Here is a 114,411-nt window from a genome sequence, read left to right on the forward strand (position 1 = left end):
GCCAAGCCAGCGATGATGACGCCGGCGGCGACGAGCAGGCGACGCCGCGCATGGAAGCGCGGATCGCTGGCGCGCACGGCCGAGGCGAATTTGGGGTCCTCGGCAAGCGACCGCTCGATCTGCTCGAACAGCCGCTGCTCGTGCTCCGAGAGCGGCACGGCACTCCTCCCCGGTCACGTTGGTCGGGCCCACTCGGGCCGACAGACCGTGGCAGCCATCCGGCTGCTTACCCGCAAGTCTACGAGGGGGGTCGCGCGTCGGAAAGCGGGACGACCTATGGGCGGGGTGGATTTTCGTTTCGACGGGGATCACGGTCGCCCATCAGACTGGCCGGACCTATGACGGACCGCCCGAAACGGGCAGCGGCGGCGTCCGCGGCAGCTTCCGCCTCGCGCCAGCCGCGCTCGGGGGCGCCGAGGGTGAGTTGCCGGGGAGCGCCCTTCGCCGGGGCGAGTCCTTCCACCCGGACACCGACGAGTCGGATCCGCTCGCCCGGGTCCAGGGCGGTGTAGAGCGCCCAGGCCGTGTCGAACATCTCACGGGCGGTGTCGGTGGGCACGTCGAGGGTGCGAGATCGGCTGACGGTGCGGAAGTCGGCCAGCCGGACCTTGAGCGAGACGGTGCGCCCCACCTGGCCGGAGCCGCGTAACCGGACGCCGACCTTAGCGCTGAGCGCGAGCAACGCGCGGCGGATCTCCAACGGGTCGGCCACGTCGACGTCGAAGGTCACCTCGGCGCCGATCGACTTGTCGACGTGCTCGGGGCTGACCCCGCGCGGGTCGCGACCCCAGGCCAGCTCATGCAGGTGCGACGCCGAGGCGGCACCGACGGCTCGACGGAGCATGCCCACCGGCGCCTCGGCGAGGTCGCCGACGGTGGCCAGGCCGAGCTTGCGCAGCGCCTCCGCGGCCCGCTCCCCCACCCCCCACAGGGCGTCCACCGGCAGCGGGTGCAGGAAGTCGAGCACCTGCGCCGGAGGCACGACCAGCAGGCCGTCCGGCTTGGCCCGGGTGGAACCCAGCTTGGCCACGAACTTGGTCGGCGCCACCCCGACCGAGCAGGTCAGCGCCTGCTCGTCGGCGACCCGGCGACGGATCAGCCGGGCGATGGTGGCCGGCGAACCGAAGAGCCGCCGGGCGCCGGTCACGTCGAGGAACGCCTCGTCGAGGGAGAGCGGCTCGACCAGCGGCGTGACGTCCCGGAAGATCTGCATGACGGCCCGGGAGGCGGCCGAGTACGCGGAGAAGTCCGGTGGCAGGTACACCGCGTGCGGGCAGCGGGCCCGGGCCTGGCTGGTCGGCATCGCGCTGCGTACGCCGTACCGGCGGGCCTCGTAACTGGCCGAGCTGACCACGCCGCGCGGGCCGACGCCGCCGACGATCACCGGCCGGCCACGCAGCTCGGGGCGGCGGCGCACCTCGACCGCGGCGAAGAAGGCGTCCATGTCGACGTGCAGGATCGGGCTGGCGGAGTCGTCGGCGTCCGGCCCGAAGCGCGGATCGTCGCCCCGGGGCAACGACTGACTGCGGCCCATCCCGGCAGGTTAACCCGGGGGTACGACACCACCATCGGCCAGTGGGCCGAACCGCCCCCGGGTCAGCCCCGGACGACCAGCAACGGCACTGTCAGCTCGGCGGCGGTGTCCGACCCGTGGTAGGCCACCAACTTCGACGCCATCGGCCGCTCGGTACGGCTGGCCATGACCGCGTACGTGTCGTTGCAGGTCACCACCACGTCGCCGACGCGGCCCAGGTGTTCCTCGGGCACCGGCCCGAACCAGCCGGTGGCCACCACCTCGTCGCGGGTGCGTACCCGGGCCGTGGCGCCCAGCACCGCCGACCAGGCGGCCAGCACGTCCTCGGTCGCGCCCGGCTCGGTGTGCAGGTAGCGGACCCGGGCCTCGCCGGCCACCAGCCGCACACCGGCCCGCAGCCGCGGATCGGTGTCCAGGTCGAAGCGGTGCGCGGCGGGAATGTCGAGCTGACCGTGGTCGGCGGTGACCAGCAACGCCGCGTCCGGGGGCAGCCCGTCGACCAGCCGGGCGAGCAGGGCGTCCACCTCGGCGGCGGCGACCCGCCAGGGCTCCGAGTCGACGCCGTAGACGTGGCCGTACCGGTCCAGGTCGGCGTGGTAACCGGAGACCAGGGTCGGCCCGGAGCCGGTGGCCAGCGCGGCCAGCATGGCGGCGGCCACCGCGTCTCCGCCGGCGGCGCCCCGGAAGTCGCCACCCCGGTTGGCGGCGACTGTCAACCCGCTGCCGCCGAACTCCGGCCGACTCACCACTGTCGTCGTCACCCCGGCGGCGCGGGCCCGCTCCAACTGGGTGGGCACCGGCTGCCAGCGCAGCGGCGACGGATCGGCGGCCCAGTCCGTGTGGGTGAGCACCCGATCGGTGCCGGGCACCCGGACGGTGAAGCCGAGCACCCCGTGCGCGCCCGGCGCGACACCGGTGCCCAGCGACACCAGGCTGGTCGGGGTGGTGGACGGGAAACCGGCGATCAGCGGGCGGGCCACCGTCGCGGCGAGCCCGGCGAGCGTCGGCGCGTACGGCGCCGCGGTCGGCAGCTGGTACCAGCCGAGCCCGTCGACCAGCAGTACGGCGATCCGGCGTACCCCGGCCAACGAGGGCACCAGCCCCAGCGGGTCGGTCGAGCCGGGCACCCCCAGCACGGCCAGCGCGCTGGGCAGCACGTCGGCGAGCCGGCCGTCGCCGTGCTGCGGCCCGAGGATCGCCAGCGGCGCCGGCACGTCACCGGCTTCGGCGGTCATGCCGGCCGGCGGGCGAACAGGTGCAGTTGGGCGGCCAGATCCCGGTACGGCGACTGGGCGGCCAGCGCACGTTCCAGCTCGACCAGGGCTGCGGGCTGACCGTCGGCGACAGCGGCCGGCAGCAGGTCGGCCAGCACGCGTACCCCGTGGATTTCCTCGACCACCAGCCCGGCGGCGCCGAGCAGCGCGGCGGCGCCCGGGGCGTCGTAGCGTCGGCGCAGCGTGTCGCGCGGCCCCGCGGTGCCGGCCGGATCGGCGGCCACCGCGGTGGCGACGTCCAGGTGCCCGTTCATCGCCCGGCCCAGCACTGCGGCGGCCCGGCCGGCCACCAGCACACTGGCCGCCCCGCCCGGGCGCAGCGCGCTGGCCAGCGCGGCCACCACCGGCGTCGGGTCGTCGACCACCTCCAGTACGGCGTGGCAGAGCACCAGATCGACGCCGGCCGGCTCGACCAGCCCGGCGAGGGCGTCGCCGTCGCCCTGCACGGCGACGATCCGGTCGGCCACCCCGGCCTCGGCGGCGCGGCGGGTGAGCGCGGCGAGCGCGTCGGGGCTGGCGTCGACGACGGTGACCCGATGCCCGGCGCGGGCCAGCGGAACGGCGAAACCGCCGGTGCCGCCGCCCACGTCCAGCACGGTGAGCTCGGCGTCGCCGCGCCGGTCCAGCTCGGCGCGGAGCACCGACCAGATCACGGCGGTGCGGGGTGTCAGCGGCGGCTCGGCGAACCGGCCTCGGGTCTGCTCCACCCGGCCGAGCCTAGTCACCCGGCCCGGTGGTGGCGCGGGCGTGTGGTGGGTGCGCCCACCACACGCCCGATCGGTGCGTGGTGCGGCGGGAGGTCAGGCCTCGGCACCCTCAGTCTCGTCCTCCGCCCGGGACCGGCGCTCGTTGGCCACCGGACCGTTGGTCACCTCGTACTCGCGGGGGTCGGCGAGGTGCGACGGCACCCAGCCGTTGCCCAGTCGGGTCCGCCGGGCGTTGGCGATTCCACCGGTGTACGCGTGATTTCCCGTCACTGTCGTTCCCCCTCACGGATCACGGGCCGCTCTGCCCGCTCGCAACGAGTCTCCCGCTCGGCGGCTCGGGAAACCGTAATGTGGATCACTGGATCAGCGGAAGTCACGGGACGCGGGGCTCACCGGCGGCTCGATGGCGTCCAGCCGGTCGGCGACCAGGTTGGTCACCCCCTCGTGCCGCTGCAACCGCCCCCGCACCACGAGCGCGGCGCTGGTGCGGGCCACCCGCCGGTAGCGCTGCCACAGCCCCGGCGAACAGGTGACGTTGAGCATCCCGGTCTCGTCCTCCAGGTTGAGGAAGGTGACCCCGCCCGCGGTCGCCGGGCGTTGCCGGTGGGTGACGATGCCACCGACCCGGATCCGTTGCCCCGGCTCCACCCGGCCGAGCCGGGCGATCGGCACCGCGCCGAGCACGTCGAGTTGCCCCCGGATGAACCGGGCCGGATGGCTCTCCGGCGACAGCCCGGTGGCCCACACGTCGGCGACCAGCCGGTCCACCGCCTCCAATCCGGGCAGCGTGGGCGCCGCCGCGCCGGTCACCGTGCCGGGCAACCGACCCGGCCGGTCCTGGGCCGCCGCGCCGGCCGCCCACAGCGCCTCCCGCCGGGTCAGCCCGAAACAGGCGAAGGCGTCCGCGGTGGCCAGCGCCTCCAGCTGCGCGGCGGTGAGACCGAGCCGCCGGGCCAGATCCGGCATGTCACGGTACGGCCCACCGGCGACCCGTTCGGCCTCGATCCGTTCGGCCACGTCGGCGCCGAGGGTCCGCACGCTGGACAGGCCGAGCCGGACGGCGGGGCCGCCCAGCCCCCAGGCGTGCGGCGGCTCCCCCGGCCCGCTGCCCCACCGGGTGTCCGGGGTGGACTCCAACACCGCCTTGGCCCCGCTGGCGTTGATGTCCGGACGGCGCACCTCCACCCCGTGCCGGCGGGCGTCGTCGACCAGGGTCTGCGGCGAGTAGAAGCCCATCGGCTGGGCGTTGAGCAGCGCGGCCAGGAACGGCGCCGGGTGGTAGCGCTTGAGCCAGGAACTGGCGTACACCAGGTAGGCGAAGCTCATCGCGTGGCTCTCCGGGAAGCCGTAACTGGCGAACGCGGTGAGCTTGCGGTAGACGTCGTCGGCCAGCTCACCGGTGATGCCCCGCTCGGCCATCCCGGCGTAGAGCCGCTCGGCGATCCGGGTCATCCGCTCGACCGACCGTTTGGCGCCCATCGCCCGGCGCAACTGGTCGGCCTCGGCCGCGTCGAAGCCGGCCAGGTCGATGGCGAGCTGCATCAGCTGCTCCTGGAACAACGGCACACCCAGGGTCTTCTCCAGGGCGTTACGCATCAGCGGGTGCGCGAAGGTCACCGGCTCCTGACCGTTCTTGCGCCGGATGAACGGGTGCACCGAACCACCCTGGATCGGGCCGGGCCGGATCAGCGCCACCTCGACCACCAGGTCGTAGAACTCGCGGGGCTTGAGCCGGGGCAGGGTGGCCATCTGGGCGCGGCTCTCCACCTGGAACACCCCGACCGAGTCGGCCCGGCAGAGCATGTCGTAGACCTCCGGGTCGTCCAGGGTCATGTCACCCAGGTCGAGACTCTCGCCGATCATGTCGTAGCCGTAGTGCAGGGCGGAGAGCATGCCCAGGCCGAGCAGGTCGAACTTGACCAGGCCCACCGCCGCGCAGTCGTCCTTGTCCCACTGCAGGACGCTGCGCCCGGGCATCCGCCCCCACTCCACCGGACAGACCTCGATCACCGGCCGGTCGCAGATCACCATGCCACCGGAGTGGATGCCCAGGTGCCGCGGGAACGTCTGCAACTCGTTGGCGTACTCCACCACCTGCTCGGGGATATTCTCCACATCGACGGTGGCCACCGAGCCCCACCTGTCGATCTGCTTGCTCCAGGCGTCCTGCTGCCCCGGCGAGTAGCCGAAGGCCTTGGCCACGTCCCGCACCGCCGAGCGGGGCCGGTAGGAGATGACGTTGGCGACCTGGGCGGCGTGCTCCCGGCCGTAGCGGGTGTAGACGTGCTGGATCACCTCCTCCCGACGGTCGGACTCGATGTCCACGTCGATGTCCGGTGGGCCGTCGCGTTCCGGGGCGAGGAACCGCTCGAAGAGCAGCCGGTGCCGCACCGCGTCCACATTGGTGATCCGCAAGGCGTAGCAGACCGCCGAGTTGGCCGCCGAGCCCCGGCCCTGGCAGTAGATGTCCTGGTCACGGCAGAACCTGACGATGTCGTAGACCACCAGGAAGTAGCCGGGGAACCCCAGCTCCTCGATCATGTTCAGTTCGTGGTCGAGCTGCGCGTACGCCGCCGGGTGCGCCTGCGGCGGCCCGTAGCGTTCGTGCGCCCCGTCAGCGGTGAGCTTGCGCAGCCAGCTCATCTCGGTGTGCCCCGGTGGCACCGGGTACGCCGGCAGCTGCGGCGCGACGAGTTGCAGGTCGAAGGCCAACTCGGCGCCGAACTCGGCGGCCCGCGCCACCGCACCCGGGTACGCGGCGAACCGGGCCGCCATCTCCGCGCCGCTGCGCAGGTGGGCGGTCGCCGCCGCGGGCAGCCACCCGTCGATCTCGTCCAGGCTGCGTCGGGCCCGCACCGCGGCGACGGTGGTGGCCAGCCGCCGCCGGCCAGGGCTGGCGTAGTGCACGTTGTTGCTGGCCACCGTCGGCAACCCGGCCGCCGCGGCCAGCTCGGCGAGCGCGTCGTTGCGGTCGGCGTCGACGGGGTGGCCGTGGTCGGTCAGCTCCACCGCCACCGTCTCCGCGCCGAAGAGCGCGGTCAGCCGGTCCAACTCGCGGGCCGCCGCGTCCACCCCCTCGGTGAGCAGCGCCCCCGGCACGTGCCCCTTGCGGCAGCCGGTCAGCACCAGCACGTGGTCCTTCAGCTCGGCGGCGACCTCTTCCAGCTCCCCGTAGACCGGGCGGCCCTTCTCCCCGCCGCGTAGCTGGGCGCGGGCGATGGTGGTCGCCAGCCGGGCGTATCCCTCGTGGCCGTGCGCGAGCACCAGCAGGTGCGCGCCCTGCGGGTCGGGCTCGCCGTTCTGCGGACCGGGCAGGTCGAGGGACAACTCCGCGCCGAAGATGGTCGGCAGGCCCAGCGTGCGGGCCGCCTCGGCGAAGCGGACCACCCCGTAGAAGCCGTCGTGGTCGGTGACGGCGAGCGCGGTGAGCCCCAGCCGGGCCGCCTCCTCGGCCAACTCCTCCGGGTGACTGGCGCCGTCGAGGAAGCTGAAGTTGGTGTGCGCGTGCAGCTCCGCGTAGGGCACCACGCCGTCGGGGCGGGTCAGCTCCGGCGGCTGGTACTGCTCACGGCGGCGGCTCCAGGCCGGGGAGTCACCACCATCGGCGTCCACGGCGAGCGGGTCCACCACGTGCAGGTGCCGCTCACCTCTGCTCCCGCGGTTGCCACCCGCCCGGGTGTCACCGGCCCGGCCGGAGAGCACGCGCTCCAGCTCCGACCAGGGCATCTTCGGGTTGTGAAAGCTCATCCGGCCGCTCCGGCCGCGCTGCTCGGCCCGGTACTGCTCGGCCGAGGGACGCTGGGCGACCGGGTCGACGACGGACACGACGGCGGTCGCCCCGCCGGCGGCGAGAGGTGCGATGAGCGTGATGACTCACCGGCATCTTGATGCCGGTGAGTCATCACGCTCATCAGGACATCTGTCCCCCGGCCAGCGCGGAGCCAACCGACGCCGGGCAGGGATCGACCTGACTCAGTCATAGATCGCCTCCACCAACCACTGCCCCGACTCCACGGCCAGCAGCAGGGCAGCACCGTCGGCCAGGCTGACCTGGAACCGGGCCCGGCGGCGGGCCTCGGCCGGCGCCCACCAGCGCTCGTCCACCGGCCACGGCCCGGCCCAACCCACGATCTCCGCTGGCTGACCGGTGCCGACCACCAGTCGGGCGGGCGCGGCGCTCACCGCCAACCGCGCGCTGATCACCACCGGCTCGCCAGCGGCGTCGTGCACGGTCGCGGCGAGCGGACTGGGCAGCACCACGGCGGGCGCGGGCGGCGGCAGCCGGCCCGGCCACGGCGGGGTGCCCTCACCAGCCCTCGCGCCGGCCGCCGGGCCGGGCCGGGCCGGGAGTCGTTCGTCGCCCCACGGCACCAGTCGCACCTGGTCGGCCGGGGAACGCCCACCACCGAGCACCGCCGTGACCACCGCTTCCGGGCCGAGGATGCCCTGCACCCGGCTCAACGCCCGGTGCGCGCGTTCCCGCTCCTCGCCGGTCTCCCCCCAGAGACCGGCCTGCAGACCGGCCTGGGCGATCACCCCGTCCGGGACCAGTCGCAGCCGGATGATGCCGGCGGTCGGCCGGGCCGCGCGGGCACCGGCACGACCGTTGCTGCCGGAGAGCCACCCGTCGAGCTGCCAGCGCACCCGGTCGGCGATGGCCGCGGCGGTGAGCAGGCCATCGTGCCGCCACACCCGGTGCAGCTCCTGCCCGTGCTCGGTGACCGCCTCGATGCCGAGCCGGGTGCAGGCCAGCCCGTGCCCGGCCAGCCGCTCGTGCAGCTGCTCGGCCAACGCCCGGGCCACGAACGCCGCCGCGTCCACCCGGTCGATCGGCTCGTCGTGCTCCGAGGTCACCGTCAGGTCGGCCGGCGGCTGTCGGACGGCGAGTGGGCGGTGGTCCCGCCCGGCGGCCAGCCGATGGGCCAGCGCACCGTCGAACCCGAACCGGGCCAGCACGTCGCCGGCCGGCAGCGCGGCGAAGTCGCCGAGGGTACGCACCCCCAGCCGGCGCAGCAGGTCGGCCAGCGCCGACCGGCCGAGCGCCTCGACCGGCAACCCGGCCAGGAACTCCGGTGTCCCGCCCGGGGCCACCACCCGGCCGGCGCGAGCGGCCAACCCGGCCGCGAACACCCCGTCGGCGATGCCGACCTGGCTCTCCACCAGGCAGGACTGGGCCACGTGCTCGATGATCCGCTCAGCGGCCGCCTCCTCGCCGCCGAGGTAACGGCTCGGCCCCCGGGCGGCCACCGCGCAGGCGCCCGGACGGACCACCTCGACGCCGGCCACCAGTTCCTCCACCGCGGCGACCACCGGCTCGAACGCCCGGGCGTCCCGACCCGGGTCGTACTCCACGACGGTGAGTTGGGGGCAGCGGCCCTGCGCCTCCCGTTTGCGCAGGCCCCGACGCACCCCCTCGGCGCGGGCCCGCTCGGAGCAGGCGACCACCCGGTTGGCGTGCAGCACGGCGACCGGGCCGGTCGCCGGCACCCCGTCGACGATCTCGGCGGCGAGCACCGGCCAGTCCGGGCACCACAGCAGCAGGGTCCGTGCCGGCGCGCCGGTCATCCCCGACCGACCAGGGCGAGCGGCGCGGCCGACCGGCCCACGGGCGACGGCGGCGTACGAGGGATCACCCGGGTCAACTCGTCGCCCGGCAGCCAGACCTTGATCTCCTTGGGTCGGGCGGCCGCCCCGCGCCCGCGCGCCGAGACGGTGATCTCCCGGCGGCGCAACCGCCCCCGGCCCAGCCCGAGCCCCTCCCAGACACCACGGACCACCTGCAACGTCACGTCCGCGCCGTCCCACCGGCCGTACGGGACGAGCACACTGCCGCGCTGCCGGGCCCGGGCGGCCAACCGGGTGGCGACGGAGGCGGAAACCGTCGCCGGCACTGTGGTGACCACGACGTCCACCCCGTCGATCAGCGCGGCCACGACGGTGGCCCACTCCGGGCCGGGGTTCGGCACCAGGGCCAACCGGTCCAGGGCGATGCCCAGCTCAGCGGCCGCGCCCGCGCCGAACGTCGGCACCCCGACCACGGCACACCACGAGCCGGCCCGGGACGCCGCGGCGAGCAGGGCCAACATCAGTGAGGTGCCGCCGCTGCGGCTGGGCTGGCCGGCGGCGACCGCGATGGTGCTGCCCCGGCGCAGGCCCCGGTTGGGCAGCAGACCGGTCAACTCGGGCACCACCGGCAGCACCCGGTGGCCACCGACCGGGTCGGGTGCGCTCGCCGGGCGCACCAGATCGGCCAGCGCGGCGGAACCGACCACCATGCGGCCCGCCATTGGACCAACTCCCCCGTCGTTGCTGTGGATCAGATCAGGACCGGCACGCCGTGCCACCGGCCGCCCGGCTCCCCCCGCAGGGCGGCCGGTGGCACGACGGGATCAGGCGGCGAGGCCGTCCAGAGCCGGTTGGTGGGCCACGCCGAGCGCGGCTTCCACCACCGTGACGAACTGTTCGGCAGCGCGGAGCAGATCGTCGGCCTCCCGGGCGCTGACCACCCGGGGGATGCCGGCCTCGGCGGCGGCACGCTTGCTGGCCCCCGCTGCGAAGAACCGGGACCACTCGTCGAGCTCTGGAGCGACCGCGCAGAGGAGGACCCAGACGCTGGTGATCCGGTTGCGCCGACTCGGCGCGGGCCGGGCCCGGGCGGCGAGCAGGGCCGCCGCCGCGCGCAGGGCGGCCAGGTGGGCAGCCGCGTAGCGCAGGCCGTCAGGTCGGGTCTGGCCGGCCTCGACCAGCCCACGGCGGGCCAACATGAGGAGCTGGGCGGGGGTGCGATGCGGCAGCACGTGTGCCGGCACCGTCGGTGCCTGAGCCGGGTTGGTCGGCATGGGTGTCTCTCCTCCACGTGGCCGAGACGTCACTGCGGCGGCTGCTGCCACCGACGAGACGCCGAGGTCGGGGTGGTGCGGAGGAAGACGCACCGGGTGTGGCCGGCCGGGTGTGGATGCTTCCCCACACCACACCCGGCCGGCGGACCGGCGGGTGCGTCGCCCGCCGCCCGGGGGTCGTGGGCGGCGGACGACGCTCCTGCCTGTTGGGACCAGGCTCGCGACTGCCCGGAAACCCAGGTGCGGCCCGCGGAGCCGCACCGCCCGGAGGTGGCGCCGCGAAACGCCGCGCTCCGGCTGGTTGGAACGGGCGTTCGAGGCAATCGAACACTCGTTCTAACTACTGCTGACAGTACACCTCCCCTCCGACGAAAATGCAACGTGTGACGCGCTGAGCGTGCCGGCCGAATGAACCCACCCCGGCGAACCGGGAAGAATGACGACATGCAGCCACACCCGAACGTACGAGCGGTGCAGGACGCGCTCACCGCCGCCGGCACGCGCGACGGCACCGGCGAGCCCAGCCTGGTCCGTCTGCTGCCCGACGCGGTGCACACCGCCTCGGCGGCCGCCGAGGCGCTCGACGTCGAGGTCGGTCAGATCGCCAACTCCCTGATCTTCGACGCGGACGACACGCCACTGCTCGTGCTCACCTCCGGCGCGCACCGGGTCGACACCGCCGGCCTGGCGGCATCGATCGGCGTCACCCGGCTGCGCCGGGCCACCCCGGAGTTCGTCCGGACCCACACCGGACAGCCGATCGGCGGGGTCGCCCCCCTCGGGCACCCGCACCCGCTGCGCACCCTGGTGGACACGGCGCTGGCGGCGTACCCGGAGATCTGGGCCGCGGGTGGCGTACCCCAGGCGGTTTTTCCGACCACCTACACCGAACTGCTGCGGGTCACCGCCGGCACCCCGGCCGAGGTGGCGTGAGCGAGCGGAGCGTGCTGACCAACCAGTCCGGCAGCGCGGTCCCGGAGCTGGTCACGCTGCACGTGTGGCGGACCTCCCGCGGCGCGCTGCCCCGGGCGCTGACCCGGATGGCGCTGGACCCACGCCGGCTGCGCGCCCTCCCGGGCGCCCGGTTCGGCAAGCTGCTGGGCACCGGGACCGGCACCGACTTCGGGCCGAGGGACGCCGACCTGACCCGGTGGGCGGCGCTGACCGTCTGGGACTCCCCCGCCGCGGCGGCCGACTTCGACGACTCGTCGGTCGGACGGGCCTGGGCACGCATCGCCCACGCCCAGGCCCGGATCGACCTGCGCCCACTGACCAGCCGGGGCGAGTGGTCCGGCCAGCGGCCGTTCGGTGACCCGTCGGGCGGCCGGGTCACCGGCCCGGTGCTGGCACTGACCCGGGCCCGGCTGCGGGCCCGCCGGGCCGCCACCTTCTGGCGGGCGATCCCACCGGTGGCCGCCGCCCTGCGCGACGCGCCCGGGCTGCTGGCCCGGTTCGGGGTCGGCGAGGCACCGTTGGGCTGGCAGGGCACGGTGAGCGTGTGGCGCGACCCGACGGACCTGGTGGCGTTCGCGTACCGTCACCCGGAGCATCGGGCGGCGATCATGCGAACCCCCACCGCGGGCTGGTACGCCGAGGAGCTGTTCGCCCGGTTCGAGGTGCGCGACGTGGTCGGCGACCGGTCGGTGCTCGGGTGGGCCGCCGATGGTGGCCCGGAAACGGTGAAGGGTGGACGGGCATGAGGTTGGTGCGCTGGACGCCGGACGATCTCGTCCGGCGGCTGGACGACGTGGTGGCCGTCTACGGCGAGGCGATGGGATACCGCACCGACCTGCTGGAGGCCCGGCGCGGTTACATCGCCACCCACGTTCGCCGGCCGGGTTTCCGGGCGGTCGCCAGCCTGACCAGCGAGGGGCACCTCGCCGGCTTCGGCTACGGCTATCTGGGCGCCTCCGGTCAGTGGTGGCACGACCAGGTGCACCGCGCGCTGGACGCCCCGACCCGTACGCGCTGGCTCACCCACTGCTTCGAGGTGGTCGAGCTGCACGTCCGGCCACCGGCGCAGGGGCACGGCCTGGGCACCGGTCAGCTGCGCGCCCTGCTCGGCATGGCGGAGGGCGACACCACGCTGCTGTCCACCCCGGAGGCTGACGAGCAGACCTCGCGGGCCTGGCGGCTGTACCGACGGTTCGGCTTCGTCGACGTGCTGCGCGACTTCCACTTCCCCGGCGACGAGCGGCCGTTCGGTGTGCTCGGTCGGGATCTGCCGCTCGACCCGCCGGCGTCATGACCCGACGGATCTCCTGGACACTGCTCGCCGTCCTGGTGCTCGCCCAGATCTGCTACCCGCTCACCACCGGCGACACCCGGGCCGGGCTCACCGTGGCCACCGTCGTCCTCGGCTGGCTGCTCTCGGTCGGCCACGCGCTGCTCAGCCGGGGCCCACGGGTGGCGGCGGCGCTGGTCGCGGTGGCCACCGGCGGCGGGTTCGCGATCGAGGCGATCGGGGTGGCCACCGGCGTGCCGTTCGGCAGCTACGACTACTCCGGGGAGCTGGGCCCCAAGCTGGCCGGGGTGCCACTGATCATTCCGCTGGCCTGGACCTGGATGGCCTGGCCGGCGTGGCTGGCAGCGGTCCGACTGACCGGCGGCAACGCCGCAACGGCCGACGGCGGCGCACTGACCGCCGGCGGCAGCGGGTCGACGGTGGGGCGGTGGGTGGGGCGGATCGCGCTGGCCACTGTGGGGCTGGCCGCCTGGGACCTCTTCCTGGACCCGCAGATGGTGGCCGAGGGCTACTGGGTCTGGCGCGACGCCACCCCGGCGTTGCCCGGCCTGGCCGGCATCCCGGTCAGCAACTACCTGGGCTGGCTGCTCTTCGCGGTGCTGATGATGAGCGCGCTGCGCCCGCTGGCCGGCCGGGCCGTCGAACACACCGACCGGCGGGACCACCCGATGGTCGCGCTGTACCTGTGGACGTACTTCTCCAGCATCCTGGCCCACGCGGTCTTCCTCGACCTGCCCGCATCGGCGCTCTGGGGCGCCGCCGGCATGGCGGTGACCGCCGTACCGCTCACGGTGACCTTCCTACGTGCCCACCGGGGCGGTGACCCCGGTCGGGAGGCCCACCAGCCGCACCGCCCCGGCGTCGACGCGACCCGATGACCGTCCTGCTCGGCCTGCTGATCGCCGTCGCCGCGTTGACCGGACACACCTGGCTCAACGCCGCCCGGTGGCTGCGCCGGCCCACCGACCGGCCGGACGCCGTCGACGAGCCGGTGGCCGTGCTGCTGCCGCTGCGCGACGAGGCCACCCGGGTCACACCCTGCCTGCGCGCCCTGCTCGCCCAACGCGGCGTACCCGGGCTGCGCATCGTGGTCCTCGACGACGGGTCCACCGATGGCACCGCCGACGTGGTCCGCGCGGTGGTCGGCGACGACCCCCGGGTCACGCTGCTCAGCGGCGTCGCCCCGCCGCCGGGCTGGCTGGGCAAGCCGCACGCCTGCTGGCAGCTGGCCACCCGGGCCGACCCGGACGCCACCGCGCTGGTCTTCGTCGACGCCGACGTGGTGCTCGCCCCGCACGCCGTGGCCGCGGCCGTCACCGAGTTGCGCGCCGCCCGGGTGACGTTGCTGTCGCCGTACCCCCGGATCGTGGTGGCGACGGCGGCCGACCGGTTGGTGCAGCCGCTGTTGCAGTGGCTCTGGCTCACCTTCCTGCCGCTGCGCGCGATGGAACGCTCACCGCGGCCGTCGCTGGCCGCGGCGGGCGGGCAGTTCCTGGTGGTGGACCGGGCCGGCTACACCGCCGCCGGCGGGCACGCCGCGGTCGCCGACCGGATCCTGGAGGATGTCGAGCTGGCCCGGGCGGTCAAGCGGGCCGGCGGGCGGATCGCCCTGGCCGACGGCTCCCGGCTGGCCACCTGCCGGATGTACGACGACTGGCCGCAACTGCGCGACGGGTACTCGAAGTCGCTCTGGGCGTCGTTCGGGCACCCGGGCGCGGCGGCGGCCGTGGTGGCGGCGCTGCTGCTGCTCTACACCGCCCCGCCACTGGTGGCGCTGGCTGGCGTGGTGGCCGGCGCGCCCGGGGTGGCCGCCGTGGGCCTGGCCGGCTACCTGCTGGGGGTGGCCGGGCGGGTGCTCACCGCCCGCGCGACAGGTGGCCGATGGTGGCCCGACGCGCTCGCACACCCCGTGTCGGTCGTGGTCCTCGGTTGGCTGACAGTGCGGTCGTACCATCTGCGAAAGCGACGCCGCCTGACCTGGCGGGGTCGCCCGGTCAGCTAGGAGGACGCGGTATGGCGCGGATCGTGGTCGTCGGCGCCGGGGTGGGTGGCCTCGCCACCGCCGCCCGGCTGGCCGCCACCGGGCACCAGGTGACCGTCTTCGAGCGGGCCGACACGGTCGGCGGCAAGCTCGGCCGGTACGCGCACGACACACCGGCCGGGTCGTTCCACTTCGACACCGGGCCGAGCCTGCTCACCCTGCCCGAGGTCTTCCACGACCTGTTCGAGGCGACCGGGGCGAAGCTCGACGAGTACCTGGACCTGGTCGGCCTGGACCCGATCGTCCGGCACGTCTTCCCCGGCGGCGGCCCGGCACTGGACTCGTGCGCCGACCCGGTGGAGTTCGCCAGCCGGATCGGCGCCGCCTTCGGCGACCGGGCGGCGGCCGACTGGCAGCGGTTGTGGCGTCGGGCCGCTCGGGTGTGGAACGCCTCCTCGCGGGACATCCTGCGCCGTACCGTCGACTCCCCCCGCGACCTCGCGTCGCTGGCCTGGCGCGTCGGCGACCTGGCCGCCATCGCCCCGGGCCGCACCCTGCGCGGCCTGGGCCGCCGGCACCTGTCCGACCCGCGGCTGCGGATGATGCTGGACCGGTACGCCACCTACACCGGCGCCGACCCACGTCGGGCACCCGCGGCGCTGGTCGCGGTCCCCTACGCCGAGTTGGCCTTCGGTGGCTGGTACCTGCGCGGCGGGCTGGGCACGCTCGCCGACGCGCTGCTGACCCGTTGCCTGGACCTCGGCGTGGTCGTGCAGACCGACGCCACTGTCACCCGGATCGACGCCACCGGCGGCCGGGTGCACGGGGTACGCCTCGCCGGAGTCGCCGCCCCGGTGCCCGCCGACGTGGTGGTGGCCAACGTGGACGCGATCACCGTCTACCGTGACCTGCTGCCGCACCCGGGTCGGCTGGCCGCGCTGACCGACCGCAGCCTCGCCGGTTTCGTGTTGCTGCTCGGCGTCTCCGGCAGCACCGGGCTGGCCCACCACAACGTCTTCTTCCCCGACGACTACGACGCCGAGTTCGACGCGGTCTTCGGTGACCCCGGGCGCGGGGTGCGGGCCCGGCCGGCGGCCGACCCGACGGTGTTCGTCACGGTGGCCGACGACCCGATGGTCCGCCCCGCCGGACACGAGGCGTGGTTCGTGCTGGTCAACGCCGCTCGGCAGGGCACCGCGGCGGGAGCTGTCGACTGGCGACGTCCGGGGCTGGCCGACGCGTACGCCGACCGGATCCTGGACGTGCTGGCGCGGCGCGGTGTGGACGTCCGCGACCGGTTGCTGTTCCGTGAGATCCGTACCCCCGCCGACCTGGACGTGGCGACCGGCGCGCCAGGTGGCTCGATCTACGGCACCGCCGGTGGGCTGCTCCGCCCGGCCAACCGGGGCCCGGCGAACGGGCTGTGGCTGGTGGGTGGCTCCACCCACCCGGGCGGCGGGTTGCCGATGGTGACCCTCTCCGCGCAGATCGTCGCCGACGAGATCGGCCCCGCCTGGTAGACCGTGCTCAATCGGCGTCGAGCAGGGCGCGCCGGATGCTGGAGAGCAGTTGCCCCAGGCCGAACCCGGCCAGCAGCACCCAGACCGCTGTCGCCATGGTGATGGTGCCGGCGGCCAGGTCCGGCTCGATCAGCCCGGCCAGCCCGGCGACCAGCAAGCCGGCCAGCGCCACCGAGACCCGGGTGGGGCGTTCGCCCACTGTCACCGCACCGATCTCCCGCATACCGGCGGCGACCGCCCGCGCCCGGACGTACTCGTGCAGCCAGGACAACGCGCCGCCCGCGACGACCAGCCCACCTGGTGCGCCCACCAGCCAGAACGCCAGCAGCCACGCCACCTCACCGAGCCGATCGGCGACCGAGTCGTAGACGTAGCCCAACCGGGTGGTGCGGCCGGTGGCGACCGCCACCGCACCGTCCACGCTGTCCGCCACGGCGGCGAGCAGCACGAACAGCGCACCGAGGAACGGCCCGTCCCCCGGCCGGCTCACCAGCAACGGTACGCAGAAGCAGAGCAGCACTCCGGCCACGGTGACCGCGGTGGGGCTGACCCGCAGTCGGCCCAGCACATATCCGACGTGGTACGCGAATCGCAGCCAGGCACGCACCACCGGCGCCGCGACCCGAGGGTCGAACCCGCCGTGCAGTCGCGCCCACGCCGTGGCGTACTGATCCCAGTTCAGCTGTGTGCCCACCACGGATCAACCGTCGCGCCGGGCAACAGGTGTCGCAGGCGCAGTGTTCACACGCGCGCGCCGGCTTTCAGGTTCTGCCAGACCTCACGGGTCGCCGTGGACCGGTTGAGGGTGATGAAGTGGATTCCCGGCACGCCCTCGTCCAGCAGTCGGCGGCACATCTCGCTGGCCTGCTCGATGCCGAGCCGGCGGACGGCGTCCGGGTCGTCGGCGACGCGCTCGAAGCGGGCCGCCAACGCCGGCGGGAACGGCGCACCGGACAGCTGCACGGACCGTTCGATGGTGCCGATCTGGGTCACCGGCATCACCCCGGCCAGGATCGGGGTGTCACAGCCGGCGGCGGCCACCCGGTCGCGTAACCGCAGGTAGTCGTCGGCGTCGAAGAACATCTGGGTGATCGCGAACTCCGCGCCGGCTCGACACTTACGGACGAACTGGGCGGTGTCGCTGGCCACGTCGGGCGAGCGCGGGTGCTTGTACGGGAAGGCCGCCACGCCGACGCTGAAGTCACCGGCGTCACGCACCAACCGGACCAGGTCCTCGGCGTAGTCCACCCCCTCGGGGTGGCGGATCCACTCGCCGCTCGGGTTGCCCGGAGGGTCACCCCGAACGGCCAGCACGTTGCGCACCCCCACCCCGGCGAGCCGGCCGACCACGTGCCGCAGCTCGGCGACCGAGTGGTTGACCGCGGTCAGGTGGGCCATCGGCAGCAGGGTGGTCTCGGTGGCGATCCGCTCGGTCACCGCCACGGTGGTGTCCCGGGTCGAGCCGCCCGCGCCGTACGTGATCGACACGAACGACGGGCGCAGCGACTCCAGCTCGCGGATGGCCTGCCAGAGCAGCAGCTCCCCCGCCTCGGTCTTGGGCGGGAAGAACTCGAACGAGAAGGTCGGCTGGTGCTCACGGATGAGCTCCCCGATCGCCGGCTGCGGATTGGGGAGTGTCGAGGGAAGACCGAGCGCCACGCTCCGACTCTAGCGGTCGACGCCAACAGGACCCAGGCCCTTCCCATCCAGCGGCCGACGCCGCCCGGTCCGCCGACCCGGTGGCCGGTGTCGGTCGGGCGCTCACCTGGTTGGCGAGGTCGCCTGATCCGCGCCGAGCCGGCGGGCGGAAAGGCGTCGTACCTCCGGGGTAGAAATTGGCGGTGCGGGAGGGGCGGCGGGGGTGGCCCCGGGGTCCCGTGCGGGGGTCAGCAACCGAGCGATGACGCCGGTCCCGTCCGGTCGGGCGGGTCGGGCGCCACCGCACCGACTCCCGCCAGGAGGACCCATGATCCCGCCCGCCTCGCCGCGCTGCACGCAGCTCGGGCCGCTGCTGGCCCGGTGCCGACTGGCCCGGGGCTGGAGCCAGCAGCGAGCCGCCGCCGAGTTGTGCGCCGCCGCCGGGGTGCCGACGCTGAGTCGGCACGAGATCTCCCGGTGGGAGCGCCAGCGTCGCGTGCCGGGCGGGTTCTGGCTGGGCTGGCTCGCCGTCGTCCTGGACGTGCCGCTGGTGACGCTCGCCGAGGCCGCCGCTGCCACCCGCCGGGCCGGCTCGACGCGGGCCACCGGGCCGGGCCGCGCCACCGGGCCGGGACGCGCCACGCCGCGCGGCGTACGACCGGCTGGGCGAACGGGTCCCGGCCGCACCACGCGTGGCGGTGGAGCACGAACGATGACGACCGGCTAGCGTCGGGGCGTGACCCACGCTGCTCCCGTCTCCCCCGTCGACCGCAACGGCCTGCGGGAGCGGGTCGACAAGGCTCTCACCGAGTTCCTGGCCGGCCAACGTGTCCGGCTCGCCGCCGTGGACGACGCGCTGATTCCGGTGGCCGAGGCGATCGAGGCGTTCGTGCTCGGTGGCGGCAAGCGGCTGCGTCCGGCATTCGCGTACTGGGGGTTCCGGGGTGCCGGCGGGGTGGACAGCGACCAGGTGATCACCGCCCTGGCCGCGCTGGAGTTCGTCCAGGCCAGCGCCCTGATTCACGACGACCTGATGGACCGTTCCGACACCCGTCGCGGCGAGCCCGCGGTCCACCGGAGGTTCGCCACCCGGCACCGGGAGGCCGGCTGGGGCGGCGACCCGGACGGTTTCGGCGACGCCGCGGCCATCCTGCTCGGCGACCTCTGCCTGGTCTGGTCCGATGAGCTGCTGCACTCCGCGGGTCTGGACCTGTGGGCGTTGGCCCGGGCCCGGCCGGTCTTCGACGAGATGCGCACCGAGGTCACCGTCGGGCAGTATCTCGACGTGCTGACGCAGGTCACCGGGGACACCTCGGTGCAACGGGCCAGCAAGGTCGCCCGGTTCAAGTCCGCGAAGTACACCGTCGAACGTCCGTTGCTGCTCGGGGCCGCGCTGGCCGACGCGCCCGAGGACGTGCGGGCGGCCTACTCGGCGTACGGGCTGCCGTTGGGTGAGGCGTTTCAGCTCCGCGACGACGTGCTGGGGGTTTTCGGTGACCCGGTGCTGACCGGCAAGCCGGCCGGCGACGATCTGCGCGAGGGCAAACGCACCTATCTGGTGGCGGCGGCGGTGGAGGCCACCGACGACGCGGGCCGCGAGTTGCTGCTCGGCCGGCTCGGCGACCAGGAGCTGGACGAGCAGGGGGTGACCCTGCTCCGCGAGGTGATCTCGGGGAGCGGGGCGCTGGCCCGCACCGAACAGCGGATCACCACACTCACCGACGCCGCCCTGACCGCGCTGACCGCCGTCGACCTCGACACCGAGGCCCGCCAGGCCCTGGTCGACCTGGCCATAGCCGCAACCCGCCGCACCGACTAAACCCCTGCCCCACCCCCACCTGCCCCTGCCCCCACCCCCAGGGTTGATCATGAGGTTAGCGACCTCCGCCTCGGCGTGTCGCGCCGCTAACCTCATGATCAACTCGGGGGAAGCGGGGTGGGGGCCGGGCGGGGCCGGGCGGGGCAGGGTGGGGCGGGGGCAGGGTGGGGTTAGAAGCCTTGGGCTTGGGCTCGGCGTTTTACCTCGCGGGCCTGATCGCCGGAGAGGGCGGCGGCCGGGGTGGAGCCGGGCAGGGTGTCGTCCGGCTCGTAGAGCCAGCGCAGGGCGGCCTCGTCGTCGTAGCCGTTGTCGGCGAGCAGGTTGAGCACACCGGGCAGGTGCTTGAGCACGGTCTGGTTGGCAACCAGGTCCGCCGGGATGCGGCGGACGCCGTCGCGGCGGACCGCCAACAGCTCCCGGTCACGGATCATCTGGTGCACCTTGCTGATCGACACGTCGAGGCGTTCCGCGACGTCGGGCAGGGTCAACCAGCCGGCCGGGTCGGTGGGTCCGGCGAGCTCCAGGCCGGGCGCGGCCTGATCGGGTACGGGTTCGGTCACCCGACCACCCTGCCACGCCGCCGCCGCGACGAGCCACCGGCACCCCGGGCGACCCGTCGGCACCCGCTCTCGTGAGCACCCCTGACCAGCGAACAAGGGGCACACCGCGCGGCCGGACGGCCCGGGCCGGCGTACGGCTGTAGCATCCTGTTCATCCTTAGCCCCCTGGACACATAGACTCCCTGCCGATGGACACTCAGGTCGCCGACACGTTGCTGGGCTCGCTGATCGACGGGCGCTACCGCATTCGCGGTCGCGTGGCCCGTGGTGGCATGGCGACCGTGTACACCGCCACGGACGAGCGCCTTGAGCGCACCGTCGCTGTCAAGATCATTCACCCGACCCAGGCGAGCGAGGCGCGCGCCAGGATCGCCAACTTCGTGGCCCGGTTCACCGACGAGGCGAAGACGATCGCCCGGCTGACCCACCCGAACGTGGTGGCGGTCTACGACCAGGGCACCCACGCCGGTCTGCCGTACCTGGTGATGGAGTACGTCCGTGGCCGCACGCTGCGCGACGTGCTGGCCGAGCGCCGCCGACTCAACCCGGACGAGGCGCTGGCCATCACCGAGCAGATGCTCGCCGCGATCGCCGCCGCGCACCGGGCGGGTCTCGTACACCGCGACGTCAAACCGGAGAACGTGCTGGTCGCCGAGGCGCCCACCGGTGGCGTCGCCAACCTGGTCGACAGCGTCGTGAAGGTGGCCGACTTCGGGTTGGCCCGGGCGGTCGAGGCGAGCGCCGACGAGGAGCAGGGCAACCAACTGATGGCCACCGTGGCGTACGTCGCCCCGGAACTGGTCACCGAGGGCCGCGCCGATCCGCGCACCGACGTCTACTCGGCCGGCATCGTGCTGTTCGAGATGCTCACGGGCCGGGTGCCGTACGACGGGGACCGCCCGGTGGACGTCGCCTGGCAGCACGTCGACCGGGACGTGCCGGCGCCCTCGACGCTGGTGCCGGGCCTGCCGTCGGTCCTCGACGACCTGGTGCAGCGGGCCACCCGGCGTGACCCCGGCGCCCGGCCCGCGGACGCCGGCGCTCTGCTGGCCGAGGTGCAGGTTGCCCGGGATCGGCTGGGCGACGCCAACAGCCACACCGCCGTGCTCCGCCCGGTCAGCGACGAACCGTTGCTCTCCCAGCCGACCATGATGGTCGCGACGGTCCAGCCGCCCAACCGCCCGTCCTGGGCACGGCTGCCCGAGGGGGCCAGCAGCCAGGGGCCGGGTCGGCGTCGGGCCGCCCCGGAGCCCGCCGAGGGCCTGGGCGCCCGGCTCGCCGCGCTGCGCACCACGGTGCTGAACCACCCGCGTGGCCGACTGGCCGTCGCGGCCGTGGTGGTGACGCTGGGGCTGGTGGCCGCGATCGGTGGTTGGTGGTTCGGCGTCGGTCGCTACACGGACGCTCCGCAGCTGGTGAGCCTGAGCAAGGCCGAGGCGCAGGCACAGGCCGACCGCGCTGGGCTCGTCCTCGAGTACGCCGAGCCGCGCTTCGACGAGAAGGCCCCGAAGGACAGCGTGCTGGGGCAGGATCCGGCGTCCGCAACCAAGATCGTCAAGGGTGGCACGATCACCCTGACCCTCTCGCTGGGCCCGGAGCGTTTCCCCGTACCGGACGTGATCGGCAAGGAGTTCGAGCTCGCCGAGGCGGACCTGCTCAACGCGAAGCTGGTGGTGGCCAAGGGCACCCCCCGCTACGACGACAGCCTGCCGGCCGGCGTCGTGGTGGAGAGTTCCCCCAAGGTGGGCGCCGAGGTCAAGCCAGGGACGAAGGTCACCCTCATTCTGAGCCGGGGCAGGGCGCCGGTGACGGTGCCGAACCTGGTCGGCAAGAGCCTGACCGAGGCCCGGACGACCCTGGCCCAGCTCAACCTGGTGCTGGTGGAGAACTACAAGGACTCCGACAAACCGAGGGACGAGATCCTCGGGCAGAGCCCGGCCGATGGCGCCGGCGTGGAGAAGGGCACCCAGGTCAAGTTGGACGTCAGCAAGGGGCCGCCGCTGATCGCCATGCCGCGGGTGGTGGACCTGCCCTGCCAGCAGGCCAAGCAGGCGCTGGAGGGCCAGGGCTTCCCGGTGACGGTGGCGATCAACCCGAACGCCGTGGTCCGGATCCAGATCCCGGGCGAGAACCAGCAGGTGGCTCCGGGCACCCCGGTCACCCTGACGTGCTTCTGATGCCGACGATCTCGCGGCCGGTGGGCACGCACACTCCGACCTCGGGTGGGCTGGCGAAGGCCGCCCTGCCGTACGCCGACGTGACGGGTGCGCAGGTGGTGCAGGTCTACGTCTCCAATTCGCGAGGCTGGGCACTGCCCAACGGCGACCCCGGGCAGGACGCCCTGTTCCGCGACGGTTGCGCCGAGCGGGGCATTCCCGCGTTCATCCACGCCGCGCTGCTGGTCAATCTCGGCTCGCCCACCCCGGCCACCGTGGAGAAGTCGGCCCAGACGCTGGCGCACGCGCTGCGTCGGGGGGTGGCGATCGGCGCGCGCGGGGTGGTGTTCCACGCGGGCAGTTCGGTGGACGAGGGGCACGCCGAGGCGGCGATGCGACAGGTTCGCGAGGTGTTGCTGCCGTTGCTCGACTGGACCGCCGACGCTGGCGGGCCGATGTTGCTGGTCGAGCCGAGCGCGGGTGGAGGCCGGTCACTCGCCTCCCGGGTGGAGCAGCTCGGGCCCTACCTGGACGCGGTGGACCGGCACCCCATGCTCGGGGTCTGCTTCGACACCTGCCACGCCTGGGCGGCCGGTCACGACCTGGCGGCCGAGGGCGGCATGACGGCGACCCTGGACACCCTGGTGGCCACTGTCGGTGCGGACCGGCTGCGGCTGGTCCACGCCAACGACTCGAAGGATCTGTGCGGTTCCACCCGGGATCGGCACGAGAACATCGGCAAGGGCACCATCGGTGAGCCGGCCTTCGCCGAGCTGATGGCCCACCCGGCCACCGCCGGCGTCCCGACCGTCGTGGAAACCCCCAGCGAGAAGCACGTGGGCCACGCCGCCGACATCACCACCCTCACCCGCCTGACCCCCCAGTAACCCCCACCTGACCCACCGGGAACCCCACCTGCTCCCACCGGGAACCCCACCTGGTTGATCAAGAGGTTTGCGTCATCCGGGGGCCGGAATCTGACGCAAACCTCTTGATCACCGAGGTGAGCGGGGGGTGGGGTGGGGGTTGGTTGGGTGGGGTTAGGCGTTGGCCAGGATGCGGGGTAGGGCCGCGAGGGCGCGGTCGATGTCCGCGTCGCTGACGCCCAGGTGGGTGACCAGGCGGGCGGTACGGGGGCCGAGCACCGAGATGAGGACACCCTCGGCCCGTGCCGCGGCTGCCAGGGCCCGCGCGTCCAGAGTGTGCTTGGTGAGGTCCAGCGCGACCAGGTTGGTACGGACCGTCGTGGCCAGCACACCGAACGGCGCGACCGCCTCGGCGAGCCGGGCCGCCTTCGCGTGGTCGTCGGCCAGCCGGTCGATGTGCTGCGCGAGCGCGTACCGACCGGCGGCGGCGAGGACGCCGGCCTGGCGCATGCCACCGCCCATCCGCTTACGGATCGTCCGAGCACGCTCGATCTTCTCGGCGCTGCCCACCACCAGCGAGCCGACCGGCGCGCCGAGGCCCTTGGAGAGGCACACCGACAACGTGTCGAAGAGCCGGCCGTACTCGATCAGCGGCACCCCGTCGGCGACGTGCGCGTGCCAGATCCGGGCGCCGTCGCAGTGCAGCGCGACCCCCGCCTCGTCGGCGACCCCGCGCAGATCCCGCAGAGTCGCCAGCGGAATCACCCCACCGCCGCCCCGGTTGTGGGTCTGCTCGACGGCGATCGCCCGGGTGGGAACGGCGAAGTAGCCGTCCGGCCGGATCATCCCGGCCACCACCTCCGGGTCGATGTCCGCGCCCACCGCGGGCCAGGTCCGCGAGGAGATTCCGCCGTACGCGGCCGCGGCACCAATCTCGTACGTGACCACGTGCGCGTCGGCGTCGCAGAGCAACTCGTCGCCGGGCGACACCAACAGTTGCAGGGCGATCTGGTTCGCCATCGACCCGCTCGGGGCGAACAGCGCCGCCTCGTGCCCGAACAACGCGGCGACCTCGGCCTCCAGCGCGTTGACGCTCGGGTCCTCGCCGTACACGTCGTCACCGACCTCGGCGGCGGCCATCGCCTCCCGCATCCCGGCGGTGGGTCGGGTCACCGTGTCGGACCGCAGGTCCACGAACAGATCAGCCACTGTCATCCCTTCGGTTCGCCGACTGCGGGGCTCGCAGGCTCAGCCATGCGGGGGCTCGCGAGATCAGCCACGCAGCATCTCCGCCACGAGGAACGCCAACTCCAACGACTGCTGGGTGTTCAGTCGCGGGTCGCAGGCGGTTTCGTACCGGTCGGGCAGGTCGAGGTCCTCGATGCCCTGGGCGCCACCGAGGCACTCGGTGACGTCCTCGCCGGTCAACTCGACGTGCAGGCCACCGGGGTGGGTCTCCAGCCCTCGGTGCACCTCGAAGTAGCCGAGCACCTCGTCGACGATGCGGTCGAAGTGCCGGGTCTTGTAGCCGTTGGACGACTCGTGCGTGTTGCCGTGCATCGGGTCGCACTGCCAGACCACCTTGGCCCCGGCAGCGGTGACCTTGGCGACGATCGGCGGCAGCGCGTCGCGTACCCGGTGGTTGCCCATCCGGCTGATCAGGGTGAGCCGGCCCGGGATGTTGTCCGGGTTGAGCTTCTCGCACAGCTCGATCGCCTCATCCGGGGACGTGGTCGGGCCGAGCTTGACCCCGATCGGGTTGGCGATCCGGGAGATGAAGTCGATGTGCGCCCCGTTGATCTGCCGGGTGCGCTCGCCGATCCAGAGGAAGTGCCCGGAGAGCCCGTAGGCGCGCCGGTCGGAGACCCGGGTGAGCGCGCGGTCGTACTCCAGGGCGAGGGCCTCGTGGGAGCAGTACAGCGTGACGGTACGCAGCGCCTCGTCGTCGGTCATGCCGCAGGCCCGGATGAAGGCCAGCGCCCGGTCGATCTCCCGGGCGATCGCCTCGTAACGCTCCCCCGCCGGGGAGTTCTTCACGAAGCCCTTGTTCCAGTCGTGCACGGCGTGCAGGTCGGCGAGCCCGCCGGCGAGGTACGCCCGGAGCATGTTCATCGCCGCGGCCGAGTTGGCGTACGCCCGGATCATGCGCTGCGGGTCGGCGACCCGGGCGGCCGGATCGGCCTCCAGCGAGTTGATCATGTCGCCGCGGTACGCGGGCAACCCACGGGCGTCGGTCGGCAGCGAGCGGGGCTTCGTGTACTGCCCGGCGACCCGGGCGACCTTGACCACCGGCAGTGACGCGCCGTAGGTGAGCACGATCGCCATCTGGAGCAGGGTGCGGGCGTTGGCCAGCAGGTGGCTCTCGGTGTTGTCGACGAACGTCTCGGCGCAGTCACCGCCCTGCAACAGGAACGCCTTGCCCTCGCAGACCAGGGCCAGCTTCTGCCGGAGCTGGTCCACCTCGTAGGGCGCGACGACCGACGGCACGGTGTCGAGGACCTTGCAGACGGCGGCGACGGCGGTCGGGTCGGACCACGGCGGAACCTGCTCGCGGGGCAGCTCCCGCCATCGGTCCAGGCCGAGCGCGGCGTCCTCGGCGGAGTCGACTGTCGGACGGCTGGTCTGCAGGCCCGGGCTGCCCACCGCGGGATGGCTCAGCTGATGCCACTCATGGCGCATGACAGAAAGCGTACGGCGACCGTCGCGGTGCCCGGGCGGCGAGGGGGACGGTTCCGGCAGATGGGAGATCAATTCGCCGGGCGCTGGTCAGGACGCGGGGGTAGGGGGAGCCTTCGCCGGCGGCGCGCTGTCGGCCGAGGCACCCGGTGCCTCACCGGCGATGCACCAGTCACTGCCGTCGCGGGTGACGGTGAACACCAACGGCCGGACAACGGTGCGCTTACCGGCGGTGACCGAGACCGAGACGCTGACCTCCTGCCCGAGCGGGCCGGACCGGATGTCGGTGATGGCCGCCTCGGGCACCTGGAAGTGGTCGGCGAAGTCACCGTTGGGGCCGGTAGCGCCCAGGTCGAAGCCGTCGTGCAGCAGCGCGCAGAGCTGGCTGCGGCCGGCGGCGACGTCCTTGGCCGCCATCGCGTCGAGGTACGCCTGCACGCGCTCGCGGGAGCGGGTGGTGGCCTCCTCGGCGGGCGCTCGGGCCGGCTTGGCGGCGGACTCGTCCTCGTCCCCGCCGCCGATCCCGCAGCCGACCAGGGCGACCGGCAGCAGCATCAGCCCGGCGGCGGTCGCCGCCAGCCCGCGGTGGGTCGAGCGCATGATCACCTCCGTCGACGCTGAGATCGAGACGTGCCGAGCCGCGAGTCTGCCACATCCAGCTGATCGAACCCAACGGTGGCGGCCCGGTCGACGCTGGGCGTCGACCGGGCCGCTGTGTCACGGGCGGGAAGGGACGGTGCGGGTCCCTTCCCGCCGTGTGGGTGGTGCGCCGGCCTTCGGCTCAGCCGAGGCCGCCCTTGATGGCGCCGATGAGCTCGCCGTTGCTCGTGTCACCGGAGAGTTCCCAGAAGAACGCGCCACCGAGGCCCTGGTTGTTCGCGTACGTCATCTTGCCGTTGATGGTCGACGGGGTGTCGTAGCTCCACCAGTTGCTGCCGCACTTGGCGTACGCGGTGCCGGCGATCGTGCCGGTGGCCGGGCAGGTGTTCTTGAGGACCTTGTAGTCCTCGATGCCCGCCTCGTAGGTGCCCGGTGCCGCGCCGGTGGCGCTGCCGCCCGGCGCCGCCTGGGTGACACCGGTCCAGCCCCGCCCGTAGAAGCCGATGCCGAGCAGCAGCTTGCTGGCCGGGACACCCTTGCTCTTGAGCTTCTGGATCGCCGCGTCGGAGTTGAAGCCCTGCTGCGGGATGCCGGTGTACGAGGTCAGCGGCGAGTGCGGCGCCGTCGGCCCCTGGGCGTTGAACGCCCCGAAGTAGTCGTACGTCATCGGCATCAGCCAGTTGAGGTTGCCGATGGCGCCGGCGTAGTCGGTGGCGTCGATCTTGCCGCCGTTGCTGCCGTCTGCGGTGATGGCGGCGGTGACCAGGGCGTTGGAGCCGAACTTCGACCGCAGCGCGCTGATCACGTTCTTGAAGGCGTTCGGGCCGCTGGTGTCACAGCTCAGACCGCAGGCGTTGGGGTACTCCCAGTCGACGTCGATGCCGTCGAAGACGTCCGACCAGCGCGGGTCCTCGACCAGGTTGTAGCAGCTCTCGGCGAATGCGGCCGGGTTCTGGGCGGCCTGCGTGAAGCCGCCGGACCAGGTCCAGCCACCGAACGACCAGATCACCTTCAGGTGCGGGTTCAGCTGCTTGAGCTTGCGCAGCTGGTTGAAGCTGCCCCGCAGCGGCTGGTCCCAGGTGTCGGCGACGCCGTCGACGCTGTCCGCCGCCGTGTACGCCTTCTCGTAGTCGGCGTAGCTGTCACCGATCGAGCAGCGACCGCCGGTGGTGTTGCCGAAGGCGTACAGGATGTGGGTCAGCTTGGCGGCCGAGCCGCTGGTCTGGATGTTCTTGACGTGGTAGTTGCGGGCGTACACGCCCCACTCGGCGAAGTAGCCGACGACCTTCTTGCCACCGGTGTTCGGCGGCGGCGTGGTCGGCGGTGGCGTGGTGGGTGGCGGGGTGGTCGGTGGCGTCGTGGTCGGTGGGGTGGTGGTCGGCGGGGTCGTGGTGGGCGGGGTCGTTCCGCCGCCGCACGCGGCACCGTTGATGGTGCAGTTCAGCGGTGCCTTGTAGGCGCCGCTGCCGTTGTAGCCCCAACTGAACGAGGCGCCGGGGGCGAGGCCGCCGGCCCAGCTCTTCTTGACCGCGACGTAGTGGTTGCCGCTGCTGGTGACGTCGGCGTCCCACGCGCTGCTGATGGTGGTGCCCGACGGCAGGTCGAACTCGATGCGCCAGGTGGCGACGGTGGCGCTGGACCCGTTGGTGACGGTCACCCTCGTCTCGTGACCGGTCCCCCAGTCCTGCGCCTTGGTGAAGGTGGTGGTGACCGTGCCGGCGCCGAACGCGGTGGTCACCGGCACCGCTGCGACGGTCACGGCGACCACGGCACCGGCCCAGAGGGCTCGGCGGAGCGATCTTTTCATGCGGCGTCTCCCGAACTGTTAGGAAACTTTCCAAAAGAGATGGTGAGACGGTACTCACGCCGTCATCAGTTCGTCAAGATGTGCATGTTTCGATTTCTCCTGGTGCACGGAGTGCACACGCTGCGCCCATACCCGGCCGACGCCGGCCCGCGAGTAGCCTCGGCCCATGACCGTCTTCGACATCCCGATCGACGCCCTCAACGGCGGCCCCGCCGACCTGGCCCGCTACCGCGGCAAGACGTTGCTGGTCGTCAACGTGGCCTCCCGCTGCGGCCTCACCCCGCAGTACGCCGGCCTCCAGAAGCTCGCCGACTCCTACGCCGACCGGGGCCTGGTGGTGCTCGGCGTGCCGTGCAACCAGTTCGCCGGGCAGGAGCCGGGCAGCGCCGCCGAGATCAGCGACTTCTGCCAGGTCAACTACGGGGTCACCTTCCCGTTGACCGAGAAGGTCGACGTCAACGGCCCCGACCGGCACCCGCTCTACGCCGCGTTGGTGCAGACTCCGGACGCCGACGGGCACACCGGTGACGTGCGGTGGAACTTCGAGAAGTTCCTGGTGGCCCCGGACGGCTCGGTCGCCGCCCGCTTCGCCCCCACCGTCGAGCCCGGCTCGGACGAGCTACGCACCGCCATCGATAAGACCCTCCCCGCCTCCTGACACCCCAGGGCGCCGCGCGTGCCGCCCTGATCACGCTCGAACATGGATGTAGTGGCCTCCCGGCTTCCGGACGCCACCACATCCCGGATCGAGCACGATCTTGCGGGCCGGGCCGGGCCGGGCCGGCACCGCACGGCGGCCGGCACGAACCGCTGGCCACCGGAGAGGGGCATGTCACCGGAGAGCCGGTCGGCGACCAGCGTGAGCAGTACGTTGTCCAGGACGGGTGCGGCGCCACCAGGCACCCGCCGGGAAGGCGAGGTCGCGAGCAGCCCCCCGCCGGGGTGACCGGAATAACCCACCAGGCTGGTCGGGAATGCGTCGCGGGTGGACGGAGTTGGGAACGAGCATGACAACTGTGGGACTGATCGGCAGTGGCAACATCGGCGGCACCGTGGCCCGGCTTGCCGTCGACGCCGGCTACGACGTGGTGCTGAGCAACTCGCGCGGCCCGGAGACCCTCACCGACCTGGTCGAGGCCCTGGGCGGGCACGCCAGCGCCGGCACCGCGCAGGACGCGGCACAGGTGGGTGACCTGGTGGTGGTCAGCGTGCCGCTGAAGGCGTACCGCGCGGTGCCCGTGGAGCCACTGGCCGGCAAGGTCGTCATCGACACCAACAACTACTACCCGCAGCGCGACGGGGCCTTCCCGGAGCTGGACTCCGGCGAGATCACCAGCAGTGAGCTGCTGCAGCGGCACCTGCCGCAGTCGCGGGTGGTCAAGGTCTTCAACAACATCTACTTCAAGGGCCTGGCCGCGCTCTCCCGGCCGTCCGGTGCGGCCGACCGCAGCGCCCTCGCGATCGCCGGTGACGACGCCGACGCGAAGGCCGAGGTGACCGCCTTCCTGGACCGGATCGGGTACGACGCGGTCGACGTCGGCCCGCTGGCCGAGGGGTGGCGCTACCAGCCGGACACTCCGGCGTACGGCACGCTCTACTCCGCCAGCCCTACCGACTGGGAGCACCCGGCCACCGGCGACGCCGCGAAGCTGCGCGCCGCCCTGGCCGCCGCCACCCGCTGACCAACCGCCACCGCCCTCCCGCGACCGCCTACCGGCTCCTCGCGCGGAGGGCGGCGGCGAGTTCGTCGTCGTAGCTGGCGATCGGCCGCCCGTCCGCGTCGTACGCGACGAGCCGGCCCTGCGCCATGCTGGCCGAGCGGAACGAGAACGTCCGGCTCCCCGGGTACGCGTCGAGCAGCGGAATGACCCGGGGTGGCCCACCCGGGGCGGAGAAGTATTCCAGCCTGGTCACCTGCGGGGAGACCACCCCGTTGACCCGCACCTTGGTCCTCTCGGCCCGGGTGCCGAAGGTGACCGGCGCGTCCGTGCCGTAGGCGGCGCACTCGACCGGGCCCCGGCAGACGAAGAAGTACCGCGGGTTGACCACGTCGTCGAGGGCGTACGCCTTGAAGGTCGGGTCGGCACCGGCGGGCAGCGGTTGTACCGCGAAGAACGCGACAGCCACGGTGGCCGTCACGCCCACCCGCAACCAGCCCCGTCGGCCCGCCGGTCGCCGGTGCGTGCGGGCGGCGGCGACCGCGACGCCACCGAAGCCGACCAGGCACAGCAGGAGCACCCCGATCGCGCGGGCGTTCTCGAAGAGGAACTGCACCCCCGGCCGCGTCGACACCGGACTGAGCACCGCGCCCAACGAGACGACCATGGCGGCCAGCAGCGCTCCCCCGGCCGCCCGCTGGGTGACGCCGGACGCGCCGATCAGCAGCATCGCCGCGAGCACCGGCCACACCTGGTGGTGGGTCCAGGACACCGGGGACGCGGCGACGGTGGCGCAGCCGACCAGCACCGCCGCGTGCCCGCTGCGGCCCTGTCGCGTCAACTGTCGCGCCCGCAGCAGGGCCGCCACGCAGACGAACGCCACCAGGGTGGCCCAGAGCACTGGCAACGCCGCCTCGTCCACGCCGACGCGCAGCAGCATGCCGTGCAGGGACTGGTTACCCAGTGACGCCAGGTTGCCGATCCGTGAGGTCTGCCGGACGGCCTCGGTCCAGTACGTCCAACTCTCGCCGGGCAGCACGATCCCGGCGAGCCCCGCGCAGGCCAGGAATGTCGCCACGGCGCGGCCCGCGTCGCGGTAGCGGCCGGTGGCGAGGAAGTAGACGACGAACAGCAACGGGGTCAGCTTGATCGCCGAGGCGACCCCGACCAGCACCCCGCGCAGCCGGGGCGGGACCAGGCCCACCCCGTCGAGCAGGGCCATCAACACGATGAAGATGCTGACCTGACCGAAGCGCAGATTGCTCTGCACCGGTGCGGAGAGCATCAGCACCGTGGCCGCCACCGCCACCACGAGCGGTCGCCGGGACTGCCGGGTGGTCAGCGCGACACCGACCGTCCCGGCGATGGCGACGACCGCCGCGCACGTCGCCACCAACCAGATTCCCCGCAGGACGCCCTCCGGCACGGCGGTGATCGGCCCCAGCACGAGGGCGGCGAACGGCGGATAGGTGAACGGACCGCCGTTGGCCGCCACGAAGCCGTACAGCGGCCGACCGGCGTGCAGGTCGGCCAGCGCGCCGTAGTAGATGTGCAGGTCGGAGAGGCGATCCGGACGGCGCAGAACGAGCACACAGGACACCAGCGCGACGACGACGAAGGCCGCCCACGCCAGCGCCACCCGGCGATCCCGCATCGACCGAGAATAATCGGGACGGCACCAAGAAACACCCGCTGGGGCAACTTGCGCCGTAGTCCCGTTCACGGGACCCTGTTCTCTGGGTTGCCAACCGCTCACCGAACGTGCCCCCGGAGGCGACATGCACATGCCCCGTACCCTCCCCCGCCGACTGCTGGCCGGCACCGGCGTGCTCCTGCTCGGCACCGCCCTCGCTGCCGCCGGCGTCGGTGTTCCGGCCGTCGCCGCGACGGGCGCGGACACCGTCGGATACGTCCGGCTCGCCCACCTCTCCCCCGACACCCCGGCCGTCGACGTCTACCTGGCCGCACCGGGCACCGCGAAGCCGCGGGTCTTCCCGGGGGTCGGCTACGGCGTGGTCTCCGACTACCTCGAACTCGCGCCCGGCCGGTACGCGGTGGCGATGCGCGAGGCCGGCGCTCCCGCCAGCGATCCCCCGGTGCTCACCACCGAGGTCGCGGTGACCAGTGGCGACGCGTTCACGGTGGCCGGTGTCGGGCGGCACGCCGACCTCGGCCTGCGGGTGCTCACCGACGACCTCAGCGCCCCCAGCGACGGGCGTGCCAAGGTGCGGGTCGTGCAGGCGTCGGTGCGGACCCCGATCCTCGACGTGGCCGCCTCCGACGGCCCGAAGATCGCCGACGGGGTGCAGTTCGCCACCACCACCGACTACCAGCAGGTCGAGCCGGGCAGATGGCGGCTGAAGCTGACCGGTGCCGGTGGTCCGAGCACCGACGCCGAGGTGCGGCTCACCGGCGGCGCTGTCTACTCGCTGCTGGTGCTCGACGCGAAGCAGGGCGGGCTGACCGCCGAGCTGCGCCGCGACGCCGAGGGCGGCACCGTCGTCCCGGCCGGTGGGGTGGACACCGGCGCCGGGGGCACCGCCCGCACCGGGCTCGACGCGTACCCCCTGGTGGCCGGCGGTTTGGCCGCGGCGGCCGGGGTGGTCGCGTTGCTGCTCTGGCGACGGCGGCGCAGCACCTGGTGAGCGCCGGGCCGGGCCCGTCGATCCGGCGGCACCGTGACCGTCGGGTGCCGCTGGCCGCGCTGGTCGCGGCCGGCGCGGCGGTCTGCCTCGCCGCGAGCACCGGGGTCGGGCTGGCCACCACCGACCCGCCGCCGCCGGTCGCGACCTGGCACCCCGGCTGCGGCGACGGCTGTCCGTCGGTGGCCGCCGCGCCCACGCCACACGGTCCACCCACGCGGGTACGCGTACCGCGCATCGGTGTCGACTCACCGCTCACGGTGCTGGGCCTGGACGGCGCGGGCGCGCTGATCCCGCCGACCGACTTCGACACCGCCGGCTGGTACGGCGGCGGCCCGGCTCCCGGCGACACCGGCCCGGCCGTACTCGCCGGGCATCTGGACTCCCGACGCGGGCCGGCGGTCTTCGCCCGGCTCGGCGAGCTGCGGCCCGGCGACCTGGTGGAGGTGTGGCGCGGCGGGCAGCGGTTGCCGTTCCGGGTGACCGGGTCGTTGCGTACCCGCAAGGACCAGTTTCCGACGGCAGTGGTCTACGGGCCGACGCCCGGGGCGGAGCTGCGCCTGGTCACCTGCGGGGGCGACTTCGACCGGCGGCGCGGGCACTACGTCGACAACGTGGTGGTGTTCGCGGTGACCGAGGCCGCAGGCCCGGTCCTGCCGACGTCGGCGGCGGGTTGAGCCGCGCACCCGGCCGGCATGGGCCCGCGCCGCGAGGTCCCGGCCCGCCGCGGCCCGCGCCGCGAGGTCCCGGCCCGCCGCGTGATCAACTCGGGTTCAAGGAAGTCGCGTGTCCGGCGTGCCCGGATGCCGCGACTTTCAGGAGCCCGAGTGGATCAAGCCTTCAACCCGGCGGCCTCGCTCCGCCTCGGCGCGGATCAGCACGGCAGGCCGCGCGGGCCCCGGCGCCAGGGCCGGGGGTGTCAGAGGGGGCGGCGGCCGGCGAAGCCGCACTCGGCCCGGTGGTACCAGCGCACGTCGGAGTCGCCCTCCAGCCAGCACCAGAGCACGGCCCGGCCGGCCCGCTCGCCGGGGAAGTCGAGCAGCACCGGGGCGATGCCCTTGACCTGGATGTCGTGCTGGTGCAGCTCGTCGACGACGGCATGCAGCCGAGCCTCCAGCGCCTTCACCTCGGCCAGCCCGCCGAGCGCGCTCACGCCGTGGTCGGCCAGGTCGGCGCGCAGCTCGGTCAGGTCAGCCCGCACCCGGATCAACTCGTCGACGCGGGGTTGCAGAGTGGCCACCAGGTGCCGGGCCTGGGCAAGTGTGAACACCCGGCCAGTATGCGGCACGCACGGCCCCGCGACGTGCCCGCAACCGCTGGGCGTGACGCGTCCGGACGGTCAGTCGGCCTGTGCCGCCAGTTCGCGCGCCCGATCCCGGGCGGCCTCCAGCGCGGCGAGCAGCGCCGCGCGTACGCCGTGCTTCTCCAGCTCGCGGATGGCGGAGATGGTGGTGCCGGCCGGCGAGGTGACCGCCTCGCGCAGCTTGACCGGGTGCTCACCGGAGTCACGCAGCATCACCGCCGACCCGATCGCGGTCTGCACGATCAACTCGTGTGCCACCTGGCGGGGCAGCCCGAGCAGGATTCCCGCGTCGATCATGGCTTCGACCAGCAGGTAGAAGTAGGCCGGGCCGGAGCCGGAGAGCGCGGTGACCGCGTCCTGCTGCGACTCGGGCACCCGGATCGTCTGGCCGAGCGGCTTGAACATCTCCTCGGCCAACGTCAGGTGCGCCCCGGTGGCGTACGCACCGGCGGAGATCGCTGTCATCGCCTCGTCGACAAGCGCCGGGGTGTTGGTCATCACCCGCACCACCGGGGTGCCGTCGGGCAGCCGGCGGCTGAAGAAGCTGGTGGGAAGGCCGGCGCAGAGCGAGATGACGAGCTTGTCGGCCGGCACCTTGGGGCCGATCTCGTCGAGCAGCGCGGCGGCGTCCTGGGGCTTCACCGAGATCGCGAGCACCGCCGCCTCGTCCACGGCGGTCAGGTTGTCGACCACCCGTACGCCGTAACGGGCTGTCAACTCCTCGGCCCGAGCGGGCCGGCGGGCGGTGGCCAGCAGCCGGTCCACCGGCCATCCCGAGCGCAGCAGCCCGGAGAGCATCAGCTCACCGATCTTGCCCGCGCCGATCACCGCGACCGTGTGCACTCCGGCGGACATGTCGGCCGTACCCCCTCGCGTCGGGTCGCGGCGTGGCGGGCCCGCGGGCCCGCCACGCCGTCGACGATCGATCAGCTGCCGAAGAAGACCTCGGCCTCGGCGTACCGCTCCAGCGGCACGGTCTTCAGCTCGCGGGTCGCGTCGGCCAGCGGCACCCGGACGATGTCGGTGCTCTGCATCGCGACCATCTTGCCCCAGTCGCCGTCGTTGACGGCGTCGATGGCCTGCAGGCCCAGGCGGGTGGCGAGCACCCGGTCGAAGGCGGTCGGGGTGCCACCGCGCTGGATGTGACCCAGCACCACGGTGCGGGCCTCCTTGCCGGTCTTGGCCTCCAGCTGCTCGGCGAGCCACTGGCCGATGCCGCCGAGGCGGACGTGGCCGAAGGAGTCGAGCTCCTGGTTGGCGAGCACCATCTGGCCGTCCAGCGGCTGGGCGCCCTCGGCGACCACGACGATCGGGGCGTACTGGTGCTGGAAGCGCTTCTCGACGTAGCCGGCCACCTGGTCGACGTCGAACTGGCGCTCGGGCAGCAGGATCACGTTGGCGCCGCCGGCCAGGCCGGCGTGCAGGGCGATCCAGCCGGCGTGGCGGCCCATCACCTCGACGACCAGGGTGCGGTGGTGGCTCTCCGCGGTGGTGTGCAGCCGGTCGATGGCCTCCATCGCGATGTTGACAGCGGTGTCGAAGCCGAAGGTGTAGTCGGTGGCGCCGAGGTCGTTGTCGATCGTCTTCGGCACGCCGACGACGTGCACGCCCAGCTCGTAGAGCTTGGTGGCCACGCCGAGGGTGTCCTCGCCGCCGATCGCGATCAGCGCGTCCACGCCCTGGGCGGCGAGGTTGTCCTTGATCCGCTCGACGCCGTTCTCGATCTTGAACGGGTTGGTACGGGACGAGCCGAGGATGGTGCCGCCGCGGGGCAGGATGCCGCGGACGTCGGCGATGTCCAGCGGCCGGGACAGACCCTCCAGCGGGCCCTTCCAGCCGTCCCGGAAGCCCACGAACTCGTGACCGTAAGTGGCGACGCCCTTGCGGACCACCGCCCGGATGACCGCGTTGAGACCGGGGCAGTCGCCGCCGCCGGTGAGCACGCCGATACGCATGATCCGCTCATCCTCCTGGAGCATCAGGTAAAGCCCGATTTGCCCCAGGATATGTGTCAGGTCAGACCATCGGCGCCGTTGCCGGCCCGGGGCGGGCCGTCACTGCGCACTGTAGTCGGCCCGCCGGTACGACGACAGCGCGCCCCGGCCACCCACCCCCGGTCAGTAGGTCACCTCGTGGTTCTCGCCGAGCTCCGGTGGCCGGCCGGTGACGGCGGACTTCGCGTAGCCGAGCAGGTTCACCACGGTGCTGCTCGGCGAGTCCCAGTACTCGGCGGAGCTGGCGTGCACCTTGATCAACGTCAGTCCTGGGGTGTCCAGCCCATCCGGGAACCACACCTTGAGCAGCGGGTTCCACAGCTGCTCGGCGCGGGCCCGGTCGAACCCCTCGGTGGCGGTGCCGGAGATCGACACCCAGGCGTTGTGCTTCTGGTCAGAGAAGGCGATGTTGACCTCCGGGTTCACCCGGATCTGGCGGACCTTGGCCGAGTCGGCAGAGGCGAAGAACCACAACTCACCGTCGAACTCGGCCTCCTGGAGCCCCATCGGCCGGCTGACCTGCCGCCCGTCCAGAGCGGTGGTGGTCAACATGCAGATCCGCGCGGCACGGGCCAGGCCGGTGACCCGGGCGCGCGCCTCCGCGGCGCTGGTCGGCTGGTCGCTCATGGCAATCTCCCTCAGCTCGGCTGGTCGAACCGTTGCCCGGGACAGAACCGGTCAAACCTAACGGCGGCGTGGCCACCACTAGCGGGCGGTCATCGCCCGCCAGCGGGCCAGATTGTGCCGGGCATCGACCAGAGCATCGTGCCGGGCCGCGTCCGCGTCCGGCAGGGGCGGCCTACCCCGGTCGTCCCAGAGCTGCCGCAGCTCCTTGGTGTAGCGGGGAATCTCCCGGGGCAGGGCCGGCATCGCACCCCAGAGCTGGGCGAGCACCACGTGGTCGTACGCGGCGAACCAGGCCCACAACTCCAGCTGCTCCCCCGGCCGGTCCCGGATCGGCTCGATGAGGAAGTCGTACAGGTCGTCGCGGATGCGCTCGCGCGAGCGCCAGGCCCGGTCCGCCGGGGATGGCAGCTTGTCCAGCACGTTGCGGCGGACCCAGGGCACGGCGCGGGAGTCGTCGAACTCGGTGGAGACCGCGTAGAACTCGCGGCCGTACTCGTCGACGACACCGATCGAGACGAGGTCGACCGTCGTGCCGTCCTCGATGAACTCGCAGTCGTAGAAGTAGCGGTAGACCATTCCGGGCATCTTCGCCCACCGCCGCTTCATCGTCCCCGCCGGGGCCCACCCCGCGCCCCGGCGACACCTTGTGAGTGGCGCGTCGCAGCTCGTGACGGTCACGGAAGTGCTTCGAGGGGTGTACAGCAAGCGACCGGACCGTCATGATCTGATGTGTACCGCTACCGGACGCCGAATCGGTGTCAGTTCACCTTGTCGGGGCCCATCAGGTTCGCCCGGTGAGCGAGTTGTGGTCCATGACCGGGGGAGGGGTTGGGCCGTGGAGGTTCGCCTGCCAGAGCCGGGTGACGCGCTCACGGGTGTGGAGATGTTCGCTGGGCTGGAGCCCGAGGTGCGGCAGCGCGTCATCGCCGCCGCTGTTCCACGTACCTATCGCAAGGGCCAGCTGCTCTTCGTGGAGAACGACCCCGGCGAGTCACTGATAGTGCTGCGCCGTGGCGCGGTGGCCGTGTTTCGGACCGCGCCCACCGGCGAGCGGGCCGTGCTGTCGGTTATCCGTCCGCCGGACGTGCTCGGCGAAGTCTCCCTGCTCGACGCGTCCACCCGGTCCGCCTCGGCGGAGGCCATCGAGGACTGCGCGGCGCTCGCGCTGTCGCGGGGCGCGTTCATGGAATTGGTGCACTCCAACCCCCGCATCCTGGACGCGGTGATGCGCTCACTGGGCGGGTTGATCCGCCGGCTCACCGAGCAGAACGCCGACCACGTCTTCCTCGACCTGCCCGGTCGGGTGGCGAAGACGCTGGTCCGGCTGGCCGGCGAGAGCCAGGCACCGATGATCACGATCGAGCTCAATCAGAGCCAGCTGGCCGAGATGGCCGGGGGTTCCCGGCAGAGCGTCAACCAGGCGATCGGCTCGTTCGCGAGTCGCGGCTGGCTGCGTACCGAGGGTCGTCGGATCGTGGTGACCGACGTGGCCGCGCTGCGTCGGCGCGCCGGCATGAACGACCGCTAATCGGTCGGCCGGCACCGGGCGGCTGCACGACGGGTGCGGCCGGCGGACCGAGGGCCCACCGACCGCACCCGGGCGATCAGTTCTCCGTGCTGTCGGCCGGCGGCGCGCCCGGCCCCGGACCGATCTTCTTCGGATCGGTCGGCTTACCAGCCGTGGACGTGCTCGACGAGGTGGTCGTGGTCTCCCCCGACCCGCCCGACTGACCCTCAGGCTCTTCCACCATGCCCTGCTCCTCCAGTTCGGCGAGAGTGACAGCATCGACGTCGATCGTGTCGCCCGGAGCCCACTGTGTGCCACCCGGATCGGTCCACGAGGCGGACAATCGTACTTGCACGGCACTCTCCCTGACATGAAACTTCCTGGTACGGAACACTAACCCCGGCCGATCGACGACGTTGCCCGTCCACCCGTCGGTTACCCGACTGGCGGGTCAGCCGCGATACTGGCCCCTCTCGCCCACGGAGCTGAACATCGACCTCAAGTGTGGACACTGCGCCCGCGCGGCCGGGCCGGACGACCGCTTCTGCGGCGGCTGTGGCCAGCCGCTCGGCGTCAACTGTGCGCACTGCGGGCACGCCAACAGCACCGAGGTCAACTTCTGCACCAGCTGCGGTCAGCCGCTGCGCGACCACGTCGTCGTGGTGCAGGAGGACCGGCGTCAGGTCAGCGTCCTCTTCGTCGACATAGTGGACTTCACCAGGTACGCGGAGCAGGCCGACCCGGAGCAGGCCCGCAGTCTGCAGCAGACCTACTTCGCCACGGTGCGCCGGATCGTGCACCAGTACGGCGGGGTGGTCGAGAAGTACATCGGTGACGCGGCGATGGCGCTGTTCGGCGCGCCGGTGGCCACCGACAACGACGCGTTGCGGTGTGTGCGCGCCGGCCTGGAGCTGCAGCGGAGCCTGGCCCGTCAGCCCGCCGGTCCGCAGCCGCCGCTGGGCTTCCGGGTCGGCATCGCGACAGGCGAGGCCCTGGTCGACCTCTCCGCCACCCGCGACGGTGGGCAGGCGTTCGTCACCGGAGACGTGGTCAACACGGCCTCCCGCCTGCAGGGGTTCGCCCCACCGGGCGGTGTCGTCGTCGACGAGAGCACCTGGTCGGCCACCCGGCACGAGATGGAGTACGCCGACCAGCCACCGGTCACCCTGCGCGGCCGGTCCGCGGTGAGCCGGATCTGGCTGGCCGTCCAGGTCCGACCGCACCGGGACCCGCGCGGCGCCGAGCTGACCCCGATGGTGGACCGGGAGCACGAGCGCGGCCTGCTGGTCAACGCGCTGCACCGGATGGTGACCGAGCGGACCTCCCAGTTGGTGACGGTGTTCGGCCCGGCCGGTGTGGGCAAGAGCCGGCTGCTGCGCGAGCTGGCCCGCAACGCCGGCAGCATGCCCGGCCCACCGGTCACCTGGCTCGTCGGGCAGTGCCCGCCGTTCGGCGAGAACGTCACCTGGGCCGCACTGTCGGACATCGTGAAGACCTGGGTGGGCGTGCCGGAGGTCGACGACCCGGCCGCGCTGCGCGAGCGGCTGCGGGCCCGGCTGGCGCAGCTCGCCGACCCGCACGCGACCCGGCTGGCCGAGGCGCTCGGGCCGCTGATCGGCGTACCCGGCGAGCGGCTCACCCCCGGCGAGACCGAGGCGGCCTGGCGGCGCTTCCTGCTCGCCCTGGCCGCCACCGGTCCGACCGTGCTCGCCTTCGAGGACATGCACTGGGCGGACCAGGCGATGCTCGCCTTCGTCGAGCAACTCGGCGCGACGGCGCGCGGCATACCGCTGCTGGTCGTCGCGACCGCCCGCCCGGAACTGCGGGAACGGCACCCGGCCTGGACCGGCACGATCAGTGGCGCGATGTCCATCTCGGTGCCGCCGATGCACGACACCGACATCGACACGCTCTACTCGCTGCTTCTCGGGCAGTCGACGCTGCCCTCCGCCTCGCGTACCCCGCTGATCGAGTTCGCCGACGGCAACCCGCTCTACGCCCAGGAGTACGCCCGGATGCTGCTGGATGGTGGCCTGCTCGACGGCGTCGACTCGGTCGCCCGCCCCGACCTCGACGGCGGCCCGGAGATGCCCCGCACCGTGCAGGCGGTCATCGCGAACCGGCTGGACCTGCTGGACCCGGCCGACCGGGCGGTGCTCCAGGCCGCCGCCGTGGTCGGCGTGGTGTTCTGGGCCGCGCCGGTGGCGATGGCGCTGGGGCGGCCGGTGGAGTGGGTCGAGCGCGCGCTGGACCGCCTGCAACGTCGCGACCTGGTGTACGAGCAGAGCACGTCGACGATGCCCGGTCAGCCCGAGTACCGGTTCCGGCACATCCTGGTGCGCGACGTCTGCTACCAGCGGCTACCCCGGGCCGAACGGGTGCTGCGTCACCAACGCACCGCCGACTGGATGGCGCAGCTCACCGACGGCCGCCAGTACGACCTGGCCGAGGTGCTGGCCCACCATCGCTGGGCGGCACACGAGATCGCCCGGACCGTCGGGCTGGACACCGCCCCCTACGCCCCGCCGGCTCGGGCCGCGCTGCACCGGGCGGCCCGCCGGGCGTACGAGCTGCACGCGCTGGACACCGCCGCCGCGCTGGTCAGCCGCGCGCTGGCCCTCGACGTCGGGCCGGACCCGGCGTTGGAGCTGTTCGACGCGGAGCTGGCGTTCTATCGGGACGGGGACGCCTTCCTGGTGGCGGGGGGCACGGACACCCTCAGCCGGCTGGCCGAGCGGCTCACCGCCGGCGGCGACCGGACGGGGGCGGCGCGCGCCTGGACGCTGCTGGCCACCGCCGCGTGGAGCCGGGCCGACCGTTCGGCGACGTTGCACTGCCTGGACCAGGCGATCGGCATCTACAGCGACCTGCCGGACAGTCAGGAGAAGGCGGGCGCCCTGCTGGAGCTGGCCCGGGTGCACATGCTGAACGCGGAGACCGAGCCGGCGTGCGCGGCGGCGCGGGCGGCAGCAGCCCTCGCCGAGCGGCTTGAGCTGCGCGAGGTCCAGGCCAACGCCCGGATCACCCTGGCCGTGGCGCGCTACCTGGCCGGCTCCGCCTCGGCGTTCCCGGAGCTGGCGGAGGTGACCGAGCACTGCCGGGTGGAGCGGCTGACCAGTCGACGGCGGGCGGTGCAGAACCTGGCCTGGGCGTTGCAGGAGGAGGGCGACCTGGCCGGCTCGGCCCGGTTGGTCGACGAGCAGCTCACCCTCGACCTGGGCGGCGAGCACAGCCTGGCCACCAGCTTCGCCGACCAGTGGGCGCGGTCGTACTATGCGGGTGACTGGACGGCGGCGCTGGCGATGGCCGCGGAGTCGACCCGACGACCGACCGCGGAGTGGGATCTGCACATCGTGGCGGTCTCGGGTTGGATGCGCGGGCTGGCCGGAGCCGAGCTGGACGAGACCGCTGGACCGGACGGACCGGGTGGGGACCTGGTCGAGCAGGCGCTGGTGGCGGCGCGGCGCAGCGGATTCCACCGGGTGCTGCGCTCCACCCTGGCGCACGCCGCGTTGTGCCGGGCGGTGCAGGGCCGCCGCGACGAGGCGATGGCGCTGCTCACCGAACTGGACGAGGACTGGCGGCGGACTCGGATGATTCCGTTCGCGGAGTGGGTGCCGACGGTCGGTCACGTCGCCGGAGTGCTCGGCGCGGACGCGGCCCGGCTGGTCCGGCAGCTGCTCGACCGGGCGCCCCGGATGACCCCGTGGGCGCACGCCGCCGGTCAGGTCGCCGACGCCACGCTGGCCCGGCACGCCGGGGACGCCCCGACCGCGGCGAGCCTGCTGCGGTCGGCGGCGGGGAGCTACGCCCGGATGACCGACGTGACCGACGAGGTCATCACACTGGCGCTGGCGATCGGCCCGCTGGCCGAGACCGACCCGCCCGCCGCCGCGGCGACCCGGGCCCGTCTGCACGACTTCGCCACCCGCCACCGCGCCCCCCACCTGCTCCAGCTGCCCTGACCGTCGACGGCGGTGGCTAGGCGGCCAGCGGCGCCGGGATGGGTTCCTTGAGCTTCTGGGCGTAGATGTCGACGTACTCCCGGCCGGAGAGCTCCATCAACTCGTACATGATCTCGTCGGTGACCGCGCGCTCGACGAACCGGTCGCCGGCCAGCCCGGCGTAGCGGGAGAAGTCCAGCGGCGCCCCGAACCGGATCCGCACCCGGTCGATCTTGGGGATGAGCTTGCCCGGCGGTTGGATCTCGTCGGCGTTGAGCATCGCCACCGGCACCACCACCGCGCCGCTCTCCAGGGCGAGCCGGGCCACCCCGGTCTTGCCCCGGTAGAGCCGCCCGTCCGGGGAGCGGGTGCCCTCCGGGTAGATGCCGGCCACTCCCCCGGCCCGCAGCACCTGCAACTGGGTGTCCAGGGCGGCGCGGGCGGCCCGGCCGCCGGAGCGGTCCACCGGGATCGTGCCGGTGCCGACGAAGAACATCTTGGTCAGCCAGCCCTTGATGCCCTTGCCGGTGAAGTATTCGGCCTTGGCGACGAAGGTGACCTTCCGGGCGGTGATCAGCGGTGTGAAGATCGAGTCGGAGAAGGAGAGGTGGTTGCTCGCCAGGATCACCGGGCCGGTCGCCGGCACGTTGTGCAGGCCCTCCACCTGCGGGCGGAAGATCAGCTTGAGCAGCGGACCGAGGATGACGTACTTCAGCAGCCAGTAGAGCACCGGCGTCCTTTCCCGTGGTGTGCCCGCGACAGCGCCAGCCGTCGTCGCCGCCGAGCCTACGAAGCGAGCGCTCCCACCACAACGGACGGCGCTGCGGGGCTGCGGCATCGAGCTATGCCACGATCACCGAGATCGCACTTGTCGCGCAAGAACGGACAAAGGAGCCCTGCCGCGACCTGCGGGAGGAGCCGTGACTTTGGAAGACGCGACACAACGCACTCCCGGAACCATGCCCTGACGTGTCACGATTCAGAGCACGGCGTACGGACGGGCGTCGAAGGGCAGCGGTGGCCGCGCCGGAAGGCGCGTTAAGGGGGATGTCCGGGTGTCAGCGGGTGGGGCCCGCCGGGGACGGCGGGACAACGGGCTCGACGCGAACGAGTACGCCGTCGTCGGCGACGTCGATCCGCGCGTCGGCGAGCACCTGCTCGACGTGCTGGCCGCCGGTGGGATCGCCGCCTACCTCCAGCCCTCCGCCGACCTCAACCCGGTCACCCGCACCACCACCGTGCCGGCCCGACCGGTCGACCGGCTCTACGTCGACCGGTCGCACCTGACCACCGCACGGGACTACCTGACCCAACTCGCCGACGAGACCGCCGTGGAGCAGCCGCCGGCCCGCGACGAACCGGACATCGACGCCGAGTGGGCGCGGATCGTGGAGGGCTTCCACACCACCTCCGCACCCGGTGACCACCCGTGGCCCGCCTCCGAGGACGTGGACGAACGGGACACCCGGGACGAGTCGACCCCCGGGTCGTTGACCCGCTCCAGCACCGACGAGCCCGGTCCGACCGCCACCGACGTTCGCCGGCTACCGTCCGCCACCGACATCTCCGGGATCTCCGTGGGGCGCGGCACCCGACCGGACGAACCCTCGCTGCTGGACGGGCTGGACACCTTCGGTGCCGACCTGCCCGACGACGATGACGACGAGGGCTACCACCCGCCGCCACCGCCCCCACTGCCACGGGTCAGCAAGTACGCGGTGATCGGCGTGCTCGGGGTGGTCGTCGGTTTCGTGCTGTTCCTCTTCCCGTGGCTGCTCCCGATCGACCGCTCGGCGGTCACGCTGTTCGGGTTCACCGGCATCCTGGCCGGTTTCGTCACGTTGGTCTGGCGGCTGCGCCCCGGCGACGAGGACGACGACGACCCGGACAACGGCGCCGTCGTCTGACGTCGGCCCGCATCCCGGGACAGCAGCGCCCCGCCGGTGGCGTAACAGTGGTGTAACTTACTGTCAGTAGGAATACCGCTGTACGTCACTTCCCCCGCTGACTGACCGGTTTTCCCTTGCTCGCGGCGGTCAGTCCTCTGCTGATCGGAATGCCCGAGATGCGACAGAGTTCTCTCGTGGTGGTCGCCAACCGCCTCCCCATCGATGACAATCAGGCGCCCGACGGCGCCTGCGAGTGGCGGCGCAGCCCCGGCGGGCTGGTCAGCGCACTGCACCCGCTCCTGCGGCACACCCCGGCGACCTGGGTCGGCTGGGCCGGTGGCACCGGGCCGGCCCCCGCACTGCCCGACGTCGACGGCGTGCGGATGCACACCGTCGCGCTCAGCCCGGAAGACCTGCGCGACCACTACGAGGGGTTCGCCAACGCCACCCTCTGGCCGCTCTACCACGACTCGGTCGAGCAGCCGCAGCACCACCGTCGGTGGTGGGAGGCGTACCAGCGGGTCAACCAGCGCTTCGCCGAGGCGACAGCGGAGGTGGCCGAGCCGGGCGCGGTGATCTGGGTGCAGGATTACCACCTGCAACTGGTCCCCGGTCAGTTGCGCGCGCTCCGCCCCGACCTGCGCATCGGGTTCTTCCTGCACGTGCCGTTCCCGCCGCCGGAGCTTTTCATGCAACTGCCCCGTCGGGCCGAACTGCTGCGCGGCATGCTCGGCGCCGACCTGGTCGGCTTCCAGCGCGTGCAGGCGGCGCACAACTTCGCCCAACTGGTGACCCGGGTGCTGGAACTGCCCGCCACCGACCGGCGGATCGGCATCGACGACCGGGTCGTCCGCATCGGCGCGTTCCCGGTCTCCATCGACACCGCCGAGATGGCCGCGCTGGCCGACCGGCCGGACGTGGCCGCGCGGGCCCACCGGCTCCGACAGGACCTCGGCGATCCCCGGCAGGTCATCCTCAGCGTCGACCGGATGGACTACACCAAGGGCATCGAGCAGCGTCTCAAGGCGTACAGCGAGTTGCTCGCCAGCGGCGACGTCAAGGTCCGCGACACGGTGCTCGTGCAGGTCGCCATGCCGAGCCGGGAACGCGTCGGCCAGTACCAGATCCTGCGCGAACGCATCGAGCGCGAGGTCGGCCGGATCAACGGCGAGTTCGGCCGGGTCGGCGAGCCGGCGATCCACTACCTCACCCAGCCCTTCGACCGCGCCGAGCTCGCCGCGCTCTACCGGGTCGCCGACGTGATGGCGGTGACCCCGCTGCGCGACGGAATGAACCTGGTCGCCAAGGAGTACGTGGCCGCACGGGTCGACGACACCGGCGCCCTGCTGCTCAGCGAGTTCGCCGGCACCGCCGCCGAGCTGTCCCAGGCGTACCTCGTCAACCCGCACGACCTGGAAGGGCTCAAGCAGGGCCTGCGGGCGGCACTGCGGGCCAGCCCGGCCGACACCACGCAGCGGATGCGCGCCATGCGCGCCCACCTGCACCAGCACGACATCCGGGCCTGGGCCCGCTCCTACCTGCGCGCCCTCGACGAGGGCGGTGCCCTGATCAGCCGCCTGACCAGCACCGAAACCGGCTCCGAGGGCACCGCGCGGGTGCCCCGGCCGGTCGCCCCGACCGGCAGCCCGGCCGTCCACCAGGGCGGCACCTGAGCACTGTCGGCCCGGCTGCTCAGTGCGCCGCGGGCTCCTTCTCCAACCAGTCCAGGATCGCGTCGATCGGCTCCGCCCACCGCACGTCCACCATCAGGTCGTGGCCCATCCCGGGAAAGAGCAACGGGGCCGACCCGTACCGGCGGGCCACCCGGGTCAACGTCGACGCCGGCACCACCCGGTCGTCCGGGCTGCCCAGCACCAGCACCGGGGGCGCGCCCACGGCCGGCTCCGCCTCCGGCGCGCCCAGCAGCGCCCACTGCGCCCGCCGACCCGCCCGACCGAGGCGTCCGACGTAGCGCCGGGCCTCCTCGTCGGGCAACTCACTACTGAACAACTGCCGCCGGTTGAGCCGCAACGGCCCGCCGAACACCGCCGGCAGCGTCCCCGCGGGGTTGCGGCGCAACGCCGCGCCCAGCAGACCCCAGCCGCCGAAGACCGGCGCCACCAGCACCGCGCCCCGCGCCGGGTAGCGGGCCAACGCGTGCGCCACCACCAGGGCCCCGGCGCCGTGCCCCACCAGCACCGCCTGCCGCGGCAGGCTCGCCGCCACCTGGACCACATCGTGGGCGTACGCCCGCAGCGTCGCCTCCGGCGCCGGCTCGCTGCCACCGTGCCCCCGCAGGCTCACCGCGTACGCCGGGAACCCCCGCGACGCGGCGTGACCCAACCAGTGCTCGGCGAACGCCCACGCGCCGTGCCCGAACCCGGGCACGAAGAGCAGCGGCGGACGCCCCTCCTCCAGCTCGGGGATCGCGCTGAGCACCTCCCGCCGGGCCGGCCGGACCGGGCGCGACCACTCCCGGCCGCGCATGATCCGCAGCTCGCTCACTGGTCTGCCTTTCGTTCGCGACGATGCGGCTGGGCGCTCACTTGCCCTCCAGCTCGGTCAGGGCGCGTTGGACGGCGCGCAGGTAGTCGGCGTGCCCGACCTCGAACCAGTGCCGGCTGCTCTCCTTGACCGGCCCGGAGTACCGCTCCCCGGCCCGCTCCCGCACCCGGGACGCGAACGCCGCGGCGCGTTCCGGCCGGTCCCGACGGGCCCGCAGCAGCCGGGCGAAGAGCACCGTCTGCCAGTGCGACAGGGTGAACAGCCCGGAGTCCGGTTGCAGCAGCCCGGCGACCGCCAGGGTGGGATGCCCCGGGGTGAACGCGTTGAGCCACAACGTGGGCCGACCCGCGCCCGCGCTGTCACCGAACACCGACGCGTCGAGGAACTCGAAGCGCGGGAGGTAACCGGTGGCGAAGACGACCACCTCGGGGTCGATCTCGCGGCCGTCGGCCAGCTCCACCGCGTACGGGTGGAACCGGGCGACGTCCGGCACCGGACCGATCCCGCCGTGGCCCACGTAGTAGACGAGCTGGCTGTTCGCGATCGGGTGCGTCTCGTACACCCGGTGGTCGGGCTTGGGCAGCCCGAAGCGGGTCAGGTCACCGACGGTCAGCCGCAGCGTCCAGTGGTAGAGCCACTGCCGTACCCGCAGCGGCACCCGCAGCGCCAACAGGGTGTCGTTGACCTGGTCGGCGGGGCGACCGAGGACGTACTTCGGCGCGTACCAGTAGCCGCGCCGGGTGGAGTGCCAGCAGCGCGACGCCTGCTGGGCGGCCTCGACGGCGATGTCGCAGCCGGTGTTGCCGGCGCCGACCACCAGCACCCGCTTGCCGCGCAGCTGCGCCGGGTCCTTGTAGGACGAGGCGTGCATGACCTCGCCACGGAACTGTTCCAGGCCCTCGTAGCGGGGCAGCTTCGGCGACCAGTTGTGCCCGTTGGCGATCACCACGGCGGCGTACCGGGCGGTGCGCTCCGGGCCGTACCCGCCGGTGGAGCGGGTGGTCACGTCCCACCGATCCCCCTCGACGGGCTGGACCCGGATCACCTCGGTGCCGAACCAGATGTGCGAGCGCAGGTCGAAGTGGTCGGCGTACCGCTCGAAGTACGACAGCACCTGACCGTGGTGCGGATAGTCCGGCCAGGAGTCCGGCATCGGGAAGTCGGGGAACTGGGTGAACGGCTTCGACGAGATCAGGTGGGTGCTGGCGTACACCGGGCTCCGGTCGTGCCGCCAGTTCCAGGCGCCGCCGACGCCCGTCTCCCGTTCGTAGCAGTCCACACCGAACCCGTGCTCGCGCAGGTTCTTGATGGCGGTCAGCCCGCTGGCCCCGGCCCCGATGACGCAGACCGTGTCGCCCCGGTCGGAGACCGGGCGGCCGTCGCTGTTCGCCGCGGGCGAGGTCGCCTCCGGGTCGGGCCGGCCGTGGTCGGTGGAGGTGGACACCGGGGACATCTCCTTTTGGTACGGCAGGCGTGCCGGTCGCCGCGAAATCCTCTCCACAACGGGGCCGGATGTCCAGTCCTGGAGCGGACGCGTCGACGCGCGGGCCGGGGTCGGAGGTCAGCCGGTGGTGGGCAGGAGCAGGTCGACCAGGACCGGGAAGTGGTCGCTGGCCCGCCGGGTCTGCGGGGTGTCCACCACGTCGTAGTCGACAACGGTGATCCGTGGGTCGACGAAGAGCGCGTCGATGCGCCGGCGCGGGTCGGCGCACGAGTAGGTGAGCCGTTCGGCCCGGTCGGCCGCCACCGCGGCGTCGGTCAACCCGCGCGACACGGTGGCCCAGGCGGGCCCGTCCGGACCCTCGTTGAGGTCCGCGCCGGCCAGCACCGGGCTGGTCGCCGCGTCCAGGCCACGCTTGAACTCGGCGGCCTGGGAGGGCCGCTCGGCCGGGTCGGTGGACAGATGCGAGCCGGCGACGGTGAACTCAGCGTCGCCGACCCTGCAGTCGGCGTACGCGGCGCCGCGCAGGTGCCGGCCGGGGGTCAGCGGGAAGCGCTGGCAGCGGGTGCCGCGCACCTGCACCCGCAGGCTGGTCAGCAGCAGGTTGCCCAGGGCGGGCAGCCCACCGGCGGCCACCACCAGACCGAACGACTCGGCCAACGTGGCGGACTTCTGCCGCCACCGGAACCGGCGCGGCCCCTCCTGCACGATCACCACGTCCGGCTTCGCGGCCCGGACCACCGCCGCCAGCGCGGCGGTGTCGTCGCGCTGGCTGTGGATGTTGTACGACACCACGCGCAGCGGCACACCCATCCCGACCCGCCTCAGATCCGGCGGGCCAGGTCAGCCGCGCCGATCACCCCGGCGCTGTTGCCCAGCTCCGCCGGGAGCACCTCGGCCACCGGCAGCCGACCGCGCTGGGCGAGCGCGTCGAGGTACGAGCGGCGGGTGGGCCCGAGCAGCAGGTCGCCGGCGTCGATCACGCCGCCGCCGACGACAAGGGTCTGCGGGTCGAGGATCTGCGCCATGTCGGCGAGGCTGGTGCCCAGCCACCGGCCGATCTGGGCGAACGCCTCGGCGGAGACCGGGTCGCCGCCCTGGGCGGCGGTGGTCACCATCGGGCCGGTGATCGCCTCGGCCTCGCCGCCGGCCAGCTCCAGCAGGGCGGTGGCCCGGTTGGGCTCCTGCCGGGCGCCGGCCCGGGCGAACCGGACCAGGGCGCTGCCGCTGGCGTACTGCTCGATGCAGCCCAGCCGGCCGCAACCACACTGGTGCCCGTCCGGTACGGCCAGCATGTGGCCCAGCTCCGCGGCGATGCCGTGCGCGCCGCGCATCAGATCGCCGCCGAGGACGATGCCGCCGCCCACACCGGTGCCGATGGTGAACATGATCATCGAGTCGTCGGCGTCGCGGGCCGCGCCGTAGCGGAACTCGGCCCACGCGGCGACGTTCCCGTCGTTCTCCACGATCACGGGCAGACCGACGGCCTCGCTGACGTACTCGCGCAGCGGTTCGTCACGCCAGGCCAGGTTGGGGGCGAAGAGCACCGTCGAACGGCCGGCGTCGATCCAACCGGCCGCGCCGATGCCGACGGCCTCGATGCTCCGCCCGGTGGCCAGCTCGGCGACCAGCTCGATGATGACGTCGCGGGTCTTGGCGACGTCATCGGCGGGAGTGTCCCGTCGGGTCTGCACGAGCACCTGGCCGGTGTCGTCCACGACACCGCCGGCCACCTTCGTGCCACCGACGTCGACTCCGATGGTCAGCGTCACCGCTGCCGCCCCCCTCTGCTGTGCTGTCCGGCCCAGGTTCCGGCCCAGTGCCGGTCCGGGTCGGAAATGTCCCGCGCTCAGGCGCCGTCGCCCGATGCTTCCGCGTCGGCGTCATCGGGCACCCGCGAGGCGGGCACCACGGGACGGGTGGTCGGTGCCGGTACGGTCGCCGACCCGGCCTCGTCGACGGGTGGTACGGCGGCCGGGGCGAGTGGGTCCGCCGTCCGGGTGGCGACCGACCAGACATCCCGCTCCGGCGCCGGCTGAGAATCATGCCCGGTACGGGTGGCATCGCGCCACACGTGGTCGTCGCCGGTCGCCGGGGACGGGGTGCTCGGGGCTGGCTCGGCGGGCACGTCGTCGGTGGTCGCGGCGGGTGCCGGCGACGGCGCGGCCGTCGGTTCGGCGGAGCTCGGTTCGGACGGTTCCGCCGGGGAGAACGCGCGGAGCAGGCTGGCCACGCCCGCGGCGAGGTCACCGGCGCCGGTGGCGAGGCGTTCGGCGAATTCCGGACTCGGGTCCCGCAACGCGGCGATGCCCCGACAGACCGGGCAGACGCAGCATTCGGCCGAACCGGTGGCGAAAGCACCACCGGTGCCCGAGCGCCCGTCGGGCCCCGCACTGTGACCGAGGACACCGGACACCATCGCACCCAGCGAGCCGAACGCGCCGCCCGCCGAGCCGGCGGAGGCCAGTCGCGCCCCCGCCAGCAGGGTGGCGACCAGCCGCTCCGCCTCTTCCCGGGCCGAACCCGGATCCGTTCCGCCCACCGTCGGCTCCTCTACCGTGCCACCGGACACGTCACTGCGCCGCACCGGTTGCTTCTACCCGGCGCTTGAGCTGCTTCAACGCGGTGTCCATGATCATCTTTTCGGCTTTGCGCCGAAACATCCCGAGCATTCCGACCGACAGCTCGACCTCCAGCGTGTAGGTCACAGTGGTGCTGCCGTCCGGGTTACCCACCAGGTCGTACGAACCGTGCTGGGCCTTCTGCATCTTCGAGGGGGCGACCAGGTGCCACTCGATCCGGGACAGATCCTCGGCGTACTCGTAGGCGAGCACGTATTCGTCGGCCATCACCCCGGCGTCGATGGTGAAATGCACCTGACTGGCGTACCCGTCCTCGTACTCCTCGACGACCTCGGCGCGACGCACCGCGTCGGTCCACTCCGGGTAGCGCGCGAAGTCGCAAATGACCGCCGTCACCCGATCCGGTGCGGCGCCGATGATGATCGACTGGGTGGAGGAGTCCGCCATGTGGGGAGGCTACCCGCCTCCTGCCTGTGCCACCCCGACCGCCCGCCGGGTAGGTTTCGACACAACCGACGCCCCGGGCGACGACCAGCCCGACCAGTGCGAGCACGAAGGAGTGCAGGTGCGCGAGTTTTCCGTCCCGCCGATCGTCACCGTTGGCGACGCGGCCAACCTCACCGATCCGGTCTGGGACAACGCCGAAGTCGCGCCCGACACCGTCCAGTTCGCCCGCCCGGTCCCGAGCGCCGAAGGCACGGTCACCGCCTGGACCGAGGTGACCTGCCTCCAGTTCCGTGACGAGGTCGCCGCCGTGGCCCGCGGGCTGATCGCCGCCGGCATCGAGCCAGGTGTCCGGGTCGGGCTGATGAGCCGCACCCGCTACGAGTGGACCCTGCTGGACTACGCCATCTGGGCCGTCGGCGCGGTGACCGTGCCGATCTACGAGACGTCCAGCGCCGAGCAGGCCGCGTGGATCCTCGAGGACTCCAACGCGGTCGCCGTCGTGGTCGAGACCGAGGCGCACGCCGCCCTGGTCGCCGGGGTCCGGCACCGGCTGCCCGAGCTGGGCCAGGTCTGGCAGATCGATACCGGCGGGGTCGACGAGCTGGTCACCACCGGTGCCGCCGTCGAGCTGGCCGAGGTGGAGCGGCGGCGCAAGGCCGTGCGCGCCGACGACCTGGCGACGATCATCTACACCAGCGGCACCACCGGCCGCCCCAAGGGCTGCGTGCTCAGCCACCGCAACATGTACGCCGACATCGCCAACGCGGTGCCGGTGCTGCCGAACCTGTTCAACACCGGCGCGAGCACCCTGCTCTTCCTTCCGCTGGCGCACGCGTTCGCCCGCCTCATCCAGATCGGCGTCGTGCAGGCGCGGGCCACCATGGCGCACTGCGCCGACACCAAGAACCTGGTCGCCGAGCTGCAGGCGTTCCGGCCGACCTTCGTGCTCTCCGTACCCCGGGTGTTCGAGAAGGTCTACAACGCCGCCAAGCAGAAGGCCGAGGCGGACGGCAAGGGCGGCATCTTCGCCCGCGCCGAGCAGGTCGCCATCGCGTACAGCGAGGCGCTGGAGACCCCGGGCGGACCGGGCCTGGCGCTGCGCGCCCAGCACGTGGTCTTCGACCGGCTGGTCTACCGCAAGCTGCGCGCCGCGCTCGGCGGACGGTGCCGGGACGCGATCTCCGGCGGCGCGCCACTCGGCGCCCGGCTCGGTCACTTCTTCCGCGGCATCGGCGTGACGGTCCTGGAGGGCTACGGCCTCACCGAGACCTCGCCCGCCGCTGCCGCGAACCTGCCCACCGGCACCCGGATCGGCACCGTCGGCCGCCCCCTGCCCGGCGTGACAGTGCGGATCGAGGACGACGGCGAGATCCTGATCTCCGGCGAGTTGATCTTCCAGGGCTACTGGCGCAACGAGACGGCGACCGCCGAGACGATCAGTGCCGACGGCTGGTTCCGCACCGGCGACCTCGGCCAGCTCGACTCCGACGGCTACCTGAGCATCACCGGCCGCAAGAAGGAGCTGATCGTCACCGCCGGCGGCAAGAACGTCGCCCCGGCGGTGCTGGAGGACCTGGTCCGGGCACACCCGTTGATCAGCCAGTGTGTCGTGGTCGGCGACGGGAAGCCGTTCATCGCGGCGCTCGTCACCATCGACGAGGAGGCGCTGCCGGCCTGGCTGGAGAGCACCGGCCTGCCCCGCGAAACCCCCGTCGAACAGCTGCGCGAGCACGAGGGGCTCCGCAAGGAGATCCAGACCGCGATCGACGTCGCCAACCAGGCCGTGTCGAAGGCCGAAGCGATCAAGGTGTTCCGGGTCCTGCCCCAGGACTTCACCGAGACGACCGGCGAGCTGACCCCGTCGCTCAAGGTCAAGCGCCAGGTTGTCCACAAGACGTACGCGGCGGAGATCGCCGATATCTACCGAGGCTGACTACCATCCGTCACGTGCCCGCATCCACAGTCACCGCACCGCACCCGCATCCCCTCGCCGCGGCCGCCCGCCTGGTGATGCTGGCGCTGATCGCCGTCCTGACCCTGTTCGCCACCCGCGACGTCGCCCAGCTGTGGTGGATCGTGTTGCTGGCGGTGGCCGGGCTGCCGTCGCTGCTGGCACCGCAGCACCGGCTGGTCGGCCCGGTGAGCCGGGTGGCCGAGGTGGTGGTGCTGGGGCTGGCCGCGAGCCACGTCGCCGCGGTGGCGTCCATCGGCGGCACTGTCGACGGTCTGGGCGCGTCGGCGGTGCTGCCCTACCTGGCCGTCCCGGTGACCGTCACCGCGCTGCGCCGCCGCTTCCCCGAGGGCGCCGCCCTGCTCGTGGTCACCGCCGTCACCCTGCTGGTCAGCGGCGCGCTGACCCGGGTCGACGGCGGGTCCCAGCTCGGCCAGCCGGGTTACCTCGCGGTCTGCGCGCAGTGGCTGATCCTGGCGGTGCTGGGGCTCTACGCCGCCGGCACGCTGCACCGGGTGATGGCGGTCCGCGGCGAGGGCAAACCCCAGCCGTACGCCGAGGCGACCCGGCTGCTGACCCAGCTGCGGACGGTGGCCCGGCAACTGCCCGGGGCGACCCTGGACCCGGGCGGCATCTCGGAGCACCTGCTGGAGGAGCTGCGGACGGTGGCCCGCGCGGACCGGGGCGCGGTGCTGTCGGCCAGCGGCGGCGGTCGGCTCGTGGTCCTCGCCCAGGCCGGCGTCGACCGGGTGGACTGGGAGACGACGCTGGACGCCGACTCGGCGATCGCCGACGCCTGGGCCACCCAGCAGGCCACCACCGCCGCCCGGTCCCAGTCCCGCTCGCACCGTGGCGGCGACGTGTCCGCGCTGATCATTCCGCTGGTCGCCGGGGTGCGCACGGTGGGGCTGGTGGTGCTGGAGGCCGACGCCGCGCAGGCGTACCCGCCGCCGGTGGTGTCCCGGGTGACCGCGCTGACCCGCCCGGCCGCGCTGCGGCTGGAGGCGGCGCTGCTCTTCGACGAGGTGCGCTCGCTGGCCACCAACGAGGAGCGGCAGCGGCTGGCCCGGGAGATCCACGACGGGGTGGCGCAGGAGCTGGTGATGGTCGGCTACGGCATCGACAACGCCCTGGCCACCGTCTTCGACGACGCCGACGAGACCGCCGAGGCCCTGCGGACGCTGCGCGGCGAGGTGACCCGGGTGATCCAGGAACTGCGGCTGAGCCTCTTCGAGCTGCGCAGCGAGGTGGACCGGCAGGGCGGGTTGGCCGCGGCGATCGCGGAGTACGCGCGCACCGTCGGCGCGTCCGGCGGGCTGCGGGTGCACCTCTCGCTGGACGAGTCCACCGCCCGGCTCCCGGCCGCCACGGAGGCCGAGTTGCTGCGCATCGCGCAGGAGGCGGTGACCAACGCGCGCAAGCATGCCGGGGCGTCGAATTTGTGGGTCACCTGTGAGGTCGACCCCCCGTACGCGCAAATAGAAGTGTCGGATGACGGTCAGGGGATGGCTGACCAGCGCCCGGACGGGCGGTACGGTCTTGCGATCATGGCCGAGAGGGCGGAACGTATCCGGGGCCGGTTGGAGATCAGGCCGCGGCAACCCAGCGGCACGACCGTGGCGGTGGTTCTCGGCACCTCGGCCCGGCGCGATAACGTGCGCGGCAGCGCAGCACCAGAAGGGGAGTAACCCGAGGATGACCACAAGTCCGATACCGGCCACCCGTACCAAGGTCCTCCTTGTCGACGATCATGACCTGATTCGCAAGGGTTTGCGGCACGCCTTCGAGCGCGACCGCCAGTTCGAGGTCGTCGGTGAGGCGGCCACGGCGGCAGAAGGAGTACGTCAGGCCGGCGCGTTGCAGCCGGACGTGGTGATCATGGATCTGCGGCTGCCCGACGGCAGTGGCCTGGAGGCCACCCGCGCGCTGCGCAAGTCCAGCGCGTCGATGGGCATCGTGGTGCTGACCATGTACGCCGGCGACGATCAGCTCTTCGGCGCCCTGGAGGCCGGCGCGAGCGCCTTCGTGCCGAAGACCGCCCCGGCCGACGAGGTGGTGGCCGCCGCCCGGCACGCCGCCTCCTCCCCCAGCGCGTTCACCGCGGCCGACCTGGCCGAGGCGATGAAGCGGCGGCTCGCACCGTCCGGCCCGCAGTTGTCTCCCCGGGAGGGGCAGGTGCTGCGGCTGCTCGCCGACGGGATGAGCGTGGCGGGCATCGCCAAGCAGCTGTTCGTCAGCGAGTCCACGGCGAAGACGCACATCTCGAAGCTCTACGAGAAGCTCGGCGCGGCCAACCGCGCTCAGGCCCTCATGACCGCACTCCGGCTCGGTCTGCTCGAGGCACCGGACGCGCCCAAGTTCTGACCTGCCGCCCGCTCGTCGAGCGGGACGTCGCGACCGACGGTCCGCGCCAGCTTCTCAGCCGGCGCGGGCCGTCGCGCATCGACCGACGTCGGCGGGCAACCTCCGGCGCGCTATGGTCTGGCGTGCGTGGCGGGTGCACAATACCCGCGCGGGCGACGACGCCCGCGTCGCGGATTCGAGGGGTGAAACGCATGCAGCGGCCGGACTGGGCACCCGACACCATCGACATCGAGCGCCCGAGCGTCGCGCGGATGTACGACTACTACCTCGGTGGCTCGCACAACTTCGCCGCTGACCGGGCCGCAGCGCAGGCGATGGTCGCCGCGGTGCCGGAGGCGCCGCTGATGGCCCAGGCCAACCGGGCGTTCCTGCGCCGGGCCGTGCACCATCTCGCCGAGGCCGGGATCCGGCAGTTCCTGGACATCGGCTCGGGCATCCCGACCGTCGGCAACGTGCACGAGATCGCCCAGCAACTCGACCCGCGGTCGCGAGTGGTCTATGTGGACGTCGACCCGGTGGCGGTGGCGCACAGCCGTGAGATCCTCGCCGGCAACGAGCGGGCCACCGTGGTGCAGGAGGACCTGCGCCACCCGGAGGCGATCCTGGCCCACCCGGACGTCCGCAAGCTGCTCGACCTGAGCCAACCGGTGGCCGTGATGGTCGTGGCCGTCCTGCACTTCGTCTCCGACGACGACCGACCGGCCGACCTGCTGCGGACGCTGCGCGACGCGTTGGCGCCCGGCAGCTACCTGGTGTTGTCGCAGGCCAGCGACGACGGGCGCAGCGAGGACGAACGCGCCGAGGCGGAACGGGTCTACCGGCGCACCGACAGCCCGCTGTGGGTGCGCAGCCGCGCCGAGCTGACCGCGCTCTTCGACGGTTTCGAGCTGCTCGACCCCGGCGTGGTCTGGGTGCCCCAGTGGCGACCGGACACCCCGGAGAGCGCGGAGGACGCCGAGCGCGCGGTCTTCATGGGCGGCGTCGGGCGCCTCGGTGGCTGAGTCGCCGGGGACGACGCCCGGTCCGGGCACGTTCGCCCGGGCCTGGGCGAAGGCGGTCTCCGGCACCAGCTACCTCCCGATGACCCAGGCCCAGTTGGAGTCCCTGCTGGACCGGCTCACCGGGGAACTGGCCGGCGCGTTGCTGACCGAGCCGTTCGACCTGCGGGCCGGGCACCGGGTCGGTGCCGAGTTGGTGGCCGCGCACATCGCGTCCGCCGAAGGGCTGGGCCGTACCGTCGAGGTCATCCAGCTCCGCCTGGTGCGCGACCTGGGGTTGGTGGCCGAGGACGTCGAGGACCGGATGGCCCGGCTGCTGGCGGCCGTGGCGACCGGCTACGCCCGCGCGCTGCGCGACCGGACGCTCGACGAGCAGGAGTCGATCCGCCGCGCCGCGATGCGGGCCCGCACCCAGGCCGAGCGTGCGCTGCGGGCCAGCGAGGCCCGGTTCCGCCATCAGGCCACCCACGACCCGCTCACCGGCCTGCCCAACCGGACACTGTTCACCGAACGGCTCGCCGCCGCGATCAACGAGCCGGGCCGGGGCGCGCAGCGGGTCGGGGTGTGCTTCCTGGACCTGGACCGTTTCAAGGTCGTCAACGACACCCTGGGGCACCAGATCGGTGACCTGCTGCTGGCCACGGTGGCGGAGCGGCTGAGCAAGGCCATCGGTGAGCACCTGGTGGCCCGGCTCGGCGGCGACGAGTTCGTGATCCTGGTGGAGCGCACCGCCGGCACCGACGACATGGTCGCGGTGGCCGAGGCCGCGCTCGCCGCGGTGCGCACACCGGCGCTGGTGGACGGGCACGAGCTGCAGATCTCGGCGAGCATCGGCATCGTCGAGCGCCAGGTTGCCGGAGCCAACCCCACGGACCTCATGCGCGCCGCCGACAGCACCCTGCACTGGGCGAAGTCCGCCGGTGGGGCGCGCTGGGCCCTCTACGACGCCGAGCGCAACCAACGGGAACTGGCCCGGTACGCGCTCTCCGCGGCCATCCCGGCGGCCCTGGAGCGGGGCGAGTTCTACCTCGACTACCAACCGTTGACCTCACTGCGCGATGGCAGCCTCGTCGGCGTGGAGGCGCTGGTCCGCTGGCGACACCCCGAGCTGGGGGTGCTGCGCCCGGACAGCTTCATCGGGTTGGCCGAGGAGACCGGCCTGATCGTCCAGTTGGGCGGGTGGGTGCTGGCCGAGGCGTGCCGCGAGGCCGAGGCGTGGTCGGCCGGGGGTGCCGCCGCGCCGTTCGTCAGCGTCAACCTGGCAGTACGGCAGGTGCACCGGCCGGGGTTGGTGCAGGAGGTCCGCACCCTCCTGCGGCAGACCGGCCTGCCCCCGGAACGGCTCCAGCTGGAAATCACCGAAAGCACCATGATGAGCACCGCCAAGGAGCCGGTACGCGCCCTGCGGGTCCTTGCCGACCTCGGGGTACGCATCGCCATCGACGACTTCGGCACCGGCTACAGCAACCTGGCGTACCTGCGGGACCTGCCGGTCACCGAACTGAAAGTGGCCGGCGAGTTCGTGGCCGGCCTACGGTCGTCCTCCGTCGGCCGCACCGACGAGCGGATCCTCGCCTCGCTGGTCTCGCTGGCGCACGCGCTGGACCTGACCGTCACCGCCGAAGGGGTGGAGACCGCCGGGCAGGCCGAGCGGTTGCGCGCGATCGGCTGCGACGCCGCCCAGGGCTGGCACTTCGGCCGCCCGGCCCCCGCCGATCGCATCCTGGCCCGCATCCGCTGACCTTCGGGCCCGCCCACGCCCCAACCGTTCCCGCCCACTCCCCCAACCGCGGCTCACCCCGACGTCACGACACCCGCAGTGGAGCGGCCGTGGGGTCGAGCGGACAGCGCGGGGCCGGACTCCGTTGAGGCTGATGTCGGTGAGTCATCTCGATGACTCACCGACATCACGCTGATCCCGGAAAGGCATCGGCAGGTCACCGAGACACGCCTGCTTGAGCCGACCCACCGGCGAGGTAGACACTGTCTACGCGGCATGGTAGACAGTGTCTATGGACGCCGACGAGACCGGGCTGCGCGCGCGGCTGGTAGCCGTCGGGGTGGACCTGGTGCTCAGCGAGGGCCAGTCGGCGGTGTCGCTGCGGGAGATCGCCCGCCGTGCCGGGGTCTCGCACGGCGCACCGCGCCGCTATTTCCCCACCCACGTCGACCTGCTCTCCGCCATCGCCCGGGAGGGCTTCGCCGACCTCACCGCCCGGGTCGAGCAGACGATGCGCGACGTCGGGCCGGATCCGCGTACCCGATTGACCGCCCTGGCCCGGACGTACCTGGACTTCGCGGCGGCCCACCGCGGCATGTTCGAGCTGATGTTCCGGCACGACCTGCTGGACAGCGGCCGGCTGCGGCTGCGTGAGACGAGCCTGCCGCTGTTCGCCGTGCTGGCCGACCTGGTGGCGCAGGTGCGCCGGCCCACCGACGCCCCTGCGGCGGTGCTCGCCGGCGCACTCTGGGCCAACCTGCACGGCATCGCCCAGCTCTGGGCCTGGGGCAGCCTGCCGCTGGCCACCGGCGCCACCGACGACGACGCCCTGCTGCGCGCCGCGCTCGACGCCCATCTCGGCCCGCCCCCCACCTAGCCGAACCCGGAGAACTCGTGCCCCTGCTGTACGACCTCACCAAGCTGACCGTCGGCACCACGCTGCGGCTGGGCTGGCGGCCCCGGGTGGAAGGGCTGGAGCATCTGCCCCGGCACGGCGGCGCGATCCTCGCCGGCAACCACCTGTCCGTCGCCGACGAGTTGTTCCTCGTCACCTCGACACCCCGCCACGTCACCTTCTGGGCGAAGGTCGAGTACTTCAACGGCCGGGGGCCGGGCGGCTGGCTCAACCGGCGGATCGTCGCCGGCATGGGCGCCATCCCGGTCGACCGCACCGACGGCCGAGCCGCCCTGCGCGCCCTGGACGCCGCCGTCCCGGTGCTGCGCGCCGGCGGCCTGGTAGCCGTCTACCCGGAGGGCACCCGCTCACCGGACGGGCGGCTCTACCGGGGCCGCGTCGGAATGACCCGACTGGCCCGTGACGCCGAGGTGCCGATCATCCCGGTCGGCGTGACCGGCACCGCCGAGGTGCTGCCCGTCGACGCCCGGCTGCCCCGCCGACACCCGGTCACCCTGCGGTTCGGCCCACCGATCCCGGTCGCCGGACGGATCAACAGCCCACGCGACATCCGGACGGTCACCGACGAGGTGATGGCGGCGATCCAGCAACTCACCGGCCAGGAGTACGTGCCGCGCTACGCGCCCGCCCGGGAGCGGTGAACGCGGGCAGCGGTCAGCCGGCGAGCAACGCCGCCATGCGGTCCGCCTGCGCCTCCCAGCGCCACTCCCGTTCCACCCAGGCCCGGCCCGCCGCGCCCAGTTGGCGAGCCAGGTCCCGGTCGGCGAGCAACGCGGCGACCCGGTCGGCGAGCTGGCCGACGTCCCGGCCGCGTACGACGTAGCCGGTCTCCCCCTCACGGACCGCGTCCGGTGCGCCTCCGGAGTCACCGGCGACCACCGGCAGGCCGGTGGCGGACGCCTCCAGGTAGACGATGCCCAGCCCTTCGACGTCGAGGCCACGGTTGCGGGTGCGGCACGGCATCGCGTAGACGTCACCGGCCGCGTAGTGCGCCGGCAGCTCGACCGACGGCACCGTGCCGGTGAACACCACATCCCGTTCCACACCGGTCTGGCGGGCCAGCTTCTCCAGGGTCGCCCGGTACGGCCCGCCACCGACGATCAGCAGCGCCGCGTCGGGCACCCGGCGGCGGATCTCCGGTAGGGCCCGGATCAGCGTGTCCTGACCCTTGCGCGGCACCAGCCGGGACACGCAGACGACCACTGGCCGGTCGGTCAACCCGAGCCGCGCCCGAACCTGTTCACCGTCCACGGTCGGGTGGTACATGTCCACGTCGACCCCGGGCGCGAGGCGACGCAGGTCGGTCACCCCGTCCAGCACCCGGGCCAACCGACTGCGGGTGTACTCGCCGAGATAGGTGGTCACGTCCACACCCCGGCCGATACGCCGCAGCGCCGGCCGGGCGGCCGGCACCGCCGCCCAACCGACCTCGTGGCCGTGGGTCTGCGCCACCACCCGCTGGATGCCGGCCCGTCGCCGCAGACCGGCCGCGAGCAGCCCCAGCGGGGCCGCCGCGCCGAACCACACCGTGTCGCAGTCGTACGCGCGCGCCAACCGGGCCGCCCGGCGGGCGACCAACGGGGTGGGCAGCAGGACCCGGGTGCGTTCCCGGATCACCTCGAACGGCTGGTCGGCGTCGAACTTCGCGGCTCCGCGCCAGCTCGACGCGTAGACGACCACCGAGCCGGCCGGTTGCCGGACCGCGAGGTTGTGCACAAAGGACTGGATCCCACCCGGGCGGGGCGGGAAGTCGTTGGTGATCAGCAGGGTGCGACTCATCGGCCAGCCTCCCGGGCGTGCGCGCGGGCGGCGGCCATCCGCTCCACGGTGGACGGATGCGAGGCCGAGTAGAGGTATTCCCAGCGGGGCGGGTCGGGATCGCCGAGGTTGACCGAGCCGAGCCGGCGCTGCATCGACTCGAAGGACTCCGGGTCGTTGGTGAGCGCGAGCGCGTGTGCGTCGGCCCGCGCCTCCACCCGACGGGACATCAGCGCCTGCACCGGGGCGGCGACCAGCCCGGCCACTGTGACCAGGGCGACCAGCAGCGGAAACGCGGCAGGTTGGGCCACCGAGTCGACGCCGGCCAGCCGCAGCAGTGGACCCCACGAGCCGAGCAGGTAGAGCGCCACCACCGCCGCCGCCGCACCCAACGCCCCGGTCAGCGTGCCGACCGCCACGTCGGAATCCTTCGCGTGCCCCAACTCGTGCGCCACGACGGCGGTCACCTCGGCCGGGGTCGCCTCACGCAGCAACGTGTCGTACACGACCACCCGGCGGGTCGGCCCGAGACCCGAGACGTACGCGTTGACCGCCCGGGTGCGGCGGGAGGCGTCGGCGACCAGCACGTCTCGCACTGGCACCCCGTCGCGGGCGGCCATGCTCATCAGCTCGGTGCGCAACGGGCCCTGCTCCATCGGGGTGAACCGGTTGAACACCGGCTCCACCAGCACCGGCAGCACGAACGACAGCAGCACCACCAGCACGGCGGCGCCGGCCGCGCCGAACGCCCACCACCAGCGCGGCGCGAGCCGGATGACAGCGTAGAAGCCGAACAACGCCACCGCGCCGATCACCGCGCTGACCGCGTACGACTTGAGCAGGTCGACAGCCCAGCCGCTCCAGCCGTTGGTGCTCAACCCGTAGCGGGTGAGAACGCTCTGCCGCCAGGCGGCGAACGGAAGTGTCACGAGGTCGGCGACGAGCATCACCGCCAGCCCGCCGAGCACGGCCTGCGCGGCCCAGTGCCCGCCGAACGGCCGGCCCACCAGCTCGACCAGGCGACTGCCCAGCGGGGTCAACCCGAGCGCGAGGGCGATCAGCAGCCCGACGGCGAGCGCGGCGTAGCCGCCGGGGCGCAGCGCGGCCCGGAACTCCCGCCCCTTGGCCACCTGCTCGGCCGGCAGGTCACCCAGCGCGGCGAGCTGGTCGGCGCGGGGCGCCGGTGGACGGTGCCACGGGATGAGCAGCGCGGCCAGCACGACCAGCGCGACGGTCAGCCCGGCCAGGGCCAGCAGCGCCCACCCGCGCGGGGTCACCGCGTCACCGCCCGGCGGGTCGGATCGCCGCCACCGAACGCGGCGCCGCCGACGAGCCCGCCGTCGTCCCGCCGTACCTCGCTCATCGCGCCGCTCCTCCCGCCGTGACCGCTCATCCTATGGCCCGGGATAAGCCCGCTTCCGGGCGCGGTGTGGCGCTCAGGCGACCCGGCGGGTGGCCCGGCGGCGAGCCGCCGGCGGGCGCACGGGCGCGGCCAGCACTTCCACCTCGAAGCCGGCCCGGGCGAGCACCTCGATGGCCTCGACCTCGGCGGCGACCAACCCGGCCGCCGGGGACGTCTCGTCGAACAGGGCGGTCAGCGGGCAGCCGGAACAGCCGTCGGCCCGCTTCGCGCACCCGTCGCAGTCGATGAGCATCACGCCTCCTGATCGGCTCGCGGCACCCGGGCGACTCTCGTCGTCGCCGGCCGAGCACCGTCGGTGACATCGACACTAAACACCGGGTACGACAGGAACCCCGTCCGACCGCCCGTTTCAGGGCTAGATCCACTCCACATCAGCGATATCGGGGTATCCCACCCTTTCGGAACGCCCGACATCACGGAACTCTGCCGGTCGAGCGAGCGGCATCGTTTGGTCGCTCGGTCAGTCGGGCACTGAGCGACGGTGGCCGACCTCGATGCTTCGTCCGTCGTGGACTTCCGGTACTCCCCCCGTCGACATCGCCTCGCCAAGGTCCTCGTTCTGCTGGGTGCCGCGGCCCTCCTCGCCTTCTACACAGTGGTGTTCGACGAGGTGTGGTGGAAGGTGCTGCTGCGGTTCGGGATGATCGGCGCCATCGTCGCGCTGACCACCAACTGGCAGCTGCGCCGTCAGCCTCGGCTGCCGCTGCGGCTGACCGAGGAGACGCTGCACCTGACCGGGCCGAACGGAACCAGTCTCAGCATCGACTGGGTCAACATGGCCAGCGCCCAGGTCCGAGGCCGCATGGACCCCCGGCTGGTGGTCACGCCACTCGACCCGGAGCAGACACGGCCCCCCATGCGGGCCGGGCAGTGGTCGACCCCCGGGCGCGGCCCCTATGAGTTGGTCGTCCGGCTCGCCTGGATGACGCCGGGCACCGACGCACTGCGTCGTGAGCTGGCCCGACGACTACCGACCAGCTGACCCCGAGCGTCCGCCCGGTCGTCGGGGTTGGGTTTCAGCCCTGCGCGTCGAGGTCACGCAGTGCGTAGCGGAGGTGCTGCCACTCCTCTTGAAAGATCACGTGCAGGCAGTGCCGGACGGACACGACGTGCTCGGGCCACCAGGCGCTCGGCCGAGACTCGGCGAGCACCTCCGGCGTGACGGTCGCCAGAAACTCGCGCACCATGGCCTGCCGCTCGGCCCGCACCTGGAGGACCGCGTCGAATGTCGGCTGCTCGGTAGCGAAGACCGACATGTCGAAGCCGTCGGTCTCATACTCGGCGTGCCACTGACCCAGCGGGTGGAACGGCTGCGGCAGGCGCAGGACTGCCTTTCCCAACCAGGCGTCGGCGGCGAACGCGAGATGGCGCAGCGTCTGCGCGAACGACCACTCTCCGTCGATCGAGACGTCGACAGCACCCTCGGGCATGGACACGGCCCGGTCGACAGCCGCCGCCCAGGCCCGTTCGAGCGCGGCCCACCCCGCCCGAAGGTCGTCCGGGTTCTCGGCCCGCCGGAGGTCGCGCCCGGGAAAGCGCCGGTTCAGCTCGGCCTCGACCAACGGCACGACATCGACGCCGTTGATCAGCAATGTGCCCTCGGCCAGCCACGGCGCGTCGATGTCCAGACCATCGACGTCGACGCCGCGCATCACCGCACCGGCCAGCGTCGACCTGTTGAACCGGGCACCCCGCAGATCCTGGTCGACGAAGACCGTGACGTCGTCCCGTGCCATGGTGACTCCCTCCGCCGACGACAGCGGCGACGTTAGCCCTCGGGTACGACAGCGGACCACCCGACAATCGATTGAGCAGGATCGACCGGGTTCAAGGACCATGGGCCATCCCAACCGGTCGGACACCCCGACATCATGGAACTCGTGTCGATCACGACGCCGGAGTCCGGATGTACGGATGGAAACCAGCGTGTGGCGGGGACGTCAGGACCGGGCGAGCCGCCGCAGCAGGGAGTCCGCGCCCAACGGGTACGCCCCGTGCCGGCGTACCCCGTCGGCGACCTCGCGGTCCGACGAGACCACGACCACCGGCCGGCCCGCCGGTTCGGCGCGGACCAGCCGCCGGATCAGCTCGTCGGCGGTCTCGCCCTTGCGGGAGAAGAGCACCCGCACCCCGCGCGGTGCGGGCGGCAGCCCGTGCATCCGCTCGGCGCCGTCGAAGACCACCGTGACCTCGTCGCCGGTCTGCGCGGCGATCCCGCCCAGCCCGGTGATGAGGCGTTTGCGCTGCTGCTCCAGGGACATCTCACCGAAGCCGCGCTTGGTGACGTTGTAGCCGTCCACCACGAGGTGCGCCCGGGGCAGGGCGAGCAGTTGGTCGAGCCGGGCCGGGTCGTCGGTGTCGCGGGCGCGGGTGGCCGGGCCGGCCGGGGCGCTGCCCGGCTGCTCGGCGAACGCGTCGGCGACGAAGTCGGCGGGGAGTTTGTCGACCGGGTCGAGCGCCAGCTCCCGGCGCAGCCCGACGGCGGCCTGGCCGATGGTCTCCAGGAGCAGCCAGAGCCGGGCGTCGTCGACCGAGCGTGCCTCCTTGGCACTGGCCCGCGCCACCCCGGCGGCGGCCTCGGCCTCGGCCAGCCGGGCCCGGGCGCGGCGGAGTTCGGCGTCCACGTCGGCGCTGGCGCGGGCGGCCCGGCCGCGTTCGGTGGCCAGCATCTCGGTGGCCTTCCGTTCGCGGGCCTGGGTCTCCCGCAGGGTGCGGGCCAGCTGCCGGGACTCCTCGCGGAGCTGACCCAGCTCCTCGCGGACCCGGGCCAGTTCGTCGCGGAGCTTGTCGGCCTCGACCCGGGCCACCGCGCGATCGTGCTCGGCACGGGTGGCCCGCTGCTCGGCCTCGCGGACCAGCTCGGCGACGACGGCGCTGTCCGCCTCGGCGCGCACGGCCGCGCCGCTGGCGTCGATCAGCTCCCGCCACCCCCGCGGCCGGGCCAGGTAGGCCAACGCGGCCACCTCCACCGGGTCGGCGGCGGCCGGCGCGGTGCCCTCGACCACTGCCGCGCCGAGGTCACCGGCGTCGGCCAGGACCCGCGCGGTGACCCGCTGCCGGAACAGCGGGTCGGCGGTGAGCTGGGCGGCGATGACCGGCGCGCCGAGCCGGGCGCGCCGGTTGGGGGCGAACTTGGCCACCCGGCGCAACGGCACCGGCACCTCGTCGGTGGGGAGGGTGGGCAGCACCGCCGCGGTCAGCGTCACGATCCGTTGCCGGACCGGCTCGGGCAGGGTCGGCTCGGGCTCGGCGGCGGCACCGTCGTCCGTCCTCGACTCCGGTGCGTCGGATGGGTCGTTGACTACGTTGTCGTCCGGGTTGCCCACACCGTCGAGCGCGACCGGATCCTCCTGCGGGAGGTGATCGTCGAACGGCTCGGTGAGGGGCATGTGGCAAGTCTCCCACCGCGACCGGGCCCACCGCCCGGTGAGTGAGCCGATCTCTCATCCTAGCCCCATGGTGACGGATGGGACCGCTGCGACGGGAGTGTCGCACCGGGGCGCTAGCGTGCCGCCGATGGCACAGGCGGAGTACGTCCAGGAGTCACTTGCCGGTCTCGACCCGGCGGTGGGCGGGGTGGACCCGGCCCTGCCGCTCTACGCGACGACCTTCGTGGTGGTCGACCTGGAGACCACCGGCGGCGCGCCGGACGGCGGCGGCATCACCGAGATCGGCGCGGTGAAGGTGCGCGGTGGCGAGCAGTTGGGGGTGTTGGCGACACTGGTCAACCCGGGGCAGCCGATTCCGCCCTTCATCACGGTGCTGACCGGGATCACTCAGGCCATGCTGGTGCCGGCGCCCCCGATCGAGCAGGTGCTGCCGAGCTTCCTGGAGTTCATCGACGACGCGGTGCTGGTGGCCCACAACGCCCCGTACGACGTGGGCTTCCTCAAGGCCGCCTGCGCGAAGCACGGCTACCGCTGGCCCAACCCCCGGGTGCTGGACACGGCGGCGCTGGCCCGCCGGGTGCTGACCCGCGACGAGGTGCCCAACCGCAAGCTCGGCACCCTGGCCGCCTACTTCCGCACCAGCACCCAACCGACACACCGGGCCCTGGACGACGCGAAGGCCACCGTCGACGTGCTGCACGGACTGATCGGCCGGCTCGGCGGGCACCGGGTGGACACGGTCGGCGACGCCATCGAGTTCGCCCGCGCGGTCACCCCGACTCAGCGCCGCAAACGGCACCTGGCCGAGGGGCTGCCCAAGGTCCCCGGGGTCTACATCTTCCGGGCCGCCGACGACCGACCGCTCTACGTGGGCACCTCCGTCGACATCGCCACCCGGGTGCGCAGCTACTTCACCGCCGGCGAGAAACGCGCCCGGATCTCCGAGATGCTGGGCGCGGCCGAGCGGGTCGAGGCGGTGGAGTGCGCCCACTCGTTGGAGGCGGAGGTCCGTGAGCTGCGGTTGATCGCCGCCCACGCCCCGCCGTACAACCGCCGGTCCAAATACCCGGAACGGATGGTCTGGCTCAAGCTGACCGACGGTCCGTACCCTCGGCTGTCGATCGTCCGCGACCTCTCCCCCACCGACACCGCGTACCTCGGACCGTTTACCTCCCGGCGCGCCGCCGAGCTGGCCGCCGCCGGTTTCCACGACGCGGTGCCGCTACGCCAGTGCACGCACCGGCTCTCGCTGCGCACCGTCACGCCGGCCTGCGCGCTGGCCGAGCTGGGTCGCTGCCCGGCACCCTGCGAGCACAAGATAACCCCCGAGGAGTACGACGACAGCGCCGTCGCGCCCTTCCGCGCGGCGACGGCCAGCGACCCCCAGCCGGTGGTGGACGCGCTGCTCGCCCGGATCGACGTGCTCTCCCGTGACCAGCGCTACGAGGAGGCCGCCGTGGTGCGCTCCCGGCTGGCCGCCGTGCTGCGGGCCACCGTGCGGATGCAGCGGCTGGCCGCGCTGACCGGCATCGTGGAGCTGGCCGCGGCCCGGCCGGCCGCCCGGGGCGGCTGGGAGTTGGCGCTGGTCCGCCACGGCCGGCTGGCCGGCGCGGGGGTCTCCCCGCCGGGCGTGCACCCACGGCCCACCCTGACCACGATCCGGGCCACCGCCGAGACGGTGTCGGGCGGGCACGGTCCGGTGCCGGCCGCCACCGCCGAGGAGTCCGAGCGGATCCTGTCCTGGTTGGAGCGGCCGGAGACCCGACTCGTCGAGATGTCCTCCGGTTGGTCCTCTCCGGCCAGTGGTGCGGGCCGGTTCCGTGACCTGCTGGCGAAGGCCGAGAGCGGCGCGTCCCACCAACTCTCGACCGAACGCTCATGACCAACTGACCGATCGGACTACGTCGACTCGCTTAGGCTGTTAGAGAAGTGCAGTCCTGCCCGATTCGTGGGCCTGCTCCCGCCGCCGGCTTCCGGTGACGCGGAGCCGGGGTGAGGAGGTGTCCCTCGTGGACGTCGACGCCGGACACGGCGCCGCCCTGGGGGGCGCCCTGCCGACACAGCCGGGTGAGCTGCCGCTCGCCCGCCGGCTGCGGTCGCTGCTCAGCTGGCCCACCACCGATTCCGACCCGGTCACCCAACTGGTCCGCACCCACCGGGGCATCCACGCCGGCACCGATCCCGCGGTGCTGCGCCGCGCCTACACGATCGCGGAGAACATGCACCGCGGGCAGTTCCGCAAGAGCGGTGAGCCCTACATCACCCACCCCCTCGCGGTGGCGCAGATCTGCGCCGAGCTGGGAATGGACACCACCACCCTGGTCGCCGCGCTGCTGCACGACACCGTGGAGGACACCCGCTACACCCTCCAGGCGCTCTCCGAGGATTTCGGCGGCGAGGTGGCCCACCTGGTCGACGGGGTGACCAAGTTCGACAAGGCGTTCTACGGCAAGGCCGCCGAGGCGGAGACGATCCGCAAGATGATCGTCGCGGCCGCCAAGGACGTCCGGGTGTTGATCATCAAGCTGGCCGACCGGCTGCACAACATGCGCACCCTCGGGGTGCGCTCCGCGTCGTCGCGGGAACGGATCGCCCGCAAGACCCAGGAGGTGCTGGTCCCGCTCTGTGACCGGCTGGGCATCCAGACCCTCAAGCGCGAGCTGGACGACGTGGTGCTGCTGCACCTGGAGCCCGAGGAGCACGCCCGGCTGGCCCGGCACGTGCACGACCGGCCAGGCTGGGACTCGTACCTCGACTCGGTGGTCGCCCGGGCCCGGGTGGCGTTGCGGCGCAGCCGGGTCGACGCCGAGGTCAGCCCCCGCCCCCGGCACCTCTACTCGATCTGGAAGGACACCATCGCCGGCGGCCACACCGCCCCGTACGATCTGCCCCGCATCGTGGTGGTGGTCGACGGCCCGGCCACCGACTGCTACGCCGCGCTCGGCGCGATCCACGGCACCTGGCGACCGGTGCCCGGCCGTTTCAAGGACTTCATCGCGTCACCGAAGAACAACCTCTACCGGTCGCTGCACACGAGCGTCTGCGGCCCGCAGGACCGCACGGTGGAGGTGCTGATCCGCACCGAGGAGATGCACCGCTCCGCCGAGTACGGCATCGCCGCCGACTTCCGTTTCCCGCGCTCGGGCAACGGCGGCGCCGCGGCCCGCGCCGAGCAGTTGGACTGGCTGCGCCGGGTGCTCGACTGGGAACCGGACGCCGCCGACCCGGCACAGTTCTACGAGTCGCTGCGCTGCGACCTCGCCGAGGGGCAGATCCAGGTTTTCGCCGACGGGCGGCAGATCGTGCTGCCGGCCGGCGCCACGCCCGTCGACCTCGCCTACGAGCTGGGCAGCGAGCGGGGCGACCACTGCCTCGCCGCCCGCATCAACGGTCGACTCGCCCCCCTGAGCTCCGAGCTGGACGAGGGCGACGTGGTGGAGATCTTCACCGAGAACGACGGCGACAACGGCTTCGAGGCCGGGGTGGCGCCGCGGGGCCCCCGCCGGGAGTGGCTGAGCTTCGTCAAGTCGCCGAACGCGCAGATGCAGATCAACAGGTGGTTCGCCGAGCACACCGAGCCGGGCATCACGATCAGCGACAAGGTGCGCCTCGGCCGGGCCACCATCGGGCTCGCCCTGCGTCAGCACAACCGGGGCCTCGCCAGTGACCTGCCGCTGCTGCGCCTCTCCGAGGAGTTGGGCTACCCCGACCTGGAGACCCTGCTGGTCGCGGTCTTCGACCGGGTGATCGAACCGGACACCGTGGTCCGCCAGCTCATCGACCTGGTCGACCATCGGCAGTGACCCGACGAGCCCCAGCGCGTCCGAAGGACATTCGCGACCACTAGCCTGGAGTCATGATCCCCCGCTCCCGCGCCACCGGTCGGGCCCTCTTCTACCAGGCCTTCTACCGGCTGCCGCTGCCGGTGCGCCGGCGTCTGGTCCGGCTGGCGGTGCCCAAGTACGTCGTCGGCGCGGTGACCCTGGTCCGTGACTCCGAAGCGACGGGCGCGGGTCGGCTGCTCATGCTGCGCCAGCCGCCCGGCAAGGCGTGGTCCCTCCCCGCCGGCCTGCTCGACCGGGGCGAGGCCCCGGTGGTCGGCGCCGCCCGTGAGCTGTTCGAGGAGTCCGGCATCCGGCTTCCGCCGTCCCGGCTGCGCCCGGCGGTGCCGAACGCGATCGTGCACGCCAAGGGCTGGGTGGACATGGTCTTCGAGGCCGACGTGCCGGCGTCCAGCACCGACCTGACCGTCGACGGGGCGGAGGTCTTCGAGGCCGCCTGGCACCCCCTGGACGACCTGCCCAAGCTGACCTGGCCGACGGCCCGGCTGCTCGCCTACTACGACATCGGGCCGCTGGCCGGGAAGTTCCCGCCACCGGTGCCCGACGACACCCCGTGACCGGCGCGGCCGGTGTGCCGGCGCAGCTGTGCGCGGTGGTGCTCGCCGCCGGCGAGGGCACCCGGCTGCGCCCCCTCACCGAACGGGTGCCCAAGGCGCTCTGCCCGGTGGGCAACGTGCCCCTGCTGGATCGGGCGTTGGAGCGGTTGGCCGGCCTCGGCCTGACCGGTCCCGACCGGGTCGCTGTGAACGCCTGCTACCTCGGCGAGCAGATCGTGGAGCACGTCGGCGACCGGGCCCACCTGTCGGTGGAGCCGGGCGACCCGCTGGGCACCGCGGGCGGGGTGGCCAGGCTGCGGGACTGGATCGACGGGCGGCCGGTGCTGGTCGGCAACGCCGACGCGTACCTCGCCGACCCGGCCGCTCCCCCGGGCCCGGACGTGGCCGCACTGCTCGACGGCTGGGACGGGCACACCGTACGCCTGCTCGGCCAGCCCGCCGCGGACCCGGCGGCGCCGGGCACCTTCGCCGGGCACTGCTTCACCGGCTTCTCGCTGCTGCCCTGGCGTCTGGTCCGGGACCTGCCGGTCGTCTTCTCGGACCTGGTCCGGGCCGTGTGGCGGCCGGCCGAGGCGGCGGGCGCCCTGGCGGTGGTGCCCTATCCGGGCACCTTCTTCGACACCGGCACCCCGGCCGACTACCTGGCGGCCAACCTGCACGCCGCCGCCGGCGGCGCTCTCGTCGCGGAGTCCGCGACGGTGACCGGCCGCTGCGTGGAGTCCGTGGTCGGCGCTGGCGCGCGGGTGGACGGCGACGTGTTTCGCACTGTGGTGTGGCCGGGCACGACAGTACGCGCCGGTGAGCGGCTGGAGAACGTGATCCGGGCCGGGAGCGACCTGACGGTGCCCTGCGCCGCCCAGGGCTGAGCGCGCCGGCTCCCGCCTCCGGTCCCGGGCCGGAACATCTAGCATGGGCGACGACGCCGACGAACGGAGAAATGCCCCGTGATCACCGCGATCGTGCTGATCGACTGCGCCACCGACGCGATCCCCGAGGTGGCGGAGAACCTGGCCAACCTTCCCGGTGTCAGCGAGGTCTACTCGGTGGCCGGGCACGTCGACCTCATCGCCATCGTCCGAGTCCGCGAGTTCGACCAGATCGCCCAGGTCATCGCGGGCAGCATCTCCAAGGTCGAGGGTGTGCTCAACACCGAGTCGCACATCGCCTTCCGGGCGTACTCCCAGCACGACCTGGAGGAGGCGTTCGCGATCGGCCTGGCCGGCGCCGACTGACCCGCTCACCGCTGCCGGGCCCACGCCGGCCGCACGGCGGCGCGTCAAGCGCACAGGGCGGCCGGCCCACCCCGCTGGGTGGACCGGCCGTCTGCTGTGGCTACGTCAGCTCTCGCTGGGAGCCGGTACCTCGGTGGAGCCACCGCCCGGAGCCGGCGACTCGGTGACGGTGCCACCCGGAGCCGGCGACTCGGTGACGGTGCCGCCCGGAGCCGGCGACTCAGTGCCGGTGCCGCCCGGGCTGGGCGTACCGCTGGCGCTGGTCTGCGGAACCGGGATGCCCAACTTGTTGGCGAGCGCCACCAACTCGTCGTAGTGCGTCTGCAGCGTCGGAAGCGCCGTCTGCGCCAGCTGGACCACCGACGGCTCGGAGCCCTGCGAGATCTCCGTCTGGGTGGCCTGGATGGCCTGGACGTGGCCGGCCAGCTCACTCGTCACCCAGAGCCGGTCGAACTCCGCGCCGCTGGCGTTGTTCAGCTTGTCGATGACCGCCTGCTGGTCGGCGCTGGGCTCGTTCGGCAGTTCCACGCCGAGCTGCGACGCGGTCTGCTGCACCGTCTGGTCCAGCTGGGTGTGGTCGGTCTTCAGCATCGCGCCCAGGTCCTTGACCCCCTGGTCCTTGCCCTTCTGCTGGGCGAGGTCACCAGCGGTGATCTCGAACAGGTTGACCTGGTGTACCGCCTGCAGGTACTGGGTGTCCTGCGTCGACGGCTGTGCCGCGGCCTGCGCGGCCGCGGCCGGCGCGACACCGACCAGTACCAGCGCGGCCAACAGGCCGAGGCGTTTGATACCCAACATGCTTCCCCCCCTTGAGACGTTGGACCGCACGGATACCCGGCTCACCGGGGTTATTCCTGCGATCCCCCGGGCGCGCGGGGTCGACCGGTCCTGCCGTGCCCGTCCGACTCCTGGTCGGATGGGCGGGGAGGGTGCGGATACGACGTGGCGCCCGCCGGAATCCGACGGGCGCCACGTAACGGTGCGACTGGGCGGTCAGTGGCGGCTCTCGCCGCTGCCGACCTCCTCGCGCTCGGGCCGGGGCTCGACCGGCGGGTGCCCCGGTGAGACCGGCGCCTCGACCGGCTTCTCGATCGGGTAGAAGAAGCCCCGGATGGCCGGGCCGAGGGCCCCCAGCCGGTTCATCTTCTTCGGTACGACCCAGCCGACGTAGTCGAGCTGGCCGTGGCCGTCCGCGTGCCCGTTGGCCGCGCTGAGCGGCTGGTGCACCTCGACGAACCGGCCGTCCGGCAGGCGCCGGATGATGCCGGTCTCCACGCCGTGCGCGAGCACCTCCCGGTCGTGCTGCTGCAGACCCAGGCAGAGCCGGTAGGTGACGTAGTACGCCAACGGCGGGGCCACCAGCAGGCCGATCCGGCCGGCCCAGGTCATCGCGTTCAAACTGATCTGGAACTTGTCCGCGATCACGTCGTTGGCGCCGGAGAGCGTCAGCACGACGTAGAACGCGACGGCCATGGCGCCGACGGCGGTCCGGGCCGGGGCGTCCCGGGGACGCTCGAGCAGGTTGTGGCTCTTGCGGTCCTTGAGTTGCCGGGCTTCCAGGAACGGGTACATCGTCGACAGGCCCACCAGGATGCCGGGTAGCACCACCGTCGGCCAGAACAGCGGCGGGATGACGTACCCGTCGCCGATCGGGATGTTGATCTCCCAGGCCGGCATGAGTCGGGTCGAGCCGTCGAGGAACATGACGTACCAGTCGGGCTGGCTGGCGGCCGAGACCACCCACGCCTCGTACGGGCCGAACAGCCAGATCGGGTTGATCTGGAACAGACCGCCCATCAGCGCGATGACGCCGAAGACGACCATGAAGAAGCCGCCCTGCTTCAACGCGTACCGCGGGAACATCCGCTCGCCGACCACGTTGTTGTTGGTCCGGCCGGGGCCGGGCCACTGGGTGTGCTTCTGCTTGAAGACCAGGCCCAGGTGGACGCTGATCAGCGCGACCAGCAGACCCGGGATGAGCAGCACGTGGGCGATGAAGAACCGGCTGATGATGATCGTGCCCGGGAACTCGCCACCGAAGATCGACGAGGTGACCCAGGAACCGATCACCGGGATGGACAGCATGATCGCCGAGGCGATCCGCAGGCCGGTGCCGGACAGGCCGTCGTCCGGCAGCGAGTAGCCGGTGAAGCCGGCGAGGAAGCCGACCCAGAACAGCAGCGAACCGATGATCCAGTTGGTCTCACGCGGCTTGCGGAACGCACCGGTGAAGAAGACCCGCAGCATGTGCACGACGATCGCGGCCATGAACAGCAGCGCCGCCCAGTGGTGCATCTGCCGCATCACCAGACCGCCCCGGACATCGAACGAGATGTCCAGGCTGGAGGCGTACGCGGCGGACATCGGGGTGCCCTGCAACGGCGCGTAGCTGCCGTCGTAGACCACCTCGGTCATCGCCGGCTCGAAGAAGAAGGTGAGGAACACACCGGTCAGCAGCAGCACGACGAACGAGAACAGCGCGATCTCGCCGAGCAGGAAGGACCAGTGGTCCGGGAAGACCTTGTTCAGCAGCTTGCGCAGCGGGGTGGCCACCGCGAAGCGGTCGTCCACTCCCACCGCTGCCTTGCCCGGCGTCGCCGCAAGGTCAAACTTTCGACGCTTCATGGCCGCTCCCAGAAATCAGGCCCGACGGTCTCGGTGTAGTCGGACTTCGCCACGAAGAAGCCCTCGGAGTCCACCTCGATCGGCAGCTGCGGCAGCCGCCGGCTGGCGGGGCCGAAGACGGGCCGGGCGTTGTCGGTGATCAGGAACTGGGACTGGTGGCACGGGCAGAGCAGCCGGTTGGTCTGCTGCTCGTACAGGCTGGCCGGGCATCCCGCGTGCGTGCAGATCTTGGAGAACGCCGCGTAGTTGCCCCACATGTAGTCACCGTGGCCGATCCGCTCGTTGGCCCGGCGCGACTCCTGCGCGTCCGAGTCGCGGAGGTGGATCAACAGCGTCGGCGAGTCGGCGTGCTTGTTGCTCACGCCGTGGTCGATGCCGGGGAAGACGGTCAGCTGACCACCGGTGCTGATGTCCGCCGGGCGGATCGGCCGGCCGTCCTCGCGGACCAGGCGGATCCGCTGGCCGCCCTCGGCCGTGGCGAACCCGGTGGTGAACATCTGGTTGTTCTTGTGCGGCTGCGAGATCAGACCGCCGACCAGCGGCGCCGCGGCGACCGCGGCGACCGGCGCGAGACCGGCCAGCAGCGAGATGCCGAGCAGCGGGCGACGCTTCACGCCCAGCTCGTCCGCCATGTAGAGCATGGTCTGGCCGGTGATGGTGCGGCCTTCGGAGTCCACCTGGCCCTCGTGCCGGTCCTGGATCGAGACCTCCTTGGGCAGCAACTTCTTGCCCCAGGTCAGGATGCCGAAGCCGACGGCGAGCAGCGCCACGCCGAGGGTGAAGCCGAGCAGCGGGGTGTAGAACTTGTCGCCGCCCCGGCCGGCCTCGTACTGCCACGGCCACCAGATGTAGATGGCCAGGAAGGCGGTCGCGGCCAGACCGGTGATCAGGAAGAAGCCGGCGACCACCCGGGTCAGCCGACGCTCCGCCTTGGTGCCCGGCAGCACCTGCGGCTCGTAGTGGACGATCTCGATGTCGTCCCGGCGCGCACCCTCACGAACGATGTCGAACCGGGTCAGCTTGGGGTCGTTCACGTCGAGCGGCGCCGGGCCCTGCGAGGCCTGGTGCTCGGTGTGGGGGCTCATGCCGTCACCTCGCTACGGGTGGCGCCGAGCGGCACCACAGCACTGAATCGGATGGCCTGCTCGGTCACGACTTGCCCGCAATCCACAGGCTAGCGAAGACGAGCGCCACGATGCCAACCAGGAAGATCGCCAGGCCCTCGGTGGACGGGCCGTACCGTCCGAGGTTGAACCCACCCGGGTCCTGGTCGTGCTTCAGCGTCTCCTGGATGTAGGCGATGATGTCGGCCTTCTGCTCCGGCCGGAGCTGGTTGTCGCCGAACACCGGCATGTTCTGCGGGCCGCTCAGCATCGCCGCGTAGATCTGACGGTCGGTCGCGGGGTGCAGGCTCGGGGCGAACTTGCCCGAGGAGAGCGCACCGCCGCCGCCACCGAACGCGTGGCACTGCGAGCAGTTGATCCGGAACAGCTCACCGCCGGCCGCGATGTTGCCGTCCTCGCGGAGGTCGTCGCCCTCGGGAACGACCGGGCCGCCACCCAGCTCCTGGATGTACTGGGCCAGCTGGCGGGTCTGCTCGTCGGTGAAGACCGGAGGCTTGCGGTGCGCCTGGGCCTCCTGGCGGGCCATCGGCATCCGCCCGGAGCTGACCTGGAACTCGACCGATGCCGCGCCGACGCCGATCAGGCTCGGCCCGCGGCCCTCGACGCCCTGGGCGTTGCGGCCGTGGCAGGTCACGCAGCTCACGTCGAACAACGCCTTGCCCTCGGCGGCGGCGCCGGTCAGCTGCGGGTTGTCCTGCGCCTGGGCGCCCGGGGCGAAGACGGTGTATGCGCCGCCGGCGAGCATCAGCGCGGCGATCAGCCGGACCGCGGCGCCCAGCCGGCGGCGGCCCCTGCTGCGCGCGGCGGGCCGCTCACGCAACCGCGCGAGCAGACCGCGTCGGCGGTCGTTGTCAGAAGTCATGAGCGGTGTCCTTAACCGGTTGGACCTGTCTCAGGGGACGGAGCAGCAGCGCGGAATGTGACGCGCAAGATCACTGGAGCCAGTAGATCATGGCGTACAGCCCGATCCACACGACGTCGACGAAGTGCCAGTAGTACGACACGACGATCGCCGACGTCGCCTGCGCCGGGGTGAACCGGCCCATGGTCGTACGGACCATGAAGATGACGAAGGCGATCAGACCACCGGTCACGTGCAGGCCGTGGAAGCCGGTGGTCAGGTAGAACACCGATCCGTACCCGTCTTCGTTGATCTTGATGCCGTCGGCGACCAGGTGCCGGTACTCGTTCAGCTGGCCGAGGACGAAGATCAGGCCCATCACGAAGGTGACGGTGAACCAGCGCCGCAGCGCGTGCACGTCACCCTTCTCCGCCGCGAAGACGCCGAGCTGGCACGTCACCGAGGACAGCACCAGGATCACCGTGAAGGTGGTCGCGTACGGGATGTTCAGCGCCTCGGTGTGCTTCTCCCACTGCTCCGGCGCAGCCGCGCGGATCGAGAAGTACATCGCGAACAGCGCCGCGAAGAACATGAGTTCACTGGAGAGCCACACGATCGTCCCGACGCTGACCATGTTCGGTCGGGTCAGAGAGTGGATCCGGCTCTTGTCAATGGCTGGGGCCGCAGTCACGCCGTCATTATTGCCCCTGACCGGGGCCGGCGATCAGCGGGGTGGCAAACCTGCGCCTTCCGTGGCCCCAGCGTCGGGGTCCGGTTCGCCTGGCCTAGCCTGAAAAGCGTGCTGCACGTCGATCCGATCTTCGCCGCCACCTCGGCCCCGCCGCCGTTCACCGTCGGCGCGGTGCTGAGCGAGACCCGCCTGGACAGCTGGCTGGCCCTCGGCCTGGTGCTCGCCGCCGGCCTGTACCTCTACGGGGTGTACCGGCTGCGCCTGCGCGGCGACCGCTGGCCCGTCATCCGAACCGTGTTCTTCCTCGGCCCCGGGCTGGGCGGCATCGCGCTCGTCACGGTCAGCGGGCTGCACGCGTACGACACCGCGCTGCTGTCCGTGCACATGATCCAGCACATGGTGCTGTCCATGGTGGCGCCGATCTTCCTGGCGCTGGGCGCGCCGATGACCCTGGCCCTGCGGACCCTGCCGGTCGGGCCGCGCAAGCGCCTGCTCGCGATCGTGCACAGCCGCGTCGCCCGGGTCTACAGCTTCCCGCTGGTGGCGTTCGCCATCTTCGTGGTCAACCCGTTCGTGCTCTACTTCAGTGATCTGTACCGCTATACCCTGGAACACGCCTGGGCGCACGAGCTGGTGCACGCGCACTTCATCATGACCGGCTGCGTGTTCTTCTGGCCGCTGCTCGGCCTCGACCCGCTGCCCGGCCGCTGGCCTTACCCGGCGCGCGCCCTGCTGATGCTGCTCTCCGTGCCGTTCCACACCGTGCTCGGCCTCACCATCATGCAGAGCAGCACGCTCTTCGGGGGCGACTGGTACCCGTCGCTCAACCTGGGCTGGGTCGACCCCTGGCAGGACCAGGTGGTCGCCGGGGGCATCCTCTGGGCCGGTGGCGAGTTCGTCAGTGTGACCATGCTCGCCGTGCTGGTGGTGCAGTGGGTCAAGCAGTCCGAGCGGGAGGCCCGCCGGGTCGACCGCGAACTGGACCGCCAGGAGGCCCGCGACGAGGCCCGCGACCGCGCCGCCGACGCCACGCCCGCCTGAGCTGCCCGGACGTACGCCCCGACGGGTGCCGCCGGGCGGGATGTCGGCTACATCACGCCGCCCGGTACGATCTCCGGGCAGCTACGAGGTGGGAGTGCCGACATGAGCGATCGTCTTTGCACCGTCTTGCTCTACAGCGACGACCCGCAGGTCCGCGACCGCATGCGGATGGCCGTCGGCACCCGACCCGCGCCCGGTCTGCAGATCGAGTTCGTCGACGCGTCGACCTACGCCGAGACCATCCGGCTGGTCGACGACTACGAGATCGACCTGCTGCTGCTCGACGGTGAGGCGAGCCCGGGCGGCGGCATCGGCATCGCCCGACAGGTCAAGGACGACCGGGACGACGCTCCCCCGACCTGCCTGGTGATCGCGCGCGCCGCCGACCGATGGCTCGCCGCGTACGCCGAGGCCGACGCGGTGCTGGTGCACCCGCTCGACCCGGTGACCACCGGGGGCACGGTGGCCGAGCTGCTGCGGACGCACGCACCCGCCTGACGTCCCACGCTCCTCCGGCACCCCCACGGCGCCGGAACTCCTCGGCGCCGGTTCCAGCCCACCCGCACTTCGCATGCTCGGGAGGCCCGCCATGGGCGATCGGACCTGGCCGCACCTGCTCAACGCGCTGCTGCGCGGCAACGAACTCTCCACCGCCGACACCGCCTGGGCGATGGACGAGATCATGACCGGCTCGGCCAGCGCGGCGCAGATCGCCGCCTTCGCCGTCGCGCTGCGGGCCAAGGGCGAGACTCCCGCGGAGCTGGCCGGCCTGGTGGAGGCGATGCTGGGCCGAGCCGTCCCGGTGACGCTCCCCGACGAACTGCGCCGCACCGCGCTCGACGTGGTCGGCACCGGCGGTGACCTCGCCCACACTGTCAACATCTCCACGATGACGGCGCTGGTGGTCGCCGGTGCTGGCGTCCGTGTCGTCAAGCACGGCAACCGGGCCGCCTCCTCCCTGTGCGGCACCGCCGACCTGCTGGAGTTCCTCGGCATCCCCCTGGATCTCGGCCCGGAGCAGGTCGCCCGCTGTGTCGAGGAGGCCGGCATCGGGTTCTGCTTCGCGGCCCGGTTCCACCCCGGGATGCGCCACGCCGGCCCGGTCCGCCGCGAGGTGGGCGTGCCCACCTTCTTCAACTTCCTCGGCCCGCTGACCAACCCGGCCCGCCCCCGGGCCGGCGCGGTCGGCTGCTTCGACCTGCGGATGGCCCCGGTGATGGCCAGCGTGTTCGCCGCCCGTGGGGACTCGGCGATCGTGATGCGCGGCGAGGACGGCCTGGACGAGTTCAGCACCGCCGCGCCGACCCGGGTCTGGGCGGCCCAGGGCGGCACCGTACGCGAGGCTGTGCTGGACGCGACGGACCTCGGGGTACCCCGGTCCACCCTGGCGGACCTGCGCGGCGGTGACGCCGCGTACAACGCCGGCGTGGCCCGTCGCCTGCTGGCCGGTGAGACGGGCCCGGTCCGGGACGCGGTCCTGGTCAACGCGGCGGCGGCGCTGGCCACCCAGGGCCCGCTGGACGGCGACCTGACCGAGGCGCTGCGCGCCGGTCTGGCCCGCGCGGCCGAGTCGATCGACTCCGGCGCGGCCGCCGCGACCCTGGATCGCTGGATCGCGATCGCCACCGCCTGACCTGTCGGCGCCTGCCCCGTCGGCGCCTGGCCCGTCGGCGCCGTCTTCGGGCGGACTCCGGGGGGTGATCGACTCGACTTCCTTGAATCTGCGGTGTCCCGGAAGCCCGGACACCCCGATTTCAAGGAAGTCGAGTGGATCACAACCGGCGGCCGACGAGTGGGCGACGGTGCGCGGGGATTTGTCGGACCCGTCTGGGAAACTACAGCTGAGTAGTTCTCTGCCGCCGTCGGTGCGTCGCTGTCGCATCCGGGCGGGCCGGCCTGGTGATCGAGAGGAGACGCCCGTGTCGCACCGCGAGCTTTACTGCGACCTCTGCGAGGGCGTGGCGCTGTTCGAGGCCCCGCCCTGCGTCGACGGCCACGGCACCGACTGTCCAGAGCTGATCTGCACCGACTGCGGCGCCGCAGTGGTCGTCGGCGCGATCGCCTTCCCGGTCACCCGACTGACCGTCCGCCACCGCCAGCCCGCCCCTCGCCGAGTCGCCTGACCGCCCACCGGCGCGCCATCTGACGGCCAGCGTCACGCCGCCTGACCTGCCGCCCGGCCCGATCCGGCGACTGACCGCCAGCGCCGCTCGACCGGGGTCGAGCATGACCGAAGGCCCGCTCCCCCACCGGGGAACGGGCCTTCGTCGTGCGGGGTCGGTCGCGATGGCGACCGGGTGTGGGTCAGTGCTCGGCGGTACGCCGGGTGCCGCTGTAGTACTCGAACAGCAGCCCACAGGCGGCGAGGACAACGGCCACCAGGCCGGCGCCGATCAGCCAGTACTGCCAGAACACCAGGCCGAGCGCGGCGATCGCGGCGGCCAGCGCCAGACCGAACGGCCAGTAGCTGCCCGGGCTGAAGAAGCCGACCTCGCCAGCGCCGTCAGCGATCTCGGCGTCCGGACGGTCTTCCGGGCGCAGGTCGATCCGGCGGGAGACGAACCAGAAGAAGCCACCGCACATCGAGCAGAGCAGGAACGACAGCAGCAGGGCTACGGTGCCGACCCACTCGATGCCGCCCGACTGCCCGTTCGTCCAGGCGCCGTAGAGGATGGTGGCACCGAAGAGGAAACCGGCGATGATCAGGAAGATACGCCACTCGGTCTTCATGCCGCTGCCTCAGCTTCCGGTGCGGGCCGGAACTTTGTCCGGGTTGAAGTTGTCCTGCGTCCGCCGCGTGTCGAACGGCTCCGTGGTCACCGCGTACGGCTGCTCACCGATCGCGGACAACGCGTCCTGGGTGGACTTGCCGCTCTGCTTGGCCGCGAGGAACTGGTCGTACTTCTCCGGCGATACCACCCGCAGCTCGAAGTTCATGAACGCGTGGTAGCTGCCGCACAGCTCGGCGCAGCGCCCGACGTAGGCACCCTCGGCCTCCAGGCTGGAGACCTCGAACACGTTGCGGATCTTGCCCGGCATGACGTCCCGCTTGAAGAGCAGCTCCGGCACCCAGAACGAGTGGATGACGTCGCGGCTGGTCTCCTCGAACCGGATGGACCGGTCGGTCGGCAGCACCAGCACCGGGATGACCTCACTGGTGCCGAGCGTCGACGCGGTGGTCTTGGCGTCCGGGCCCTGCCCGTCGCGGTAGTTGAACTGCCAGTTCCACTTGAACGCGACGACCTCGACCGTGACGTCCGGGTTCTTCGACAGCTTGTCCACGTCGGTCTGCACGATCGCCGTGTAGTAGAAGAGCACGGAGACGATCAGAATCGGCGCGATGGTGTAGAGGAACTCCATCGGCATGTTGTAGCGGGTCTGCACCGGCAGCGCGTTGCCGCGCTTGCGGTAGCGCACGACACACCAGAAGATCAGACCCCACACGAAGACACCGACCGCGAGGGCGGCGATGCAGGAGGCGATCCACAGGTCGTACATCCGCCGAGACTCGGCCGAGATGCCCCCCTGCGGCCAGCCGAAGCCGTCGAACGCCGCTCCAACGTCACAGCCCGTGAGCAGGACCAGCAGCGCGACGCCACTGAGACCGAGCCCGGCCAGCCGACCAGCACCGCGCCGCCGGCGCCCACCGGCCCCTGGGGAAGCGCTGTGCCGTACGGCCGACGGCCGTACCTCCGAACTCCTTGCGACCACCTGGTCCTGCCTCCCTAGCGCGCCGCGGTGCGTCTTTCCTCGGCACCGACGGCAAAGGCGTCACCGACGGTCGCAGATTACTCGACCATGACGGACTCGGCCGTGGTGGGGTCACTGTCCGCCCCCCATCGGGGGGAACCTAGGCATACCGCCGCGATACCGTCGGGCCTGTGAGCGCGAGGAGTGAGCCGGGGTTGCGAGCCCCGCAGCCGCGAACGAAGACGGACCTGTGAGCGCGAGGAGTGAGCCGGGGTTGCGAGCCCCGCAGCCGCGAACGAAGACCGACCTGTGAGCGCGAGGAGTGAGCCGGGGTTGCGAGCCCCGCAGCCGCGAACGAAAGGTGGCACCGTGAGCGCATCCCCGGTCTACCTGGACGCGGCGACCGCCGCGCCGATGCATCCGGTCGCGCGGCAGGCGTTGCTGGCCGCGCTCGACGACGGCTGGGCCGACCCGGGCAAGCTGTACACGCAGGCCCGCCGGGCCCGACAACTGCTCGACGCCGCGCGCGAGGCCACCGCGTCGACGCTCGGCGTCCGCGCCGACGAGGTGTCCTTCACCCCCAGCGGTACGACAGCGGCCCACGGCGCGGTGCTCGGGGGCCTTGCGGGGCGGCACCGGGTCGGGTCGACGCTGGTGCACTCGGCGATCGAGCACTCGGCGGTGCTGCACGCGGCGGAGCGGCACGTCGGCGCGGGCGGGACCGCCAGCGCGGTGCCGGTCGACCGGTCGGGGCGGCTGGACCTGACCGCCTGGTCGTCCGCCGTGCGGGCCCCGGGGGTCGCGCTGGCCGCGTTGATCACCGCCAGTCACGAGGTGGGGACGGTGCAGCCGGTCGCGGAGGCGGCGGCCGCGTGCGCCGACGTGGGGGTGCCGCTGTACGTGGACGCGGCGCAGTCGGTGGGTCGGGTGCCGGTGCCGGCCGGCTGGTCGGTGCTCACGGCGAGCGCCCACAAGTGGGGCGGGCCACCCGGGGTGGGGGTGCTGGCGGTCCGCAAGGGCACCCGCTGGGAGTCACCCTGGCCGGCGGACGAGCGGGAGAGCGGACGTACCCCCGGGGTGGTGAACCTGCCCGCGGTCGTGGCGGCGGCGGCGAGCCTGCGGGCGGCGGCGGCCGACGCGGCGGCCGAGGCGACCCGGCTGGCGCCGCTGGTGGACCGGATCCGGGAGCGGGTCGCGGCGGAGGTGCCCGACGTGGAGGTGGTCGGCGATCCGGTGCTCCGGCTCCCCCACCTGGTGACCTTCTCCTGCCTGTACGTCGACGGCGAGGCGCTGCTGCACGCCCTGGACCGGCGGGGTTTCGCCGTGTCGTCGGGGTCGTCGTGCACCTCGTCCACGCTGCGGCCGTCGCACGTGCTGGAGGCGATGGGGGTGCTGTCGCACGGCAACGTGCGGGTCAGCCTGCACCGGGAGACGACCGAGGCGGACGTGGAGCGGTTCCTGACCGAGTTGCCGAACATCGTCGCGGGGCTGCGCGCGGAGGCCGGGGTGGTGGGGCTGTGACGATGCCGGACGAGGTGATCGACTGCCGGGGCCAACGCTGTCCGCTGCCGGTGATCGCGGCGGCGCGACGCATGCCCGAGGTGCCGGTGGGCGCGGTGGTGAGGGTGCTCGCCGACGACCCGGCCGCGGCGGTGGACATCCCCGCCTGGTGCCGGATGCGCGGCCAGGAGTTCCTCGGCGCCATCACCGGCCCCGACGGCCCCGCCTACGACGTCCGCCGCACCCACTGACCCACCCCACAGCCCACCCCCGTCCCCCATGACCCCCCTCCGCCCCGCGATCTTGCGGTTTCTGCGGGGACAAAAGGGCGCATGAGCCGCGAGACGGCAACAGAAAGTGCAAGATCGCGGGGGCGGGGTAGGGCGGGGTAGGGCGGGGCGGGGCGGGGCGGGTTACGGGAGGAGGTGGGGGCGGATCTCGTCGGCTGCGGTGTCGCCGTAGGACTCGGCGAGGCGCTTGACGAACAGGTCGCGGCGGACGTCGTACTCCTGGGTGCCGACGGTTTCCAGGACCAGCGTGGCCAGCAGAGAGCCGACCTGGGCGGCGCGTTCCAGGCCAACGCCCCAGGAGAGCGCGGTGAAGAAGCCGGCCCGGAAGCCGTCGCCGACGCCGGTCGGGTCGACCGCCCGGATCTCCCGCGCGATCGGTACGTGGATCGGGTCGATGCCCCGCCCGGCGATCTCCACACCGTGCTTGCCGAGCGTGGTGACCCGTACCTTGACCAGGTCCAGCAGTTGGTCGTCGCTCAGCTGCGCCTTGCTCTGCAGCAGCGACTTCTCGTAGTCGTTGGTCATCAGGTACTCGGCGCCCTCGATCAGCGCCACCACGTCCTCGCCGCCCATCCGGGCGAGCTGCTGCGACGGGTCGGCGGCGAAGGCGTACCCGCGGGTGCGGCACTCGGCCGAGTGCCGCAGCATCGCCTCCGGGTCGTTGGCGCCGACCAGCACCAGATCCAGACCGTTGAGCCGTTCCGCGACCGGCGCCAGCTCGATGTTGCGGGCCTCGCTCATCGCACCGGCGTAGAACGACGCGATCTGGCACATGTCGGTGTCGGTGGTGCAGACGAAACGGGCGGTGTGCGCCACCTCGCTGACGTGCACCGAGTCGCAGTCCACGCCGTGGCGCTCCAGCCAGGAGCGGTAGTCGGCGAAGTCGGCGCCGACCGCGCCGAGCAGCACCGGGCGCAGGCCGAGCTGACCCATCCCGAAGGAGATGTTCGCCGCCACGCCACCGCGGCGGAGCACCAGGTCGTCCACCAGGAAGGAGAGGGACACCTTGTGCAGCTGATCGGCGATGAGCTGGTCGGCGAAGCGACCGGGGAAGCTCATCAGGTGATCGGTGGCGATCGAGCCGGTGACGGCGATCTTCATGTCAACCCTCGGGGTCGGGAGCAGGGCGCCGTCAGCCTACCGGCACGGCAACCCGATGGTCACCGCTCGGTCGGACAACGGCAACCAGCCCGCCACGGTCCCCTTCGGGACCGCTCCCAGACCGGTGCGACCCCCGACCGGTACGACGATGGGGCCGTTCCGGAGAACGGCCCCATCGTCGCTGGTGTGTGGGGTGTGACTCAGTTGAACGAGTCACCGCAGGCGCAGGAGCTGCCCGCGTTGGGGTTGTCGATGGTGAAGCCCTGGGCGTCGATCCGGTCGGCGAAGTCGATCGTCGCGCCGGAAAGGTACGGGGCGCTCATCCGGTCGACGACGACCTCGACACCACCGAAGTCGGTCACGACATCACCGTCGAGCGAACGCTCGTCGAAGAAAAGCTGGTACCGCAGGCCGGAGCAGCCGCCCGGCTGCACGGCGACGCGGAGCCGCAGGTCGTCGCGGCCCTCCTGCTCGATCAGGGCCTTGACCTTCTGCGCCGCGACGTCGGTGAGGACGACGGAAGTAGGGGCCTGGGCCTCGGTCGACTCGGTCTGCGCTGGCGTGGTCACGTGGAAGTCTCCCTGCGCGGTTTGGGTCCGGACGCACTGGCCAACGTCGCGCGCCGTCCAGTGATTCCCGGTTGTGGTCCTCCGCCGATCGTACGCCGCCTCGGCCGGGTGCACCCGCGTGGCGTGACGCCCACCGCAGGTGGACCCACTCGTCAGGCGGCCGGGGCGCTCAGCGGCTCCACTGCCGGGCCAGCCGGGCGCCCAGTTCGCGCAGCCCGTCCGCGGGTCGGCTGAGCGCGGCGTCGAGCCCGCCGCCCTCCTCGCCACCGAAGTGCTCGACCAGGCTGTACGCGTCGGTCACCCCGGCCGAGGCGGCCTCCCGCCGGCCGGTGCTCACCTGCCCGGCCACCACCACGCAGGGCACTCCCCGGTCGCGGGCGGCGCCGGCCACCCCGGCGACGACCTTGCCGCGCAGCGACTGGTGGTCGAACGACCCCTCACCGGTGACCACCAGGTCGACGGTGTCCAGTGCGGCGTCGAGCCGGGTGGCCCGGGTGACCAGGCCGATCCCCGACTCGCAGGTGCCGCCCAGGGCGAGCAGCGCCGCGCCGATCCCGCCGGCGGCCCCGCCTCCGGGCAGCGTGCCGAGCCCCGTCGGGCAACCGGCCAGGTCGCGTTCCAGCACCGCCGCGAAACGCTCCAGTGCCGCGTCGAGCAGCAGCACGTCACCGCGGTCGGCGCCCTTCTGCGGGCCGAACACGTTGCTGGCCCCGTGCAGGCCGAGCAGGGGGTTGTCCACGTCGGTGGCGGCGACCAGTCGGACGCCGCGCAGCCGGGGCGCGCCGTCCAGCGCGTCGACGGCGGCGAGCGCCGCCCCGCCGTACGGCAGCGCGGCACCGCCCGGGTCGAGCGGTGTCACGCCCAGCGCGGCGAGCATTCCGGCACCGGCGTCGTTGGTGCCGGAGCCGCCCAGCCCGATCACCACGGTGCGGGCACCACTCTCCACCGCTGCGGCCACCAACAGACCCAGCCCGTACGAGGTGGTGGTCTTCGGGTCGCGTTCGGCTGCCGAGAGCAGGTGCAGCCCGCACGCCTGCGCGCTCTCCAGATAGGCGGTCGCGCCGTCGGCGGTGAGCAGGATCTCACCGGCCGCCGGCCGGCCCAGCGGGTCGACCGTCGACACCGGCACCCGCCGACCGCCGAGGGCTTCGGCGAGCACCTCCACGAAGCCCGGCCCGCCGTCGGCGAGCGGCCGGATCAGCAGATCGTCTCCGTCGGTGACGGTGCGCCAACCGTCGGCGACGGCGGCGGCCACCTCCGGTGCGGACAGGGTGCCGGCGAACTTGTCCGGGCAGAGCAGCACGCGCATGCCGAGCAGTGTGGCAGCCCACACCGAGCGAAGCTGCGTCGCGCCCGCGCTGTGGGAGCATGGATGACGTGACTTCGACCTGGGTGGAACCCTCCAACACGGCGACGGCTCTGCTGCTGCTCGGCCGGGGCAGCGACCCCGACACCGAGCGCGGCGTCGAGTGTCCGGGCGACCTGCCGGCGCCCAGCGATCCGGATCTGGTGGCCCGGGCCACCGCCGCGAAGGCGAAGCTGGGCAGCAAGGTCTTCGTGCTGGGGCACCACTACCAGCGCGACGAGGTGATCCAGTTCGCCGACGTGACCGGTGACTCGTTCAAGCTGGCGCGGGAGGCCGCGGCCCGCCCGGACGCCGAGTACATCGTCTTCTGCGGCGTGCACTTCATGGCCGAGAGCGCCGACATCCTCACCACCGACAGCCAGCGGGTGATCCTGCCCGACCTGGCGGCGGGTTGCTCGATGGCGGACATGGCGGTCCTGGGTCAGGTGGAGGCCGCCTGGGACACGCTGACCGAGCTGGGCATCGCGGGTGACACCGTGCCGGTGACGTACATGAACTCGTCGGCCGACATCAAGGGTTTCGTGGGCCGCAACGGCGGGGTGGTCTGCACCTCGTCCAATGCCAAGCGCGCCCTGGACTGGGCCTTCGAGCAGGGGTCGAAGGTGCTCTTCCTGCCGGATCAGCACCTGGGCCGTAACACGGCGGTGCTGGAGATGGGCCTGTCGCTGGACGACTGCGTGCTCTACGACCCGCACAAGCCCGGTGGTGGGCTCACCCCGGAGCAGCTGCGCGACGCCAAGATGATCCTCTGGCGGGGGCACTGCTCGGTGCACGGCCGGTTCACGCTGGACAGCGTCAACGACGTGCGGGAGCGGGTGCCCGGGGTCAACGTCCTGGTCCACCCGGAGTGCCGGCACGAGGTGGTCACTGCCGCTGACTACGTCGGCTCCACCGAATACATCATCAAGACGATCGAGGCGGCTCCGGCCGGCTCGGCGTGGGCGCTCGGCACCGAGCTGAACCTGGTCCGCCGGCTCGCATTGGCGCACCCGGACAAGCAGATCATGTTCCTGGACAAGGCCGTCTGCTACTGCTCGACGATGAACCGGATCGACCTGCCGCACCTGGTCTGGGCCCTGGAGGAGCTGGTCGCGGGCCGGGTCGTCAACCAGATCACGGTGGACGCCGACACCGCGCACCACGCCCGGGTCGCGCTGGATCAGATGCTCGCCCTGCCTGGCGCGGACACTCCTCCGCCGGCGGTGCCCTGATCACGATCCGTAGCGTTCTTGGTACGCAAAAGTGCCGGATCACCGATTAATGCCACACACGCCGATGTGACCGAGTCCTTTTTCGTCACCGAGGGCTATGCTGCCCAAGCGACGACACACGCGGGCCGTTTGGATATGGCCGCATCCGGGGTAGCGACAACGTTCAGGCGCCCCACCATCAACACGGCAGCACCGACGCGCTGGAGGTTGCGTTGACCGACGACGTCCTGGTTGTGCACGGAGGCACTCCGCTCGAGGGGCGGATCCGCGTGCGCGGCGCGAAGAACCTGGTATCGAAGGCGATGGTCGCCGCGTTGCTCGGCGACAGCCCGAGTCGGCTGTTCGACGTGCCCAAGATCCGCGATGTCGAGGTGGTGCGAGGTCTGCTCGGCCTGCACGGCGTCAAGGTCACCGACGGCACCGAGGACGGCGAGCTGGTCTTCGACCCGGCGAACGTGGAGAGCGCGAGCACCGACCAGATCAACGTGCACGCCGGTTCCAGCCGGATTCCGATCCTGTTCTGCGGCCCGCTGCTGCACCGTCTCGGACACGCGTTCATCCCGGATCTCGGCGGCTGCCACATCGGCCCGCGCCCGATCGACTTCCACCTCCAGGCGCTGCGGGAGTTCGGCGCCACCGTCGACAAGCGGCCGGAGGGCTTGCACCTGTCCGCGCCGAACGGGCTGCACGGCACCAAGTTCGCCCTGCCGTACCCGAGCGTCGGCGCCACCGAGCAGGTGCTGCTGACCGCCGTGATGGCCGAGGGCGTCACCGAGCTGCGTAACGCCGCGGTGGAGCCGGAGATCATCGACCTGATCTGCATCCTGCAGAAGATGGGCGCGATCATCAAGGTCCACACCGACCGGGTGATCGAGATTCAGGGCGTGCCCAAGCTGCACGGCTACACCCACCGGCCGATCCCGGACCGGATCGAGGCGGCGAGCTGGGCGGCCGCCGCCCTGGCGACCCGTGGTCACGTCGAGGTGCTGGGCGCACAGCAGGCCGACATGATGACCTTCCTGAACATCTTCCGTTCGGTCGGTGGCGAGTACGAGGTCACCGACGCCCGCGCGCCGAAGCTGGGCGACCCCGGCCAGGAGGGCGGCATCCGCTTCTGGCACCCCGGCGGTGAGCTGAACGCGGTGGCGTTGGAGACCGACGTGCACCCCGGCTTCATGACCGACTGGCAGCAGCCGCTGGTCGTGGCGCTGACCCAGGCCCGCGGCCTGTCGATCGTCCACGAGACGGTCTACGAGCAGCGGCTCGGCTACACCGAGGCCCTGAACTCGATGGGTGCCAACATCCAGGTCTACCGGGACTGCCTCGGCGGCACCCCGTGCCGCTTCGGCCGGCGCAACTTCAAGCACTCCGCGGTGATCGCCGGGCCGAGCAAGCTGCACGCCGCCGACCTGGTCATCCCGGACCTGCGGGCCGGGTTCAGCCACCTGATCGCGGCGCTCGCGGCCGAGGGCACCTCCCGGGTGTACGGCGTCGACCTGATCAACCGAGGCTACGAGGACTTCGAGGCGAAGCTCGCCGACCTCGGCGCGCACGCCGAGCGTCCGTAAGTACCGACACACTCTTCACGCCCGGTGCACCGCGATGTGCACCGGGCGTGGACCGTTGGCTACCCTTGCCGCGTGCCGTCGCTCTTTCGCCGCAAGTCCACCGACCTCGTCGACGAGGCCGTCACCTCGGTGACCCCCGAGGAGACCGCCGAGCGTCCCCGGGGTTACACCCCGGCCAAGGGTCGGGAGACGCCCAAGCGGCCAACCGTCGGCCGCCGCCCGGCCGGTCCGAGCCGCCCCCTCACCAAGGAGGAGGAGCGGGAGCGTCGCCGCCAACTGCGCGCTGAGGCCGCAGCGGAGTTCCGCCGTGAGGGTGGCCCCCGCGACCGTGGCCCGGAACGGCTGCTGGCCCGCAACGTGGTCGACTCCCGGCGTACCGTCGGCACCTGGTTCTTCGGCGGCGCGCTGATCGTGCTGATCGGGTCGAACGCGGCCATGCCGGCGCCGGTCCGGTTGATCTCCAACCTGCTCTGGGGCGCGCTGGCGCTGGGCGTGGTCATCGACTCGGTGCTGATCTGCCGCAAGATCAGCAAGCTGATCCGGGAGCGCTTCCCGAAGTCCGACCAGCGGATGGGCTCGCTCTACCTCTACGCGGTCATGCGGTCGATCACCTTCCGCCGGATGCGCGCTCCGGCGCCCCAGGTCAAGCTGGGCGACAAGGTCTGACCCCGCCGCCCCAGCTCCGCGCGATATCGGCGAAACTGCCGCCTCAGACATCTTCGAGGCGGCAGTTTCGCCGTATCTGCGCGGATCCTGCGGTGCGTTCATCATGCTGAACGGGTTGCCGTTGTTCGCCAGAGCGAACGTTCGAACCCATGGAGCGAAGGCATGCCTCCGGAACCGGCTGCCCCGCTGGCCACCATCGCCGCCGCCCTGCGCCGGGAACGGGAACGGGTCGGCATCTCGCTCACCGAACTGGCCCGCCGGGCGGGGGTGGCCAAGTCCACCCTCTCCCAACTGGAGTCGGGCAGCGGCAACCCGAGCGTGGAGACACTCTGGTCCCTGGGCGTCGCCCTCGGCGTGCCGTTCAGCCGGCTGGTGGAGCCGGTGGACGACGTCGTACGGGTCATCCGGGCGGGAGACGGGTCGCACGTCCGCTCCGAGCAGGCCGACTTCAGCGGAACGCTGCTCAGTGCCGGTACGGCGCACCTGCGCCGGGACGTCTACCTGATCCGGCTGGAACCAGGGGCGATCCGAACCGGCCAGGGACACACCCCGCGCAGCATCGAGCACGTGGTGGTCGCCGCCGGTCGACTGCGGGTGGGGCCCGAGGGTGCCTCGGTCGAACTCGACCCCGGCGACTACGCCACGTTCCCCGGCGACGCCCCGCACCACTACGAGGCGCTCGCCGCCGGCACGTTCGCCGTCCTCATCATGGAACATCCCTGACCCGCTGCGGTGACTCCCGCCGGGGCCGGGTGGTCGTCGAGTGCGGTAGGGTCGGAGACCAGATTCGGTTATAGGCCTAAATGTCCGAAACCAATGGGATAACGTTTGCGCCGGTGGGCGGCGCCACAGTGGCGGTGAGCGAGCCCACGCCGTTACCCTCCATCCGCAGCCACGGCCTGCCGGAGCGGCGACCTGACCGGCTCGTGCGGCCCCAGCGCGACAATTTGCAACGAGGTGACAACGCGTGAGCGAGCGGACGCGAGCCGGCCACCGGGGCGTGGCAGGCGGCGACCGGACGCCCAGCGGTCACCCGGCGGCGGCTGCGGACAGCTCACTCCCGGCGAGGATCGGCCCGGCGGCCGGGTGTGGCGACGGGCTCGCCGGATGAACGGCCGCTACACCGACCGGTGGCCAGACCCGAACGAACCGGCCTGGGTGATCGAACCGACCACCGAGTGGCACCCCCAGTTTCCCGGCCAGCGCTACCCCGGCGACATCGGCATGCCGCACCAGCCGCCACCCCGTGGGCGGGCGACGGTGTCCGGCCGCGCCGAGGTGCCGCCGCTCGCGCCCACCCACCCGGACGGCACCTACCTCGGCCGGTCGTGGTCCGACGAACCACCGGCGGAACAGCCACCCCACGGCCGGTCCTGGGTGGACGACGAGCCGGACGGGGCACCGGCCTACGGGCGACTCCGCGACGACGAGCGCTCGGCGTACGGGCGGCCCGACAGCACCGACTCCCGGCACTACGACCACGAGCCGTACCGTCGACCGCTGCCCGAGCCACCCCGCCGCGAGGAACGCCGCTCCCCCGAGTCGGACCGGCGCACCGCCTGGTCCGATCGACGCCCCGCCGACGAACGGGGACCCGCGCGGGAAGCCGCCTGGCACCGCGACCAGCCCACCCCGGAGCGGTACGACAGCCGCCGCCCCCGGCAGGAGCCCACCGAGCGGGACCGTGGCTACCGGGGCACACCGCCGGTCTCCCCGGCGCCCCGGCCCGAACCCGGCTGGGTGCCCGAGCCGGACGACGCGCCACGTCGACGCGGCACACCGGAGCGACCGGCGGCCGGCTACGAACGACACCCCGGCGACGGGTACGGCGTCCGACCCACCCGTGACCATGACGGCCGCAGCGCCGACGCTGTCGACCCGTGGGCACCCGTTGACGGCCGCCCCCGCTACCGCGCCGACGGGTACCCGGACCGGGCCGCCGACGACCTGCGCCGCCCAGACTCGCGCTACCGCCCGGACGAGGGGACCGACTCGCGCTACCGCGCGGACGAGGGGATGGGCACAGCTCCCGCAGCCAACGGCGGACGACGGCGTCGACCCGAGGCGGACCTGCCCGGCCAGTCCCGCCTCGACGACGACCGGCGTCGCCCCGACACCGACCCGCACTGGCAGCAGCCCCGTGAGGCGGCAGCACGCGCCGAGGCGTACCCGGACCGGCGACCCCGCGAACAGGCCCGCCCGGACGCGTACCCCGAGAACGGGTACCGCGAGAACGCGCCTCGTGAGGACGCGTACCGCGAGCCCCGGCCGCAGCCGGGCCAACGGTCGGGCGACAGTCTGCCCTGGCCACCGCCGGGTCCGGTGCGCCAGGACCGCAGCCCGGACCGGGCCCGCGAGCCGGGCCACCGCCCCGAGCCGCCCCGCACCGCAGACCCGCACCGCACGTCAGACCCGCACCGCACCGAGCCGCACCGTGGCCCGGAGCCGTACCGCACCACGGACCCGTACCGTGGCGCCGACCCGGGCGTCGCGTCGCGGCCGACCGCCCGGCCCGAACGGCCGCCGGCCACGCCGTCCCGGCCCGACGACCGACCGGTACGGCCCGACGACCGACCGGTACGGCCCGACGAGCGACCGGCGGCCGCCCCGGCGCGGCCCGACGAGCGAGGGGTACGTCCGGCCGCGACTGCGCCACCCACGGCCGGCCGCGCCATGCCGGTCCCACCGGCCTCGCCGGAGCGACCGGTCTCGCCGGCACCCGTCTCCCCTGGCTGGGACCGGCCACCGTCGCAAGCACCCGTGTCCCCCGGATCGGACCGGCCGGTCTCGCCGGCACCCGTCTCCCCCGCGCCCTCGGGTTGGAACCGGCCGGTGTCGGCCGCCCCGGTCTCCCCCGTCTTCCCGGACCGGCCGGTGTCGCCGGCACCCGTCGCCCCCGCGCCCCCCGGCCCGGAGCCACCGGTGTCCGCAGCCCCGGTGTCGCCGGGCCCGGTGTCCGCAGCTCCGGTGTCGCCCGCCGCCGACCTGCCCGTCTCGGGACCGCCCGCCGCCCGCCTGCGGCTGGAGTACCTGTCCGCGCCGGTGGAGCCGCCCGGCGCCGACGAGCGGTCCGATGGCCCGCCAGCACCCGGACGCCGGCCGCTGACCGAACCGCCGTCGACGGCCGGGGCGCGTCACACCCCGCCGCCGCGTTACCCCGGCCCGGACACCGGGGACCGCCCGGTGGACCAGCGGCGCGGCGAGGAGCCGGGACCGGGTCACCGTCGGGTCGGCGACCCGCTGTTCGCCAACCCGCCCACCGACCGCCGCCCGGTCACGCCGGACCGTTCGCCGTCCACGGAGCGGCAGCACTCCGCCGATCGACCGGCCGCGCCGCAACACCCAGCCGCGCCGCAACACCCGTACCCGCCGCAGCGGCCGGACGCTCCGCAGCGCTCGTACCCGCCGGAGCGGGTGGCTCCGGTGGCGGACGCACGCCCGTCGGTCGCCCCGCCGCCCACCTGGCAGGCACCGGCGTCACCAGCGACCCGACCCACCCCGCGCCCGGACGACCCCACGCCGGTGGCGCCTGCTCCTGGTCCGGCAGCGTCCCCGGACGGCACTGTCCCGCAGCCGCCGGCGATGGACGTCGCGCCGGTGCTTCCGCCGGCCCCCGGTACGCCGCGCCGCTACGTACCCCCGCCACCCTCGGAAGAACCGGTCACGCCCGTTCGCGAACCGGACGACGTCGCGAGCGTCCGTGGGCCGGACGCGTGGTTCAGCCCGGCTCAGCCCGCCGATTCCTCGCCGGGTGCGTCGACGACCGACGAGCGGCAGTACGACCCGACCGACGATGAGTCGACGGCCGGCAGCCCCGACCTCTTCACGACAGCGGCCGCGTCGGACACGGAGGCGTCGACGCCGACGGCTGACACCCACCTGGACGTGACCGACGCCAGCGGGTCGACACCAGACGACGCCTTCGCCCCGGTCTCCGCGCCGCCCGCTGCCCCCGTCTCCGCGCCGCCCGCTGCCCCCGTCTCCGCGCCGCCCGCTGCCCCGGTCTCCGGTGCTCCCCGGCGCTGGCTGGACGACCTGGACGACGACCAGCAGCCCGCGTTCGACACGGCACCTGTGGACGACGACCAACCCGTCTCCGGCGCACCGCTGCTCGCGATCCCCCCCCACCAGCAGGACGAACGCGACCTCGCAGCCGAACCCGACGTCGACAAGCAGGCCTACACCGCTTCACCCAATGAGGACGCCAACCCGGTCGAGTACCACCCGACGGACGAACTCGCGCCACCCGACGAGCCGACCGACGCTGTCGACGCTCCGAGCGCGAGCCCGGAGGGAGGCCCGTACGTCGACGAGTGGCCGGCGGAAGCCGCGCCGCCCGTGACGGCTGCGAACGACCCGAACCCGCCCGTCTCGGCACCGCCGTTCTCGGCACCACCCGTCTCGGCACCGCCCGTCTCGATCACGCCGGTGTCCGCTCCCCCGGCACCGCCGGTATCGGCAGCGCCGGCAGCACCCGTCTCCGCGCCCCCAGCGCCCGCCGCGCCACAGGAACCCGTTTCCGCGCCACCCCTCGGCACAACGCCCGTCTCCGCGCCGCCTCTCGGCACAGCGCCCGTCTCCGCACCACCCACGCCGCCAGAGCCCCACTCCGCAGCGCCGGTATCCGCACCACCAACACCCGTGTCCGCACCACCCGCCCCGGCGGCGTCCGTGTCCGCACCGCCGGTGCCCGTCTCGGCGGCACCCGTCTCCGCGCCACCAGCCACAACGCCCGTTTCCGCGCCACCGGCCTCGGCGACACCGTCCGCCACGGCACCGGTCTCCGAGCCACCAGCGTCGGTGGAGCCGACGTCCGGACCACCCGCGTCGGTGGAGCCGACGTCCGGACCACCCGCGTCGGTGGAGCCGACGTCCGGGCCACCGGCCCCGGCCGTACCCGGCCCGAGGAGCGGCGCGGACGGGGAGAGCATGCCGGTGTCCGCGCCGCCCGCCGAGGCACCGCCGGTGGTGACCCGCCCGTCGCTGGCCGACCCGGGCGACCCGGAGCAGGTGCTGGCCGCGTACCGCTGGCGGCTGGATCCGGTGACCCTGCGCGAGGAACTGACCGAGCCGGACGACCTGCGGGCCATTCGGCGACGGCTGACCGAGAAGTTGGGCTCGGCGGTCGACAACCGCGCCCGGGCCCGGCTGCTCAGCCTGCGGGCGGTGGCCTCGCGGATTCTCGGCGAGCTGGACGACGCGCTGGCCGACGGCCGGCTCGCCCTCACCTACGCCGAGGCCACCGGCGAGCTGCGCCGGACCGCGCTGGCCCAGGCCCGGCTGGCCCACGTGTTGCGCTGGCGCGGCGACTTCCCCGAGGCGGACCAGCTCTTCGCCCAGGCCAACTCGGTCGAGTTGCCTGACCGGTTGCGGGCCGCGCTGCACGAGCACGCCGGGCGGTCGTGTTACGACCAGGGGCGGCTCATGGAGGCGTGCGAGCACTTCGAGAAGGCGCTGGACCTGCGTGGGGCCGGCGACGCCGAACTGCTGGAGCGGGTCCGGGTGGCCCTCGACGCGGTCACCGTCCGGGCCGAGGCTGATGGCTTCGGGCCGTACCCCCGGGGTCGGGACGAGGTCCTCGACCGGGACCGGCCCCCGTTGCCGGACCGGGACGGGCAGCTGTGGGGTTACACCAGCCAGGACGGCGAGGTGGTCATTCCCGCCCGGTACGCCGAGGCGCAGCCCTTCCACGACGGGTTGGCCTGGGTCCGCCGACCGGACAGCGACCGCTGGTCATTGATCAACCTGCTCGGTACGACGGTGATCCCGCCGTCCTTCCGGGCCGCGCATCCGTTCAGCGACGGCCTGGCCTGGGTGGTCGGCGAGGGCGGTTGGACGGCGATCGACGCGACCGGGGCGGTACAGGTCGCACCCAACTTCGCCGAGGTAAGACCATTCCGGCGTGGGCTGGCCGCGGTGCGGCGCGAGGGGTGGGGGGCGGTCGACCGGACCGGCCGGATCGTCGTGCCCACCCGCTACCACGGCTTCGTCACCGAGTTGGCCGACGGCCGGCAGGTCGACGGTTTCACCGATGAGGGGCTGGCCGTGGTCGACGTGGCGGGCCGGCGGGGTGTGGTGGACCGCACCGGCACGGTGCTGGTCCCGCCAGCGCACCCGATGCTGGTCATCCACCCGGTGGCGTTCCTGATCGAGAGTGGCAACGGGCGGTGGGGCGCGCTGGACCGGCGCGGCGTGCCGCTCATCGACCCGGTGCACGGCGATCGCGCCGAGGTGCTGGAGGAGATCGACCGACTACTCACCGACGCCAATCCGGTGCTCTGAGTCATCGGTCGCCAATGATGATCCACTAGGGCTAGGGTCGGTACATGGAATTCCGACACCTGGGCCGTTCCGGCCTGATGGTCAGCGAGATCTCGTACGGCAACTGGATCACCCACGGTTCGCAGGTCGAGGAGGACGCGGCGTTCGCGTGCGTCCGGGCCGCCCTCGACTCGGGGATCACCACGTTCGACACCGCCGACGGGTACGCCGGGGGGCGGGCCGAGGACGTGCTCGGCCGGGCGTTGCAGAACGAGCGCCGGGAAAGCCTGGAGATCTTCACCAAGGTCTACTGGCCGACCGGGCCCAGCCGCAACAACCGTGGACTGTCCCGCAAGCACATCATCGAGTCGATCAACGGCTCGCTGCGCCGACTGCGCACCGACTACGTGGACCTCTACCAGGCCCACCGCTACGACTACAGCACCCCGTTGGAAGAGACGATGGAGGCGTTCGCGGACGTCGTCCACTCCGGCAAGGCGCACTACATCGGCGTCTCCGAGTGGAGCGCCGACCAGCTGCGCGCCGCCCACCCGCTCGCCCGGGAGCTGCACATCCCGCTGGTCTCCAACCAGCCCCAGTATTCGATGCTCTGGCGGGTCATCGAGGCCGAGGTCGTGCCGGCCAGCGAGGAACTGGGCATCGGGCAGATCGTCTGGTCGCCGATCGCGCAGGGCGTGCTCTCCGGCAAGTACCTGCCGGGCCAGCCGCCGCCGGCCGGTTCCCGCGCCACCGACGAGAAGTCGGGTGCGGGGTTCATCTCCCGGTTCATGAACGACGACGTGCTGACCCGGGTCCAGCAGCTCAAGCCGCTCGCCGAGCAGGCCGGGCTCAGCATGGCCCAGCTCGCCGTGGCGTGGGTGCTGCAGAACCCGAACGTCTCGTCGGCGATCATCGGCGCGTCTCGCCCCGACCAGGTGCACGACAACGTGAAGGCGGCCGGGGTGAAGCTCGACGCCGACCTGCTCACGGCGATCGACGACGCTATCGCTCCGATCGTCGAGCGGAACCCGGCGAAGACCGAGTCCCCCGCGAAGCGTCCCTGACGCCGTTCCGGCCCGGCCGGCGCGAACCTCCACGCCGACCGGGCCGGGCCCGCTGCGCTCCGCCCGTCACCGGGCCCGCTCAGCTCCGCCCGTCACCGGGCCCGCTCAGCTCCGCCAGAAGCGGATCAGCTCCAGGCCGGTGGCGTAGAGCCACGAGGGCAGACCGAGCAGGTCACCGACCGCGAAGACCGCGTCGAAGAACCACCCGCCGATGCGCGGGTTCCACAGCAGCGCGAAGAGCAGGATGAAGCCGTACGGCGCGAACAGGTCGTACATCTTGCGCCACTGCGGGTTGAGCCACGGCTGGAGCATGTTGCCGCCGTCCAGGCCGGGCACCGGCAGCAGGTTCAGCACACTGGCGGTGAGCTGGAGGAAGGCGAGCAGCGCCACCCCGGCCCAGAACTCCACCGGGCCACCCGACCGGGTGCCGAGTTGCACCGCCACCACCAACACCAGCGTGAACAGCACGTTCGTCGCCGGGCCGGCGAGGCTGACCAGGGTGTGCCGCAGTCGGCCCGGGATGGCGTGCCGGTCCACCCAGACCGCGCCACCCGGCAGGCCGATGCCGCCGAGCAGCACGACCACCACCGGCAACACGATCGACAGCAACGGGTGGGTGTACTTGAACGGGTTGAGCGTCAGGTAGCCGCGATGGGCGATGTCCCGGTCGCCGGCCCGGTAGGCCACCACCGCGTGGGCGTACTCGTGCAGGCAGAGCGACACCAGCCAGCCGGACACCACGAAGAGGAACACGTTGAACCGGACGTTGCCGTACCCGTTCCAGGTCAGCACCCCGCTGACCGCGAAGAGGGCGACCAGGCCGAGGAAGACCGGGCTGGGCCGGAACGCCGCCCGGGGCACGCCGAGGACCAGCCCGTCGCCGCCCGGGCGGTCGTAGGCCATCACTCGGCCGTGGGCAGCAGGCTCATCCGGTACTCCACCCGGTCGTCCTCCACGAGCGCGACCGAGGTGACGCCGGACGCCGCGAGCTCCCGCCAGGTCTGACCGATCCAGGATTCGGCGTCGGCCTGGCTGCCGAACGACTCCGCCGGCCCCTCGACCGTCTGACCGTCAGTGCCCTCGTACCGCCAGCTCCACGCCATGCCGCGTCTCCCCTCGCCGCTGAAGTCCCCGTGGGACGAACCCCCGCCAGCGTAGTCGGCCCGGCGCGCAACGGCCGCTCGCTCGCCCCGGCAGGGAACCCACGGGGTGGATCAATCCGATTGACGCCGGCCGGTACGGTGGCTCGGTGTTGACGCGGGGAGTGCTGCTCGGCGACCGGTACCGGCTGGGCGAGCGGGTGGCGACAGGTGGGATGGGCGCGGTCTGGCGCGGCACGGACGTGTTGCTGGAACGCGAGGTCGCGGTGAAGGTGCTGCTGCCGTCGCTGGTCGCCGATCCGGAGTTCACCACCCGGTTCCGGGCCGAGGCGCGGATGCTCGCCGCGCTGCGGCACCCGGGCGTGGTCCCGGTGCACGACGTGGGGCAGGCGGTGCTCGACGACGGCAGCCAGGTCGACTACCTGGTGATGGAGTACGTCGAGGGCGAGCCGTTGTCCGCCCGGGTGCGCGCGGTGGGGCGGCTGGATCCGGCCACCACCATGTCGGTGCTGGCCCAGGCCGCGGACGCGCTGCACACCGCCCACCTCGCCGGCATCGTGCACCGGGATGTGAAGCCGGGCAACCTGCTGGTCAAGGCCGACGGCACCGTGGTGCTCGTCGACTTCGGCATCGCCCGGTCCCGGCACATGGCCGGGCTCACCGCCGCGAACATGGTGCTCGGCACCGCCTCGTACATGTCCCCCGAGCAGGCCACCGGGCAGCCCGTCTCGGCCGCCACCGACGTCTACGCGCTCGGCGCTGTGGCGTACTTCTGCCTTGCCGGGCAGCCGCCCTTCCACGGTGACAATCCCCTCGCGGTGGCGCTGCGGCACGCCCAGGAGGACCCGGCGGCGCTACCGGCGGACACTCCGCCGGCGGTCGCCGCCGTGGTGGCCCGCGCGCTGGCCAAGCGTCCGGAGGACCGGTTCGGCAGCGCCGCTGAGTTGGCCGCTGCCGCCGCCGATGCCCGCGACGCCACCCTGGCGAGCATCCCGGTCTCTGCCCGCCCACCGTGGGCGCTGGCCGCTCCGACCCCGGGCGTCGCGGCCTCCGCCGTCCCGACTTCCGTTCCGCCGGCCGGCCCGACTCCCCTTCCGCCAGCCGGCCTGGCTTCCGCACCGTCGGTCGCGGCGACGCCGCCCGCCGGGTCGGTGTCGGCAGGGCCCGCCGCTCTACGCCCACCGGCGAGCGAAGCGACGACCGAGCCGAAGCCGACCCGGGAGGACGCGCTCGGGAGCGGGCCATCGGGCCGCCGTCGTCCGCTGCTGGTCGGGGCAGGTGCTGTCGCTCTCGTCGCGCTCGTCGTCGCGGTGGCCGTGGTGGCGCTTCGACCCGAAGCGAAGTCGGGTTCAACGGATCAGCCACCCGCGCTGGCCGGCGAATCGGCGACGGTCGCCGACGCTCCGCTGCCGCCCGGAGACGCGACGACCAGCGGGCCTCGGCCCAGCACGACGCCGAGCGCCAGCCGCACCGCGACGGCCGGCCCGTCCGGCTCCCCCGTCGACGCGTCGACCAGCGGCAACCCCGCCCGCACCCCGATGCCGGGCGACCCGCCGACCGCCACCGCCAGCAGCCGACCCACGCCCAGCCGCACTCCGTCCAGCCGACCCAACCCGTACACCGCCGCCCAGGCGTGCGGCAGCGGCTACCAGGTGATCGACTCGGCGACGCTGACCGGCGGCGACGGGCAGCGCAAGGGTCGGGTCTTCCTGCTGTACCACGCGGGCACCGGCACCAACTGCGTGGTCACCCTCAAGGACACCGCGGTCGGCGCGAAGTCGGCGGCCTCGGCGTACCTGGAGGTGCAGGGTCGGGCCCGCAGCACCGACAGCGGGTCCTTCGACTACTACGCCGGGCCGGTGCGGGCCAGCGCCGCCGGGACGTGCGTCAAGTGGGGCGGCTCCACCGGCGGGGTCAGCTACGGCAGCGGGTTCGAACACTGCGACTGAACGACGGCGAGCACCGGGCCGGCAGGCACCGCGAGCCCGGGCGGCCTTAAGGTACGGGCATGTCCGTAGACGGGTGGAACACGGTCCTGGTGCTCGGCGGTATCCGGTCCGGCAAGTCCGAGTTCGCCGAGTCCCTGGTCACCGACGCGCCGGTGGTCCGCTACGTCGCCACCGCGCCCGAGGGCGACCCGGAGGACACCGAGTGGGCGACCCGGCTGGCGGCGCACCGCGCCCGTCGGCCGGGCAGCTGGACCACCGAGGAGACCACCGAGGACCCGCGCCGGCTGGCCGACGTGCTGGCGTCCGCCGAGACCAACGAGACGGTGCTCGTCGACGACCTCGGCGGCTGGGTGACGGTGCTGCTCGACCCCGACCACCAACCCGCCGACGACGTGGCGACGATCGCCGAGCTGGCCGAGGCGATCCGTGGGTGCGCCGCCCGGGTGGTGCTGGTGAGCCCCGAGGTGGGGCTGTCGCTGGTGCCGACCACCCCGCTGGGCCGGGCGTTCACCGACGCGTTGGGCGCGGCCAACCGCGCGGTCGCCGATGCCTGCGACGCGGTCGTGCTCGTCGTCGCCGGCCAGCCGGTCTGGCTCAAGTCGGTGGCCGCCGCGACCGAACCGGCCGCCCCCGCCACCGAACCGGCCGCCACCGTGACCACGGCGACGGCCGCCGGCACCGCGCCGGTCGCGGCGAGCCTGGCCGACACCGAGCCGACCCCCGAGGTGCAGCTGCCCGACGTGCTGACCCACACGCCGCCGGCCACCCCGACGCCGGAACCGGGCGACGCGTGGGCCGCACCGACAATGGCGCTGCCGATGGTGGCCACCGGGCTGGTCATCCAGCCCGGCATGGAACTGCCGATGCCCGACGAGTACGCGGGCCCGCAGGCGGTGGACCGGCTGGCCACCCTGGACGTACCGGGCGCCGGGCTGGGCGTGCTGGACCGGGTGGTGGGCTTCGCCGCCGCCACCCAGGGCACCTCCACGCCAGCCGCCTGGGGCTCGGTGCGGGTGCTGCTGCTGCACGGCGACCACGCCGGTGGGGCGTCGGCCGGCACCGTCGCCGGTGAGTCGGCGCGCCGCGCCGCGCAGGCCCGCGCCGGCCAGGGCGCGTTGGCCCGGCTGGCCGCCGAGAGCGGCGCCAGTCTGCAGGTGGTGGACACCCCGGCTGCCGCGCCGATCGAGGACCAGCCGGCCCTCACGCCGGAGCAGGTGGAGTCCGCGCTGCGCTACGGCTGGCGGTTGGCCGAACAGGCCGCCGACGCCGGCGTACAGCTGCTGGTGCTCGGGGCGTGCGGCGCCGGCACCGAGGCGGCGGCCGCGGCGGTGCTCGCGGCGACCGCGGGCGCGGAGCCGCCCGCCGTGCTGGGCCGGGTGATCACCGACTCCGGCGAGATCGACGACGCGGCGTGGATGACCCGCTGCGCGGCGGTCCGCGACGCGCTGCACCGCACCCGCCGCTCGTCACGTGGCGCCAAGGACATCCTCGCCGAGCTGGGCGGCGGCGACGTGGCGGTGGCCACCGGCGTGCTGCTCGGCGCCACCGCCCGCCGGGTGCCGGTGCTGCTCGACGGGCCGGTCGGGTTGGCCGCCGGCATGGTGAGCCGGGACCTGGCCGGGCAGGCCCGGCACTGGTGCCTGCTGGCCGACCACGGCGGGCACCCGGCCGTGCGGCTCGCCGCCGACGTGCTGGGCCTCACCCCGCTGCTCGACCTGCGGCTGGATCTCGGCGAGGGCGCGAACGCGCTGGTCGCGCTGCCGCTGTTGCGCTCGGTGCTGGCGCTGGCCGCCGCGCTGCCGGTGCACCCGTCGCTGGCTGGCGGTGACGACACCGACCCGGCCGGGGACGAGCCGGAGTCCACCGACCCGAGCTACGCCGACCCGGACCTCACCGAGCCGGACGTCACCGAGCCCGACTTCGCCGAGCCGGTGCCGGCCGGGCCGGGCCCGGCCAGCACCGGGACGGACGAGCAGCCAGCGTCGGGCCTGCGTGCCGGCTGAGCCACGACTGCTCGCGGGAGCCCGGCTGGCAGTCACCACGTTCACCACCCTGCCGGCGCGGGCCGGGCGCATCGATCGCCCGGTCGCCGGCACCGCGATGGCCCTCGCCCCGGTGGTCGGCACGCTGCTCGGCGTCCTGCTGGCCGGTGTGCTGCTGCTGGCCGGTGCGCTCGCTCCCCCGCTGGTGGCGGCAGGTGTCACCGTCGGCGTCGCCGCACTGCTCACCCGGGGGCTGCACCTGGACGGGCTGGCCGACACCGTGGACGCGCTCGGCTCGTACCGGCGCGGCGCGGCCGCCCTGGAGATCATGAAGAAGCCGGACGTCGGCCCGTTCGGGGTGGTCGCCCTGGTGGTCGTACTCCTGGTGCAGGCGGCGGCGCTCGCCGACCTGGCGGGCCGGTCCTGGCCGGCGGCGCTCGCGGCGGTGGTCGCGGCGACCGCGGCCGGGCGGTTCGGTGCCACGGTGGCCTGCCGGCGAGGGGTTCCGGCGGCCCGGCCCGACGGGCTGGGCGCGCTGGTCGCCGGCACTGTCGGCCCGGTGGCAGTGGCCGCCGGCGCGGTCGCCGTCGTGCTGCTGGCGGTGCCCGCGGTGCCGGGCCGTCCGTGGCAGGGGCCGCTGGCCGTCGTCGCCGCGATCGCCGTCGCGCTGGCGCTGCTCACCCACGTGGTACGCCGGCTCGGCGGCATCACCGGCGACGTCCTCGGCGCGACCGTCGAGGTGGTCACCACGCTGGTCTACCTGGGTCTGGTGCTGTCCGGCTGAACCGGGCACGGCGAGCCGGGTAGCGTTCGCCTCGACAACACCGGCACGGCCACCGGGGGATCCCACCATGCTCATCACTGACGACTTCCTGCCCGTACCGGTGCCGGAGTCGCTCAGCGCGACCTACCTGGTGCCGATGACGGGGCTGCCGAAGGTCAGTGCGAAGACCGCGGTGGCGGCCCTGACCGGCCGGCTCGCCGAGCCGGTGCACGGGCTGGCCCGGCAGATGCTCGACAGTCCGCTGATGAGCGTCGACACCCGGCCGATCAGCGAGTTCCCGGAGCTGCCGCCGGACCTGCTCACCGCGTTCGGCGCCACCGAGGAGCAGTTGGCCCGGCTGGCGGCGGCGACGCACCTGGTGGTCGTCCAGGCCGAGTACCGGCCCGGCTGGCCGCCGGCACACGAGTGGGCCGCCCGGGCGGTCGCGGCGGCCGTGGCCGAATCCGTCGACAGCGACGTGGTGGACGTCTTCGGTCTGCAGTTCCTCGACCCGGCGACCGCGCTGCGGTCCCTCCCGGACGAGCAGGGCCGCATCCGGCTCGTCGACTGGGTGCTGGTGCCGTACTCCTCGGACACCGAGGGCCTGTGGTTCACCACGAAGGGGTTGCGCCGCTTCGGCCTGCTGGAGTTGCAGACCCAGGGGGTGCCCGACCACCTCACCCGCGCCTGGGGTGCGGTGATGACCGGGGCGGCCCGCCGGCTGCTGCGGGACTGGACCGACGGGCTCACCGGCGAGGAGGTGCCGGCGTTCGTGCAGCTGCCGGTGCTGGCGACGGTCACCGGGCACGACATCGCCGTGGCGTACGGCAATCCGGAGCAGCACGGTGCCACCGCCCCGGTGCTGCTCCGCCTCGAACTGGACCCGGCGACCGACCCGGAGGCCGACTCGTTCCTCAGCCTGCGCCCGCCGGCCGGGCATCCCGGCCCGGACGGGCGGTACTACGCCGCCGCCTGTGCCACGCTGTTCTCCGGCATCCAGCCGGACGTGCGCTACGCACGCTCCGGTGACGCGATGAGCCGTGCGGTCGCCACCGCCCGGGCCGCGCTCGGTGACGCGCGGGCCCGGTTCGTCGCCGGTCGGTTCCCCACCGAGTCGCAGCTGGTGGTGAAGTACGGCCTGCCCGGGGACGACGGCCCGGAGTACGTCTGGGCGGGCGTCACCTCGTGGGAGGTCCCGGAGCGGATCGTGGGCGTGAGCGCCAGCGACGCCAACACCGACCAGAGCGTCCGCATCGGAGCCCCGGTCGTGGTGGAGACCTCCGACGTGGTCGACTGGGCCGTCCTGGACGCGACAGGCGTCATCGAAGGCGGCTGGACCCAGGCAGTCCTGGACTCCGGCGAACCCCCCAAACCCCAAACCCCCTAACCCCCCGCCCCGCCCACCCCCGCCGAATTGGGGTTGATCATGAGGTTGACGGGGCCGTTGATCTCCAAATGGCCCGTCAACCTCATGATCAACGCTGAAGGCGGGTGGGGTTACTTCACCGAGGGGGTTACGAAGGGGGGTTTGGTGAGGGTCAGGGGGGCTCGGCGGCCTCGGATGTCGATCTCGACTTCGGCACCGTCCGCGAGGTTGGCGTCGGTGTCGAGCAGGGCCAGGGCGATGCCCTGCTTCCTCGTCGGGCTGAAGGTGCCGCTGGTCACGGTGCCGACCTGGACGTCACCCACGTGCAGGGTCATGCCGGGGCGCGGGATGGCCCGGTCCACGGCCACCAGGCCGCGCAGCGTCCGCCGGGGGCCGGCGGCCCGCTCGGCGAGCAGCGCGTCGCGGCCCCAGAAGGCCGGCTTGTCCCAACCGACCGCCCAGCCGGAGCGGGCCTGCACCGGGCTGATGTCCAGGGAGAGGTCCTGCCCGTGCAGCGGGTAACCCATCTCGGTGCGCAGCGTGTCCCGGGCGGCCAGCCCGCAGGCGCGCAGCCCGAACGTCGCGCCGACGGCGAAGAGCGCGTCCCAGACCGCTACCGCGTGCTCTGCCGGCACCACCAGCTCGTAGCCCAACTCGCCCGTGTAGCCGGTACGGCAGACGGTCAGCTCCACCCCGGCCAGGCTCGCGGCGGAGAAGCTCATGTACCCGTGCTCGGTGGGCAGGTCCAGGGCGGCCAGCAACTCGGCCGAGCGGGGGCCCTGCACGGCCAGCACCGCGTACGCCTCGTGCTCGTCGGTGACTGTCACCTGCGCGGGCGCGGCGGCGCGCAACCGGCGTACCACCTCGGCGGTGTTCGCCGCGTTCGGGATGAGGAAGACGTGGTCGTCGGCGTAGAGGTAGGCGATGATGTCGTCCACCACGCCGCCGGTGGCGTCGTCGCAGCAGAGTGTGTACTGCGCCCGGCCCGGGCCGATCCGGCCCAGGTCGTTGCTGAGGCAGGAGTTGACGAAGTCGGCCGCGCCGGGGCCGCTCACCCGGGCCTTGCCCAGGTGCGACACGTCGAAGACCCCGACCGCCGTACGCACAGCGGTGTGCTCCTTGAGCACTCCCCCGCCGGCGTACTCCAGCGGCATCTCCCAGCCCCCGAAGGGGGCGAACTTGGCTCCGGCGGCGGTGTGCCGCTCGTGCAGCGGGGAACGGCGCAGCCGGGTCGCGGCGGCGTCGGAGGTCACGTCGGTCATGGGTGGCAACTTACCGGGGGCAACGCCGCTGGTTAGCATCGGCGGGAGCCCGCTGGCGCCGTCGGCGGGACAGCCATGACGTCCGGCAGGTAGGTTCCGCCGGAGACCTTCACCGCTGGTACGCGACGCCGCGACCGGCCCGGCCCGCCCGGAGTAGCTTCAGTGACTTCACCCCGCACCACCAACCTGAGCCTGGTCGACACCGACCCGGCCGAGCTCGCCGTCGACGCGATCGTGATCGGCGTGCACAGCCAGACCGGAGAGCAGGGCGCCACCAGCGGCCTCGCCGGCACCCTGCTGCTCGCCAGCGGCGCGGAGAGCATCGCGGCCGCGTTCGACGGCAAGCTGACCGAGACGCTCGCGCTGCTCGGCGCGACCGGCGGGCCGGGTGAGGTCATCAAGCTGGCCACCCTGGGCACCGTGACCGCCCCGCTGGTCACCGCGGTCGGGCTCGGCCCGGAGCCGTCGGGCGCCGCACCGGCCCCGGAGACGCTGCGCCGGGCCGCCGGTGCCGCGATCCGGGCCCTGGCCGGCGCGCGCACTGTCGCGCTCGCGCTGCCGCTGCCGGATGACGCGGACGCGTCGGCCGAGCTGCGGGCGGTCGCCGAGGGGGCGCTGCTGGGTGGGTACCGGTTCGCCGGGTACAAGACCCGGCCCCAGCCGACCCGGCGGGAGCCGGTGGCCGAGGTGCTCATCGCGGTGCCGGACGCCGGCGACGCGAACGCCCAGGCGGAGGTCGCCCGAGCGCAGGCGGTGGCGGGCGCGGTCCGGCTCAGCCGGGACTGGGTGAACACCGCGCCGAACCAGCTGCGTCCGCCGTCGTTCGCCGACGCGGTGGCGAGCGCGGCGCGCGAGGCGGGTCTCGACGTCGAGGTGCTGGACGAGGCGGCGCTGGCCGCCGGCGGGTACGGCGGCATCGTGGCGGTCGGGCAGGGCTCGGAGGCCCCGCCGCGGCTGGTGAAGCTGACCTACACCCCGCAGGGCGGCGGCAACGGCAAGCGGGTCGCGCTGGTCGGCAAGGGCATCACCTTCGACACCGGCGGCATCTCGATCAAGCCGGCGCAGGGCATGTGGGAGATGAAGTCCGACATGGCGGGCGCCGCCGCGGTGGGCGCGACCATGCTGGCGATCGCCGCGCTGAAGCCGTCGGTGGCGGTCAGCGCGTACCTGCCGATGGCCGAGAACATGCCCTCGGGCACCAGCTACCGCCCGGGTGACGTGATCACCATGTTCAACGGCAAGCGGGTCGAGGTGCTCAACACCGACGCCGAGGGCCGGATGATCCTGGGCGACGCCATCGCCCGCGCCTGCGCCGACGGCACCGACTACCTGTTCGAGACGTCCACCCTGACCGGCGGCCAGGTCATCGCGCTGGGCAAGCGGGTGGCCGGCGTGATGGGCACCCCGGAGCTGTGCGACCGGGTGAAGGTGGCCGGCGACGCCGTCGGCGAGCCGGCCTGGCCGATGCCGCTGCCCGACGACGTCCGTAAGGGCATGGAGTCGGACGTGGCGGACATCTCGCAGGTCAACGCCGGCATGGACCGGGCCGGTCACATGCTGCAGGGCGGCGTGTTCCTGCGTGAGTTCGTGGCCGACGACGTGGCCTGGGCGCACATCGACATCGCCGGGCCGGGCTACCACTCGGGCGAGCCGACCGGCTACTGGACCAAGGGCGGCACCGGCGTTCCGGTCCGCACCCTGGTGCAGCTCGTCGAGGACGTCGCCGCCAACGGCTGACGCGACGGACATCGAGGGGGCCTCCGGTCGACGCCGGGGGCCCCTTCTCAGTACCGCTCGGGGCGGCGTTTGCGGCGCTCGTTGAAGTCGCGCATCCGCTGCGGGTAGCCCATCAGCCGGACGTCGTACACCGGGATGCCCATCCGGTACGCGAAGCGTCGCGCCCCGTCCGGCCCGTCGATCCGGCGGCGGGTCCACTCCCCGTCGTCGGCGATCAGGATGACGGTGGTCTCCGTCACCGTCGTCCGCGGCTCGATGAACGCCTCGACGCCGCGCCGACTCCGGATGAAGTTCTCCAGATGGTCCAGATCGCCACGATCGGCGGCACGGTCACGGCTCGGCACAGCCGCCTGTTTGCGGCGCCGGAACAACCCCACCGGATCTCTCCCCCACCGTGCGTCATCGACAACGGTGCCAAGGGTACGTGTCGATGACGTGTCGTTGGGCACCTCAGTACGCACCCTGTGCTCAGTGGTGACAAGATGACCGAGGTGGGGTGTGTCCGTGTTACACCCCTGTGACCCCCGATGCAGCGACGCGACCTGGGAGTTGGACGTGAGCGAGCCGAACGAAGCGACCTTCGACATCGTCATTCTCGGAGGTGGCAGCGGCGGCTACGCGACGGCCCTGCGCGCCGCCCAGCTTGACCTCTCCGTCGCCCTGATCGAGAAGGGCAAGCTCGGCGGGACCTGCCTGCACAACGGCTGCATCCCGACGAAGGCCCTGCTGCACGCGGCGGAGATCGCCGACCAGGCCCGCGAGTCGGAGCAGTTCGGCGTCAAGGCCGAGCTGATCGGCATCGACATGGCCGGCGTGAACTCGTACAAGGACGGCGTGATCTCCCGCCTCTACAAGGGCCTGCAGGGCCTGGTGAGCGGCTCGAAGAACATCACCTTCGTCGCCGGCGAGGGCAAGCTGGTCGGCAAGAACGTCGTCGAGGTGGACGGCAAGCGCTACACCGGCCGCAACATCGTCCTGGCCTCCGGCTCGTACGCCAAGAGCCTGCCCGGCCTGGAGGTCGACGGCGAGCGGATCATCACCAGCGACCACGCGCTCACGATGGACCGGGTGCCGTCGTCGGTGATCGTGCTCGGTGGCGGCGTGATCGGCGTCGAGTTCGCCAGCGTGTGGAAGTCCTTCGGTGTGGACGTGACGATCGTCGAGGCGCTGCCCCGGCTGGTCGCCGCCGAGGACGAGGAGTCGTCGAAGGCGCTGGAGCGGGCGTTCCGCAAGCGTAAGATCAACTTCAAGGTCGGCAAGCCGTTCGAGAAGGTCGAGAAGACCGACAACGGCGTCAAGCTGACCATCCAGGGCGGCGAGACCGTCGAGGCCGAGCTGCTGCTGGTCGCCGTCGGTCGCGGTCCGAACACCGCCAACCTCGGGTACGAGGAGCAGGGCGTCAAGATGGACCGCGGCTACGTGCTGACCGACGAGCGGCTGCGTACCAGCGTGCCGAACGTCTACGCGGTCGGTGACATCGTGCCCGGCCTCCAGCTCGCCCATCGCGGCTTCCAGCAGGGCATCTTCGTGGCCGAGGAGATCGCCGGGCAGACCCCGGCCGTGATCGACGAGGCCGGCATCCCGCGCGTCACCTACTGCGACCCGGAGCTGGCGTCGGTCGGCCTGACCGAGGCGAAGGCCAAGGAGCAGTACGGCGCCGACAAGGTCACCGCCCTCAACTTCAACCTGGGCGGCAACGGCAAGAGCCAGATCCTCAAGACCACCGGTTTCGTGAAGCTGGTCCGGGTCAACGACGGCCCGGTGGTCGGCGTCCACATGGTTGGCGCCCGGGTGGGTGAGCTGATCGGTGAGGCGCAGCTCATCTACAACTGGGAGGCGTACCCGGCGGAGGTCGCCCAGCTCGTGCACGCCCACCCGACCCAGAACGAGGCGTTGGGCGAGGCGCACCTGGCCCTCGCCGGCAAGCCGCTGCACTCGCACGCCTGATCATCCAAACCGCGGCGTCCGGCGACGGGCGAAGATCCCACCAGGGGAATGAAGGAGTCTCAGAAAATGCCGGTATCGGTCACCATGCCCCGGCTCGGCGAGAGCGTCACCGAGGGCACCGTCACTCGCTGGCTCAAGCAGGAGGGCGACACGGTCGAGGTTGACGAGCCCCTGCTCGAGGTCTCGACCGACAAGGTCGACACCGAGATCCCGTCGCCCGCTGCGGGCGTGCTGAGCCGGATCGTGGTCGGCGAGGACGAGACCGCCGAGGTCGGCAGCGAGCTGGCCGTCATCGCCGGTGAGGGCGAGTCGACCGGCGGTGGCGAGACCGCCGGGCAGGAGCAGGCCCCGGCCGAGGCGGTCGAGCCGGCCGCCGAGCCGACGGCCGCCGCCGAGGGCACCGCCGACGAGGTCGCCCAGGACGAGGCCCCGGCCGAGGAGCCGGCTCCGGCCGCCACCTCGTCGGGCGAGGGCACCCCGGTGAAGATGCCGGCCCTGGGTGAGAGCGTCACCGAGGGTACTGTCACCCGCTGGCTCAAGCAGGTCGGCGAGACCATCGAGGTCGACGAGCCGCTGCTGGAGGTCTCCACCGACAAGGTGGACACCGAGATCCCGTCGCCGGTCGCCGGCACGGTGCTGGAGATCAAGGTCGCCGAGGACGAGACCGCAGCGGTTGGCGCCGACCTGGCGATCATCGGTGCCGCCGGCGGAGCCCCCGCCCAGGCCAAGCCGGAGCCGAAGCCCGAGCCGAAGGCGGAGGCCAAGCCGGCGCCGAAGGCCGAGCCGAAGCCGGAGCCGAAGGTCGAGGAGCCGACCCCCGGCATGTCGTACAACGAGCCCGCCGCGGAGACCGAGAGCTCGGCGCAGCCGGCCAAGACCGAGCAGGCCGCGCAGCCGGCCGCTGCCACCTCGACGCCGCCGCGTCCGTCCGCCCCGGCGCCGGGTGGCGGCGAGGAGGCCGCCGGGTACGTGACTCCGCTGGTGCGCAAGCTCGCCAGCGAGCACGGCGTCGACCTGGCCGCACTGAACGGCACCGGCGTGGGTGGCCGGATCCGCAAGCAGGACGTCCTCGACGCGGCCGAGAAGGCCAGGGCCGCCAAGGCCGCGCCGGCTCCGGCGGCACAGCCGGCCGCCGCGCCGTCGGCGCCCGCACCGAAGCCGGCCGCCAAGCCGCAGCCCAGCGCGAAGCGGGGCACCACGGAGAAGCTCCCGCGGATCCGGGCGACCATCGCCAAGCGCATGCAGCAGTCGCTGCACGAGACGGCGCAGCTCACCACTGTCGTCGAGGTCGACGTCACCAAGGTCGCCAAGCTGCGGGCCCAGGCCAAGGACTCGTTCCTGGCCAAGCACGGCGTGAAGCTGTCCTTCCTGCCGTTCTTCGCCCTCGCCGCCATCGAGGCGCTGCAGACCCACCCGATCATCCAGGCCAGCATGGACCTGGACGGTGGCACGATCACCTACCCGGCCGCGGAGCACCTCGGCATCGCCGTGGACACCGAGCGCGGGCTGCTCGTGCCGGTCATCCACAACGCCGGTGACCTCAACATGGGCGGCATCGCCAAGCGGATCGCCGACCTGGCCGAGCGCACCCGGAACAACAAGATCACCCCAGACGAGATGGCCGGGGCGACCTTCACGCTGACCAACACGGGCAGCCGGGGCGCGCTCTTCGACACGCCGATCGTGCCGTCGCCGCAGTCGGCGATGCTCGGCACGGGCGCCGTGGTGAAGCGTCCGGTCGTGGTCAACGACCCGGAGCTGGGCGAGGTCATCGCGGTCCGGTCGATGGTCTACCTGGCCATGTCGTACGACCACCGCCTGATCGACGGTGCCGACGCGGCCCGCTTCCTGACCGCGGTCAAGGAGCGGCTGGAGGGCGGCAACTTCGAGTCGGAGCTGGGCCTGGCCTGATCCGCCTGAACGCCGAAAGGGCGCCCCGGTCGTCGACCGGGGCGCCCTTTGCGTGGGGCTGCTCAGCCCTTGAGCAGGGCGGTCGAGACCTGCCAGAGTCGCTCGGCGGCCTCCGGGTCCAGCGCGTACTCGGCGACGCCCGTTCGCCCACCGGGCTGGGCGGGGGCAGCCTGCTGACAGTCCTCGAAGTAGCGCCCACCCACCTCGTCGAGCAGCGGTGACGCGGCGACCAGCACCGAGGTGGCGGCGCCCTGTTCGACGGTTTTCCAGGCCGCCGCGTTGCCCGCCCGCATCCGGTCCAGTTCCTCCTTGCTGACGTAGCGCTGCAGGTTGGTCTGGATCGCGCCGGGCATCAGCGAGTTGGTGTAGATGCCGTCGTCGGACCAGCGCCGGGTCGCCTCCACGGCGAAGAGCACGTTGGCCGTCTTGGACTGCCCGTACGCCTGCCACGGCTCGTACTCCCGGTTGTCGTACTGGATGTCGTCGAAGACCACCGGTGAGCGCAGGTGGGCGGCGGAGCTGACCGAGACGATCCTGGCCCCGTCGGCGGCCGCGAGGGTCCGGTGCAGCCCGGTGGCGAGCGCGAAGTGCCCCAGGTGGTTGGTGGCGAACTGCATCTCCCAGCCCTGCGGGGTCCGGGACAGGGGTGCGGCCATGATGCCGGCGTTGTTGACCAGGATGTGCAGCGGGCCGTCCCAGTTGGCCACGAAATCGGCGATCGAATCCTGGTCGGCGAGGTCGAGGGGGGCGACCAGGACCCGGTCGTTGCCGGTGGTGCCGGTGATGTCGTCGGCGGCCTTCTGCCCGGCGTCGGGGTTGCGGACCGCGAGGGTGACCTCGGCGCCGGCGCTGGCCAGGGCGCGGGCGGTCTCCACACCGATGCCGGAGGACCCGCCGGTGACGACCGCCCGCCGCCCGACGAGGTCCACGCCCTTGATCACGTCCATCGCCGTGGAGTGATGAGCGAACGGAGTGCTGATCGGATTGTTCGTCGTCATTGTCCATCCTTGTCCGGGTGGGGCGGACCGGCCGGCCCGCTGCGGGAGGCCGCGGTCCCGGTGTTTCCCCGACCCGGGCCGGAGGTAACGCGGGACCCGTCGCCATCGCCGTTCGACCCTCCGACCAGCCCGAACGCTGCCAGAGTTGGGACGTGGGCGGCTACCGGCGGGGTGGACAGCTGGGACCGGCCGTGCCGATCGCTCCCGGGGCCCGGGTGGACAAGTTCGAGGTCTTCTTCGATCTGGTCTTCGTCTTCTCGTTCTTCATCATCACCCGGGCGACCGCGGCGAACATCTCCGGACGGCAACTGCTGCACGCCGCCCTGGTGCTCGCCGTGCTCTGGTGGATCTGGGTGGTGCACAGCCTGGTCGCCACCCGGGTCCGGCTCGGCGAGGGCTACGTCCCGGTGCTCATGGTGATCGCGATGGTCGCCCTGTTCGCGTTCGCCCTGGCGCTTCCGCAGGCGTTCAGCGACCCGAAGGGGAGCGCCGCCGGCCCGATGCTGGTGGCCATCAGCTACGTCGTGGTCCGGGCCGTGCACATGATCCTCTATCAGCATGTGGTGCGGGACAGCCCACAGGAGCGGCGGCAACTGCGGCGGTTCGCACCGGAGCTGACGGTGAGCATCGTGCTGTTGCTGGCCGCCGCCCTCATCCCACCGCAGATCACCGACCCCGACCAGGCCGCCATGGTCCGCGACGGGCTGTGGATCACCGTGGTGGTGGTGCAGTATGCGACCGGCTTCATCGTCGGGACCTGGGGCTGGGGGGTGACCAGCGCCGAGCACTGGACGGAACGCTACGACCTCATCCTGATCATTGCGCTGGGCGAGTCGATCATCTCTACGGGGGTGGGCGGCAACCTGCTCGGCAAGCCGGTCACCTGGCCGGCGGTGGCCGCCGCCGCGCTCGGCATCGTGGTCACCGCCGCCCTCTGGTGGGCGCACTTCGACTTCATCGGGCCGGCCGCCCGGATCGCCCTGCACGCGGCGGAGGGTGCCCCCCGGGTGGCGATGGCCCGCGACGCGTACGCGTACCTCTACCTGCCGATGATCGCCGGGGTGATCCTCTTCTCGATCGGCAACGAGGAGATCCTCCACAAGATCACCGACCCGGCCGGCGGGATCGCGGAGAAGGTCGAGGGCCCGGCGGTGCCGATGCTCTTCGGCGGGCTGATCTGCTACTTCGCCGTCAACCTGCTCTTTCAGTTGCGCACCCTGCACACCGTCACGTGGACCCGCATCGGTGTCATCCTGGTGCTCAGCGCTGCCCTCCCGGTCGGCCAGCACCTGCCAGCGCTGGGCGCGCTCACCCTCGCGACAGTGATCTGCGTGGCGCTGGTGGCCGTGGAGGTGATGGTCATGTCGAAGTCCCGGCACGCGTTGCGGGCCGCCGTCTTCCAGGAACGGACCAGCCACGAGGCTCACGAGGCCGGCTGGCGGGCGCGCTGGCACGACGTCCGGGAGACCGACGAGCCGACCACTCCGTGACCACTGCCGCTCCCCGGCGCGGGCCGCCGCCGGCCGGTCCGATCGGGATAGACTCCGGCGCAGCGTCGCGGTGCACCCGGCACGAAGGCCGCCGTGGGCATGGAGGCGCGGGGACAGCATGGGACTCACGTGCACCCAAACGGTTCACCGGCCGACCGGCTCGCCGCCGTCGGCAATCAAATGATCGAGATCCACCTCTGGCTCAGCGCGGAACTGGCCCGGCTCAGGGCCGACCTCGGCACCCCGTCACGGCACCTGCGGGCGCACTGCCTGACCTTCTGCGCCGCGCTCGGGCGACACCACACCGGCGAGGACGCGGGCGCGTTCCGGCTGCTGGCCGAGCAGGTCCCCGAACTGCGCCCGGTCATCGACAACCTGATCACCGACCACGAGGTGGTGGCCGGGATCCTGGAGCGGGTCGAGGCGTTACTGGCCGGCGGCGACGCGGTGCCTGTCGAGCAGGTGCGCGGTGAGCTGGACGGGTTGGCCGCCCTGCTCGAATCGCACTTCCGCTACGAGGAGAAGCGTCTGGTCACCGCCCTGAACGCGCTCACCGGTCGAGCCGGGACAGCCGAGGAACTCCTCGGCCTGACCGCGCCGCCCGGCTGAGCCGTGATCGACTCCGGAGCGCCGATGTGGCGGTGTCACCGACCCCGGGACGCCGCCACACCGGCGCGACTGCCGGGCCCTGCCACCGTCACGTCGGCGGCGGGCCGGGCAGCCGCTCGTAGTAGCGGATCTTCTCCCGAAGATGCTCGTACTGGCGCTGGAGCAGGCCCATCTGCTCCTCGACCCGCACCGCGTGGGTTCGCAGCAGTGCACAGCGCTCGTCGACGGTGTGGTCACCGTCGCGGGCCAGTTGCGCGTATCGGCGCATCTGCGCGATCGGCATCCCGGTGTCGCGCAGGCACCGGAACAGCTCCAACCAGCCGAGATCGTCGTCGGTGAAGACCCGCTGCCCGCCCGCCGTCCGCTCCACGTCGGCGAGCAGGCCGATCTTCTCGTAGTACCGCAGGGTGTCCAGGCTGAAGCCGCTGCGGCGGGCGGCCTCCGAGGGGGCGTAACCGCTCATGTCGCGAGATGCTAGTGCTTGACCTGGAGCGCGCTCCAGGTTGGAGGCTGGTGCCATGACGACGACACGGACGCTGGGACGCAGCGGCATCACGGTGAGCGCTATCGGAATGGGATGCTGGGCCATCGGCGGCCCGCTCTGGGGTGACGACGGGCAGCCGTTCGGCTGGGGTGAAGTGGACGACGCCGAGTCGATCCGCACCATCCACCGGGCGCTCGAACTCGGGGTGACCCTGTTCGACACCGCCAGCAACTACGGCGCCGGACACAGCGAACGGATCCTCGGTCAAGCGGTGGCCGGGCGACGGGACAGCGT

The 114,411-nt window shown here is 72.8% G+C and carries 104 protein-coding genes (2 of these 104 running past the window's edge); 53 read left to right on the plus strand and 51 right to left on the minus strand.

All coding sequences use genetic code 11. The features are described from left to right. The 9 genes from AB0C03_RS11955 to AB0C03_RS11995 all read right to left on the minus strand — a co-directional run. On the minus strand, positions 1-158 hold the 5' portion of the coding sequence (locus tag AB0C03_RS11955; RefSeq protein ID WP_030334542.1) for an SCO2097 family morphological protein. 241 nt of this gene lie to the left of the window's left edge; only the first 158 of its 399 coding nucleotides appear in the window; it begins with the start codon at positions 156-158; its stop codon lies beyond the left edge, outside the window. A gap of 116 nt (positions 159-274) precedes the next feature. Next, entirely contained in the window at positions 275-1,534 is a 1,260-nt protein-coding gene (locus AB0C03_RS11960; RefSeq protein WP_210866145.1) for a DNA polymerase IV, read from the minus strand. Between the two features lie 62 nt (positions 1,535-1,596). Further along, positions 1,597-2,769, minus strand: a complete 1,173-nt coding sequence (locus tag AB0C03_RS11965) for an alkaline phosphatase family protein (RefSeq protein ID WP_210866144.1) — start codon at positions 2,767-2,769, stop codon at positions 1,597-1,599. Beyond that, a complete protein-coding gene (locus AB0C03_RS11970; RefSeq protein ID WP_030334547.1) occupies positions 2,766-3,533 on the minus strand; it encodes a methyltransferase domain-containing protein in 768 nt (255 codons plus the stop codon). The genes AB0C03_RS11965 and AB0C03_RS11970 overlap by 4 nt, the downstream gene beginning before the upstream one ends. A 75-nt stretch (positions 3,534-3,608) precedes the next feature. Then, entirely contained in the window at positions 3,609-3,785 is a 177-nt protein-coding gene (locus tag AB0C03_RS11975; RefSeq protein ID WP_167337320.1) for a hypothetical protein, read from the minus strand. 93 nt (positions 3,786-3,878) lie between these two features. Beyond that, positions 3,879-7,262 carry an error-prone DNA polymerase gene (locus AB0C03_RS11980; protein WP_210861683.1) on the minus strand — a complete coding sequence of 1,128 codons (3,384 nt, stop codon included), beginning with the start codon at positions 7,260-7,262 and terminating at the stop codon, positions 3,879-3,881. Between the two features lie 225 nt (positions 7,263-7,487). Then, entirely contained in the window at positions 7,488-9,080 is a 1,593-nt protein-coding gene (locus AB0C03_RS11985; protein WP_357636422.1) for a DNA polymerase Y family protein, read from the minus strand. Continuing rightward, the gene (imuA', locus tag AB0C03_RS11990) at positions 9,077-9,802 is read right to left on the minus strand and encodes a DnaE2-dependent mutagenesis accessory factor ImuA' (RefSeq protein WP_030334553.1); all 726 of its coding nucleotides are present in this window, start codon (positions 9,800-9,802) and stop codon (positions 9,077-9,079) included. Before imuA' ends, AB0C03_RS11985 begins: the two co-directional genes overlap by 4 nt. Positions 9,803-9,904: 102 nt before the next feature. Then, positions 9,905-10,354, minus strand: a complete 450-nt coding sequence (locus AB0C03_RS11995; RefSeq protein WP_030334555.1) for an SAV_6107 family HEPN domain-containing protein — start codon at positions 10,352-10,354, stop codon at positions 9,905-9,907. A 444-nt stretch (positions 10,355-10,798) separates the two neighbouring features. On the opposite strand from AB0C03_RS11995, the gene AB0C03_RS12000 reads away from it, so the two are divergent. From AB0C03_RS12000 to AB0C03_RS12025, 6 genes are read left to right on the plus strand one after another with little or no spacing between them, the layout of a single operon-like run. After that, complete coding sequence (locus AB0C03_RS12000; RefSeq protein WP_357636426.1) at positions 10,799-11,287, plus strand: YbaK/EbsC family protein; 489 nt, start codon at positions 10,799-10,801, stop codon at positions 11,285-11,287. Positions 11,288-11,298: 11 nt separating this feature from the next. Then, on the plus strand, positions 11,299-12,054 hold the full coding sequence (locus tag AB0C03_RS12005; protein WP_030334559.1) for a monooxygenase: 756 nt from the start codon (positions 11,299-11,301) through the stop codon (positions 12,052-12,054). Continuing rightward, complete coding sequence (locus tag AB0C03_RS12010; protein ID WP_030334560.1) at positions 12,051-12,602, plus strand: GNAT family N-acetyltransferase; 552 nt, start codon at positions 12,051-12,053, stop codon at positions 12,600-12,602. Before AB0C03_RS12005 ends, AB0C03_RS12010 begins: the two co-directional genes overlap by 4 nt. Further along, positions 12,599-13,477 carry a carotenoid biosynthesis protein gene (locus AB0C03_RS12015; protein ID WP_357636431.1) on the plus strand — a complete coding sequence of 293 codons (879 nt, stop codon included), beginning with the start codon at positions 12,599-12,601 and terminating at the stop codon, positions 13,475-13,477. The genes AB0C03_RS12010 and AB0C03_RS12015 overlap by 4 nt, the downstream gene beginning before the upstream one ends. Next, positions 13,474-14,601: a glycosyltransferase family 2 protein gene (locus AB0C03_RS12020; RefSeq protein ID WP_357636434.1), complete on the plus strand. Its 1,128-nt coding sequence runs from the start codon at positions 13,474-13,476 to the stop codon at positions 14,599-14,601. Before AB0C03_RS12015 ends, AB0C03_RS12020 begins: the two co-directional genes overlap by 4 nt. An 11-nt stretch (positions 14,602-14,612) precedes the next feature. After that, positions 14,613-16,100 (plus strand): phytoene desaturase family protein, encoded by a 1,488-nt coding sequence (locus AB0C03_RS12025; protein WP_030334566.1) that lies wholly within the window; start codon positions 14,613-14,615, stop codon positions 16,098-16,100. A 7-nt stretch (positions 16,101-16,107) separates the two neighbouring features. Here the strand turns inward: AB0C03_RS12025 and AB0C03_RS12030 are convergent, their stop codons facing one another. Continuing rightward, positions 16,108-16,797: a CDP-alcohol phosphatidyltransferase family protein gene (locus AB0C03_RS12030; RefSeq protein ID WP_030334567.1), complete on the minus strand. Its 690-nt coding sequence runs from the start codon at positions 16,795-16,797 to the stop codon at positions 16,108-16,110. Between the two features lie 44 nt (positions 16,798-16,841). Then, positions 16,842-17,759 carry a methylenetetrahydrofolate reductase [NAD(P)H] gene (gene metF, locus AB0C03_RS12035; RefSeq protein ID WP_030334570.1) on the minus strand — a complete coding sequence of 306 codons (918 nt, stop codon included), beginning with the start codon at positions 17,757-17,759 and terminating at the stop codon, positions 16,842-16,844. A 307-nt stretch (positions 17,760-18,066) separates the two neighbouring features. On the opposite strand from metF, the gene AB0C03_RS12040 reads away from it, so the two are divergent. Then, the gene (locus tag AB0C03_RS12040; RefSeq protein WP_051708666.1) at positions 18,067-18,465 is read left to right on the plus strand and encodes a helix-turn-helix domain-containing protein; all 399 of its coding nucleotides are present in this window, start codon (positions 18,067-18,069) and stop codon (positions 18,463-18,465) included. Between the two features lie 9 nt (positions 18,466-18,474). Then, positions 18,475-19,557, plus strand: coding sequence for a polyprenyl synthetase family protein (locus tag AB0C03_RS12045; RefSeq protein ID WP_357636438.1), 1,083 nt, complete (start codon positions 18,475-18,477; stop codon positions 19,555-19,557). 170 nt (positions 19,558-19,727) lie between these two features. On the opposite strand, the gene AB0C03_RS12050 is transcribed toward AB0C03_RS12045, so the two are convergent. Continuing rightward, complete coding sequence (locus tag AB0C03_RS12050) at positions 19,728-20,117, minus strand: Rv2175c family DNA-binding protein (protein WP_030337695.1); 390 nt, start codon at positions 20,115-20,117, stop codon at positions 19,728-19,730. Between the two features lie 188 nt (positions 20,118-20,305). Between AB0C03_RS12050 and pknB the strand changes: the two genes are divergently transcribed. Continuing rightward, entirely contained in the window at positions 20,306-22,294 is a 1,989-nt protein-coding gene (pknB, locus tag AB0C03_RS12055; protein WP_030337696.1) for a Stk1 family PASTA domain-containing Ser/Thr kinase, read from the plus strand. Continuing rightward, a complete protein-coding gene (locus AB0C03_RS12060; RefSeq protein ID WP_030337697.1) occupies positions 22,294-23,160 on the plus strand; it encodes a deoxyribonuclease IV in 867 nt (288 codons plus the stop codon). The genes pknB and AB0C03_RS12060 overlap by 1 nt, the downstream gene beginning before the upstream one ends. Positions 23,161-23,313: 153 nt before the next feature. Here AB0C03_RS12060 and AB0C03_RS12065 read toward each other — a convergent pair whose 3' ends face one another. The 4 genes from AB0C03_RS12065 to AB0C03_RS12080 form a co-directional block, all read right to left on the minus strand. Then, a complete protein-coding gene (locus AB0C03_RS12065; protein ID WP_051708873.1) occupies positions 23,314-24,354 on the minus strand; it encodes a threonine aldolase family protein in 1,041 nt (346 codons plus the stop codon). Between the two features lie 57 nt (positions 24,355-24,411). Next, positions 24,412-25,818, minus strand: coding sequence for a class II 3-deoxy-7-phosphoheptulonate synthase (locus tag AB0C03_RS12070; RefSeq protein WP_030337699.1), 1,407 nt, complete (start codon positions 25,816-25,818; stop codon positions 24,412-24,414). A gap of 87 nt (positions 25,819-25,905) precedes the next feature. Further along, positions 25,906-26,415 (minus strand): nuclear transport factor 2 family protein, encoded by a 510-nt coding sequence (locus AB0C03_RS12075; protein ID WP_357636442.1) that lies wholly within the window; start codon positions 26,413-26,415, stop codon positions 25,906-25,908. Between the two features lie 181 nt (positions 26,416-26,596). Beyond that, positions 26,597-28,222 carry a glycosyl hydrolase family 18 protein gene (locus tag AB0C03_RS12080; protein WP_357636445.1) on the minus strand — a complete coding sequence of 542 codons (1,626 nt, stop codon included), beginning with the start codon at positions 28,220-28,222 and terminating at the stop codon, positions 26,597-26,599. A 166-nt stretch (positions 28,223-28,388) separates the two neighbouring features. Between AB0C03_RS12080 and AB0C03_RS12085 the strand changes: the two genes are divergently transcribed. Both AB0C03_RS12085 and AB0C03_RS12090 read left to right on the plus strand, forming a co-directional pair. Then, complete coding sequence (locus AB0C03_RS12085) at positions 28,389-28,880, plus strand: glutathione peroxidase (protein WP_210862036.1); 492 nt, start codon at positions 28,389-28,391, stop codon at positions 28,878-28,880. Between the two features lie 349 nt (positions 28,881-29,229). Further along, the gene (locus AB0C03_RS12090; protein WP_030337703.1) at positions 29,230-29,904 is read left to right on the plus strand and encodes an NADPH-dependent F420 reductase; all 675 of its coding nucleotides are present in this window, start codon (positions 29,230-29,232) and stop codon (positions 29,902-29,904) included. Between the two features lie 28 nt (positions 29,905-29,932). Here AB0C03_RS12090 and AB0C03_RS12095 read toward each other — a convergent pair whose 3' ends face one another. Next, positions 29,933-31,534: a glycosyltransferase 87 family protein gene (locus AB0C03_RS12095; protein WP_357636448.1), complete on the minus strand. Its 1,602-nt coding sequence runs from the start codon at positions 31,532-31,534 to the stop codon at positions 29,933-29,935. A gap of 124 nt (positions 31,535-31,658) precedes the next feature. On the opposite strand from AB0C03_RS12095, the gene AB0C03_RS12100 reads away from it, so the two are divergent. Next, complete coding sequence (locus AB0C03_RS12100) at positions 31,659-32,525, plus strand: DUF4397 domain-containing protein (RefSeq protein WP_357636451.1); 867 nt, start codon at positions 31,659-31,661, stop codon at positions 32,523-32,525. Next, entirely contained in the window at positions 32,522-33,199 is a 678-nt protein-coding gene (locus AB0C03_RS12105) for a class F sortase (RefSeq protein WP_357636453.1), read from the plus strand. Before AB0C03_RS12100 ends, AB0C03_RS12105 begins: the two co-directional genes overlap by 4 nt. 242 nt (positions 33,200-33,441) lie before the next feature. On the opposite strand, the gene AB0C03_RS12110 is transcribed toward AB0C03_RS12105, so the two are convergent. From AB0C03_RS12110 to AB0C03_RS12130, 5 genes are all read right to left on the minus strand, one after another. Further along, positions 33,442-33,792, minus strand: a complete 351-nt coding sequence (locus AB0C03_RS12110; protein WP_210866817.1) for a DUF2203 domain-containing protein — start codon at positions 33,790-33,792, stop codon at positions 33,442-33,444. A gap of 69 nt (positions 33,793-33,861) precedes the next feature. Beyond that, a complete protein-coding gene (gene proC / locus AB0C03_RS12115) occupies positions 33,862-34,680 on the minus strand; it encodes a pyrroline-5-carboxylate reductase (RefSeq protein ID WP_030337752.1) in 819 nt (272 codons plus the stop codon). Positions 34,681-34,751: 71 nt separating this feature from the next. After that, positions 34,752-35,780, minus strand: a complete 1,029-nt coding sequence (locus AB0C03_RS12120; protein ID WP_210866831.1) for a 6-phosphofructokinase — start codon at positions 35,778-35,780, stop codon at positions 34,752-34,754. 162 nt (positions 35,781-35,942) lie between these two features. Beyond that, positions 35,943-36,446: a pyridoxamine 5'-phosphate oxidase family protein gene (locus AB0C03_RS12125; RefSeq protein WP_030337708.1), complete on the minus strand. Its 504-nt coding sequence runs from the start codon at positions 36,444-36,446 to the stop codon at positions 35,943-35,945. Positions 36,447-36,524: 78 nt separating this feature from the next. Beyond that, the gene (locus tag AB0C03_RS12130; protein ID WP_030337709.1) at positions 36,525-37,022 is read right to left on the minus strand and encodes a polyadenylate-specific 3'-exoribonuclease AS; all 498 of its coding nucleotides are present in this window, start codon (positions 37,020-37,022) and stop codon (positions 36,525-36,527) included. A 259-nt stretch (positions 37,023-37,281) separates the two neighbouring features. Here AB0C03_RS12130 and AB0C03_RS12135 point away from each other — a divergent pair, with 259 nt between their 5' ends. Further along, complete coding sequence (locus AB0C03_RS12135; protein WP_030337710.1) at positions 37,282-37,974, plus strand: Crp/Fnr family transcriptional regulator; 693 nt, start codon at positions 37,282-37,284, stop codon at positions 37,972-37,974. 76 nt (positions 37,975-38,050) lie between these two features. Here AB0C03_RS12135 and AB0C03_RS12140 read toward each other — a convergent pair whose 3' ends face one another. Beyond that, positions 38,051-38,308, minus strand: a complete 258-nt coding sequence (locus AB0C03_RS12140; RefSeq protein WP_081884176.1) for a hypothetical protein — start codon at positions 38,306-38,308, stop codon at positions 38,051-38,053. 61 nt (positions 38,309-38,369) lie between these two features. Here AB0C03_RS12140 and AB0C03_RS12145 point away from each other — a divergent pair, with 61 nt between their 5' ends. Continuing rightward, a complete protein-coding gene (locus AB0C03_RS12145; protein ID WP_357636458.1) occupies positions 38,370-41,918 on the plus strand; it encodes an AAA family ATPase in 3,549 nt (1,182 codons plus the stop codon). A 16-nt stretch (positions 41,919-41,934) separates the two neighbouring features. Here the strand turns inward: AB0C03_RS12145 and AB0C03_RS12150 are convergent, their stop codons facing one another. Further along, complete coding sequence (locus AB0C03_RS12150; protein WP_030337712.1) at positions 41,935-42,627, minus strand: lysophospholipid acyltransferase family protein; 693 nt, start codon at positions 42,625-42,627, stop codon at positions 41,935-41,937. A gap of 325 nt (positions 42,628-42,952) precedes the next feature. Between AB0C03_RS12150 and AB0C03_RS12155 the strand changes: the two genes are divergently transcribed. Both AB0C03_RS12155 and AB0C03_RS12160 read left to right on the plus strand, forming a co-directional pair. Beyond that, on the plus strand, positions 42,953-43,804 hold the full coding sequence (locus tag AB0C03_RS12155; protein WP_030337713.1) for a hypothetical protein: 852 nt from the start codon (positions 42,953-42,955) through the stop codon (positions 43,802-43,804). 158 nt (positions 43,805-43,962) lie between these two features. After that, positions 43,963-45,459 carry an alpha,alpha-trehalose-phosphate synthase (UDP-forming) gene (locus AB0C03_RS12160; protein WP_245233772.1) on the plus strand — a complete coding sequence of 499 codons (1,497 nt, stop codon included), beginning with the start codon at positions 43,963-43,965 and terminating at the stop codon, positions 45,457-45,459. 19 nt (positions 45,460-45,478) lie between these two features. On the opposite strand, the gene AB0C03_RS12165 is transcribed toward AB0C03_RS12160, so the two are convergent. From AB0C03_RS12165 to AB0C03_RS12190, 6 genes are all read right to left on the minus strand, one after another. Further along, on the minus strand, positions 45,479-46,273 hold the full coding sequence (locus tag AB0C03_RS12165; RefSeq protein WP_030337715.1) for an alpha/beta hydrolase: 795 nt from the start codon (positions 46,271-46,273) through the stop codon (positions 45,479-45,481). A 55-nt stretch (positions 46,274-46,328) separates the two neighbouring features. Continuing rightward, complete coding sequence (locus AB0C03_RS12170) at positions 46,329-47,735, minus strand: flavin-containing monooxygenase (protein WP_030337716.1); 1,407 nt, start codon at positions 47,733-47,735, stop codon at positions 46,329-46,331. 117 nt (positions 47,736-47,852) lie between these two features. Next, positions 47,853-48,545 (minus strand): endonuclease/exonuclease/phosphatase family protein, encoded by a 693-nt coding sequence (locus AB0C03_RS12175; RefSeq protein WP_030337717.1) that lies wholly within the window; start codon positions 48,543-48,545, stop codon positions 47,853-47,855. An 11-nt stretch (positions 48,546-48,556) separates the two neighbouring features. Continuing rightward, positions 48,557-49,504 (minus strand): ROK family glucokinase, encoded by a 948-nt coding sequence (locus tag AB0C03_RS12180; RefSeq protein WP_030337718.1) that lies wholly within the window; start codon positions 49,502-49,504, stop codon positions 48,557-48,559. Positions 49,505-49,581: 77 nt separating this feature from the next. Beyond that, positions 49,582-50,274: a hypothetical protein gene (locus AB0C03_RS12185; RefSeq protein WP_357636463.1), complete on the minus strand. Its 693-nt coding sequence runs from the start codon at positions 50,272-50,274 to the stop codon at positions 49,582-49,584. A gap of 31 nt (positions 50,275-50,305) precedes the next feature. Next, positions 50,306-50,761 carry an SRPBCC family protein gene (locus AB0C03_RS12190; RefSeq protein WP_030337720.1) on the minus strand — a complete coding sequence of 152 codons (456 nt, stop codon included), beginning with the start codon at positions 50,759-50,761 and terminating at the stop codon, positions 50,306-50,308. Between the two features lie 118 nt (positions 50,762-50,879). Between AB0C03_RS12190 and AB0C03_RS12195 the strand changes: the two genes are divergently transcribed. The 7 genes from AB0C03_RS12195 (at position 50,880) to AB0C03_RS12225 (ending at position 59,351) form a co-directional block, all read left to right on the plus strand. Next, positions 50,880-52,694 (plus strand): AMP-dependent synthetase/ligase, encoded by a 1,815-nt coding sequence (locus AB0C03_RS12195; protein WP_357636466.1) that lies wholly within the window; start codon positions 50,880-50,882, stop codon positions 52,692-52,694. A gap of 14 nt (positions 52,695-52,708) precedes the next feature. Further along, entirely contained in the window at positions 52,709-54,400 is a 1,692-nt protein-coding gene (locus AB0C03_RS12200) for a sensor histidine kinase (RefSeq protein ID WP_030337722.1), read from the plus strand. A 7-nt stretch (positions 54,401-54,407) separates the two neighbouring features. Beyond that, positions 54,408-55,076 (plus strand): response regulator transcription factor, encoded by a 669-nt coding sequence (locus AB0C03_RS12205; RefSeq protein WP_030337723.1) that lies wholly within the window; start codon positions 54,408-54,410, stop codon positions 55,074-55,076. A 191-nt stretch (positions 55,077-55,267) separates the two neighbouring features. Further along, positions 55,268-56,077 (plus strand): SAM-dependent methyltransferase, encoded by an 810-nt coding sequence (locus AB0C03_RS12210; protein WP_030337724.1) that lies wholly within the window; start codon positions 55,268-55,270, stop codon positions 56,075-56,077. Positions 56,078-56,156: 79 nt separating this feature from the next. Next, positions 56,157-57,815, plus strand: a complete 1,659-nt coding sequence (locus tag AB0C03_RS12215; protein WP_245233773.1) for a putative bifunctional diguanylate cyclase/phosphodiesterase — start codon at positions 56,157-56,159, stop codon at positions 57,813-57,815. 271 nt (positions 57,816-58,086) lie between these two features. After that, positions 58,087-58,671 carry a TetR/AcrR family transcriptional regulator gene (locus AB0C03_RS12220; RefSeq protein ID WP_030337726.1) on the plus strand — a complete coding sequence of 195 codons (585 nt, stop codon included), beginning with the start codon at positions 58,087-58,089 and terminating at the stop codon, positions 58,669-58,671. A gap of 17 nt (positions 58,672-58,688) precedes the next feature. Continuing rightward, entirely contained in the window at positions 58,689-59,351 is a 663-nt protein-coding gene (locus tag AB0C03_RS12225) for a lysophospholipid acyltransferase family protein (RefSeq protein WP_030337727.1), read from the plus strand. Positions 59,352-59,364: 13 nt separating this feature from the next. On the opposite strand, the gene AB0C03_RS12230 is transcribed toward AB0C03_RS12225, so the two are convergent. The 3 genes from AB0C03_RS12230 to AB0C03_RS12240 all read right to left on the minus strand — a co-directional run bounded on the left by AB0C03_RS12230 (position 59,365) and on the right by AB0C03_RS12240 (position 62,123). Further along, positions 59,365-60,489 carry a glycosyltransferase family 4 protein gene (locus AB0C03_RS12230; RefSeq protein ID WP_030337728.1) on the minus strand — a complete coding sequence of 375 codons (1,125 nt, stop codon included), beginning with the start codon at positions 60,487-60,489 and terminating at the stop codon, positions 59,365-59,367. After that, a complete protein-coding gene (locus AB0C03_RS12235; RefSeq protein ID WP_357636473.1) occupies positions 60,486-61,745 on the minus strand; it encodes a M48 family metallopeptidase in 1,260 nt (419 codons plus the stop codon). Before AB0C03_RS12235 ends, AB0C03_RS12230 begins: the two co-directional genes overlap by 4 nt. Positions 61,746-61,904: 159 nt before the next feature. Beyond that, positions 61,905-62,123 carry a hypothetical protein gene (locus AB0C03_RS12240; RefSeq protein WP_210866822.1) on the minus strand — a complete coding sequence of 73 codons (219 nt, stop codon included), beginning with the start codon at positions 62,121-62,123 and terminating at the stop codon, positions 61,905-61,907. A 249-nt stretch (positions 62,124-62,372) separates the two neighbouring features. Between AB0C03_RS12240 and AB0C03_RS12245 the strand changes: the two genes are divergently transcribed. Next, positions 62,373-62,873: a hypothetical protein gene (locus AB0C03_RS12245; protein ID WP_210866823.1), complete on the plus strand. Its 501-nt coding sequence runs from the start codon at positions 62,373-62,375 to the stop codon at positions 62,871-62,873. 34 nt (positions 62,874-62,907) lie between these two features. Here AB0C03_RS12245 and AB0C03_RS12250 read toward each other — a convergent pair whose 3' ends face one another. Further along, on the minus strand, positions 62,908-63,627 hold the full coding sequence (locus AB0C03_RS12250; RefSeq protein WP_030337732.1) for a DinB family protein: 720 nt from the start codon (positions 63,625-63,627) through the stop codon (positions 62,908-62,910). A 204-nt stretch (positions 63,628-63,831) separates the two neighbouring features. Next, the gene (locus AB0C03_RS12255; RefSeq protein ID WP_357636477.1) at positions 63,832-65,280 is read right to left on the minus strand and encodes an NYN domain-containing protein; all 1,449 of its coding nucleotides are present in this window, start codon (positions 65,278-65,280) and stop codon (positions 63,832-63,834) included. A gap of 127 nt (positions 65,281-65,407) precedes the next feature. Between AB0C03_RS12255 and AB0C03_RS12260 the strand changes: the two genes are divergently transcribed. The 5 genes from AB0C03_RS12260 to AB0C03_RS12280 all read left to right on the plus strand — a co-directional run bounded on the left by AB0C03_RS12260 (position 65,408) and on the right by AB0C03_RS12280 (position 70,911). Beyond that, positions 65,408-67,162: a DEDD exonuclease domain-containing protein gene (locus AB0C03_RS12260; RefSeq protein WP_030337734.1), complete on the plus strand. Its 1,755-nt coding sequence runs from the start codon at positions 65,408-65,410 to the stop codon at positions 67,160-67,162. Between the two features lie 127 nt (positions 67,163-67,289). Then, a complete protein-coding gene (locus tag AB0C03_RS12265) occupies positions 67,290-69,083 on the plus strand; it encodes a RelA/SpoT family protein (RefSeq protein WP_030337735.1) in 1,794 nt (597 codons plus the stop codon). 53 nt (positions 69,084-69,136) lie between these two features. Then, the gene (locus AB0C03_RS12270; protein WP_030337736.1) at positions 69,137-69,679 is read left to right on the plus strand and encodes an NUDIX hydrolase; all 543 of its coding nucleotides are present in this window, start codon (positions 69,137-69,139) and stop codon (positions 69,677-69,679) included. Further along, complete coding sequence (locus AB0C03_RS12275; RefSeq protein WP_030337737.1) at positions 69,676-70,545, plus strand: nucleotidyltransferase family protein; 870 nt, start codon at positions 69,676-69,678, stop codon at positions 70,543-70,545. Before AB0C03_RS12270 ends, AB0C03_RS12275 begins: the two co-directional genes overlap by 4 nt. A gap of 78 nt (positions 70,546-70,623) precedes the next feature. After that, a complete protein-coding gene (locus AB0C03_RS12280; protein ID WP_030337738.1) occupies positions 70,624-70,911 on the plus strand; it encodes an Lrp/AsnC family transcriptional regulator in 288 nt (95 codons plus the stop codon). 105 nt (positions 70,912-71,016) lie between these two features. On the opposite strand, the gene AB0C03_RS12285 is transcribed toward AB0C03_RS12280, so the two are convergent. The 5 genes from AB0C03_RS12285 to ctaE form a co-directional block, all read right to left on the minus strand. Further along, the gene (locus AB0C03_RS12285) at positions 71,017-71,709 is read right to left on the minus strand and encodes a DUF4142 domain-containing protein (RefSeq protein ID WP_030337739.1); all 693 of its coding nucleotides are present in this window, start codon (positions 71,707-71,709) and stop codon (positions 71,017-71,019) included. A gap of 195 nt (positions 71,710-71,904) precedes the next feature. Next, a complete protein-coding gene (gene qcrB, locus AB0C03_RS12290) occupies positions 71,905-73,536 on the minus strand; it encodes a cytochrome bc1 complex cytochrome b subunit (protein WP_030337740.1) in 1,632 nt (543 codons plus the stop codon). After that, the gene (gene qcrA, locus AB0C03_RS12295) at positions 73,533-74,621 is read right to left on the minus strand and encodes a cytochrome bc1 complex Rieske iron-sulfur subunit (protein WP_030337741.1); all 1,089 of its coding nucleotides are present in this window, start codon (positions 74,619-74,621) and stop codon (positions 73,533-73,535) included. Before qcrA ends, qcrB begins: the two co-directional genes overlap by 4 nt. A 64-nt stretch (positions 74,622-74,685) precedes the next feature. Next, positions 74,686-75,522, minus strand: a complete 837-nt coding sequence (qcrC, locus tag AB0C03_RS12300) for a cytochrome bc1 complex diheme cytochrome c subunit (RefSeq protein WP_030337742.1) — start codon at positions 75,520-75,522, stop codon at positions 74,686-74,688. Between the two features lie 70 nt (positions 75,523-75,592). Beyond that, entirely contained in the window at positions 75,593-76,192 is a 600-nt protein-coding gene (gene ctaE, locus AB0C03_RS12305; protein ID WP_030337743.1) for an aa3-type cytochrome oxidase subunit III, read from the minus strand. 108 nt (positions 76,193-76,300) lie between these two features. Here ctaE and AB0C03_RS12310 point away from each other — a divergent pair, with 108 nt between their 5' ends. From AB0C03_RS12310 to AB0C03_RS12325, 4 genes are all read left to right on the plus strand, one after another. Then, the gene (locus AB0C03_RS12310; RefSeq protein ID WP_435823370.1) at positions 76,301-77,233 is read left to right on the plus strand and encodes a cytochrome c oxidase assembly protein; all 933 of its coding nucleotides are present in this window, start codon (positions 76,301-76,303) and stop codon (positions 77,231-77,233) included. Positions 77,234-77,335: 102 nt separating this feature from the next. Further along, a complete protein-coding gene (locus AB0C03_RS12315) occupies positions 77,336-77,731 on the plus strand; it encodes a response regulator (RefSeq protein WP_030337745.1) in 396 nt (131 codons plus the stop codon). A 91-nt stretch (positions 77,732-77,822) separates the two neighbouring features. Continuing rightward, positions 77,823-78,866: an anthranilate phosphoribosyltransferase gene (gene trpD, locus AB0C03_RS12320; RefSeq protein ID WP_357636485.1), complete on the plus strand. Its 1,044-nt coding sequence runs from the start codon at positions 77,823-77,825 to the stop codon at positions 78,864-78,866. Positions 78,867-79,152: 286 nt separating this feature from the next. Continuing rightward, on the plus strand, positions 79,153-79,356 hold the full coding sequence (locus AB0C03_RS12325; RefSeq protein ID WP_357636488.1) for a hypothetical protein: 204 nt from the start codon (positions 79,153-79,155) through the stop codon (positions 79,354-79,356). 181 nt (positions 79,357-79,537) lie between these two features. Here AB0C03_RS12325 and AB0C03_RS12330 read toward each other — a convergent pair whose 3' ends face one another. Together AB0C03_RS12330 and ctaC are read right to left on the minus strand one after the other, a co-directional pair. Next, the gene (locus tag AB0C03_RS12330; RefSeq protein WP_030337748.1) at positions 79,538-79,963 is read right to left on the minus strand and encodes a cytochrome c oxidase subunit 4; all 426 of its coding nucleotides are present in this window, start codon (positions 79,961-79,963) and stop codon (positions 79,538-79,540) included. 9 nt (positions 79,964-79,972) lie between these two features. Beyond that, the gene (gene ctaC, locus AB0C03_RS12335) at positions 79,973-80,944 is read right to left on the minus strand and encodes an aa3-type cytochrome oxidase subunit II (protein WP_030337749.1); all 972 of its coding nucleotides are present in this window, start codon (positions 80,942-80,944) and stop codon (positions 79,973-79,975) included. Between the two features lie 348 nt (positions 80,945-81,292). Between ctaC and AB0C03_RS12340 the strand changes: the two genes are divergently transcribed. Both AB0C03_RS12340 and AB0C03_RS12345 read left to right on the plus strand, forming a co-directional pair. Then, positions 81,293-82,444, plus strand: coding sequence for a cysteine desulfurase family protein (locus AB0C03_RS12340; RefSeq protein WP_210858812.1), 1,152 nt, complete (start codon positions 81,293-81,295; stop codon positions 82,442-82,444). After that, positions 82,441-82,674 carry a sulfurtransferase TusA family protein gene (locus AB0C03_RS12345; RefSeq protein ID WP_030337751.1) on the plus strand — a complete coding sequence of 78 codons (234 nt, stop codon included), beginning with the start codon at positions 82,441-82,443 and terminating at the stop codon, positions 82,672-82,674. The genes AB0C03_RS12340 and AB0C03_RS12345 overlap by 4 nt, the downstream gene beginning before the upstream one ends. 162 nt (positions 82,675-82,836) lie before the next feature. Here the strand turns inward: AB0C03_RS12345 and AB0C03_RS12350 are convergent, their stop codons facing one another. From AB0C03_RS12350 to AB0C03_RS12360, 3 genes are all read right to left on the minus strand, one after another. Further along, positions 82,837-83,814, minus strand: a complete 978-nt coding sequence (locus AB0C03_RS12350; RefSeq protein WP_030337968.1) for a carbohydrate kinase family protein — start codon at positions 83,812-83,814, stop codon at positions 82,837-82,839. 200 nt (positions 83,815-84,014) lie between these two features. Then, positions 84,015-84,383, minus strand: coding sequence for an iron-sulfur cluster insertion protein ErpA (gene erpA, locus AB0C03_RS12355; protein WP_030337969.1), 369 nt, complete (start codon positions 84,381-84,383; stop codon positions 84,015-84,017). A gap of 169 nt (positions 84,384-84,552) precedes the next feature. Next, positions 84,553-85,692, minus strand: coding sequence for a glycerate kinase family protein (locus tag AB0C03_RS12360; protein WP_030337970.1), 1,140 nt, complete (start codon positions 85,690-85,692; stop codon positions 84,553-84,555). A gap of 68 nt (positions 85,693-85,760) precedes the next feature. Here AB0C03_RS12360 and nadA point away from each other — a divergent pair, with 68 nt between their 5' ends. The 6 genes from nadA (at position 85,761) to AB0C03_RS12390 (ending at position 96,519) form a co-directional block, all read left to right on the plus strand. Next, on the plus strand, positions 85,761-86,960 hold the full coding sequence (gene nadA / locus AB0C03_RS12365) for a quinolinate synthase NadA (RefSeq protein ID WP_030337971.1): 1,200 nt from the start codon (positions 85,761-85,763) through the stop codon (positions 86,958-86,960). 212 nt (positions 86,961-87,172) lie between these two features. After that, entirely contained in the window at positions 87,173-88,528 is a 1,356-nt protein-coding gene (gene murA, locus AB0C03_RS12370; protein ID WP_030337972.1) for a UDP-N-acetylglucosamine 1-carboxyvinyltransferase, read from the plus strand. A 72-nt stretch (positions 88,529-88,600) separates the two neighbouring features. Continuing rightward, positions 88,601-89,194: a DUF3043 domain-containing protein gene (locus AB0C03_RS12375; protein ID WP_030337973.1), complete on the plus strand. Its 594-nt coding sequence runs from the start codon at positions 88,601-88,603 to the stop codon at positions 89,192-89,194. Between the two features lie 162 nt (positions 89,195-89,356). After that, positions 89,357-89,917 (plus strand): helix-turn-helix domain-containing protein, encoded by a 561-nt coding sequence (locus tag AB0C03_RS12380; protein WP_030337974.1) that lies wholly within the window; start codon positions 89,357-89,359, stop codon positions 89,915-89,917. Between the two features lie 384 nt (positions 89,918-90,301). Next, positions 90,302-95,476: a WG repeat-containing protein gene (locus tag AB0C03_RS12385; RefSeq protein ID WP_357636495.1), complete on the plus strand. Its 5,175-nt coding sequence runs from the start codon at positions 90,302-90,304 to the stop codon at positions 95,474-95,476. A 44-nt stretch (positions 95,477-95,520) separates the two neighbouring features. Beyond that, positions 95,521-96,519 carry an aldo/keto reductase family protein gene (locus AB0C03_RS12390; protein ID WP_030337976.1) on the plus strand — a complete coding sequence of 333 codons (999 nt, stop codon included), beginning with the start codon at positions 95,521-95,523 and terminating at the stop codon, positions 96,517-96,519. A 105-nt stretch (positions 96,520-96,624) separates the two neighbouring features. Here AB0C03_RS12390 and AB0C03_RS12395 read toward each other — a convergent pair whose 3' ends face one another. After that, positions 96,625-97,422: a site-2 protease family protein gene (locus tag AB0C03_RS12395; protein WP_357636498.1), complete on the minus strand. Its 798-nt coding sequence runs from the start codon at positions 97,420-97,422 to the stop codon at positions 96,625-96,627. Next, positions 97,422-97,622 carry a hypothetical protein gene (locus AB0C03_RS12400; protein ID WP_030337978.1) on the minus strand — a complete coding sequence of 67 codons (201 nt, stop codon included), beginning with the start codon at positions 97,620-97,622 and terminating at the stop codon, positions 97,422-97,424. The genes AB0C03_RS12395 and AB0C03_RS12400 overlap by 1 nt, the downstream gene beginning before the upstream one ends. Positions 97,623-97,768: 146 nt before the next feature. Between AB0C03_RS12400 and AB0C03_RS12405 the strand changes: the two genes are divergently transcribed. The 4 genes from AB0C03_RS12405 (at position 97,769) to AB0C03_RS12420 (ending at position 103,700) form a co-directional block, all read left to right on the plus strand. Continuing rightward, a complete protein-coding gene (locus tag AB0C03_RS12405) occupies positions 97,769-99,568 on the plus strand; it encodes a serine/threonine-protein kinase (RefSeq protein WP_081884224.1) in 1,800 nt (599 codons plus the stop codon). A gap of 59 nt (positions 99,569-99,627) precedes the next feature. Continuing rightward, entirely contained in the window at positions 99,628-101,571 is a 1,944-nt protein-coding gene (locus tag AB0C03_RS12410; RefSeq protein WP_357636502.1) for a bifunctional adenosylcobinamide kinase/adenosylcobinamide-phosphate guanylyltransferase, read from the plus strand. Further along, entirely contained in the window at positions 101,561-102,334 is a 774-nt protein-coding gene (locus AB0C03_RS12415; RefSeq protein ID WP_357636505.1) for an adenosylcobinamide-GDP ribazoletransferase, read from the plus strand. Before AB0C03_RS12410 ends, AB0C03_RS12415 begins: the two co-directional genes overlap by 11 nt. Positions 102,335-102,401: 67 nt before the next feature. Next, positions 102,402-103,700 carry a DUF2314 domain-containing protein gene (locus tag AB0C03_RS12420; RefSeq protein WP_030337982.1) on the plus strand — a complete coding sequence of 433 codons (1,299 nt, stop codon included), beginning with the start codon at positions 102,402-102,404 and terminating at the stop codon, positions 103,698-103,700. A 110-nt stretch (positions 103,701-103,810) separates the two neighbouring features. Here AB0C03_RS12420 and gcvT read toward each other — a convergent pair whose 3' ends face one another. Next, entirely contained in the window at positions 103,811-104,941 is a 1,131-nt protein-coding gene (gene gcvT, locus AB0C03_RS12425; protein WP_030337983.1) for a glycine cleavage system aminomethyltransferase GcvT, read from the minus strand. A gap of 162 nt (positions 104,942-105,103) precedes the next feature. Here gcvT and AB0C03_RS12430 point away from each other — a divergent pair, with 162 nt between their 5' ends. Next, a complete protein-coding gene (locus AB0C03_RS12430) occupies positions 105,104-106,678 on the plus strand; it encodes a leucyl aminopeptidase (RefSeq protein ID WP_030337984.1) in 1,575 nt (524 codons plus the stop codon). A gap of 47 nt (positions 106,679-106,725) precedes the next feature. Here AB0C03_RS12430 and AB0C03_RS12435 read toward each other — a convergent pair whose 3' ends face one another. Further along, positions 106,726-107,055 (minus strand): hypothetical protein, encoded by a 330-nt coding sequence (locus AB0C03_RS12435; protein ID WP_030337985.1) that lies wholly within the window; start codon positions 107,053-107,055, stop codon positions 106,726-106,728. Positions 107,056-107,233: 178 nt separating this feature from the next. Here AB0C03_RS12435 and lpdA point away from each other — a divergent pair, with 178 nt between their 5' ends. Both lpdA and sucB read left to right on the plus strand, forming a co-directional pair. Next, complete coding sequence (gene lpdA, locus AB0C03_RS12440) at positions 107,234-108,625, plus strand: dihydrolipoyl dehydrogenase (protein WP_357636510.1); 1,392 nt, start codon at positions 107,234-107,236, stop codon at positions 108,623-108,625. Positions 108,626-108,691: 66 nt separating this feature from the next. After that, a complete protein-coding gene (gene sucB / locus AB0C03_RS12445) occupies positions 108,692-110,536 on the plus strand; it encodes a 2-oxoglutarate dehydrogenase, E2 component, dihydrolipoamide succinyltransferase (protein ID WP_357636512.1) in 1,845 nt (614 codons plus the stop codon). A gap of 62 nt (positions 110,537-110,598) precedes the next feature. Here sucB and AB0C03_RS12450 read toward each other — a convergent pair whose 3' ends face one another. Continuing rightward, positions 110,599-111,534: an SDR family NAD(P)-dependent oxidoreductase gene (locus tag AB0C03_RS12450; RefSeq protein WP_030337988.1), complete on the minus strand. Its 936-nt coding sequence runs from the start codon at positions 111,532-111,534 to the stop codon at positions 110,599-110,601. A gap of 152 nt (positions 111,535-111,686) precedes the next feature. Here AB0C03_RS12450 and AB0C03_RS12455 point away from each other — a divergent pair, with 152 nt between their 5' ends. Together AB0C03_RS12455 and AB0C03_RS12460 are read left to right on the plus strand one after the other, a co-directional pair. Next, entirely contained in the window at positions 111,687-113,024 is a 1,338-nt protein-coding gene (locus tag AB0C03_RS12455; RefSeq protein WP_357636516.1) for a low temperature requirement protein A, read from the plus strand. Between the two features lie 129 nt (positions 113,025-113,153). Next, positions 113,154-113,633 carry a hemerythrin domain-containing protein gene (locus AB0C03_RS12460; RefSeq protein ID WP_357636519.1) on the plus strand — a complete coding sequence of 160 codons (480 nt, stop codon included), beginning with the start codon at positions 113,154-113,156 and terminating at the stop codon, positions 113,631-113,633. A gap of 88 nt (positions 113,634-113,721) precedes the next feature. On the opposite strand, the gene AB0C03_RS12465 is transcribed toward AB0C03_RS12460, so the two are convergent. Continuing rightward, positions 113,722-114,096 carry a MerR family transcriptional regulator gene (locus AB0C03_RS12465; protein ID WP_030337991.1) on the minus strand — a complete coding sequence of 125 codons (375 nt, stop codon included), beginning with the start codon at positions 114,094-114,096 and terminating at the stop codon, positions 113,722-113,724. A 55-nt stretch (positions 114,097-114,151) separates the two neighbouring features. Between AB0C03_RS12465 and AB0C03_RS12470 the strand changes: the two genes are divergently transcribed. Further along, a protein-coding gene (locus tag AB0C03_RS12470) for an aldo/keto reductase (RefSeq protein ID WP_030337992.1) crosses the window boundary here: on the plus strand, positions 114,152-114,411 show its 5' portion. It continues 739 nt past the right edge of the window; 260 of the gene's 999 nt are visible here — the first part of the coding sequence; its start codon is at positions 114,152-114,154; the stop codon falls past the right edge of the window.

Source organism: Micromonospora parva, from assembly GCF_040649675.1.
In the GTDB taxonomy this organism is placed as follows: Bacteria; Actinomycetota; Actinomycetes; order Mycobacteriales; family Micromonosporaceae; genus Micromonospora; species Micromonospora parva.

Coding starts and splice junctions, on each gene's coding strand:
- AB0C03_RS11960 (WP_210866145.1), bottom strand. CDS start 1,534: ATGGGCCGCAGTCAGTCGTTGCCCCGGGGCGACGATCCGCGCTTCGGG.
- AB0C03_RS11965 (WP_210866144.1), bottom strand. CDS start 2,769: ATGACCGCCGAAGCCGGTGACGTGCCGGCGCCGCTGGCGATCCTCGGG.
- AB0C03_RS11980 (WP_210861683.1), bottom strand. CDS start 7,262: ATGAGCTTTCACAACCCGAAGATGCCCTGGTCGGAGCTGGAGCGCGTG.
- AB0C03_RS11985 (WP_357636422.1), bottom strand. CDS start 9,080: ATGACCGGCGCGCCGGCACGGACCCTGCTGCTGTGGTGCCCGGACTGG.
- imuA' (WP_030334553.1), bottom strand. CDS start 9,802: ATGGCGGGCCGCATGGTGGTCGGTTCCGCCGCGCTGGCCGATCTGGTG.
- AB0C03_RS11995 (WP_030334555.1), bottom strand. CDS start 10,354: ATGCCGACCAACCCGGCTCAGGCACCGACGGTGCCGGCACACGTGCTG.
- AB0C03_RS12000 (WP_357636426.1), top strand. CDS start 10,799: ATGCAGCCACACCCGAACGTACGAGCGGTGCAGGACGCGCTCACCGCC.
- AB0C03_RS12010 (WP_030334560.1), top strand. CDS start 12,051: ATGAGGTTGGTGCGCTGGACGCCGGACGATCTCGTCCGGCGGCTGGAC.
- AB0C03_RS12015 (WP_357636431.1), top strand. CDS start 12,599: ATGACCCGACGGATCTCCTGGACACTGCTCGCCGTCCTGGTGCTCGCC.
- AB0C03_RS12020 (WP_357636434.1), top strand. CDS start 13,474: ATGACCGTCCTGCTCGGCCTGCTGATCGCCGTCGCCGCGTTGACCGGA.
- AB0C03_RS12025 (WP_030334566.1), top strand. CDS start 14,613: ATGGCGCGGATCGTGGTCGTCGGCGCCGGGGTGGGTGGCCTCGCCACC.
- AB0C03_RS12040 (WP_051708666.1), top strand. CDS start 18,067: ATGATCCCGCCCGCCTCGCCGCGCTGCACGCAGCTCGGGCCGCTGCTG.
- pknB (WP_030337696.1), top strand. CDS start 20,306: ATGGACACTCAGGTCGCCGACACGTTGCTGGGCTCGCTGATCGACGGG.
- AB0C03_RS12060 (WP_030337697.1), top strand. CDS start 22,294: ATGCCGACGATCTCGCGGCCGGTGGGCACGCACACTCCGACCTCGGGT.
- AB0C03_RS12065 (WP_051708873.1), bottom strand. CDS start 24,354: ATGACAGTGGCTGATCTGTTCGTGGACCTGCGGTCCGACACGGTGACC.
- AB0C03_RS12070 (WP_030337699.1), bottom strand. CDS start 25,818: ATGCGCCATGAGTGGCATCAGCTGAGCCATCCCGCGGTGGGCAGCCCG.
- AB0C03_RS12075 (WP_357636442.1), bottom strand. CDS start 26,415: ATGCGCTCGACCCACCGCGGGCTGGCGGCGACCGCCGCCGGGCTGATG.
- AB0C03_RS12080 (WP_357636445.1), bottom strand. CDS start 28,222: ATGAAAAGATCGCTCCGCCGAGCCCTCTGGGCCGGTGCCGTGGTCGCC.
- AB0C03_RS12085 (WP_210862036.1), top strand. CDS start 28,389: ATGACCGTCTTCGACATCCCGATCGACGCCCTCAACGGCGGCCCCGCC.
- AB0C03_RS12090 (WP_030337703.1), top strand. CDS start 29,230: ATGACAACTGTGGGACTGATCGGCAGTGGCAACATCGGCGGCACCGTG.
- AB0C03_RS12095 (WP_357636448.1), bottom strand. CDS start 31,534: ATGCGGGATCGCCGGGTGGCGCTGGCGTGGGCGGCCTTCGTCGTCGTC.
- AB0C03_RS12100 (WP_357636451.1), top strand. CDS start 31,659: ATGCACATGCCCCGTACCCTCCCCCGCCGACTGCTGGCCGGCACCGGC.
- proC (WP_030337752.1), bottom strand. CDS start 34,680: ATGTCCGCCGGAGTGCACACGGTCGCGGTGATCGGCGCGGGCAAGATC.
- AB0C03_RS12120 (WP_210866831.1), bottom strand. CDS start 35,780: ATGCGTATCGGCGTGCTCACCGGCGGCGGCGACTGCCCCGGTCTCAAC.
- AB0C03_RS12125 (WP_030337708.1), bottom strand. CDS start 36,446: ATGAGCGACCAGCCGACCAGCGCCGCGGAGGCGCGCGCCCGGGTCACC.
- AB0C03_RS12130 (WP_030337709.1), bottom strand. CDS start 37,022: ATGGTCTACCGCTACTTCTACGACTGCGAGTTCATCGAGGACGGCACG.
- AB0C03_RS12160 (WP_245233772.1), top strand. CDS start 43,963: ATGCGACAGAGTTCTCTCGTGGTGGTCGCCAACCGCCTCCCCATCGAT.
- AB0C03_RS12165 (WP_030337715.1), bottom strand. CDS start 46,273: ATGCGCGGCCGGGAGTGGTCGCGCCCGGTCCGGCCGGCCCGGCGGGAG.
- AB0C03_RS12175 (WP_030337717.1), bottom strand. CDS start 48,545: ATGGGTGTGCCGCTGCGCGTGGTGTCGTACAACATCCACAGCCAGCGC.
- AB0C03_RS12190 (WP_030337720.1), bottom strand. CDS start 50,761: ATGGCGGACTCCTCCACCCAGTCGATCATCATCGGCGCCGCACCGGAT.
- AB0C03_RS12205 (WP_030337723.1), top strand. CDS start 54,408: ATGACCACAAGTCCGATACCGGCCACCCGTACCAAGGTCCTCCTTGTC.
- AB0C03_RS12210 (WP_030337724.1), top strand. CDS start 55,268: ATGCAGCGGCCGGACTGGGCACCCGACACCATCGACATCGAGCGCCCG.
- AB0C03_RS12215 (WP_245233773.1), top strand. CDS start 56,157: ATGACCCAGGCCCAGTTGGAGTCCCTGCTGGACCGGCTCACCGGGGAA.
- AB0C03_RS12220 (WP_030337726.1), top strand. CDS start 58,087: ATGGACGCCGACGAGACCGGGCTGCGCGCGCGGCTGGTAGCCGTCGGG.
- AB0C03_RS12230 (WP_030337728.1), bottom strand. CDS start 60,489: ATGAGTCGCACCCTGCTGATCACCAACGACTTCCCGCCCCGCCCGGGT.
- AB0C03_RS12240 (WP_210866822.1), bottom strand. CDS start 62,123: ATGCTCATCGACTGCGACGGGTGCGCGAAGCGGGCCGACGGCTGTTCC.
- AB0C03_RS12250 (WP_030337732.1), bottom strand. CDS start 63,627: ATGGCACGGGACGACGTCACGGTCTTCGTCGACCAGGATCTGCGGGGT.
- AB0C03_RS12255 (WP_357636477.1), bottom strand. CDS start 65,280: ATGCCCCTCACCGAGCCGTTCGACGATCACCTCCCGCAGGAGGATCCG.
- AB0C03_RS12260 (WP_030337734.1), top strand. CDS start 65,408: ATGGCACAGGCGGAGTACGTCCAGGAGTCACTTGCCGGTCTCGACCCG.
- AB0C03_RS12270 (WP_030337736.1), top strand. CDS start 69,137: ATGATCCCCCGCTCCCGCGCCACCGGTCGGGCCCTCTTCTACCAGGCC.
- AB0C03_RS12285 (WP_030337739.1), bottom strand. CDS start 71,709: ATGTTGGGTATCAAACGCCTCGGCCTGTTGGCCGCGCTGGTACTGGTC.
- qcrB (WP_030337740.1), bottom strand. CDS start 73,536: ATGAAGCGTCGAAAGTTTGACCTTGCGGCGACGCCGGGCAAGGCAGCG.
- qcrA (WP_030337741.1), bottom strand. CDS start 74,621: ATGAGCCCCCACACCGAGCACCAGGCCTCGCAGGGCCCGGCGCCGCTC.
- qcrC (WP_030337742.1), bottom strand. CDS start 75,522: ATGACTTCTGACAACGACCGCCGACGCGGTCTGCTCGCGCGGTTGCGT.
- AB0C03_RS12315 (WP_030337745.1), top strand. CDS start 77,336: ATGAGCGATCGTCTTTGCACCGTCTTGCTCTACAGCGACGACCCGCAG.
- trpD (WP_357636485.1), top strand. CDS start 77,823: ATGGGCGATCGGACCTGGCCGCACCTGCTCAACGCGCTGCTGCGCGGC.
- AB0C03_RS12330 (WP_030337748.1), bottom strand. CDS start 79,963: ATGAAGACCGAGTGGCGTATCTTCCTGATCATCGCCGGTTTCCTCTTC.
- AB0C03_RS12350 (WP_030337968.1), bottom strand. CDS start 83,814: ATGAAGATCGCCGTCACCGGCTCGATCGCCACCGATCACCTGATGAGC.
- AB0C03_RS12360 (WP_030337970.1), bottom strand. CDS start 85,692: ATGCGCGTGCTGCTCTGCCCGGACAAGTTCGCCGGCACCCTGTCCGCA.
- AB0C03_RS12380 (WP_030337974.1), top strand. CDS start 89,357: ATGCCTCCGGAACCGGCTGCCCCGCTGGCCACCATCGCCGCCGCCCTG.
- AB0C03_RS12385 (WP_357636495.1), top strand. CDS start 90,302: ATGAACGGCCGCTACACCGACCGGTGGCCAGACCCGAACGAACCGGCC.
- AB0C03_RS12390 (WP_030337976.1), top strand. CDS start 95,521: ATGGAATTCCGACACCTGGGCCGTTCCGGCCTGATGGTCAGCGAGATC.
- AB0C03_RS12395 (WP_357636498.1), bottom strand. CDS start 97,422: ATGGCCTACGACCGCCCGGGCGGCGACGGGCTGGTCCTCGGCGTGCCC.
- AB0C03_RS12400 (WP_030337978.1), bottom strand. CDS start 97,622: ATGGCGTGGAGCTGGCGGTACGAGGGCACTGACGGTCAGACGGTCGAG.
- AB0C03_RS12410 (WP_357636502.1), top strand. CDS start 99,628: ATGTCCGTAGACGGGTGGAACACGGTCCTGGTGCTCGGCGGTATCCGG.
- AB0C03_RS12420 (WP_030337982.1), top strand. CDS start 102,402: ATGCTCATCACTGACGACTTCCTGCCCGTACCGGTGCCGGAGTCGCTC.
- gcvT (WP_030337983.1), bottom strand. CDS start 104,941: ATGACCGACGTGACCTCCGACGCCGCCGCGACCCGGCTGCGCCGTTCC.
- sucB (WP_357636512.1), top strand. CDS start 108,692: ATGCCGGTATCGGTCACCATGCCCCGGCTCGGCGAGAGCGTCACCGAG.
- AB0C03_RS12450 (WP_030337988.1), bottom strand. CDS start 111,534: ATGACGACGAACAATCCGATCAGCACTCCGTTCGCTCATCACTCCACG.
- AB0C03_RS12465 (WP_030337991.1), bottom strand. CDS start 114,096: ATGAGCGGTTACGCCCCCTCGGAGGCCGCCCGCCGCAGCGGCTTCAGC.